This window comes from Thauera carbonicopians (assembly GCF_025699485.1).
In the GTDB taxonomy this organism is placed as follows: Bacteria; Pseudomonadota; Gammaproteobacteria; order Burkholderiales; family Rhodocyclaceae; genus Thauera.
Genome location: NZ_JANUXN010000014.1, coordinates 1 through 108,190, shown reverse-complemented (window position 1 = coordinate 108,190; position 108,190 = coordinate 1). Strand labels below are relative to the sequence as shown.

Below are 108,190 nucleotides of genomic sequence, written 5' to 3'. Positions count from 1 at the left end.
CGTTTCATAACCCGGCTCGGGGTCGTATGACCACCCCCCAATGTGGTCAACTGTCAGGGGAATACCGTATCAGCACATCCAGTGGTCTAGCCTTCAGCGCCAACTAGACCAGAGACAAGGCCGACGGCAGCGACCTGAGTTGGACCCATACCTATGTCGAAGCCGACATCGACGGGTCGCTGGCCATAACACTGACCGCACTGGCCAGCACTGCTGCGGGAGCGGCGGTGGGCGGGGCGCACGGCGCGGGGACCGCGCTCAATGAGGTGGCGAACAACTGGCTCAGCCACGCAGAAGCCGAAACGCTTGCAAAAGCGAAAGAGAAACGCCGGCAATGCACCAACCAGGCCTGCATCGATGCGGCCGACGCCGAAACTGGCGGGAGAAGGAGCGGCGGCAACGAAAACGGCACCCGCAGGTGCCGTTCCGTGTGCTGCAAATTCGCAGGCTTCAAACGCTGCCGAATACTTCTTCCAGAGTTTGCGCATCGAGGATGTTCTCGGCCCATTGCTCCAGTTCGGCTAAAGTGGCTTGCTGCAGCCGCACCGTTGTGGCGGCATCGAGCGGACCGAAGCGGCGGGTGAGTTGCCGGGTCAGGACAGCCAATTCTCCTCGCTGGACGCCTTCTTCCAATCCTTCCTGCCGACCCAACTGCATCCCCTGCTGCCGGCCCTCGCTGCGCATCCGCTCGCTCCAGATCATCACGATTTGCTTCTCCTGCGGGTACTGTTGGCTGAAAACCTGTCGTTCATTATCGTCCAGGGCACTGTAGGTGTCGATGAAGTCCATGTATTTGAGACGTTTTTCCTGATCGGGTTCAAGCAGCAGCAGGCCGCGCAGGGCCCAAGCAAAGATGTCGACCACCTGCTGGCGCGGGTAGGCCATGTTGGGCAGGTTCAGGCGAGCGACGATGTTGTCGCTGTCGCGGTATTGCTCGACCGGCAGCTCATCCAGGATGCAAAAGAGGTAGCTGAACGACAGGAAGGCGAAGTGTTCGCTGCCCAGCTCCAGCCGCTTACGAATCCGTTGGCCGCCGCGCAGGAAAACCACCACTGGCACCATGCGATCGGTCTTGCACAGTTCGGCAAGATCCAGGCAGTAATGGCCGAGCCGATGGATGGAAAAGCGTTCGGGGTTGCTTTCCTCTTCGATGATGAATAACAAAGCCTCACGTCGGCCATCCGGCCACTCGACGAGCAGCGGCACATCCAGCTCGTGGAAGCGATCGCCGAGGCGGTTCTTCAGTTGTTCTTGCCGAATCGGTGTGATCCGCACCGTGTCGTCGATCTCCTGCGCTTCGCTCGGGGCGAAGAACTCGAGCGCCTGGCGCGGATAGTCGAGGATCAGATTCTTGAAGTTCTGGTCGTGGCTGACATTGGCGGGGACCGGCATGACGGGCATTCCACTGGCAGAGGCGTGTCATTGTCATTATCCGAGACATTATCGTCAATGCGTTTGTCTTGAATTACGTCGCGCGATGATCTTCCGTCTCGATCCCATCTGCATGGTGGCGGCCAAACTGATCTTCGGCTCCCCGTGTAGCCAAGCCGCAAAACGAAACGGCCGGAAGGGCATTCCCCTTCCGGCCGTTTCCCATCAATCCATCAACCCGTCAGAGCTTCCCGCTCACCCACTCCCTGACTCCCGCCAGCGCCACCGGCAGGTTTTCCGGCTGGGTGCCGCCCGCCTGGGCCATGTCCGGCCGGCCACCGCCCTTGCCGCCGATCTGCTGGGCGACGAAGTTGACCAGCTCGCCGGCCTTGATCTTCGACGTGCTGTCGGCGGTGACGCCGGCGATCAGCGAGACCTTGCCGTCCGTCACCGAGGCCAGCACGATGGCGGCGGTCTTGAGCTTGTCCTTGAGCTTGTCCATGGTGTCGCGCAGCGTCGGCACGTCGGCGCCGTCGAGCGTGGCGGCCAGCACCTTGATGCCGCCAACTTCGACCGCCTGGTTCGCCAGGTCGTCGCCCTGGCTGGCGGCGAGCTTGCCCTTGAGGCGGGCGAGTTCTTTTTCCAGCGCGCGGACGTTGTCGAGGATGCCGGCGACGCGTTCGGCGACTTCGTCGGGCTGCACTTTCAGCAGCGCCGACATGCCCTGCACGCGGCGTTCCTGTTCCTGGGCGTAGCGCAGCGCGTTTTCGCCGGTGATCGCTTCGACGCGGCGGATGCCGGCGGCGACGCCGCCTTCGGCGACGATCTTGAACAGGCCGATGTCGCCGGTGCGCGCGACGTGGGTGCCGCCGCACAGTTCCTTGGAGGTGCCGATCGACAGCACGCGCACTTCGTCGGCGTACTTTTCGCCGAACAGCATCATCGCGCCGGACTGCTGCGCGGCTTCCAGCGCCATCACTTCGGCCTGGGTCGGCGAGTTGGCGAGGATTTCGCGGTTGACGATTTCCTCGACCTCGCGGATTTCCTCGGCCGTCATCGGCGCGGTGTGGGCGAAGTCGAAGCGGGTCTTGTCCGGGTCGACCAGCGAACCCTTCTGCTGCACGTGGGCACCGAGCACCTGGCGCAGCGCCTTGTGCATGATGTGGGTGACGGAGTGGTTGCGCGCGGTGGCGGCACGGGCGGCGACATCGACGCGGGCGACGACGCCCTGCCCGACCGACAGCTTGCCGGTGCGCACCACGCCGTGGTGGCCGAACACCGCGGCCTGGATCTTCTGCGTGTCCTCGACGCCGAAGATGCCGCCGGTGGCGCGCAGTTCGCCGCGGTCGCCGACCTGGCCGCCGGATTCGGCGTAGAACGGGGTGTTGTCGAGCACGACCACGCCCATTTCGCCTTCGAGCAGTTCATTGACCGCGGCGCCGTCCTTGTACAGCGCGAGGATGTTGCCCTTTTCCTCCAGGCGCTCGTAGCCGTGGAAGGTGGTCGCCGGGCCGTCGTATTCGAGGTTGGTCGCCATCTTGAACTTGCCGGCGGCGCGCGCCTGTTCCTTCTGGCGCGCCATCGCGGCGTCGAAGGCGGCAGCATCCACCGTCACCTCGCGCTCGCGGCAGATGTCGGCGGTGAGGTCGAGCGGGAAGCCGTAGGTGTCGTGCAGCTTGAACGCGGTGCCGCCATCGAAGATCTTGTTGCCGGCCTTTTCCATCGCGGCGAGTTCGGCTTCGACGATGGCCATGCCGTTTTCGATGGTGGCGAAGAAGCGGTCTTCTTCCTGGCGCAGCACCTCGGTGATGCGGCGCTCGCCGTCCTTCAGTTCGGGATAGGCGGCGCCCATCTCGGCGACCAGATCGGGCACCAGGCGGTGGAAGAAGGCGGCGCGCGCGCCGAGCTTGTAGCCGTGGCGGATGGCGCGGCGGATGATGCGGCGCAGCACGTAGCCGCGGCCTTCGTTGCCCGGAATGACGCCGTCGGCGATCAGGAAGGCACAGGCACGGATGTGGTCGGCCAGCACCTTCAGCGACGGCGAATCCATGTCGGCGCCCGAAGTTTCACGCGCGGCGGCCTTGATCAGCGCCTGGAACAGGTCGATCTCGTAGTTGGCATGCACGCCCTGCAGCACCGCCGAGACCCGCTCCAGGCCCATGCCGGTGTCCACCGAGGGCTTGGGCAGCGGATGCATCACGCCGGCCTCGTCGCGGTTGAACTGCATGAACACGTTGTTCCAGATCTCGATGTAGCGGTCGCCGTCCTCGTCGGGCGATCCCGGCGGGCCGCCCCAGATGTGCGGGCCGTGGTCGTAGAAGATCTCGGTGCAGGGGCCGCAGGGGCCGGTGTCGCCCATCATCCAGAAGTTGTCCGAGGCGTAGCGCGCGCCCTTGTTGTCGCCGATGCGGATCACGCACTCGGCGGGCACGCCGACTTCCTTGGTCCAGATGTCGTAGGCTTCGTCGTCCTCGGCATACACCGTGACCCACAGCTTGTCCTTCGGCAGCTTGAAGACTTCGGTCAGCAGTTCCCAGGCGTAGGTGATCGCATCACGCTTGAAGTAGTCGCCGAAGCTGAAGTTGCCCAGCATCTCGAAGAAGGTGTGGTGGCGCGCGGTGTAGCCGACGTTTTCGAGGTCGTTGTGCTTGCCGCCGGCGCGCACGCATTTCTGCGAGGTGGTGGCGCGGCTGTAGGGGCGCTTGTCGAAGCCGAGGAAGACATCCTTGAACTGGTTCATGCCGGCGTTGGTGAACAGCAGCGTCGGGTCGTCGTGCGGCACCAGCGAAGACGAAGGCACGATCTGGTGGCCTTTCGACTCGAAGAACTTGAGGAATTTTTCGCGGATTTCGGCGGCTTTCATGGAGATTGGCGTGTTTTCTGGACGATAGGCCCGTGCTGCAGGCGAATGTGCAAGTTTATCATGAGCTTAAACCGGCCATGAGCCGGCCCGCGCGGCCGGGGCCTTCGCCTATAATTGACGCGAACGTCAACCTTAACCTCAACCGATAGCGAGGCACGACACGCCATGGGCAACCGCCTTTCCAAGATCTATACCCGCACCGGCGACGCCGGCACCACCGGCCTGGGCGACGGCAGGCGCGTTTCCAAGGACAGCCTGCGCATCCACGCGCTGGGCGAGATCGACGAGACCAATTCGGTCGTCGGCCTGCTGCTGTGCGAAGAGCTGCCGGAAGACGTGCGCACGCTGCTGACCGATGTGCAGCACGACTTGTTCGACCTCGGCGGCGAAGTGTGCATCCCGGGCATGAGCATGATCACCGACAGGCAGGTGACCCACCTCGAAAACGAGCTGGACCGCTTCAACGAGCCGCTGGAACCGCTGAAGGACTTCATCCTGCCCGGCGGCACCCGCGCGGCCGCGCTGGCCCACCACGCCCGCACCGTGTGCCGCCGCGCCGAACGCGCGCTGGTGGCGGTGGCGCTGGAGGAAACGATCAACGACGGCCCGCGCCAGTATCTCAACCGCCTGTCCGACCTGCTGTTCGTGCTCGGCCGCGTGCTGAACCGTGCCGGCGGGCGCGGCGACGTGCTGTGGCAGAAGCGCAAGAACGCCTGACGGCGCTCCCTGCCCCTGGGTTTCAGCGCGCCTGCGACTGAGCCTCCGCCCCCTGCGCGGCGAGCAGTTCACGGAACAGTGCCGACGACTGCGCCAGTTCCCAGGCGCTGCCCGTCGCCTCGATCCGCCCGCCGCACATCAGGATGACGCCGTCGAAGCGGTCGAGCAGGTGCAGCCGATGCACCGAGGACACGATGGCCGCATCGGCGAAGTGCTCGAACAGGCGGCCGTAGACCCGGCCTTCGGTTTCGGGGTCGAGGCTGCTGCTCGGTTCGTCGAGCAGCACCAGCGAACTGCCTTCGGCCGCCAGCACGCCGCGCGCCAGCGCCAGCCGCTGGCGCTGGCCGCCCGACCAGTTCGCGCCGCCTTCGCTGACGCGCGACTCCAGCCCTCCCGCCAGTCCATCGACGATGACGTCGGCGCAGCTCGCATGCAGCGCGGCGGCGATCCGCTCGGCCGGCGCCTCGCCGCCGAGCAGCAGGTTCTCGGCCAGCGTGCCGTCGAACATCTCGGCCTGCTGCGGAATCAGCGTCGCCATGTGGCGCAGCGTGTCCGCCGCGGCGGGCACTTCCCGGCCATCGATCCGCAGGCTGCAGCCCGGCGCCTCGTCCAGCCCGGCCAGCAGGCGCAGCAAGGTGCTCTTGCCGCCGCCGCTCGGCCCGACCAGCGCATAGCACCTGCCGCGCGCCAGTTCGAGCCGTTCGACCTGCAGCGACGCGCCGCCGCGGGCTGCGGCATGGGCGAAGCGCAGGTCCCGCAGTTCAAGCTCGTGCCAGCCGCCCGTCTCGGCGTCCAGCAGCGGCACGGCTGGCGAAGCCTGCCCTGTTTCCAGCACCGGCTGCGCGGTGGCGTAGTCGGCGCGCTGGCGTGCCAGCGACTGGAAGTGCGCCGCGATCGCGGTGATCACGCCGCCGGCCTGCTGCGCGTATTCGTACACCATGAAGACCTTGCCCAGCGCGATGCCGCCGGCTGCACCGGCCAGCACGGCGGCCCCGCCGCCGAAGCTGATCACCCCCGCGGCCTCGGCCGCATAGACGCCGACCAGCACACACCACAGCGCATTCGCCAGCAAATCGACCGAACACCACTTCAGTTCGTTGAGCACGATGCCGCGCCGCAGCGGGCCGAACACCGCCGCCAGTCGCGTCGCGATCAGGCGCGCCACGCCTTCGCCCCGGCGCAGTGCCAGCACCGAGAACACGTTGCCCAGCACGTCCACCAGCGTGGCCGAATAGGCGCGCTCGGCGCGGTTCTCGTCCAGCGCGATGCGCATCATGACGCGGTCGAAGCGGGTGATCAGCAGGCCGATCAGGCCGTAGCCCAGCATCGCGACGACGCCGACCAGCGGCGAGATCAGCCACAGCGCGACGATCGGCCCGACCAGCTTCACCGTGTTCTGCAGGTAGATGAACTGGCTCTGGGCGAAGTCGTACAGCGCGCGCGTGCTCTGCTGCACGCGGTGGGTGGTTTCACCCGAATGGTGGCCTTCGTGCCAGGCCAGCGGCGCGCCGACCAGGCGCCCGACGAGCAGTGCCGACATGCGCTCGCGCACCTTGAGCGCGACGTTGCGTTCCAGGATGCGGCCCGGTCCGTGCAGCAGCCAACTGGCGACAATGGCCGCGAACACCAGCGCGAGCCAGCGCGCTGCGCCCGGCAGCCCTTCGACGCCGCCGGACTGGATGGCGTCGATGGCGTTGCCCGCCAGCCAGGGCACGCCGAGCTTGAAAAGCTGCGAAGCCAGCAGCAGTGCGAAGGCGAGCAGGATCAGGTGGCGCGCGCCGACGGCATGCTGCCACAGCGTGCGGTAGAGCGTTGCCAGGCTGGCAGGCTGCTCGCGCACGGGCTGCGCGGCGGGAGGGTCTTCGTCGGCATGGGCTGCGGCATCGGCACGTTCGGCCATCGGGATGTGTCCTGCGGAGAAGATTCGAAAAAGGTCCGGGCCGGCAGACTATCGGATCGGGGCGCGGAGAGCTGTTTCAGGTGGAGAGCGCGCGGGGCTCAGCCGGCGAAATCCAGCGCGATCTGCCCGGCGCCGGCTGCCGCGCCCTCATCCTCGGCAAAACGCACGCCGACCCCCAGCAGCCGCACCGGCCGCGCCTTGCGCGCATGCGCCTCGTCGAGCAGCGCCAGCCACACCGGCTCGTCCGGCGCCTCGCAGACGCATTCGGCGGTGGTGCGGGAAAAATCGTCGAATCGGATCTTGACCACCGCCTTGTGCACCGGCCGCGTCTCACGCGCGCGGTCGAAGCGCTCGCGGAACTCGCCGATCAGCACTTTCAGTTCGGTCCGGCAGGTTTCGAGATCAGGCAGATCGGTGACGTAGGTGGTCTCGATCGACAAGGATTTGCGGATGCGGTCGGGGCACACCGGCCGTTCGTCGATGCCCCGGCACAGGCGGTACAGGCTGGCACCGAAGCTGCCGAATTCCTGCGCCAGCTCGGCCAGGCTCCAGGCGCGCAGGTCGCCGCAGGTGTTCACGCCCAGCGCCTGCAGCCGCGCCGCCGTGACCTTGCCGACGCCGAAGATCTTCTTCACCGGCAGCGCGGCGACGAAGGCATCGACCTCGTCGGGCCGCACCACGAACTGCCCGTCCGGCTTGTTCCAGTCGCTCGCCACCTTGGCGACGAACTTGCTGGGCGCGATGCCTGCCGACGCGGTGATGCCGACTTCGGCGCGGATGCGGGCACGGATCTCCTCGGCCATCAAGGTGGCCGAGCCCTTGCAGCGATCGACGCCGCTGACGTCGAGATAGGCTTCGTCGAGCGACAGCGGTTCGACCAGCGGCGTGTAGTCGCGGTAGATGGCGAGGATCTGCTTCGACGCCGCGCGGTAGCGCTCGAAATCGGGCGGCAGCAGCAGGAGCTGCGGGCATAGTTGCAGCGCCCGCGCGGTCGGCATCGCCGAATGCACGCCGAAGGCCCGCGCCTCGTAGTTGCAGGTGGCGATCACGCCTCGCGTTTCCGGCCGCCCGCCGACCGCGAGCGGCCGTCCGCGCAGCGCCGGGTCGTCGCGCATCTCGACCGAGGCGTAGAAGCAGTCGCAATCGCAATGGATGATCTTGCGCATCTCGGCCGAAACCCGCAGCTCGGGAAAATGGAATCTGCCCGCAAGTATACGGGCACTTCCGCCTTCACCCATTCAACGCAATCGGACAGCCCTTCCAGCAGACGGCTTCGGCGGCGGGCAAGATGTGCTGGCGAGTCGCTGCCCGCCGGATCTGCCCGGTTCTGGCGCCCGGGTGCGCGATGCGAGACAATGACAGGCACGTTCCGGATGCCGCACGGGCAGGACGGCCGCCTGACCGGGCCGCCCCCGATCATCCAGCATGCCTCGCCCACTCACGTCGGATCCTCGTCCATGCATACGCGCGACACCGCCCTCTCCACCGATCAGAAGGCCCTGCAGCTCAACCTCGACAAGTACAAATACGGCTCCATCGTCGAGATCGGCGCCGGACAGGAAGTCGCACGCCGGTTTTTCCAGGTCGGCGCGGCAGCAGGCACCATCGCCAAGACCATGTCGGCCTACGACATGGCGGTGAGCGACGACATTTACGGCCATGTGGACCGCTACGTCAGCCGTGCCCGGCTGCTGCAGATGCTGGAAAAGGAGTTCGACCAGGTGGTGGCGCGGCTGGCCCATCTGCGGCCGAAGAACACCACGTTCTTCGCCTATGCCGCCACCGTCACCGCGCGCAGCTTCAAGCAGAAGAACGAATGCCACGGCTGGGTCGGCATCCGCCTGCAACTGCACCCGGGCGCGGCGCCCAGCGACGTGATCCTGCACGTGCGCATGCTCGACAATGACAATGCGCAGCAGGCCGAGGCGCTCGGCATCCTCGGCGTCAACCTGATCCACGGTGCCTTCTTCCATCACCACCATCCCGAATGGGTGGTCGAGGGTCTGGCCGACGCGCTGGGCTCGGAGCGCATCGAGGTCGATCTGATCCATTTCTCCGGCCCCTATTTCGAGGAAGTCGACAACCGGCTGATGAATCTGCACCTGATCCGCAGCTGGCTGACGCGGGCGGTGGTATTCAACCCGGCGGGCGAGATGGTGGTGCCGGGCGAACTGTTCCATCGCAAGCCGGTGATGGTGATCCGCGGCAGCTTCAAGCCGGTGACCTGCGTCAATGTGGACATGACGACCGCCGGCCTCAAGCAGTTCAGCCAGCTCGCCGCGGTGAACGAGGACGAGATCGTGTCGCTGGCCGAGATCACGATGAATTCGCTGATCAGCGGCGACAGGATCGACGGCACCGATTTCCTCGCCCGCATCGAGCTGCTCGCCTCGCAGGGCTACACGGTAATGATTTCCGACTACGTGCGTTTCTTCCGCCTGCGCGCCTACCTGCGGCGCTACACGCAGAAGCCGATCGGGATCGTGCTGTCGGTGCGCGACTTCGATTCCCTGTTCGACGAAAAATACTACGAAGGCCTCGAGGGCGGCATCCTCGAAGCCTTCGGCAAACTGTTCCCGGACAACACCCACGTCTATGTGTATCCCTCGCGCCCCAGGGGCGGCGGCGCGGAACTGGTGACGCTGGACAACGTGCAGGTGCCGGCCAAGCTCCGCCACCTGCTCGCCCACCTGATGGACAACGACAAGCTGCTCGCCGTGCAGCCGCTCGACGACAGCCATCTGCACATCGACGCCACCGAAGTGCTGACGGGCCTGCGCCGCGGCCGCGGCACCTGGGAGCAGGACGTGCCCGAACCGGTGGCGCAGCGCATCATCGACGGGCGTCTGCTGGGTTACGACACCGCATAGGCCAGACAGCGGCGTCTATGGATCCTCCCTGCTGTTCGCCAAGCGCGCCGAGAGAAGTACGGCGTGCCGGCGCGCGAGATCCTGGTCGGGATGCCGCGTCCGCTCATTCCGCCGCGCTATCGGCCGCCGGCCGCATCGGTGCGTCGGCGCCCTGCCCGGCCTGCTTGCGGCGCGAGAAGCGCGACAGCACCCAGACGAAGAAGATCGGCACCAGGATGACGCCGAGCGAGGTCGCGGTCAGCATGCCGCCGATCACGCCGATGCCGATCGCGCGCTGGCTGGCGGCGCCGGCGCCGGTGGCGATGGCCAGCGGCACCACGCCGAGGATGAAGGCCAGCGAGGTCATCACGATCGGGCGGAAGCGCAGCCGCGCCGCCTCGATCGCGGCCTCGACCAGCGGACGCCCCTGTTCACGCAGGCTCTTGGCGAACTCGACGATCAGGATCGCGTTCTTCGCCGACAGGCCGATGATGGTGATCAGGCCGACCTTGAAATAGACGTCGTTGGGCATGCCCAGCAGGGTCACGGCCAGCACCGCGCCGAGCGCGCCGACCGGCACGATCAGCATCACCGAGGCCGGGATCGACCAGCTTTCGTACAGCGCCACCAGCAGCAGGAACACCACCAGGAAGGACAGTGCGAACAGCATCGGCGCCTGCGCACCGGCGAACTTCTCCTGGTAGGACAGCCCGGTCCATTCGTAGCCGATGCCTTCGGGCAGTTCGCCGATGATCCGTTCGATCTCGGCCATCGCCTCGCCGGTGCTGTGGCCGGGCGCGGCGTTGCCGCCGATCTTGAACGCCGGATAGCCGTTGTAGCGCGAGATCTGCACCGCGCCACTTTCCCAGGCCGTGGTGGTGAAGGCCGACAGCGGCACCTGCTCGCCGCGCGCATTGGGCACGTGCAGCGCCAGGATCTGCTCCGGCGTCATGCGCTCGTCGACGTCGGCCTGCACCACCACCCGCTGCTGCCGGCCGGCATTGGCGAAGTCGCTGACCAGGGCCGAACCGTAGGCGCTGGCGATGGCGGTGTTGATGTCGGCGAAGCTGACGCCCAGGGCCTCGGCCTTGGCACGGTCGATGTCCAGCCGAAGCTGGGGCGCGTCTTCCAGGCCTTCCATCATCGCGTAGGCGAAGAGCGGCGAGGTGTTGGCCTTGTACAGCAGCTCGTTGCGCGCGGCGATCAGCGCCTCGCGGCCGAGGCCGCCGCGGTCCTGCAGGCGCAGGGCGAAGCCGCCGGCATTGCCCAGGCCTTCGATCGGCGGCGGATCGACCGCCATCACCGCGGCATCGCCGAGGCCGGCGAAGCGGGCGTTGAACGCCGCGACCTCGTCCGAAGCCGACTGCCCACGGCCGCGCTCGGACCAGTCGGTCAGCGTCGGAAAGCCCAGGCCGGCGTTCTGGCCGGTGCCGGAGAAGCTGAAGCCGAGCAGCATCGTGGTCGAATCCATGCTGTTCCGAGAATGCAGGTACTCCTCCAGCTCCTTGACCACCGCTTCTGCGCGCGGATAGGTGGCGCCCGGCGGCAGTTGCACGTCGACGATGAAATAACCCTGATCCTCGACCGGCACGAAGGATTCGGGCAGGCGCAGGTAGAAGAAGCCCAGCACCGCGACGATGGCCGCATAGACCAGCATGTAGCGGCCGGAGCGCCGCAGCAGGCGCGCGTTGAGCCATTCGTAGCGCTCGGTCAGCCCGGCGAAACGGCGATTGAACCAGCCGAAGAAGCCGCTCTTCTCGTCGTGATGGCCCTGCGGAATCGGCTTCAGCAGCGTCGCGCACAGCGCCGGCGTCAGGCTCAGCGCGAGGAAGCCGGAGAACAGGATGGACACCGCCAGCGACAGCGAGAACTGCTGGTAGATCACGCCGACCGAGCCGCTCATGAAGGCCAGCGGCATGAACACCGCCGCCAGCACCAGGGTGATGCCGACGATGGCGCCGGCGACCTGCCGCATCGCCTTGATCGTCGCCTCGCGCGGCGCCAGCCCCTCCTCGGCCATGATGCGCTCGACGTTCTCGACCACGACGATGGCGTCGTCCACGACGATGCCGATGGCCAGCACCATGCCGAACATCGTCATCATGTTGACCGAGAAGCCCAGCGCATACATCACCGCCAGCGTGCCGAGCAGGCACACCGGCACCACGATGGTCGGGATCAGCGTGTAGCGGAAGTTCTGCAGGAACAGGAACATCACCAGGAAGACCAGCACCATGGCTTCGACCAGGGTCTGGATCACCTTGTCGATGGCGACGTCCACGAAGCGCGAGGTGTCGTAGGGCACGGCGTATTCGATGTCGTCCGGGAAGGACACCGACAGTTCCGCCAGCCGCGCCTTGACCGCCGCCGCGGTCTGCACCGCGTTGGCGCCCGGCGACAGCTGCACCGCGCCGGCCACCGACAGCTTGCCGTTCATGCGCGAATCGAAGTTGTAGTCCTGGCGGCCGAGTTCCAGCCGGGCGACGTCGGCGAGCGTCACTTTCGAGCCATCGGGATTGGCACGCAGCACGATGCGGCCGAATTCCTCCGGCGTCGCGAGCATGCCCTTGACCACGATCGTGGCGCTCAGCTCCTGCTCGGCGCTGCCGGGGCGGCTGCCGAAGCTGCCGGCCGGCACCTGCGCGTTCTGCGCCGCGATCGCGGCATTGACGTCGGCCACCGACAGCCCGTAGCCGACCAGCTTCTGCGGATCGACCCACACCCGCATCGCCGCTTCGGCACCGAAGTACTGCACCTTGCCGACGCCGGGCACGCGGCGGATCTCGTTGTTGATGTTGCGCACGGCGAATTCGGACAGGCCGACGACGTCCTGGCCTGCATCGTCGCCCTTGTAGGTGAGCGCATAGATCAGCAGGAAGCCGGCGCTGGCCTGGTCCACCTGCAGGCCGAGCTGGGTGACGACGCCGGGCAGGCGTGCCTCGGCCTTCTTCAGGCGGTTCTGCACGTCGACCTGCGCCAGATCCGGGTCGGTGCCCGGCGCGAAGGTGACGACGATCTCGGCGGTACCGGCGGAACTGCTGGACGACTCGTAATACAGCAGCCCCTTGGCGCCGTTGAGTTCCTCCTCGATGACGCTGGTCACCGAATCGACCACGGTGCCGGCCGAGGCGCCGGGATAGGTCGCCCAGATCGAGATCTGCGGCGGCGCCACCACCGGGTACTGGGCGACCGGCAGCGAGGGAATCGCCAGCAGGCCGGCGAGCGAGATGAAGATCGCGACCACCCAGGCGAAGTTGGGGCGGTCGATGAAAAACTTCGGCATGTTCCTGTCCCTGGCGTCTGGTTTCAGCCGCCCGCAGCGGCGGGGGCAGCCGCGGCGGGCGACGCCGCCGGCGCGACGGCAACCTTGTCGCCCGCCTTGGCGCGGCCGCCGACGACGACCCGGTCGCCGGCCTGCAGGCCGTCGGTGATGTGCCACGCGGCGCCGTGCATCGCGCCGGTGCGCACTTGCCGCGCCTGCACGGTGTCTTGCTCATCGACCACCAGCACCTGCGGGCTGCCGTCGGTGCCCCGCACCACCGCGCGCTGCGGCACCAGCACCGCCTGCGGGTCGACGCCCTGCGGCGCATGCACGCGCACGTACATGCCGGGCAGCAGCAGCCCGTCGGCATTGTCGAAGCGGCCGCGCAGCGATATCTGACCGGTGCCGCGGTCCACGGTGATGTCGGAGAACAGCAGGTGTCCGTCGCGCTGCTCGCCCGTGCCCTCGACGCTGACCGAAATCCGCGCACCCTTGCCCTCGTCCTGCGCCAGCCGTCCCGCGGCCAGTTCGGCGCGCAAGGCCTGCACTTCGGCCACCGGCTGCTTGAAATCGACATGGACCGGATCGATCTGCTGGATCATCGCCAGCGGCGTGGCTTCGCCCTGGCCGACGAGCGCGCCTTCGGTCACCAGCGCGCGGCCGATGCGGCCCGAGATCGGCGCCTTCACCGTCGCATAGCCGAGATCGAGCTTCGCCGTCTCGACCTCGGCCAGCGCCGCCTGGCGCTCGGCCTGCGCGCTCTTCAGCCGCGCCTGGGTCGCGTCGTAGTCCTGGCGGCTAACCGCTTCGATCTTGACCAGTTCTTCATGGCGCTTCAGCACGGCCCGGGCATCGAACAGGTTCGCTTCGGCCTTGGCCAGCGCGCCCTGCGCGCGCGACAGCGCCGCCTTGAACGGCGCCGGGTCGATCTGGAACAGCACCTGGCCGGCCTCGACGTCGGCACCTTCGGTGAACTTGCGGCTCAGCACGATGCCAGCGACCCGCGCCCGCACTTCGGCGACGCGGACCGGCTCGACACGCCCCGGCAGTTCGCTCGACAAGGCCAGCGGTCCGCGTTCGACCGTGATCGTCTCGACCGTCGGCAAGGCTTCGGCCTGTGGTCCGGGCGCGCCCTGGCCGCCGTCGCAGCCGGCGATCAGCGCCGCCGCGGCAAGCACGAACAGGGATGGCGGCCACATTTTCGGGCTCTTCGTCATCGTTCTCTCTGCAGGATCGGAATGCACAAGCGCTGCATGATTCCACAAAACACCCGATGAATCAATTTTGATTCAAAAGATATTTTTATGATCAATTTTACGTTTGAATCAAGCTCATGCGACAATGAGGCCGATGATTGGCGAAGGTGAGTCGGATGTGATTCACCTCCGCATCCGAACCCCTGACATGGAAGCGTGTGAGCTTGGCATGACAACTCCTGCCGCCGATGCCGAAGACCGGAAACTGCTGGCCGCGCTGGCCCTCGCCCTCGTCGACCAGCCCAGGGCCTCGCTGCAGGAACTCGCCCGCGCCATCGGCATCAGCAAGGCCACGCTGTACCGCTTCTGCCGCACCCGCGAGCAGCTCATCGAGCGCCTGATGCAGCACTGCACCCAGGTCTTCAGCGACGCCATCAGAGACGCGAATCTGGACACGGCGGCGGTGCCGGACGCCCTCAGGCAACTGACCGCCAGCCACCTGGAGCATCGGGAGCTGACCGCCTTCCTGACGTACTACTGGAAGGACGCGCTGAGAGACCCCTGTATCGAGGAAGGCTGGGATGCCTCCCTCGATGCCTTCTTCCTGCGCGGCCAGCAGGAAGGCCTGTTCCGCATCGACATCCCCGCGCCCGCGCTGACCGAGATCTGGGTGTCGATGGTGATCGGGCTGGTGGACGCGGAACGCCGCGGCCGCGTCGCCCGCGCGGGCCTGCCCGGCCTGCTCGAACGCGCGTTCCTGCAGGGTACGGCAAAGCAGTGACAAGCTGCCGGGACGGGCATCGCCGTGGGCCTGAGGCTGGCCTTCCCGACCCCGCCATCGGGAGCTGAACATCCTGGCGGGCGCGATGACCGGACGCTGCCCGGGCCATGCGCTGCCGGATCGGAAACATCTTGTCGATCGTGGGTGGCAATGATGCGGCCGATGCATCTCGCCAAACAGACCGAACGGGGACAGCGCCGCTTTGCCGATCGGGGAGGCCGCTCGCCTGCCACCGACCGGCAAGGGAACAGCAATACGATCAGCCCTGCACAGCCCTGACGACGTCGATCACGGTGCCGTCGCAATACTCCACGAAGGCGACCACACGTCCGCGGGACGAGACCTCGGCCGGCGGCTTCGTCGCCTGCCCGGCGGCGATGTCGCGCAGCGCCTCGACCGGCACCACCGGCAGGCCGGCGGCCCGCAGCCGCTGCGCGAGCTCGGCGCGCAGCGGATTCACCGCGACCCCTGCCTCGGTGACCAGCACGTCGATCGTCTCGCCGGGCGTGGTGACCACGCCGACGCGATCCACTACCTTGGCGAAGCCGCCGGCATTGAGCTTGGTGGTGACGATCGCCAGCTTCGCCCCCGCGGCGGTGTCGGCATGGCCGCCCGAGCCGCCGAGGATCACGCCGTTGGTGCCGGTGGTGACATTCACGTTGAAATCCGTGTCGATCTCGGCCGCGCCCAGGATCACCACGTCGAGCTGGTCGACGACCGGGCCGCGGGTCGCCGGATTGGCATACAGCGAGGCCGACATCTCCATGTGGGCGGCGTTGCGGCGGAAGGAATCGACCGCGGCGAGATCGAAGCACTGCACGTCCAGCAAGGTCCGGAACAGGCCTTGTTCGAGCATCCCGACGAGGTAGGAGGTGATGCCGCCGGAGGCGAAGCTGCCGGTGATTCCGCGCGCGACCATCAGCTCGCGCAGCGCGGCGGCGACGGCCAGCGAAATGCCGCCGGCACCGGTCTGGAACGACAGGCCGTCCTTCAGCAGCCCGGACGCCTCGATCACCTGCGCAGCGGTACGCGCGATCTCCAGCCCGACCGGGTCCGAGGTCGCCCGCGTGGTCCCGGAGACGATGCCGGCCGCGTCGCCGATGGAGTCGACCTCGACCACGTAGTCGACGAAGTCCTGGGTGATCTGGGCCGGGCTGGCGGGATGGGGCACGAGGTGGTCGGTGACGGCCACCACATGCCGCGCATGCCTGACATCGACCAGCGCATAACCCAGCGTGCCGCAGGCCGAGCGTCCATTGGTGCCGTTGATATTGCCGCAGCAGTCGGCCGTGGGCGCGGCAACGAAGGCGACGTCGATCGGCAGCTCGCCCGCCATGATCGCCCGCGCCCGCCCGCCGTGGGTCAGCATGCGCACCGGCTCGCTCAGCTCGCCGCGTGCGATGGCCTCGCCGACCGCGCCGGAAATGTAGGTCGCGCTGATCCGGCCGACGACGCCCGCACGGATGTGTTCGACCAGCGGCGCATGCACCGGAAACAGGGAACTGGCCGCCACGTGGATGTCGCGCAGCCCGCGCCGCGCGATCTCGGCAAGCACGAGGTTCAACAGGTGGTCGCCATTGCGCAGATGGTGGTGGAACGACACCGTGCCGCCATCGGCCAGCCCGCAGGCATCCAGCGTGTCGCCGATCGACGCCAGCAGCTTCTGCTGCCCGGAGGCGCGGCCGGCCTTCCCGCCCGCGCCGGCAAAGGGCGCGCGGCCGGGCAGTTGCGCGGGAATGTCCCGTCCGACGGCGTTGATCATGTTCGTCTCCTCATTCATTCGATCGGCCGGCGCATCGAGGCGCCGCAAGGGCGCATCGTATCGAAGGCGCCCGGAGAGGAGGTATCGTTGATTGATTAACCCGGCCTTCACGAAATCCGAAGGCCGGCCAGGGCTCCTCCCAGCCACAATGGAAAAAGCCTTGGCATGGAAGAAGCCCCGGTAGCGGCGGCGAGGCTCACGCTGCCGCCTTGCGGCAACGGCATGGATCAGGCGCTCATTCCGCGAGCTTGCGCATCTCGCAGATCAGGTCCGACTTGCCCTCGAAGCCGATTCCCGGCAGCTCCGGCAGCGTGACGTAGCCGTTCTCCACCTTCACGCCATCGGGGAATCCGCCGTAGGGCTGGAACAGGTCCGGGTAGGACTCGTTGCCGCCCAGGCCGAGGCCGGCCGCGATATTGAGCGACATCTGATGGCCGCCGTGCGGAATGCAGCGGCTGGCGGACCAGCCATGCTGCTTCAGCATGTCCAGCGTGCGCAGATACTCGACCAGCCCGTAGCTCAAGGCGCAGTCGAACTGCAGCCAGTCGCGGTCGGGACGCATGCCGCCGTAGCGGATGAGGTTGCGCGCATCCTGCATCGAGAACAGATCTTCGCCGGTCGCCATCGGCTTGTCGTAGTAGTTCCTCAGCGCGGCCTGCAGCTCGAAGTCCAGCGGATCACCCGGCTCCTCGTACCAGAACAGGTCGTATCGGGACAATGCCTTGGCGTACTGGATGGCGGTATCCAGATCGAAGCGGCCGTTGGCATCGACCGCGAGTTTCTGGCCATCCTGCAGCACGCTCAGAATCGAGTCGATCCGGCGCAGATCCTCATCCAGCGATGCACCGCCGATCTTCTTCTTGACCACGGTGTAGCCGCGATCGATGTAGCTGCGCATCTCGTCCTTCAGCTTGCCGTGATCCTGGCCGGGGTAGTAATAGCCGCCGGCTGCATACACGAAAATCCTGCGGTTCACCGTGCCGTCGCCATAGCGATCGGCCAGCAACTGGAACAGCGGCTTGCCTTCGATCTTGGCCACCGCGTCCCAGATCGCCATGTCGATCGTGCCGATCGCAACCGAGCGCTCGCCGTGGCCGCCCGGCTTTTCATTGGCGAACATGCAGTTCCAGATCTTGTGCGGGTCCAGGTTGCTGCCGCTGGAATCGACCAGGCTTGCCGGATCGACCTCCAGGATGCGAGGGATGAAACGCTCGCGCATCAGCGTGCCCTGGCCATAGCGGCCGTTGGAGTTGAAGCCATAGCCGATGACCGGCCTGCCATCGCGGATGACGTCGGTGACGACGGCGACGAGGCTGAGCGTCATCTTGCTGAAATCGATATAGGCATTACGGATCGGCGAACTGATCGGTACGGTCTTCTCGCGAATTTCCACTATTCTCATGTGCGTCTCCTTGAAGTCCGGAAGCTGGCAGTTCAGCTTCCGTGGCACTAGAATAGTTTTAAGTTTCTTGATGCTGTTTCAGCCCAATCTAAGATCATTATTAAGCTTTGATTAAAGCTGCAAGCTTCTCCGAACTCGAATTCTTCGTGCTCCTGAACAGGCTGGGCAGTCTGTCGGCCGCAGCCCGGGCACTCGACATCACACCGCCGGCGGCGACGATGCGTCTGGCAGCGATGGAGAAGCGCATCGGTGCCCGATTGCTGAATCGCAGCACGCGCAGGATCAGCCTGACGCCCGAAGGGGAGGTCTATCTCCAGCATGCGGTCCGCCTGATCGACGAACTGCGAGAACTGGACGAGATCGTCTCCGGAAACGGTGCCGCGCCGCGCGGGCTCCTGCGCGTCAACGCACCGCTGGGCTTCGGCCGTAGCGTCATCGCGCCGCTCGTCTCGACCTTCACTGCCCGCTATCCCGATGTCGAGGTGCAACTGGAGGTCACCGACCGCCCCGTCGATCTGATCGACAAAGGTTTCGACCTGGCAGTCCGCTTTGGCGAACTGCCGGACAACAGGATCAACGCCCGCCGGATCATGTCGAACCGGCGCTTCATCTGCGCCTCACCCGCCTACCTGGAAAGGCATGGCACGCCGAAGAAGCTGGAAGACCTGACCCGGCACCGCTGCATCGTCCATCGGCAGAACAACGATGCATACGGCGTATGGCGCTTCCTGGTCGATGGGCGCACGGAAGCCATCAAGGTCCGGGGGGTCCTGTCCAGCAACGACGGGGACATCGTCCAGGGCTGGGCGCTGGATGGCCGGGGCATCGTCATCCGCTCGGAATGGGACGTGACCAAGTACCTTGAAAGCGGCCGGCTGCGGCGCATTCTTCCCGAGTTCGCGCTGCCGAGTGCGGACCTGTACGCCTATTACCCGAGCAAGAAGAACCTGCCCGCCCGGGTCAGGACGTTCATCAACTTCCTGGTCGAGCAGCTTGCGAGCGAACAGGCCTAGCCGGTTCGGGCCGACATCGGGCAGCGGCGCCCAGCAAATCCTGGCGGCAGTTCCCCGGAATGGACCTTCGAGTTGCGGAAGCAATGTGGTGAGCCGAATCGTTTACTAAGATGCAGGTGGGGTCCCCAACACCCCGTCAAGGAGAACGACATGAAAGCCTCCAGAACATTCGCCCGCCTGATTCTTTCCGCCACCCTGCTGGCGGCCGGCTACACCGTCCAGGCCGCCGAACCGGCGCAGGTGAGCGACGGCATGCTCACCGGCAGCAACGGCATGACGCTCTACACCTTCGACAGGGACGCCGAAGGCAGCGGCACGAGCGCATGCAATGGCCCCTGCGCCACCAACTGGCCGCCGCTGCTGGTGATGGAGGGCGAAACGGCCGGAGCCGACTACAGCGTCGTGATGCGCGACGATGGCAGGAAGCAATGGGCCTACAAGGGCAAGCCACTGTATTTCTGGGCCAAGGACCAGAAACCGGGGGACAGGACGGGAGACGGCTTCAACAACGTCTGGCGCGTCGCGAAACCCTGAAGCCGATGGCGATCCCGGATTGCCGGGGTGTCATAGCCTGCCGATGCGCATGTTGATGGGCCAGACGATGGCGCGACGGGTGTCGCCGTCGCCCCATGCCGCAGAAATTTCGTCGGCGAAGCTGAGCAGAACTTCTTCGCGCCCCGCTTCCCTGGCATTGCGGACGGCCGACCAGGTCGACAGATAGCCCAGGAATTCGGGCAGGCGCCAATCGAGCCGGATCTGCAGGGCTGGGGCACTCAGTTCCTGGAAAGGAAAATCGAGGGTCGCGTAGCCGCTGTCCACCAGCTTGCGCTCGGGGGGCCAGTAGGGGCCGATGCCGTCCCGGTAGAAGGTCTGGAATCGCTCGTCGAGCGCGGGTTCGAGCCTGAGAACGCCATAGCTGACCAGGGCCAGGACGGCTCCCGGCGCGCCGATCCGGCGAACCTCCCGGTAGAAGGCGGGCAGGTCGAACCAGTGCGCGGCCTGGGCCGCGGTGATCAGGTTCGCACCGCCATCGGCCAGCGGAAGCCGTTCGGCCGGTGCACACCGATAGGCGATGCGTGCGTTCGGCGTCGCGTGCGCGATCTGGTCGGCACTCGGGTCCAGGCCGACGACCGCGTCGAAATGCGGCGCAAGCAGCTGGCTCAGTTGTCCGTTGCCGCAGCCGACATCGACCGCAAGCCGGGTGTCCGGCGCCGCCGAGGCGAGGAAGGCGGCAAGCTGGGACGGGTATTCGGGCCGAAAGCGCGCGTAAGCGCAGCCGCCCTGGTCGAACCAGTTGCGTGCCGGGGCGGAATCACTCGGCATCCGTGCGGCCTCCTATGGAAAGTCCTGCCTTGGCGGCCGCGATACGGGCCGGGAATCCTTCGCGCGCCAGGGCCTGGGCCGCATCCTCCAGCGCTCGTCGCAGCGGATGGCCGATTTCTTCTTCCAGGCGGGCAATCGCGGCAAAGATCGCAGCCCAGTGCAGTTCGAGCTCACCGACCAGCGCCAGCCCCGCCGCAGTCAGTCGAATTCCGCTCTTGCGCCCGTCATCGACCGCATGGCGCGAGACGAGGCCATCTGCTTCCAGCAACGCGACGGTCTGGCTGATGGCACCCTGGGTCAGGTGGCTGCGCGCAGTGACGTCGGTCACCGTCTGCGCGCCAGCATGCAGGGCGCGAAGGACGGGGGTGTAGCGGGCGCGGTAGTTCAGGCCCATCGTGCGGTAATGCGCCTCCGCGCCCTGCTCGACCAGTTCGCCGACGTAGCGGAGCAATTCACCGAGGCCGGGTTTGTCCTTTGCGTTCATGCGCTGGATAATACATTAGCACTAATGCAAATTTCAATGACGAGGCATCCAAACCCTGCGCCTGCTCCAGCCGGCACACACACGGCGAAACGGCTTCTGCCGGCACCCTCACGCCCGGGTGAACGCCGCCAGGCATTTCTGCAACTGCGCCTTGGGCACGCGCTGGATTCGCCGCAGCAGCTCGACCGACACCTGCGGCACCCGATGGCACAGGCGCAGTTCCTCTTCCAGCCGCAGCAGCAGGCTGGCCGCCATCTCGGCATCGGCCAGCGCGCGGTGGTAGCGGCCGGCGACCGGCAGCTTCGCATATTCGATCAGCGCACCGAGCTTGTGGCTGGGTGCCAGCGGCAGCAGGCGGCGGGACAGCAGCAGCGAACAGACGAAGTCCTGCCGGCGCGCGCGCCGGATGCGGCCGAGCTCGGCATCCCAGAACTTGGCGTCGAAGGCCGCGTTGTGGGCGACGATGGGCATGTCGCCGACGAAGTCGGACACTTCCCGCATGACCTCTTCGGCCGGCGGCGCGTTGCGGACCATCGCATTGGAAATCCCGGTCAGCGCCTCGATGAAGGCCGGGATGCGCACACCGGCGTTCATCAGGCTCTGGTATCGATCCACCACCCGGCCATCTTCCACGATCACTACGGCGACCTCGGTCGCCCGGTCGCCCTGCGCGGGCGACAGCCCCGTGGTCTCGAAGTCGATCACCGCCACCACTTCCATGCTCGGTACACCTGCTGATTCGTCAGGGTCGGGACTGTAGCCGAGTCCGGCACATCGGACCATGCCGATGGCGGCTTCATGGAGCCGGTTCGGCCCCTGTCCGGCTGGCGCTGACAGCCATCTGCCACCCCAACAGCAGGACTGCCATTTACGGCAGCCGAGACAGCGCCGCATTTCCCCTGCCGCCGCGGAAATACCCGGCGCAATGCCCTTTTCCGGCATTGGCACGAAGCGTGCTCAATCGAAGTCATTTTCCAATCCGAAAAGTTCCGGCGGATCCGGCTCCACGAATCAATCTCTCCGATTCACCCGTTTCCACGATCCGGCGCACATGGGCAGTGGTTCGGAAATCAGCGTTTTTCCCGAAGGCTGGAATGCAGTCACTCATCAGGAGATATCCAAAATGAAAACACTGGCAGTAAAGACCATGGCCCTGCTCATTGCGTCCGGCCTCGGCCTGGGCGCAGGCATGTCCTTCGCGGCCGAATCGCTGCAGGACGTGATGAAGCGCCGCAACCTGACCCAGCAGGATCTGCTCGCGGCGGCCAAAACCTATACGCCGAGCGGCGGGCGCGACGAATTCCTCGCCTTCAGCTCGGGCGGGCAATCCGGCCAGGTTCTCGTCTACGGCGTGCCTTCGATGCGCATCCTGAAATACATCGGCGTATTCACGCCCGAGCCCTGGCAAGGCTACGGCTACGACGAGGAGTCCAAGGCAGTGCTGGCCCAAGGACGCATCGACGGCAAGGACATCACCTGGGGCGATACCCACCACCCCGCGATCTCCGAAACCAACGGCGAATACGACGGCCAGTTCCTTTTCATCAACGACAAATCGAACCCGCGTATTGCGGTTCTCGATCTGCGCGACTTCGAGACCAAGCAGATCGTCGTCAATCCGATCATGAAATCGGAACATGGCGGCGCTTTCGTCACGCCGAACACCGAATACATCATCGAGGCCTCGCAATACGCCGCACCGCTCGAGAACCAGAAGTTCCATCCGCTCGAGCAATTCAACGAAAAATACCGCGGCGCCATCACCTATTGGAAATTCGATCGCGAGCACGGCAAGATCAAGCTCGAGGAATCATTCTCGCTCGAGCTCCCGCCCTATTCGCAGGACCTTTCCGACGCGGGCAAACTGCTTTCCGACGGCTGGTCCTTCACCAACAGCTTCTGTACCGAACGTTACGTTGGCGGCATCGAGAAGGGGCGCCCACCGTATGAAGCCGGCTGCTCGGCGAAAGACACCGACTACATGCACGTGATCAACTGGAAGCGTGCAGCCGAAATCGCCCGGAACGACAGCAAGATCCAGCTCATCAACGGCCATCGCGTGATCGGGATGGAAACGGCGATCGCGGAAGGCATCCTGTTCCTGATTCCCGAGCCGAAGAGTCCGCACGGCGTCGATGTGACGCCGAACGGCAAGTTCATCGTCGTGTCCGGCAAGCTCGACACCCATGTCTCGGTCTATTCCTTCGACAAGATCATGGATGCGATCAAGAACGGACGCTTCGAATCCAAGGATCCGTACGGCATTCCGGTCATCGGCATGAAGGATGCGCTGCACACCCAGGTCCAGCTCGGCCTCGGTCCGCTGCACACCCAGTTCGATGCCAAGGAGTGCGTCGCCTACACCTCGCTCTACGTGGATTCGATGGTCGCGAAGTGGAACTTCTGCGAAGGCAAGCTGCTGGACAAGCTGGCCATCCACTACAACATCGGCCACCTGATGACGATGGAAGGCGACACCACCAAGCCGAAGGGCAAGTACCTGGTGGCGCTCAACAAGCTGTCGATCGACCGCTTCAACCCGGTGGGCCCGCTGCATCCGCAGAACCACCAGTTGATCGACATCAGCAACGACAAGATGCAGCTGCTGTACGACATGCCGCTGCCGCTCGGCGAGCCGCACTACGTCGTCGGTATCGAGGCCGGCAAGCTCAAGCCCGCGATCCGCTACAAGGTCGGCACCAACACCCGTACCGACTCGCAGCACGTGGGCAAGGTGCGCGCGGGCGAAGAGAAGGTCGTCCGCGAGGGCAACAAGGTCACGGTGTATGGCACGCTGATCCGCTCGCACATCACGCCCGAGACCATCGAGGTCGAAAAGGGCGACGAGATCACGATCCATCTGACCAATCTCGAGCGCGCCCAGGACGAGACCCACGGCTTCACCGTCTCGACCTACAACGTGCATGCCTCGGTCGAGCCCGGCAAGACCGCTTCGGTGAAGTTCACCGCGGACAAGGAAGGCGTGTATCCGTACTACTGCACCGAGTTCTGCTCCGCGCTGCACCTCGAGATGCAGGGCTACCTGCTGGTGAAGCCGAAGGGCTGGAAACCGGAGGAAGGCGCCCAGCTCGCCGCCGCCAACTACACCGAGACCGACTACAAGAACACCTTGAAGAAGGTCGCGGACACTCAGGCGGTCATCGACCAGGTCGTCGGCTACATCACCTCGGTCAACTACAAGGCCTATCCGGAAGTCGTCGCGCTGATGGAGGACGCCACCGACCAGCTCGGCAAGACCGAGGAAGCCCGGGCCAAGCACGAGGCCGCCGCTGCCAAGCAGGACTGGGAACAGGCGAACCTGTGGGCCGAACAGGTGTGGCAGTACCAGGTCAAGGCCGCCGACATCGGCCTGCGCGCCAAGACCTTCCTCGAACAGAAGGGCGCCAAGTAGCACGCCTCCCTCGCGGGCTCCCCGGTCGGGGAGCCGGGCCGCCGGCCACGCCTCCCCGACCCTTCTTCTCTCCCAAGGATGACGGATCCATGAAGCTGATCGTTTCCCTGCTGCTGGCGGCCGCCGTGTCCGCCCCCGCTTTCGCCGCGCTCGACGGCGCCAAGCTCTACGCCGAAAAGACCTGCAACGCCTGTCACGGCGCCGACGCCAGGAAGCCGCTGCTGCCCACGTACCCGATGCTCGCCGGCCAGAACGCCGCCTATGCCGAGCAGCAGATGAAGGACATCAAGAGCGGCACCCGCGCCAACGGCCAGTCGGCGGCGATGAAGGGTGTGATGCACCTGGTGAATGACGAAGAGATCAAGGCCATCGCCGCCTGGCTGGAAAGTCTGAAATGAGCCAGCCCTCCACCGCCCCCGGCGGCAGCGATGGCCTCCCCGAACCCTCCGCACTGCACCGATAGAGGACCCGAATCATGAAGATCACTGTTCTGCTCACCGCCCTGCTCTCCGCCAGCCTCGCCTTCGCCGGCCCCCCGGCGCCGAAGGCGACCGGCATCGAGGGCGAAGGCTACGTCTGGAACGCCCAGGAAGGGGAGAAGATCGAGGCGCTGCAGCTCGAGGGCGACATCACCCGCGGCGAAGAGGCTTATGAAGTCTGCGGCGCCTGTCATCTGCCGTCCGGCGCCGGACGGCCCGACGGCACCTTCCCGCAGCTCGCCGGCCAGCACACCACCGTGCTGATCAAGCAGATGGCCGACATCCGCGCCGGCCTGCGCGACAACCCGACCATGTATCCGTTCGCCGCCACCCTGATCGACCCGCAGGAGCTTGCCGACGTCTCCGCCTACATCGAGAGCCTGTGCATCCCGACCGACCACGGCAAGTACGAGGGCGCCGACGCCGCGATCCAGATCGCCAAGGGCAAGGATCTGTACGAGAAGCAGTGCCGGGAATGCCACGGCGCCAACGGCGAAGGCGACAAGGCCAAGTTCTACCCGGTGATCGCCGGCCAGCACTACAAGTACCTGCTGCGCCAGATGACCGAGATCCGCGACGGCCACCGCCGCAACGCCAACCCCGACATGGTCAAGGTGATCAAGCCCTATACCGACGACCAACTGGTGGCGATCTCGGCCTACCAGGCGAGCCTGAAGATGCCCGGCTCGATGTGCAGCGCACGGCAGTAGTCCCTTGGCCTGCCCTTTCGCACCGGGGCGCGCGTGCCATGCACGCCCCGGTGCCGCCAACCCCTCGCGACCGGAGTTCGAAATGTCTGCAAGCCAAAAAAGGAACGGCCTGATCGCCGGCCTCACGCTGGTGGCGCTGGTGGCGATGGTCGCCGCCTACTTCGCGCCCATCTGGTGGGTCTCGCTGACGGCCCCGAACTATCCTGAAGACGCCTTCCCGGACGGCATCCGCATCCACTTCCACTTCGACGGCGTCAAGAACGGCTGCTCCACGCCACCCAAGACCTCGCGCCTCGCCGAAGAGACCATGGCCGAGGACATGGGCGAAGGCACCGGCCGCTACAACCCGATTCTGGCCGAGCAGACCACCTTGAGCGGCAAGGCGACCGCGCTCGACTGCGTTCACGAGATGAACACGATCAACCACTACGTCGGCATGTATCCGATCGCCACCGGCGGTCCGGTCGAGACCAAGCTGTCCAAGTTCTTCATCGCCTTCTTCGCCGTGATGCTGCTCAGCTTCGCCGTGCGCGACCGCAGGCTCCGCCTGGGCATCATGGGCGTGGGTTTCGGCGCACTGGCCGCCTGGATGCTGATCGACCAGTTCGCGATGGGCAGGCTCGCCGCCCACGTGCAGCACTACATGGACGAGTCCGCGACTTTCTTCAACGACCCCGAACGCATCGCCGCCTGGGGCGGGAACGTGGAGCTGATCTCGAAGATCGCGATCTTCGGCATGATCGCCGCGATGCTCGTGGTGATCCTCGGCGTGCTCAGGTTCCGCTCCTTCGAGCTGCTGCTCGCGCTGGTCCCCGGCCTGCTGCCGCTCTTCTACCTGATCGAATATTCCGCCTGGCTGTGGTTCTTCGGCCACAACCTGCATCCGTGGGGCGCTTTCACGGTGAAGCCCTTCATGCCCACCGTGTTCGGCGAAGGCAAGGTGGCGCAGTTTTCCACCTTCTCGTACCCGCACTGGGGCTACGGCCTGCTGATGCTGGTGTTCGTCTGCCTGATGCTCGCCATGCTGCTGCGCCGCAAGCAATTGCGTGAAGAACAGGCCCTGGCCAGCGCCCGGCAAGGATGAAGCCCCGTGCGCGCCCTTCACCGCCTGACCGTACTGGCCGCAGCCGCGGTCCTGGCCCTGCCCGCGGCCCAGGCCCGGGCATCCGACGACGAAGACCCGGTCCGCGGCCCGGGCGCCGGCGCCGACTTCTCGACCGCGCCGCGCGTCGATGTCCATAAGCCGGCCGAACTGATCCCGCTCTACATGCGGCACAAGCGCATCCACGGCCTGCAGCCTTTTCAGGAGCTGGTGGACAAGGCGCCCGCGGGCAGCGTGCTCCGGGTTCCGGCAGGGCACTACGCCGGCCCGGTGCAGCTCCGCAAGCGCCTGACGATCGAGGGCGAAGGCGAGGTCGTCATCGACGGCGGCGACAAGGGCACGGTGTTCGTGCTCGAAACCAACGAGGCCACGCTGCGCAATCTCACGATCACCGGCTCGGGCGACTCGCACGACGCCGACGATACCTGCCTGAACATCCGCGGCCACGGCAATCTGGTCGAGAAGCTGAACATCGCCGACTGCCTGTTCGGCATCGATCTCAAGCAGGCCGACCACAACGTCATCCGCGACAACAGGGTGCGCTCGAAGGACGCCGAGCTCGGCGTGCGCGGCGACGGCATCCGCCTGTGGTACAGCCACGACAACCTGATCGAGAACAACCTCGTCACCGACACCCGCGACATGGTGGCCTGGTACTCGCACCGCAACATCTACCGCGGCAACGAAGGCCGGCGCAGCCGCTACTCGATCCATTTCATGTTCGCCAACCACAACGTCGTCGAAGGCAACCGCTTCCACGACAACGCGGTGGGCATCTACTTCATGTACATGGAAGGCGGCGTGGCGAGAAACAACATCATCTCGCACGCCACCGGCGCCACCGGCATGGGCCTCGGTTTCAAGGAGTCCTCGGACATCCTGATCGAGGACAACGAGATCGTCTATTGCGCCGTGGGCGTGGGCTCCGACCTGTCGCCCTTCCAGCCCGACACCACGATCCGCTTCCTCGGCAACCGCTTCGCCTTCAACGGCATCGCCATCCAGCTCACCAGCGAGCTGGGCGGCAACGAGATGCTCGGCAACAGCTTCGAAGGCAACCTGACCGACGTCTTCCAGGCCGGCCGGGGACGCGGTGAAGGCACGAAGAACAGGTGGCAAGGCAACTACTTCGACACCTATCAAGGCTTCGACCGCGACGGCGACGGCCGCGGCGACACCCCGCACGAGGAATACGCCTACGCCGACCGGATCTGGATGGAGATTCCGAACGCACGCTTCTTCAAGACATCGCCCGTCCTCGAGCTGCTCGACTTCCTCGAGCGCCTCGCCCCCTTCTCGGCCCCCGAGCTGCAGGCGCGGGACGAGCAACCGCTCTACACGAGGCCCGCACGGCGCATCGAAGGAGACGCATCATGAGCGACGACACCAAGGCTCCGGCTGCCGCTGCCGCCAAGGGCGGCGCGCCGGTTTCGCGCGAGCGCAAGCGCCAGGGCCGGCGCAAGGCCCTGCGCACGATCCTGCTCACCGGCGGCGTGCTCGGCGCCGGCCTGTCCGGCTACCTGCCGCTGCTCCATGCCCGCAGCAAGCGCCTGCGCCCACCCGGCGCGCTCGACGAAAAGGAGTTCCTGCAGTCCTGCATCAAGTGCGGCCAGTGCGTGCAGGTGTGTCCGGTCAACGCGATCAGGCTCGCCGACCTGGTCGACGGCTTCGGCGTCGGCACCCCCTACATCGATGCGCGCGAGCAGGCCTGCGACTTCTCCTGCGACGCGGTGCAATGCATCCTCGCCTGTCCGACCGGCTCGCTGACCTACCACAAGCCGGATTTCCTGCCGGTGCGCGAGGGCGCGGCGCTGCCGCAGAAGCCGACCCTGATCGCCAAGATGAACGACCCCGAGCCCACGCTCAACATGACCGAGCGCATGGGCGTGGCGCGCCTGGTCCGCCCGGATTCCTGTCTGGCGATGAAGGGCGAAGGTTTCAAGGGCCAGGCCCGCGGCCCCGGCTTCGAGGGCAGGATGCGCTACGCCGAGGTCGATCGCTGGAAGCCGATCGGAATCGCGGAGCATCCCTACGACCTTCCGCTGTGCGACCTGTGCATGCGCGAATGCCCGATCGCCGGTGCGATCTCGCTGGAGAAATTCACCGGCCCCGGCGGCAGGACGCACGCGCGCCCGATCGTGCACGAGAACTGTGTCGGCTGCGGCGTGTGCGAGATGATCTGCCCGACCGAGCCCGCCTCCATCACCATCGTTCCGCGTGAGGTGTGGACATCATGAGCAAGCTGCTGACCCGCCGCTACCTCGACCAGATCAAGGCGATGTTCGGCAAGGAGCCCGAAAAGCCCAGGGAGATCTCGCCGGCGGCGCAGAAGATCCACTTCTACAAAAAGAACAACCGCGACGAGATCGGCCAGCTCAAGCATCGCCGGGCACACGAAAAACCCAGCCACAAGTGGCGCAACCGGCGCTGGGCGGCGCTGATCTTCGCCAACCTGCTGTTCGTGCTCTCCTACCAGCTCGACATCCAGGTGCTCGAAGGCGCATTGACCGCGTCGCGCTTCGTCGGCTTCCACATGGCCGACCTCAATTCGGCGCTGCAGGTGATGCTCGCCCACAAGCACATCATCACCAACCTGCTGATCGGCACCGCCACGGTGCTGCTGCTGTGGGGGCTGCTCGGCGGCCGGACCTTCTGCTCCTGGGTCTGCCCCTATCACCTCGTGGCCGAGTGGGCGGAGAAAATCCACCTTTATCTGGCGAAGAAGAAGCTCGTCACCGACCAGCCGATCGATCGCCGCCTGCGCACGGTGTTCTGGATCGTGTTCGCGGCGCTCGCCGTCGTCACCGGCTACACCGTGTTCGAGGCCATCTCGCCCACCGGCATCCTGTCGCGTGCGCTGATCTACGGTGTCGGGCTGTCGCTGCTGTGGGTGCTGGCCCTGCTCGTGTTCGAGGTCTTCTTCTCGCGCCGTGCCTGGTGCCGCTACGCCTGCCCGATCGGACTCACCTACGGCGTCGTCGGCATCGTTTCGCCGGTCCGCATCGTATACAGCCTCGAGAACTGTTTCCACGAGGGCGACTGCCGCAAGGTCTGCCTGGTGCCCCACGTGCTCGACACCGTCATCAAGGGCCGCGCGGTCGAGCCGGAAGTGCCGCTCGGCCCCGACTGCACCCGCTGCGGCCTGTGTGTGGACGCGTGTCCGACCGGTTCGCTGCGCTTCAACATCAAGGGTCTGTCCAGGCTGCTTTGAGCCAGGCCCCGACACATGACGGGAGACGACACATGATCCGACTGGAGAACGTCCGCAAGACCTTTCGCGGCGTGCGGGTACTCGACGGCCTTTCGTTCGAGCTCGCCCTCGGCGAACGCATCGCGCTGATCGGCTCGAACGGCGCCGGCAAGACGACGCTGATCCGCTGCCTGCTCGGCGAGTATGTCCATGACGGCGAAGTCCGCATCGGCGGCGCCGACCCACGGCGCGATCGTGCCGCGGTGCTCGCCGGCATCGGCTTCGTGCCGCAGTTGCCGCCGCCGCTGAGGATGCCGGCCGGCCAGTTGATCGACTTCGCCGCCGGCCTGTGCGGCAAGGCACCGGCCCGCATCGACGACATCGCACGCCAACTGGGGCTCGACGTCGATGCCATCCGCACGCGCCAGTTCGTCCGCCTGTCGGGCGGCATGAAACAGAAGCTGCTGATCGCGATCGCACTCGGCCGCGACGCGAAGCTGCTGATCATGGACGAACCGGCCGCCAACCTCGACCCCGAGGCGCGCAGGATCTTCTTCGACCTGCTCGCCGAACGGGCCCAGGCGGCGACGATGATCATCTCCAGCCATCGGCTCGACGAGGTTTCCGCGCTGGTGAACAGGGTGATCGAGATGGACACCGGGCGCATCGTACTCGACGACAAGGTCGCCGAGCCCGGTGCCTTGTCCAGCCGGCTCGACTGCCGCATCAGGCTCAAGCATCCCGATCCCGCGATCGCCAAGGCCCTGGCAGGCTGGAAGTTCGCCTTCGACGCCGGCGAGGCCGCCTGGAGCGGCGAGATCGCCGGTGCCGACCGCCTGCGCTTCCTCGGTGTCGTCTCCCGCTATACCGGGCTGGTCAGCAGCCTGGACATGACCGAAAGGACCCATTGACCATGTGCAACCCGCATCGACGTCGATTCATCGCGCGCCTGGCGACAGGCGGACTCCTGCTCACGCCGCTCGCCGCCGCGCTGTCGGGCTGCGGCACCGGCGACAAGTGGCCCGAGGGCATGCAAGCCATCGTCTGGGACCGCGACACCTGCTCGCGCTGCAACATGACGATCTCCGACCGCCGCTTCGCCGCGCAGCTGCGCGGCGGCCCCAAGCACACGGCGTTCAAGTTCGACGACATCGGCTGCCTGATCTTCTGGCTGGAGGAAAAGCGCGAGCAATTCCCCTGGATGGCGGATGAAGCCACCCGCATGTGGGTGGCCGGCTTCGACAGCAGGAGCCGCGAGGAGATGATCTGGCACGACCCGCGCAAGGTGCGCTACGTCGCCCGCAGTTCGCCGATGGGCTACAACAGCGCCGCGATCGGGACGGCCACCGAGGCCGAAAGCATGGGCTACGACGAGGTACGCAGGCAGATACTGGCAAGGGGAAGGTGAAGCTCATGAAACAGTTCTGGCTCACCGCCCGTCTGGACATCGTCGAATCGCTCCGTGCTCGCTGGTTCCAGATCTACTCGCTGGTGTTCGGCGGCATCGTCGCCCTGCTCTTCCTCTTCGGCCTCACCGAATCGCGCGTGCTCGGCTTCATCGGCCTGTCGCGCCTGCTCGTCACCTACATTCAGCTGACGATGGCGATCCTGCCGATCTTCGTGCTGATCACCACCGTCCGCTCGGTCGCCGGCGACCGCGAGGCGGGCGTGTTCGAGTACCTGCTGTCGCTGCCGGTATCGCTGTGGGCCTGGTTCTGGGGCAAGTTCGCCGGCCGCTACATCGTGATCTTCCTGCCGGTGTTCGGCGCCATGCTGCTCGCCGTGGCCTGGGCCGCGGTGCAGGACATCGAGGTGCCCTGGGACATGTTCGCCTACTACACGGCGCTGATCGCGGCCATGGCGATGTGCTTCCTCGGCTTCGGCATGCTGATTTCCTCGATCGCACGCAGCACCGACGTCGCCCAGGGTGCGGCCTTCCTGACATGGCTGGGCTTCCTGCTCTTCCTCGACCTGATCCTGCTCGGCGTGATGATCCAGGAACGCATCTCCCCGGAGCTCGCGGTCACGATCGCACTCGCCAACCCGCTGCAGGCCTTCCGCACCGCCGCGCTGTCGATGTTCGACCCCCAGTTGATCGTGCTCGGCCCTTCCGCCTACGTGATCCTCGACATCTTCGGCGCCGACGGCTACAAGCTGTTCGCGGTCGCCTACCCGGCCGCACTCGGGGTGGCGAGCGCCGCGCTCGGCTTCCTGATCTTCCGCCGCGGCGACCTGCCCTGATCTCCCGTCACCCATGAACGACGACGAATCCCTCCGCGCGCCCCTGCGCGGTCCATTCAGGAACGCATTCACGCGCTATCTCGCGGCGACGCGGCCTGCCTTCCTGACCGTGACTTTCGCCGGCTCGCTGATCGGCCTGGGCACGGCGGCGGCCGACGGGCTCGCCATCGATTTCGCCAGGGCGCTGGTCACCCTGCTGTTCGCCCTCGTCGCCCATGCGGGCGCAAACGTCATCAACGATTATTTCGATGCGCTCAATGGCAGCGATGCCCTCAACACCGAGCTGCTCCACCCCTATACCGGCGGCAGCCGCTTCATCCAGAACGGTTACCTGAGCCTGGCCGAGATGCGCCGCTTCGGCTACCTGCTGCTGGCGGCGGTGGTTCCCGGCGGCCTGTGGCTGACGATCGGGTCGGGCCCCGGCCTGGTCGTGATCGGCCTGACGGGCCTGCTCGTGGCCTGGGCCTATTCCGCGCCGCCCTTCAAGCTGATGTCGCGCGGCATCGGCGAAGCCGCGATCACCGCGGGCTGGCTGCTGGTGGCGCTCGGCACCGACTACGTGCAGCGCGGCGAGCTGGCGGCGCTGCCGCTGGTGGCCGGACTGCCGTTCGCCCTGCTGGTGGCTGCCATCCTGTACATCAACCAGTTTCCGGACCGCCGGGCGGACGAAGCGGCCGGCAAGCGCACCGTGGTCGTGCGCCTCGGGCCGCAGGCCGCGAGCCGCGGCTATGCAATGCTGGTGGCCCTTGCCTACCTGTGGCTGCTCGGCGCGCTGATCGCCGGTGCCTTGCCGGCCAGCGCCACCGTGGCCCTGCTGCCGGTCGTCCTGTCGGTCCGCGCCGCGCGCAGCCTGATGGCCGACGCCGGACATCCGTCCCGCCTGGTGCCGCCGATCCGCGACACCATCGCCGCGGCCAACCTGTCCGGCGTGCTGCTGGCTGCAGGCCTGGCGGTGTCGCGGCTGTTCGCATGAAGCATGCTCCACGCCGCCGGCCTGGCCTCGTGCTTCCGCGCGCCGTACCCGCATGCGCTCAGCGCTGCACTTTCCGTGGCGCCAGACCCAGGACGCTGCCGACTCACTGCAGCAGGGTCTGGACTGCGGCGTCGAGATCGGCCCTGCGCACCACGCCCAGCTTGCTGCCGACCGGCGACCCGTCGCGGCCGATATACACGGTGAAAGGCAGTCCGGCCTTGTCGTTGCCCAGCGTCTTCATCAGCGCGATGCCGTCCCTGGCCGCAAGCACGACCGGATAGCTCATGTCATAGGCCCTGGCGAAATCGCGCACACGCCCGGCATCGTCCTCCAGCGCCACGCCGATGACTTCGATGCCATCCGCGGCCTGTTCCCCTTGCAGCCGAACCAGTTCGGGGATCTCCTCGCGGCAGGGACCGCACCAGCGCGCCCAGAAGTTGACGACGAGCGGACGGCCGCGAAACTGCTCCATCGGCACCGCCCGTCCATCGACCCCCACCAGGGTGGACGCGAAGAAGGCCTTCGTCTCGATCCCCTCCGCAGCCTGGGCACAAGCGGTGAAGCCCAGGCACAGGACAGCGACAAGTTTCTTCATCATGATCATGCTCCATCGAATCGATTGCGCGCTCGCTCAGCGCTCCCACGCACAGCCCTGCAGGGTGTCACCCTCTTCCAGCTCCAGCGTCGCCTGCCAGCCCGTCAGCGCGCTGCCGTCGGCGAGTCGACACAGGCCCTGTGCAAGATTCAGGCTCGCTCCCGGCGCCGCGATGCGGTACCGCTCACCCTCGTGCTCGATCGCCCCATACTCGAACTGCAATACCGGCTTGCCGATACGCTCGACACGAAGCCTGCCGGCGCCGGCAACGGCTTCCCAAGCGGATTGCAGCCCCACTGCTCGCCAGCCAGCCTCATCGCCGATTTCGCTCAGGCAGCGGGCCGCCGCATGGACGAAGTTGATCCCCGAAACCTGCAATGATCCGCCCCGCTCGACGGCGAGCAGCTCGACGTACAGGCTGCGCCCCGGTGCCAGGCCGAACGCCTTCAGGGCGGCGAGCACTTTCCCGCCATCGGAGACGTCCTCCACGTTCAGGTAGCTGCGATGCCGGCAAGGCGCCAGAAAGTGGCGCCCTTCATGTTCGAGCATCAGGCCTCTGGCGATCTTCGCTTCCGCCGATGCCGGCGGCAGGCCCGCCGCGCCCTGCTGCGCCAATACGTGGAACGCTGCCAGCACGGCAAGGAGAAAAACCAGTCGGGAATGCTTCATGGGAAGACCTTTCTGCTGCGGCCATGTCGGCCTGGCTCCGGCCGGAAAGATTTCAGGCCGGCGGCTTGATACCGCGGTGGATGCAGGCAATGCCGAAACTCAGATTGCGCCAGCCGACGGCGGCAAGCCCGGCAGCTTCCAGCATTGCGGCAAAGCCTTGCTGATCGGGGAAGTTCCGGATCGATTCGACCAGGTACCGGTAGGCCGCCGGATTTCCTGCCACCCAGGCGCCGAGACGCGGGATGACATGGAAGGAATACGGCTCGTAGAAAGGCCGGAGCCATTTCAGCGGACGGGAAAACTCCAGGCAGGCAAAGACGCCGCCCGGCTTGAGCACACGCACCGTTTCGGCCAGAGCGGCCTCCAGGCAGGTCGCGTTGCGCAATCCGAAGGCAACCGCGAGCCCGTCGGCCGAAGCGTCCGGCAGCGGCAGTTGCTCGGCTTCGCCGGCAAGCCAGCGGATCGGCATCGCCCCGCGCTTTCTGCGTCCTTCATTCATCATCGGCATCGACGGATCGATCACCAGCACTTGCCGCCCCGCACCGTGCATCAGCAGGGCTGCCACATCACCGGTGCCGCCCGCCAGATCGACGAACAGGCCATGCCCGGGCAGATCCGCCGCCAGGCTGCGCTTCCACAGGCGATGGATGCCGAAACTCATCAGGTCGTTCATCAGGTCGTAACGCGTCGCGACGTCGTCGAACACCCGGCGAATCCTTTTCCTGCGCTCGTCCGCCGTCACCGGCTGCCGGCCGAAAGTCGAATCCATCGCCTTGCCGCTATCGCCATTCATCAACACATTCGAACCCTGTCCGAGGGAATCCGGTATTTCCAGCCTCCGCGGCATCGCAGGGCTGCCCAGCAGCCGAGCAGCAAATGCCGTGCCATTTTCCCTCGAACATCAGGAGAGGCGCCTGTCTCAAGCCGCGCAAGCCTTTCCAGCTTTATCGAGCGTCTCGGCCATCTTCCAGGTGGCTGCCATCGACCGCCATGGATGGCAGTCCATATGCGGTGGCAGTCCATGACTCGAATGAAAAAGCGATGGAACGGCACCCCGGCAAAGGCGGCAGACAATTCCGGATTGATTCCGCGGGCCATTCTTCTCGATTCGCATCCTGAATGCCGAATACCGGTCTCGCACCGCGGCGAAATCGAAAAGCCTGCAATACGGCATGGAGCCCGCTCGATGAATCAGGCGGAGCCTCTGTCCTTATGGCAGAATCGAACTCTCCGTTCCGTCATGGCGGCATCCCAATGAGCCCCGCGTCGCGCCCTCTGCCCGAATTGATTTCGTTCATGGAGACTTTGCCGGAACCGCATATCCTGTGCGGCCGGGATTACCGGATCATCGCCGCGAATGCGGCATATCGCCGCACGTATCCCGATAGGCAGAGCGTGGTCGGACGAACCTGCTACGACGTGTCCCACCATTACAGTGTCCCATGCGATCGCGCGGGAGAGTCCTGTCCACTGGCAAAGAGCCTGCAGTCGGGGCAGCGCGAAAAGATGCTCCACCTGCACCACACGCCGCGCGGGGAAGAATACGTCACCATCGAACTTTCGCCGATCCGGGATGCGGAGGGGGAGATTGCCTGGTTCATCGAGAAGATGGAGCCGATGCAGGTGGCGCGGGGCGCGACGGGCCATCAGGGACTGATCGGGCGCGCACCGGCATTCCAGCGCATGCTCGAAATGGTGATGAGAGTGGCGCCGTCCGAGGCCAGCGTGCTGCTGCAGGGCGAGTCCGGTACCGGCAAGGAACTCGTCGCCAGTGCAGTACATGCGGCCAGCAGCCGGGCGGAGGCGCCTTTCGTCGTGGTGGATTGCTCCGGCCTGCCGGAAACCCTGTTCGAGAGCGAAGTCTTCGGCCACGAGCGCGGCGCCTTCACCGGCGCGGTCGCGCGCAAGCAGGGGCTGGTGGAGGCGGCCAGCGGCGGCACGCTGTTCCTCGATGAGATCGGCGACATTCCGCTGAGCATGCAGGTCAAGCTCTTGCGCCTGCTCGAAACCGGCACTTACCGCAGGGTCGGCTCGACGGAACTGCGCCATGCGGACGTGCGCCTCGTTTCGGCCACGCATCGTCCGCTGCGACAGATGATCCGCGACGGTGGCTTCCGCCAGGATCTGTACTTCCGCATCAATGCCTTTCCGATCCTCGTGCCGCCGCTGCGCGAGCGGCGCGAGGATCTGCCGCTGCTGGTGGCTTCGCTGCTCGAGCGGGTGGCGCCACGCCGCCGGCTGAGCCTGTCGCCGGCGGCCTTGCGGGCCTTGTCCGCCTATCCCTTCCCCGGCAATGTGCGCGAACTGCGCAACGTGCTGGAACGTGCCAGCCTGATGTGCGACGGAGAACTGATCGACCTCGAACATCTTGCCGAAGAGGTCCGCAACCCGGGCGAACCGCCCGAAGCTGCGTATGCGCGCCAGGAAAGCGCGATGGAAACGGCAGCGGGACTCGATCTCGGCGAAATCCAGCGCCAGGCGCTGATTCAGGCGGTACGCGGCCACCGTGGCAGCCGTCGGGATCTGGCGCGCAAGCTGGGTTTGAGCGAGCGCACGCTTTATCGCCGGCTGCGAGCGCTCGGCCTGGACCACGCTGCAAACTGAGACCGGCCCCGTCGTCCACCAGCGTCGGCGGAACCCGGCTGCTCATGGCACGGGATCGCGGCCGGCGGAATTCATCGTTCTCCGCGCGGCCATGTCGGTAATGAAGGCTTCCCGGCCGCGCCGCAGCACGGACGCGAAGCGCATCCTCAATTCGTCCAGCGTTGCGACCCGGCGCGCCTTGATCGGATGGGCAGGGAATACCAGGGTTTCTTCCGGCAGGACGAAAACGCGCCGGATCAAGGTATCGAAAAGCCTTCCCGGATCTGCCTCGCTGTCATGGGCGGCACAGCCGTCCAGATCGAAGACATCGCCGCAAAAGAGGCGGTCGCGCCAAAGGTAGCTCAGGCTGCCGGGGGTGCGGCCGGGCGTGCCGATCACGCCGATCGTCTCTGTGCCGAACGAAAGCGTCGCCCCGTGCGCGACGCGGCGCAAGCGCGCCGCCGGCATGCCGGCCGTGTCGATCTCATCGCCTGAAAGCAGGCTGGCGCGGGTGCGGCCGCACAATTCTTCGCATGCATCGGCATCGGCCACATGGGCATGGGTGCGAAGGACATGTTTCAGCTCGACGCCACGCTCTTCGGTCAGGGCGAGAATCAATTCGGTCTGCCCACGCGGCGGATCGATGACCACCGCAGCCCTGTCGATCAGATCCGCCAGCAGATAGCCGATCAATCCCGTTTGCAGCCCCTCGATCGGCCTGAACTGCAGCGGATTCACCTTGGCATGCATCGAAACGGCCTCCCTGCTCCTGGTCCCGCAACGACGGACCACGGGCGTCTGCCCGGCCTGGCGCAACTGCGGGATAGGCATGGACAGGCGGGTTCAAGCGCGCTCGCGGGCGAGAACTTTCGGCGGCTTGACGATGCCCTGGATGTAGTCATGCACGGCCTGCAGGGGATTCTCCTCAGCGCTGCAGACGACCTCGATACCGCGTTGTGCCATGCGCGAGACGAAATCGTCCTGCGCACTGCCGGTGATGATCGCCGTGACGCCATCGACCGGATGGCGACCGCCGTGAAAGGAATGGAAAGCCATTTCCTCGGGCAGATCCAGCAGCTCGATTTCCTGGGGGGCACAGGGGCAACGGATATCGTAGATCAGGAAGCGGTGCGCCCTGCCTGCGTGCGCGGTGACGGTGCGCAGGTTCTGGCTGGTGATCGCAACTTTCATCGGGAAGACTCCTCGACCGAGCGCCCGTGCGCTCCTCTCATTCCTTGCCGGCCGGCCTGGCCAGCATCTCATGCAGCATCGCCACATGCTCCGCTTCCTCGGCAGCGAATTCGGCCGCCATGGCCTTTACCAGCGGGTCGGCCGACCCGGCCGCGATCGAGCGGTAGAAATCCAGGCCGCCCTGCTCGCTCTCCAGCGCGAGCCTTAGCGCCGCTTCGACGTCCATCAAGCCGTCGACGCCCCACCACGGCGCGGCCTCCGGCGGCTCGCCATGCGGCCATTCGTAGCCGTCCTGCGGCAGATCCCGGACATGTCTGAAACCGGCCCGCTCCATCGCGTCCTCGAGGTGCAGCCGGGAGAAGTCCGCGAAGCGCCGGAACACCGCCTCCACTTCGGCGTTGCCATGGGTGGCCATGTGTTCGGCCAGTTCGTCGAAACGCCTCGCCGACTCCGCCTCCAGACGCACGGCATGGGCCAGGAATTTTCGGATACCGTTCATCGCGCCGATCAACCGAACTTGAAGAGGATGCCGAAACCACCCCGCGGGTAGTTCCAGTCGACATTGGCTTCGTCGCACACCAGCCGGCAGGTACCGCATTCGAGGCAGCCATCGACGACGAGGTCGATGCCGCCGCCCTCGACAGCGCGCCAGCAGCCGGCGGGGCAGCACACGGTACAGGGCTTGGCGGCACACGCCGTGCAGACCGCGGCGTCACGCAGCTTGATGTGCGGCCTGCCGACATCGACGCGATAGCGATCCTGGAAGAGCTTTTCTTCCACGTTGACGCTGGGCAGCAGGGGTTCGGCAAGCATGTTCATCGAAACGCTCTCCAGAACTTGTAGGCATCGCCCAGCAGGCCGAGCAGGGAGCGCCTGCGCGCCAGTTCGCCGAGGATCTTCTTCTGCTTGTCGCGCTTGGGTGCGCCGTCGACCGTCAGGATTTCCCGCGCGGCATCACCGACGAAACGTGGATACAGGTCGAGGATGTGCGGATTTTCGTGAAGCAGCTCCGGTACGCCCTGGTACTTCTTCAGGTCGGCCATCACGAAACTTTCGTCCAGCCCCTGCCTGTATCCCGCCAGATTGGCGGCGCTGAACGGCTTGCCGGCCTGGCGCAGTGCGATCAGCGTCTCCGCGGCGATGCGCCCCGAGGTCATCGCCAGGTTCGAGCCTTCGCGATGCACCGCATTGACGAAGCCGGCCGAGTCGCCGACCACCAGCCAGCCTTCGCCGTAAAGCTGCGGCAATGCGCGATAGCCGCCTTCGGGGATCAGGTGGGCGGAGTACTCCTTCATCTCGGCGCCGTCGATCAGCGGCTGTACGGCAGCGTGGCGCTTCAGCCCTTCCAGCAACTGGTAAGGCGTGAGCTGCTGCCGCTTCATGTCGCCCAGCATGCAGCCGATGCCGATCGCGATCGAGTCCTTGTTGGTGTAGAGGAAGCCGGTGCCGACCATGCCGTGGGTGACGTTGCCGGCGATCTCGATGACCACGCCCTGGGTGCCGCTGATGTTGAAGCGTGCTTCCAGGGTTTCCTTGGGCAGGAACAGCACCTCCTTCACCACCAGCGCCATGTCCTCGGCCTTGATCGCGGGGCGCAGGCCGGCACGCTCGCCGAGCAGCGCGTTGGCGCCATCGGCGAGGATCACGCAGTCGGCCAGGATGTCGCCCTCGGCGCGCTCGGTACGCACGCCGATGACTTTGCCGGCGTCGTCCTTCAGCAGGCCGGTCACCGTGGTCTCGCAGATCACCAGCGCGCCGGCACGCTTGACCTGCTCGGAGAACCAGCGGTCGAAGCGTGCGCGGATGATGGTGTAGCGGTTGTACGGCTGCTGCGAGAAGCGCGCGTCGCGGTGGCTGACGCCGGTACAGGTCTGGTTCTCGTCGAGCAGCCACATCCGCTGTTCGGCGACGTGCCGTTCGAGCGGCGCCGAGTCGCGGAAGTCGGGAATGATCTTCTCCAGCGCATCGGCGTAGAGAATCGCACCCTGGACGTTCTTGGTTCCCGGCGATTCGCCGCGTTCGAGCTGGAGCACGGACAGTCCCCCGCGCGCGAGGGTGTAGGCCGCAGCATTGCCGGCCGGGCCGGCGCCGACGACGATGACGTCGAATTTCTCCATCACACCGTCTCCTCCGCCGCCTGCGCCCGCCGCGCCCGCGCCTCGGCCAGACGCCGGGCGAAGGCGCGTTCGAGCGCAGGCAGCAATTCGGCGGCGCTGCCGATCAGGGCGTAGTTGGCGAAATCGAAGATCGGCGCCCGCGGATCGGGATTGATCCCGGCGATGACGTCCGCGCCCTCCATGCCGACCCGGTGCTGCACCGCGCCGGAGATGCCGGCGGCGATGTAGAGCTTGGGCCGCACGGTCTTGCCCGACTGGCCTACCTGGCGTTCGACGTCGGCCCAGCCGGCATGCACCGCCGGGCGGGAAGCGCCCACCTCGGCGCCGATGGTGCTCGCCAGGCGGGTCACGAGGGCGAAGTTCTCCGGCTTGGCCAGGCCCCGGCCGCCGGCGACGATGAAATCGGCGAACGGCAGCTGGGGTTTGTCGGCGCGGGCATCGGGGATGAAATCGAGCACCTTGGTGACGACCGCGGACTCGTCCAGCTTCAGGCCGTGCTCGACGACGCGCGGCAGGCGGCCCGGCTGGCGCACAGGCATCGCCATCACCCGCGGCCTGACCGTGGCCATCTGCGGCCGCGTCGCCAGGTTGACGATGGTGCACATCAGGCTGCCGCCGAAAGTCGGGCGGCTCGACAGCAGCGAACGGTCGCTGGGGTCGATGTCCAGCCCGGTACAGTCCGCGGTCAGGCCGGTCAGCAGCGTGGTCGCGACCGAACCGGCCAGATCGCGCCCCTGCGTGGTTGCACCGAGCAGCAGGATTTCCGGCTGGTAAGTGTCCACCAGCTCGGTCAGCCCCGTGGTGTAGGGCTGGTTGCGGTAATCCTCGAGCACCGGATGCTGGGCCAGGTAGCACAGCTCGGCGCCGTGGGCACCGGCTTCCTCGGCCAGCTTCCTCACCGCCTCGCCCATGCCGCCCAGCAGCACGCCGGCCAGCTCCACGCCCAGCTTGTCGGCCAGTTCGCGCCCCTTGCCGAGCAGTTCCCAGGACACCGGGTGCACGTGTCCGTGCTCGTGCTCGATGAAGACCCACACGCCCTTGTAGGACTTGAAGCGTTCGGGCAGGACGCGCTTGGGCTTCTTGATCGGCTTGGCGGCGGTGTCGAGTGAGTCGCTCATGGCTCCACCCCCTGCTGGCCGAGCAGTTCCAGATGTTCGAGCATGGCGTCCTCGAGATGCGGATGATCGGCGAACAGCTTGTCGACGAAGGCTTCGGCGATCGCATCCGGGGTTTCTCCTTCGATGCGCAGCGCCTTGACCGCCTTGGGCCTGGGACCGAAGACCTGGGCGACCACCGTGGGCGAGCCCTTCAGCCCGACCTGGGCGAGCTCCACGCCGATGCTGTCGCGGTTCCAGCGCTGCACTTCCTGGCGCGCCGCTCTGAACATGCCGGGCATGTCTGCGAAGCGGAGCTCGTTGCTGCCCTCCAGCATGGTCACCACCGCAGGCAGCGCCGACTTCAGCACCTGCACACCTCCTTCGGCCCTGCGGTCGACGACGATGTGCCGCGCCGCCGGCTCCAGCTCGCGGATCTTCGACACGTAGGTCAGCAACTGCCAGCCGAGCCGGATCGCAATGCCGGGACCGACCTGGGCGGTGTCGCCGTCGATGGTCTGCTTGCCGGTGAAGATCAGATCGACCGGCGTCCGCGCATCCAGCGTTTTCAGCGCAGCCGCCAGCACATAGGAGGTGGCGAGGGTATCGGCACCGGAGAACACCTTGTCGGTGACCAGGATGGCCTCATCCGCACCGAGGGAAAGGCACTTCCTCAGCGCCTCCTCGGCCTGGGCCGGCCCCATCGTCAGCACGGTGATCCGGGCGCCGGTACGATCCTTGATCCGCAGCGCTTCCTCGAGCGCGAACAGGTCGTAGGGATTGACGATGGTCGGCACGCCTTGCCGCATGATCGTGTTCGTGACCGGATGCACGCGAATCTGCGCGCTGTCTGGAACCTGTTTTATGCAGACGGCGATGTGCATGGCATTCAGTCCCGTTTGCAAGGATTCGACGGCAGACTCATCGCCCCGGCCCTCATCACGCAGAATCACCGCTGCCGTCGTCACCGATCCGGACCACGGCTTCCGACAACCACTGGTAAGGCGGCACTTCGAGATTGGTCGGCGCCGGCTGGCTGAGGTAGACACGCCCGGCCAGATCGAAGATCGAGCCATGGCAAGGGCACAAAAAGCCGCCCGGCCAGTCCTCCCGCATCCCTTGCGCAGTGCCCGGCGCAAACTTCTCCGACGGCGAGCAGCCGAGGTGCGTGCAGATGCCGATCACGACGAGAAATTCGGGATTGATCGAACGATGACGATTGGCGGCGTACTCGGGCTGCTGTTTTTCCGCCGAGGCAGGATCGACAAGGCGCTGCTCATGGCCTTCCAGCGCGGCCAGCATCTCCGGCGTGCGGCGCAGAATCCACACCGGCTTGCCCCGCCACTCCACGGTCATCATTTCACCCGCCGCCAGCTTGCCGACATCGGCTTCGACCGGCGCCCCGGCCGCCTGGGCGCGGCTCGACGGCGTCAGGCTGGCAACGAAAGGAACCGCAGTCGCAGCCGCCGCAACAGCCCCTGCACCCGCAGTGGCAGCCAGCAGCTTGCGGCGGTCTTCGAGATATTCGGACATCGACTGCTCTCCCGGCAACGAAACAAAAAAGAAGCAAGACCGGGAAACACGCGATCCAATCCAGCAAACTCTGCCGGGGGGTGGGCCGAAGAGGGAACGGCTCAGGCAGGAATTTGGCCGGCGGCCTTGCTTCGACCATTCCATTGCAATCCGCGTGCCACGGACGAGAAGGCGCGAAACGGGCGGAAAACAGGGGATATTGCCAACAGGGCTGCGCTAGCGCCTGCCATTTACCGCCAATTCTGTCAGCCTGATTGGCAGTTCTGCCATGGGCACGCGTGGGACGGCAGTTGCGGGATTTGCTCTGCCCCGACGCGCATGGAGGCCAAAAAGCAAAACGCCCAAGTGATCGACTCACTTGGGCGTTTCCCGGGAATTTCTGGTCGGGGAAAGAGGATTCGAACCTCCGGCCCCTGCGTCCCGAACGCAGTGCTCTACCAGGCTGAGCTATTCCCCGACACTTGTTTGCTGCCTTGCGAAGCCCACTAATATATCAGTGATTTCGCTCAACTGCAAAGTGGGACAATTGTAGCAGCGCGTCCTTGAAAATGGAAGGGGGCAGCACCGAAATCGCATCGATCGCCAGCCGGACTTCGGCTTCGGCGTAGCGGCGGGTTTCTTCCAGCGCACCGGTGGTCTTGATCGCTGCCAGCACGGCGGCGAAATCGTCACGGCCGCCGTTCTCGATGGCGCCACGCACCAGCGCGGCCTGTTCGGGCGTGCCGTGGCTCATGACATGGATCAGCGGCAGCGTGGGCTTGCCTTCGGCGAGGTCGTCGCCGAGGTGCTTGCCGGTATCGGCTTCGTCCGCGGAATAGTCGAGCACGTCGTCGATGAGCTGGAAAGCGGTGCCTAGGTGCATTCCGAATGCGGCAAGGCGCTGCTCGGTATCCTCGTCCGCGCCGCCGACGATGCCGCCCAGGCGGGAGGCGGCTTCGAACAACTTGGCGGTCTTGTAGCGAATCACACGCAGATAATCCTCGATGAGGACATCTGCGTTGTGACAGTTCAGCAACTGGAGGACTTCGCCTTCGGCGATGATGTTGGTGGCGTCGGCCAGCACGCGCATCACGTGCATGTTGTCCACCCCGACCATCATCTGGAAGGCGCGGGTGTAGAGGAAATCGCCCACCAGCACCGAGGCCGCGTTGCCGAACATGGCGTTGGCGGTCTTGTTGCCGCGGCGCAGGTCGGACTCGTCGACGACGTCGTCGTGCAGCAGCGTCGCGGTATGGATGAACTCGACGACTGCAGCCAGTTCGTGGTGATGCGTCCCCTTGTAGCCCATCGCCCCGGCGGTGAACAGCACCAAAGCGGGACGCAGGCGCTTGCCGCCGCTATGGATGATGTATTCCGCAACCTGGCGGATCAGGACTACGTCTGAATGGAGACGGCTGCGGATGGCCGCATCCACCGCCTGCATGTCGGCGGCGATCGGCGCAAAAAGCTGCTTGACGGACAAGGCGGACACGCTGGCGGAAAAAGCCTGGATGGTAGGCGCCCGCGTCGACTCGCGTCAAGCCGCGCAGGCGACCTGCTTCCGGCGCCGTGCTAGTGGCTGGCCAAGGCGCGCGCCACGGCGTTGTCCAGCGCTTCCTTGGCGGCCTTGCTGTCGGCCCACACGCCGGCGAGCTCCTCGTCGAGGATGCGGCGCACGCGCTCGCGCTCGACCACCGGCTGGGCGCCGGATTCGGCCGTGGCCGGCTTGTTGGTGAGCTGCTCGACGGCCACGCGCACATTGTCGAGGTCGTCGCCCAGCAGTTCGCTGGTCGATGCCAGCAGGCCGGCGCGGTTCAGCGGCAGGTAGCCGGTCTCGCGCTGCCAGGCGACCTGGTTCTGCGGCTCCAGCCAGAACGCGATGAAACGCGCGACCGCCTTGTATTCGGCCGGTTTCTTGCCCGCGGAGGCCCACAGCGCAGGACCGTCGGCAATGGTGTTCTGCGGCGCGCCGGGGAAATCGTCGTAATACGGCAGGCGCGACACCGCGACATCGACCTTGCCCTGGCGACGGAAATCGGCCCAGCTCGACGACGACGCCGCGATCACCGCGCAATCGCCGCTCGCGAAGCGCTGCTCGGCTTCGCTGTTCTGCTCGAAGACATGCAGATAGCGCGCCCGCGACCAGCTCGCCATCATCGCCACGTGCTTGACCTGGAACATGCCGTTGAAGGACGGCGCCATCGTCAGCGCCTTGCCTTTGCCCTGGGCCTTGGCGACGGGCTGGTTGTGCCAGGCACTCAGGTTCTCGACCATCACGCGGCCCGGCTCGGCCACGGTGTAAGGGCAGGCATGGCCGGTATCGGCCAGGCGGCCGAGCGTTTCCTGCAGTTCGAACCAGGTCGCCACCGAAGGCGCTTCCGCGTTCACCCCCGCCTTGCGCAAGGCCTCGCGGTTGAGGAACAGCACCGGCGTCGACAAGCCGACCGGCAGCGCCAGCAGCTGGCCCTTGGCATTGACCGGGGTGCGCGTCATCATCGCGGGCGGACGCAGCGTCTGCAGGGGCACGCCGGCGTCCTTCATCAGCGCGTGCAGCGCCTTGTAGCGCGGCTTGCCGGAGACGAAGGCTTCTTCGTCCTCGCCTTCGAGGATCAGCATGTGCGGCGCTGCACTGCGCCAGTCCGCATCGGACAGCACCACCCTGGCGTTCTTTTCCTGTGCGTTGAAGCGCTCGACCAGCTCCTGCAGCGCCGCTGCCTTGCTTTCGGGCAGCCGATGGAAGAGCTGGATCTGCACGCCGGCATCCGCTTGCGCCGCAGGTATGGCAACACCGGACAGAAGGGCGGCAAAGGCAATGACTGTCGTCTTGAAACGTTTGGTATTCATGGACCTGGCGCAAAAGGAAAACGGCGGGAAAAGAAGGGTGGCAAAAACCGGTCAACCGAAGAATTATAGAGCGCTCCTCGATGTTGTTGACGGAACATCGCACGCCTTCACCCCAGGCCTTCAAGATATGGCGGACGATGCCGTTAAACCCTGCCATAGCCCGTGCCCATTCCGACCAGCCATGCACCGACACGCCCTGCCTTCCGCACCTGCGAAACGCACATTCGCGAGACTCCTGCTCGCCGCCTCGCTGACGATGACCGCCGGCTGCGACGTCCTGGGCGAGTTGCTGGAAATTCCCAACCCAGCACGCGAACAGGCAGCGAAGGACGCGGAGGGACGTGCGGTCGGCAGCGCCTGCCGCCATGCCGGGCGCTCGCTCGAAGACTGCTACGCGCTCAACCCATCGTCCGAGAAGGCAGCGGTATTCACCGGCTGGCGGGACATGAACGATTACATGATGGAGCACAAGCTCGACACCGTTCCATCGAGGCTGGTGCCGGGTGCCCAGCAGCAGGCCACGCCCGGCACGGCCGCCTCCCCGGGCGACGCCACGGCGCCCGCACAGTAGCGGCGCCACTGCCCCTGGCGGGCTGCAGGGCTTATCATCCGCACTTTCCCCGCATCTGCTCCCATTTCGCGATGGGAGCACCCCCTTCATCGATGACCCAACACACACCCGCCGCCGGCCTGCCCTGTTCCGGCCTGATCGGCTATTGCCGCGCCGGCTTCGAGAAGGAACTGGCCGGCGAGATCGACGACCTGGCCGCCGAAGCCGGCCTGATCGGCTTCGTTCGTGCCCAACCCGATACCGGCTACGTCGTCTTCGAGACTTTCGAACCCCTTCCGCTCGGCAGCTTCGGCGAAGCCACCGACTGGCGGCGGCCCTGCTTCGCGCGCCAGTTGCTGCCGTATTTCGCCCGCGTCGAGGATCTGCCCGAGCGCGACCGCGCCACGCCGATCGTCGACGCGGTCAAGGCCTCCGGCCAGCGCTTCTGCGGCGTGGTGCTGGAGACGCCGGACACCGACGAGGCCAAGCAGCGTTCGGGCTTCTGCAAGCGCTTCACCGAACCGCTGACCAGGGCATTGGAGAAAGCGGGCTGCCTGCGCAGCAGCCGCACCGGCCTGCCGGTGCTGCACGTGCTGTTCACCGACGCCACCACCGCTTGGCTGGCGGCCGGCCTGGACGGCCAGTGCGCGCCCTGGACCATGGGCATTCCGCGGCTGCGGATGCCCTCCAACGCCCCCAGCCGTTCGACCATGAAGCTGGCCGAAGCCTTCATGACGCTGCTGGAAGAAGGCGAGCGGGAAAACATCCTGCGCGCCGGACAGCGCGCGGTCGATCTGGGCGCCGCCCCCGGCGGCTGGACCTGGCAGCTCGTCCATCGTGGCCTGCGGGTGACCGCGATCGACAACGGCCCGCTGCGCGACAGCGTGATGGCGACCGAGATGGTCGAGCACCTGAAGGCCGACGGCTTCACCTGGCGGCCGCAGCGATCGGTCGACTGGATGGTGTGCGACATGGTCGAGCAGCCTTCGCGCATCGCCTCGCTGATGGCCGAATGGATCGCCACCGGCAAGTGCCGCTACACGATCTTCAACCTCAAGCTGCCGATGAAGCGCCGGCTCGAAGCCGTCGAGCAATGCCGCGAACTGATCCGCAAGCGGCTCAACAGCGTCGGCCCCTTCGACCTGCGCATCAAGCATCTCTACCACGACCGCGAGGAAGTCACCGCCTTCCTCACGCTGAAGCGCTGACGCCGGCCCGACCGGGCAGGGCCAGGCCGAGAACGGCCTGGCCCTGCCGCAAGCGAAGCCCCTGTCCCGTAACGATTTTCCGTGCGGTGTATAATCCGGGGTTTCGTAATCAGGCGGTCGGCTGCCGGCCGCATTCAACGCAAAGGCGCCCATGAGTTTCGCCGATCTCGGCCTCATTCCCGAACTGCTCAAAGCCGTCACCGACGCCGGCTATTCCGAACCCACGCCGATCCAGCGCCAGGCCATCCCGACCGTCATCGCCGGCCACGACGTGATGGGCGGCGCCCAGACCGGCACCGGCAAGACGGCCGGCTTCACGCTGCCGCTGCTGCAGCGAATCGCCCGCCACGCCAACACCAGCACCTCGCCCGCCCGCCACCAGACGCGCGCGCTGATCCTGGCGCCGACGCGCGAGCTGGCGATGCAGGTGTACGAATCGGTCAAGACCTATAGCAAGTACCTGCCGCTGCGCTCGGTATGCGTGTATGGCGGCGTGGACATCCGCGCGCAGCAGATGGAACTGCGCCGCGGCATCGAAGTGGTCATCGCCACCCCGGGCCGCCTGCTCGACCACGTCGAGCAGAAATCGATCAACCTGTCCCAGGTCGAAGTGCTGGTGCTGGACGAAGCCGACCGCATGCTCGACATGGGCTTCATCCCCGACATCAAGCGCATCCTCGCGCTGCTGCCGGCCAACCGCCAGAGCCTGCTGTTCTCCGCCACCTTCTCGGACGAGATCAAGAAGCTGGCGGACCAGATGCTGAAGAACCCGCAGCTGATCGAGGTCGCACGCCGCAACATGGTGTCGGAGACGATCACCCACGTGGTGCACCCGGTCTCGTCGGGCATGAAGCGCAACCTGCTCGCCCACCTGCTGCGCCACCAGCCGGACACCCAGGCGCTGGTGTTCGTCGACACCAAGATCGTCTGCGGCAGGCTGGCCCATTTCCTGGAGCGCAGCGGCATATCGGCCGACGCCATCCACGGCGACAAGAGCCAGCAGCAGCGCACCGAAACGCTGGAGGCATTCAAGAGCGGCAAGCTGCGCGTGCTCGTCGCCACCGACGTCGCCGCGCGCGGCATCGACATCGACGAACTGCCCTACGTCATCAACTTCGAACTGCCACATACCGCCGAAGACTACGTGCACCGCATCGGCCGCACCGGCCGCGCCGGCCACAAGGGCAACGCGGTGTCGCTGGTCAGCACCGAAGAAAAGCACTGGCTGGCCGAGATCCAGAAGCTGATCAAGCTCGAGATTCCGCAGGAGATCGTGCCCGGTTTCGATCCCGAGCCCGAGTTCTTCGAAGCCGGCAGCCGGTCGCGCGGCCGCCGTGCCGCAGCCGCCACCGATGGCCAGCGGCCGCCGCGCCAGAGCGGATCGCGCCAGCCGGGGACGCACCAGCCCGCCGTACCGGCGGCACGGACCGGCCCCCGGTCGCGTTCGACGGTCGCCGCGGACGGCTTCGATTTCAGCAAGCCTTACCAGCCCGCAGCCTCGTCGTCCGCCTCCGAGCACCCGGCTGCCGATGCCCGTCCCGACTCCCTGCGCCGGCCCCAGCGGCCGATCGCGGTTCTGCTGGGCGGGCTGGGGCGAAAATAGCCGCGACTCGGGCGTCTATTTCCGGCTCGGCGATGACGGAGGTTCAAGTATTCTGACGGCGATGCCGTAGATCACTACACCACCACCCGCAGGCCTTGTTCCTCGTGAATCTTCCCGGACGCCCGTCTTCGCCGCAGCACGAACCTTTTGTTGCCGACCTCTCGGAAGGCGCCGAAACGGGCGTCTACCTGGCCCTGCTCGAACTGATCGACGAAGGGCTGCTGATCATCGGCGACGAGTTCATCCTCGACGCCAACACGGCGGCCTGCAAGCTGCTGGAACGCGACTACAGGGAAGTCGCGGGTCGGCCGCTTGCCACCCTGTTCCCGGACGAGGAGCGTTTTCTCGAAGCACGCGGCCGGCTCCTGATCCAGGGAGAGCGACGCAGCCAGGTCGGCTTCGCCCTGCCGGACGGACGCACCCGCGAACTCAAGGTGCTTTGCGCGCCCCGGCTGCGCCCTGGTGTCCATGCGCTGGTGCTCAGCCCCACCGGCTCCCGCACCCGCGCGCCGTCCCGTACGTCTTCACGCACAGCGATGGAGCCGGCAGCCCATTTCGCCGCCCATCTCGATCCACGTCATCGCGTCCTGAGCCGCCCGGGCAGCCTGTTCGAAGCCGCCATCTGGCCCGACGCCAGCGCCGGCAGCTTCGAACCCCGGCTGTGGCAGGCGCTCGACCAGGACGAATTCTCGCTGGACTTCCAGCCGCTGATCGACACCCGGAGCAAACACCTGTGCGCCGGTGAAGCGCTGCTGCGCTGGCAGCACCCGACGCTAGGCCAACTGCCGTTCGGACGTTTCCGGAACGCGATCCACGACCCGCAACTGATCGCCCGCCTCGGCGATTGGGCGCTCAATGCAGCCTGCCGCAGCGCCCGCACCTGGCACGGCAGTGAGGGCCAGGCGCCCAGGCTGACCGTCAATGTCGCCACCGAGCAGTTGCTGCATGGCGATTTCGCCGAATGCGTGCGCCTGGTGCTGGAGGACAACGATCTGCCGCCGGCACGGCTGGAGCTCGATCTCGACGAGAAAGTGCTCGAAAGCGACAGCCCGGGCCTGCTGGCAACCCTGAAAGCGCTGTCGGCAATGGGCATCCGCCTTGCCATCGACGATTTCGGCCGCGGCCTGTCGTCGATTCCGCAGTTGCGCCGTTATCCGCTGAACGCCATCAAGCTGACGCCCGGGCTCGTCCAGGGCGTGGGACACAGCGAAGACAGCGAGGCCGTCGTCGAAGCCATCGTCAGCCTGGCAGACACGCTCGGACTCGAAGTGCTTGCCCGTGGCGTGGAAACTGCCGCCCAGCGCGATTTCCTCAGCGCCCTGGCCTGCCACCTGCAGCAAGGCCCCCTGTTCGGCCAGCCGATGACGGCACACGCGTTTTCGCGCTTCCTGGCCTGAGCTCCCGCACATCGCCCGATGTCGCTCGTCGAAGGCCGCGCGTCTTCAGTAGTCGAGCAGCGTCCGGCAATCTTCCTCGCGACCGGTCATGGCACTGAAACGGTTCAGCCGCTCGCGCACGAAATCGTCGGGGATGCGCGCATTGGCGCAAAACTCCCGCAACTGCATCGCATAAGCCAGGTTCTGCATGTCCTCGACCGTCTTTGCCACGGCGGGAAAGCGGTAACCGTCGGTCTTGCGCCATTCGGGCACTTCCGGCTTCGCCGCGGCCGGCTCCGGCATGCCGCCGGCCGTGGTCGCCGGCTGCTGTGCGGCAGCCGGCAGCAGGACGGAGAACAGGCTCAGGAAAAGCAATGCACGCATGAAGGACATCGGGCCGTAAGCAGGAATGATCCTCCTGCTTACGGCCCGATGAGGCCAGGCTTTAGCTCCGGCCGGCACCTGCCGGCCGGAAACCACCCGGATCAGGACTCCAGCGCCTTGACGTGGGTGATGACCTGGGCGATCGCTTCCTGCGCGCTGCCGTACAGCATGCGGCAGTTGTCCTTGTAGAACAGCGCGTTCTCGATACCCGAGTAGCCTGCGCCCTTGCCGCGCTTGACGACGATGACGTTCTGCGCCATGTCGACGTTCAGGATCGGCATGCCGTAGATCGGGCTGGTCTTGTCGGTGCGGGCGACCGGGTTGACCACGTCGTTGGCACCGATCACCAGCGCCACGTCGATCTGCGGGAAGTCGGCGTTGATCTCCTCGAGGTCGAAGATCTTGTCGTAGGGCACACCGGCTTCGGCCAGCAGCACGTTCATGTGGCCAGGCATGCGGCCCGCGACCGGATGGATCGCAAACACCACCTCGACGCCGCCCTCTTCGAGCAGTTGCGCCATTTCCCACACCTTGTGCTGCGCACCGGCCACCGCCATGCCGTAGCCCGGCACGATGGCGACCTTGCTGGCGTAGCGCATCACCGAGGCGGCATCGAGCGCGGAGAACTCCTTCATCGTGCCTTCGATCACTTCACCTTCGCCACCGGCGGCGGCACCGCTGATCGGGGTGAAGATGACGTTGGTGATCGGACGGTTCATCGCCTTCGCCATCAGCTGCGTCAGCAGCGTGCCCGAGGCACCGACGACGATACCGGCGACGATCAGCGCCGGGTTGCCCAGCACGTAGCCTTCGAAGCCCACGGCCAGGCCGGTGAAGGCGTTCAGCAGCGAGATCACCACCGGCATGTCGGCACCGCCGATCGGGCTGGTCAGGATCGCGCCCAGCGCCAGCGCCAGCACGAAGAACAGCACGATCAGGGTCGAGGACGGCGTGTCGGAGACGATGATCGCCAGCCCCAGCACCGCGGTCAGCACGGCCAGGCCGATATTGACCAGGTTCTGGTTGGGCAGCCGGAAGGCATTCTTCATGATGCCCTGCAGCTTGGCGTAGGCGATGCACGAACCGGAGAAGGCCACCGAGCCGATCAGCGCACCGAGCACCGCCAGCGTCGCCACCACCGGATCGGTGATCTCGCCGCGGGCGAACTCCAGCGCCGCGATCGCCGCCGCCGCACCACCGCCCATACCGTTGTAGATGGCGACCATCTGCGGCATGTCGGTCATCTTGACCGTCTTGCCGCTCCACCATGCCACGGCGCCGCCGGACACGATGGCGAGCACCATCAGGCCGACGTTGTGCAGATCGGGCGTGAAGAAGGTGACGACGGTGGCCGCAACCATCGCGTAGCCCGCCCATACGATGCCCTTGCGGGCCGTCACCGGCGAGCTCATCGCCTTCAGGCCGAGGATGAACACCACGGCAACGATGAAATAGGACGCCTGAATGAACCAGTTCGCCATTTATGCGCCTCCTTCCTTCTTGTTGCCACCCTTGAACATCGCCAGCATGCGCTCGGTGACGACGTAGCCGCCGGCCGCGTTGGCGGCGCCGAGGAACACGGCGATGAAGCCGATCACCAGTTGCACCGGGTCTTCCGGGTCGGCGTGGCCGAGCACCACCATCGCGCCGACCAGCACCACGCCGTGCACGAAGTTGGAGCCCGACATCAGCGGCGTATGCAGGATCACCGGCACGCGCGAGATCACCTCGTACCCGGTGAATGCGGCCAGCATGAAAATGTACAGTGCTGCGTATCCTTCCATCGTGGTTCTCCTTACAGACCCAGGACCTGCTTCACCCCGGCGTGGCGCACTTCGCCCGCATGGGTCAGGCAGGTGCCGGCCACCACCTCGTCTTCCCAGTCCAGCGTCAGCGCGCCGTCCTTGATGAAGGGCGAAATGAAGTTGAACAGGTTCTTGGCGTACATCTCCGAGGCATGCACCGGCATGCGGCTGGGGATGTTGACGGGGCCGATGACGAGCACGTCGCCGACCCAGGTCTTCTCGCCCGCCACCGTGCCTTCGACGTTGCCGCCGGTCTCGGCCGCCATGTCCACGACCACCGCGCCCGACTTCATCCGCGCGACCATGTCGGCGGTGATGATGCGCGGCGCCTTCTTGCCGGGCACCGCGGCGGTGGTGATCAGCGCATCGCACTGGGCAACGGCCTTGGCCAGGCGTTCGGCCTGCTTGGCCTTCTCCTCGTCGGTCAGTTCGCGGGCATAGCCGCCCGCGCCCGCCGCGGACACGCCGGTGTCGACGAACTTGGCGCCGAGCGATTCGATCTGCTCACGCGTCTCGGGACGCACGTCATAGGCCTCGACCATGGCGCCGATACGGCGCGCGGTGGCGATGGCCTGCAGGCCGGCAACGCCCGCACCGATCACCAGCACCTTGGCCGGACGGATCGTGCCGGCGGCATAGGTCATCATCGGGAAGAACTTGGGGCTGTGGTCGGCGGCGATCAGCGCACATTCGTAGCCGGCCACCGCGCCCTGCGAGGACAGCACGTCCATGCTCTGCGCACGCGAGATGCGCGGCAGCAATTCCAGGGCGAATGCGGTGATCTGCTTCTCCTGAAGCTGGCGCACGCGCTCGGCACTGGACCACGGCTGCAGCAGGCCCAGCAGCACGCTGCCCGGCTTGATCGCCGCGATCGTCTCTTCGCTCGGCGGCTGAACGCAGAACACCACGTCCGCCTGCCCGCAGACTTCGGCCGCGGTGTCGGCGAAGCTCACGTCGGCGAAGACTTCATCGGGGAAATGCGCAGGCACCCCCGCCCCTTTCTGCAACACTACCTGAGCACCCTGGCTCAGGTATCTCTTGACCACGTCCGGCACGACAGACAAGCGTCGTTCGCCCGCAGCGGTCTCCGCTAGCACTCCGATCGTCAGAGGCATAGGCCGATCCTCCCTGTTGTTTGACCACGTTGCACGTTCCGCCGGCCCCACCCGTCGTTATCCTTGTCCTGCAACCTTTCGTTGCAACACCGGCGAACCCCGGACATTAGACGGATTTGCTGCACCACAGCAACAAGGGTGAACCCGAAGTCGTCGAGACATGCCGTGCGGGACCCGCCCGCATGCGTTCACCGTGGAGCGTCTGCGGCAGGCTGAACGAGTTTGACGATGATAAGGGAGATGTTGTCGCCTGCGCCGCCGGCACGCTCCCGCGCCAGCTGGATCAGGCGTTGGGCAGCGATCCGGGGTGGATGCGCCTGAATGGTCGAAGCCAGTTCGAAATCGGTGAAGTAGGCCCACAGTCCATCCGAGCAGAGCAGGAAGCTGTCTCCGGCATCGGGCGACGCCGCCGCGCCATATTCGATATGCGGCTCGCGTTCGCTGCCCAGGCAGGACAGCAGCACGTTGCGTTGTGGATGCTTGAGCGCCCCCGCCTCGTCGAGCCGCCCTTTGCGCATCAGTTCGGCAACCAGCGAATGGTCGCGACTGCGCGCCGCCGTGTCGGTGCCGCGGAACCAGTAGAGCCTCGAGTCGCCGCAATGCGCCCAATAGGCCTTGCCTTGCTGCAGCAGAAATGCGACGGCGGTACTGTGCGGGTCCTTTTCGCTGGTGAAGCGGGTGAGTTTGATGACGGTATGCGCTTCGTCGATCACGCTCGTCAGCAAATCCCGCGGCGTCTCGTGCAGCGGCGCGTAGGTTTCGAGGTTCTGCCGGGCGCGCATGATCACCTGTTCGGCGGCCACCGCGCCTCCGCTGTGCCCACCCATGCCGTCGGCCAGCACCGCCAACATGATGCCCGGCCGCTTAGGATGCGCGAAAAGGCCGACGCGATCCTGCTGTTCCAGGCGGTCGCCGATATGCATGGCGACACAGGTTTCGGCGGAGAAAGGCATTGCGGGCATGCTTGCTGAAGAGGCGCCGATCATAGCAACGGCTCATCGCCGCCGCGCGGCACTTCTACCGGAAACGGCCATCGCCGGCGCATGCCGCGTGACAAAGGTCACGCCCTCACCTACATCACTGATCGATATTGACTTTTCCCGCCCGGAAAGCTAGAGTGCGCGATTCTTTGCAAACCCATCAACTGGAGCAGCACCATGTACGCGGTGATAAAAACCGGTGGCAAGCAGTATCGCGTTGCCGCTGGCGAAAAGATCAAGGTAGAACAGATACCGGCCGACGTGGGTTCCGAAATCACCCTCGACCAGGTTTTCATGGTCGGTGAAGGCGAGTCCGTGAAGATCGGCACGCCGGTGGTGGCCGGGGCTTCCGTCAAGGCGACCGTGGTTTCGCACGGCCGTCACGACAAGATCAAGATTTTCAAGATGCGCCGGCGCAAGCACTACCAGAAGCATCAGGGGCATCGTCAGAACTACACCGAGCTTCGCATCGAAGCGATCTCGGCCTAAGGCGCAGGAGGTAATCCGACATGGCACACAAAAAAGCTGGCGGCAGTTCGCGTAACGGTCGCGACTCGGAATCGAAACGCCTCGGCGTGAAGCGCTACGGTGGCCAGTTCGTGCTCGCCGGCAACATCATCGTTCGCCAGCGCGGCACCGAATACCACCCGGGCGACAACGTCGGCATCGGCAAGGACCACACCCTGTTCGCGCTGAAGAACGGCACCGTCCAGTTCGCGGTCAAGGGTCCGTCCAGGCGCCGCACCGTGATCATCGTGCCCGAAGCGGCCTGATCGACGGCAGTACGCGCTTTGCAGCATCGAAGCCCTATCCTTGCGGTAGGGCTTTTTCATTTTTGGATCAAGGTTGATCAGGCATGAAGTTTTTTGACGAAGCCCGCATCGAAGTCTTCGCCGGCGACGGCGGCAACGGCGCCGCCACCTTCCGCCGCGAGAAGTTCATTCCCAAGGGCGGCCCCAGCGGCGGCGACGGCGGACGCGGCGGCAGCGTCTATGCGGTGGCCGACCGCAACCTCAACACCCTGATCGACTATCGCTACACCCGCAGCTTCCGCGCCCAGCGCGGCGAGAACGGCGGCAGCCGCGACTGCTACGGCAAGGGCGGCGACGACATCACGCTGCGCTTTCCGGTCGGCACCGTGATCCGCAACCTCGAAACCGAGGAACTGATCGCCGACCTCGACGAAGACGGCAAGGAAGTGCTGATCGCCCGCGGCGGCCGCGGCGGCCTGGGCAACATCCACTTCAAGTCCAGCGTCAACCGGGCGCCGCGCAAGAAGACCATGGGCCAGGAAGGCGAGCGCTTCAGCCTCCACCTCGAACTCAAGGTGCTGGCCGACGTCGGCCTGCTCGGCATGCCCAATGCCGGCAAATCCACCTTCATCCGCAGCGTGTCGGCGGCCAAGCCCAAGGTGGCCGACTACCCGTTCACCACGCTGGCGCCCAACCTGGGCGTGGTGCGCACCGCCGAGAACCGCAGCTTCGTCATCGCCGACATTCCCGGCCTGATCGAAGGCGCGGCCGAGGGCGCCGGCCTGGGCCACCAGTTCCTGCGCCATCTCCAGCGCACCCATGTGCTGCTGCACCTCGTCGACCTCGCGCCCTTCGACCCCGAAGCCGATCCCGTCGCCGATGCCAAGGCCATCGTCGAAGAACTGCGCAAATACGACGACGAGTTGTACGCCAAGCCGCGCTGGCTGGTGCTGAACAAGCTCGACCTGGTTCCGGAGGAAGAACGCGCCGAACGCATCGCTGCCTTCCTCGAGACCTACGGTCCGGTCGAGCGCCATTTCGAGATCTCGGCGCTCAAGAGCGACGGCACGCAGGCGCTGATCTTTGCGCTGCAGGATTTCCTCGATGCCGAACGTGCCCGCATCGAGGCCGAACGTGCCGAACGCCAGGCTGCCGAAGCCGAGCGCCTGGCCGCACTCGACGCCCAGCGCGCCGCAGCCGATGCGGCCTATGCCGCCGACAGCCTGGATGATGACGACGAAGGCGCCGAAGACAAACCCATCGACGGCGCTGCGCGCTGACCGCCTTCCAGCCGCCTCATCATCCTACCGATCTTTCCCGCAGACCCTTCTTCCCTCCGCCGCGACACCATGAGAACCAAGATCCGCAACGCCCGCCGCCTGGTGGTGAAGGTCGGCAGTGCCCTCGTCACCAACAACGGCGCCGGCCTCGACAAGACCGCGCTCGACGACTGGGCGCGGCAGATCGCCGCGTTGCGCACCCAGGGGCGCGAAGTCGTGCTCGTGTCCTCCGGCTCCATCGCCGCCGGCATCCAGCGGCTGGGCTGGGGCAGGCGGCCGCACGAAATGAACAAGCTCCAGGCCGCCGCCGCCGTCGGCCAGATGGGGCTGGTCGAAGCCTACGAGGAAGCCTTCTCCCGCCACGGCCTGCAGACGGCGCAGATCCTGCTGACGCACGAAGACCTCGCCGACCGCACCCGCTATCTCAACGCCCGCAGCACGCTGACGACGCTGCTCGAACTCGGCGTCGTGCCGATCATCAACGAGAACGACACCGTCGTCACCGACGAGATCAAGTTCGGCGACAACGACACCCTCGGCGCCCTGGTCGCTAACCTGATCGAAGCCGACGCGCTGATCATCCTGACCGACCAGCAAGGCCTGTACACCGCCGACCCGCGCCGCGACCCCGGCGCCACGCTGATCTCGGAAGGGCGCGCCGAAGACCGCCAGTACGAAGCCATGGCCGGCGGCGCCGGCAGCGGCATCAGCAAGGGCGGCATGATCACCAAGATCCGCGCCGCCCAGCGCGCAGCCCGCAGCGGCGCCCACACCTGCATCGCCAGCGGACGCGAGCACGACCCGCTGCTGCGCCTGGGCGCGGGCGAAGCCGTCGGTACCCTGCTCTACGCCAGCAGCACGCCGCTGCAGGCCCGCAAGCAATGGCTGGCCGACCACCTGCAACTGGCCGGCGACCTGATCATCGACGACGGCGCCGTCGCCGCGCTCCGGAGCGGCCGCAGCCTGCTGCCGGTGGGCGTCATCGAAGTACACGGCGATTTCGTCCGTGGTGCCGCCGTGGCCTGCCGCAGCGCCGCCGGCGAGGAGATCGCACGCGGCCTGGTGAACTACAGCGCCGCCGAATGCCGCAGGATCGCCCGCAAACCGAGCGCCGAAATCGAGAAGCTGCTGGGCTACGTCGACGAACCCGAGCTGATCCACCGGGACAACATGGTCGGCCGCTGAGGGCCCCGCCCGACGCATCGAGCCGGGCGAATCCGCCCAGCCCGCTTTCGTACGGGATATCCTCCCTGAATAGCGCATCGTCGGCTAATATTCCCTTTGGCTCGGGGAGCACACCGGCATTCCCTGGCCGGATATCGCGCAAACGCTCCGGCGTGCGCGTGGACAAGCGCCAGCGAGAGGGCAATGCAGAGGACGTCGACCAACTTCGAAGCCCAGGTTTCGAACCCTGGAACCACGCAACACCATCGCCAGCCGGACGGAGCGATCAATGCCCCCGACGATGTCCGCACCCAGCTTCGGCAAGTCCAGACGCTACCGGCCCTGCTCGACGCACGGGCGCAATCGAACCCGTCCGCCATCGGATATGTCCATCGCACCGGCGGCACGACCACGGCATTCACCTGGGCAGACATCCAGGCAAGAGTGCGAGCCCTGCAGAACGGCTTTCAGCATCTGGGCATCGGGCGAGGCGACCGCGTCGCCGTCATGCTGCCGACCACCCCGGAGTGGGAGCTCGTCCATCTGGCAATACTAGGACTCGGTGCGGCCATCGTCGGGCTCGACGCTCACGACACTTCACGCAACCTCGGACACATCCTGGCGATCGCCCGGCCCCGCATCGTCATCACCGCCGACGCGGCCCAGTTCGACAGGCTCGATGCCCTATACACGGGCTTCGCCATACGGATCATCGCAGCACCGGATGCCCCCCCGGGCACGCATGCGCTCGGCCCACTCTACGCATCGCCTCCCTCGTCGGCGCCCGTCCTCCCGCTGCCGACGGATGTCGCAACCGTCATCTTCACCTCGGGCAGCACCGGCGAACCCAAGGGCATCGCCTACACCCATGCCCAGATCCTGCTGGCCTGCCGCGCCACCTGTGACTGCTTCCCCTCGATAGGCGTCGGCGATCGCATGGTCTGCTGGCTCCCGCCCTCTAGCATGTTCCAGCGCGTTCTCAACCTGTGCGCCATCCTCTTCGGCGCCGAGACACATTTCGTCGAGCGACCCGAGCAGATCGTGCAACGGCTGCCGGAAATACAGCCCAGCCTCTTCGTGGCGGTACCGAGGTTCTTCGAGAAACTCCATGCCGGCATGCTCGACCGCATCGACACCCAGCCCGCTCCCATCCGGATGGGTCTGCGCGCCGCCTGGGCCATCGAAGAGCGGATCACCAAGGCTCGCAGTCTCGGCACCGGAACACCGCTGCACCTCCGCCTGCTCCATCCGTTCGCCAAACGGGCCCTGAGCCCCTTGAGACGCGTGATGGGCAGCAAGCTGCGCTTCCTCGTCAGCGGCTCGGCTCCCCTCCCCGTCTGGCTGATCGAACGCTTCGGCGCACTTGGCTGGCCGATCCTCGAAGCCTACGGCGTCAGCGAGAACATCGTCCCCATTGCCTTCAACACGCTCGAAGCCTCGCGAGCCGGCAGCGTCGGCCGCCCCCACCCCCAGAACGAGGTGCGCATCGCCGAAGACGGCGAACTGCTCGTGCGCGGCCCCGGTGTCTGCAGCCGCTACGAACCCTGCACGCAGGCAGTGTCACTCAATATGAGCAATGACGGCTTCTTCCATACCGGAGACTATGCCCGCCTGGACGAAGACGGCTACCTCTGGCTGCTCGGCCGGAAAAGCGAAATCTTCAAGACATCGACCGGACGCCGCGTCACGCCTCACCCGATCGAGGCCGAGATCAAGCGCCTGGAGTACGTGGAGCATGCCGTCGTCACCGGCGAAGGCCACCCCTTCCCTGTCGTCATCATCACCCTCATGCAGGGAAAGGCCAGCAGCACCGAAACAGCGTCCGCGCCTTCCCCGGAGCAGATCGCCGGTGATGTCCGGACCATCTGCGCATCGCTTCCCAGTCACCAGCGTCCAGCCGCCGTCATCATCACATCGACACCGTTCAGCATCGAGAACGGCGAACTCACCGCAAACCTGAAGCTGCGCCGCAAGGTCGTGGCGCAGCACTTCGCCGAAAGCATTGCAGAAGCCTACCGCCGCATCGAAGCCATCCCGGACCACGGCCCCAGTTCAGCCCCCATCGTCATCATCGCGCCATGAGCACCTATCTTCTCACCGGCGCGTCGGGCGCCGTCGGCAGCGCCATCGTGCCCATGCTGCTGCAGAACCGGGACACCCGCATCCGCGTGCTGCTGCGCGCCGAGTCGGATGAGCATCTCGCCCAGCGACTCGAGGCGCTCCACGACTTCTGGCAACTCCCGCCCGGCGACGACACTCGCCAGCGCGTGGAAGCATTGCGTGGCGATGCCACGCAAGCCCAGCTCGGCCTGGACGCCGCCGCCTACGCCCGCTTGTGCGACGACACCACGCACCTCATCCATTCGGCCGCCAGCGTCAGAATGAACGATCCGCTGGACCATGCCCGACGCTCGGCAGTCGGCTCCGCCGAAGTCATGCTCGAGTTCGCGCGCACCCTGGCCAGGCGGAACACCCTGCAGAAGATGGAGTTCGTCAGCACGGTCGGCATCGCCGGCAAACGACCGGGCATCCTGCCCGAAACCTGGATCGACGAAGCCCGTGCCTTCCACAACACCTACGAACAATCCAAGGCCGAAGCCGAAACCCTGGTCCGCGCAGCCATCGAGAAAGAAGGGCTGCCGATCACGGTCCATCGGCCCAGCATGGTGATCGGCGACTCACGCGACGGCCGCATCATCCACTTCCAGATCTTCTACTACATCTGCGAAATCCTGTCGGGGCGCAAGACATCCGGCCTGCTGCCGGATTTCGGCGACGCGAAGCTCGACATCATTCCGGTCGACCATGTCGCGGCAGCCATCGTGGCATCGAGCCACGGGCAGTCGCCCCGGGGACACATCCTGAACCTGTGCTCAGGCCCCGAACGCTCCCCGCGCATTGCAGACCTGGTCGAGCTCGTGCGCCAGATCCTGCAGGAGCGCGGCCAGGAACTCCCCCGCGGCAGGAGCATTCCAAGCGCATGGTTTGCCGCCCTGCCCCGCCTGCTGCGCCCGTTTCTCCCCGCACCGCAAAAGCGGCTGCTGGCGACCTTTCCGATGTACATGGACTACCTCTCGGACCATCAGGCATTCGGCAATGACATCTATATGGGCTGGCTTGAGGCACGCAAGCTCTCCCCGGGCGAAAGAACGGATCAGTACGCCCGGCGCGCACTCGACTACTATCTCGACAGGATTGCAGCTTCCAGGATTCGCAAGCCGTAGGGCCGTTACGGCTCCGCCGTCCGGCACACCGGATAGAAATCGATGATGATCGCAACAAGCAGTCGGCGACAACGAAGCTCATATGCCGAATCCCGGAAGCGCTGGCGCAACAAACCGGTCGAGACGCCATGGCTTTCGAGCATGTCCAGCACCGGGTGATTTTGCGTACCATGCGTGCGTTCCCATCATCACCTCCGTTGCTATGAGCCTACCCGTCGATGTCGCCTCGGTCACCCACAGCGTCCAGCTGGCGGTGGCACCCGTGTTCTTTTTAACGGCAGTGGCCGGCATGATCGGAGCCGTGGCCGGGCGGCTGGCCCGCATCATCGACCGGGCCCGCGTACTGGACGAGCGCGTGCGAACCAGCACCGATCAGGAGCTAATCAGGCGCTTGCTGATGGAGCTGGCGCTCCTGCGCAAGCGAGGACGCATCGCGAATTTCTCCATCGGCTGCCTGGCGCTGTGCGGCTTTTGCATCGGCATCACCATCGTGTCCCTGTTCCTTGGGCAAGCGTGGGAAACACAATGGCCACTGGTGGCAATGGCGTGCTTCCTGATGGGCGTGCTGTCCTTCCTGGTGGCGCTCGGCTGCTTCATGTGGGAGACGGTGCTGGCTACCCACCTGCTGAATTTCAAGGTGCTGGAAATGGGGCGCGAGCTCCAGCGCTGACGAACAGCCCCTGATGGCACGGAGACGAACGCAGCTTGATGGCGCCATTTTTTTCATTATTCAGCGCACCTTGATGCACTGCGACCGACTGAAATGAACGCAAACAAGCCGGTTAGGCATACCGAACGGACCGATCCGGGCGATACGCCGATGCGTTTTTCAGGAAGCGACGCCTGATCGGCGGCCCGTTGGTCACGCTCAAAGAAGCCAAGACGGCTTTCGGCCATCCTCGGCCTCGGTGGGCCCAAGAAAGATGCCATGACCATGCGTTACGATGTCGAGGTAGCGAAAATCTTCAGGCCACAGGCAAAGACTGGCAGATACGGAGACGCTGCCCTGGGCCACTGGCTCGATACCCATCCTCCGACGGTGTAGGCGCCTGCGTGCCGAATTTCAAGGTACTGATTCAGGTCACCTCGCCGTGGCAACCTGTTTGATCATTTATCAGCACTTCTAAAACGAAATCCCCGCCCAACACGAACATTGGACGGGGATTTGAACGAACACTCGATTACAGCCCTAACAACGAACCATTTCGAGCCGTTCCGTAAGAGGCATCATGCCTTGCGACGACGCATGCTGACACCCAGGCCCATCAGACCAAGGCCGAGCAGGCCCAGCATAGCGGGTTCCGGAACCTGCTGCTGCACGATATAAGCATCACCGGCAGATGCAACGCTGAACCGCGAGCAGGTGGCGCCAGCCTTGAACGAGCACTCACTCAGCCCAAAGCTGTCTGTCACGTTGTTGTTCGTCACAGCTTCGAACAGATACTCACCAGTGGCAAAACCGGGGTTCAACAATCCACCCCCGTTATCATAAAAATTCATGATGCCAGCAGTGCTCAGAATCTGAGCCAGCAGCGTGGAGTCACCATTGGTTCCGCCAATGACGGCAGTGCTGGCTGCATTACCGCCGATCCCGATGATGCTGCCAGAAGCGCTAGCACCGTCAGCAGATTGAATCGTGAAATCGCCGCTGGTGAACGAGTACGCGAAGCCGCCACCGGAGTTCAAGGCAGTCACTTGACCTGCCACATTGCTGAAGCTGATCGTCAGCATCGTATGCAGATTCCCCGGTGCGCCAGTGTCGCCAGCGCCGACCGTGTTTTCAGTCGTGTAGGAGATCGAATAGATGCTGCCCTGTTCCCGGAAGGCTGCCCCAACAAACACGTTTCCGGCGGCATCCGTTTCCTGCTCCACGGTGGCAGTACCAGACACCAGATTCAACCGCCCGATGTTCGAGGTAGTACCGCTCGCCGTCTCGAGCGCCCAGCCATCGAGAACCACGGCAGCTTGGGCTGCACCGCTAGCGGCGACAGTGGCACCAACTGCTGCAATGGCAAGAGCAATTTGCTTGAATTTCATGACCATCTCCTAGGTTTTCTTGAGTAAAACATGCTCTCGCCGAGAGCAGTTCAATTTGGCAGGTGCCGCACGGAGACTCAAGCATGTAGTGTGCCAATAGCCGCACAAAACTCTAAGTCAATGAAATTAAATAAGTATCTCAACCCCCGAGGAAGCTAGCCGTCTGCACAAAGCCTGGTATGTAAAAAAAATCGACACCATTATGCTCAAGCGGGCGGAGATGTACTCTCTTGCTTCTGCCAACACGGCCTGATTCAACGGCCGCTAAACCATCAACTCCGCCAATTCCTTGCGAATCGACCGCGACACAGGCACGCTAGACTCTCCGACCCGGCAGAAGAACACGCCCTTGCCGCCGAGCATCCGGTCGACCTGCGTCCCCACTTCACGCATCGCGGCATTGACATGCTCGTCGGCCGAGACCGGTCTGCCTGCACTTGCGTACCAGCCAAAGATCAGCGGTGTCATCTGCGGCTGCAGGTGCAGACCCTGTGACGCTGCCGTCAGCCACACCCGCTGCATCGCCCGCCCCGCATCGACGAACTCGGGCAAGCTGGCCGGCAAGGCATGACGCTCGACGAGCACGTGCGCGGCGCAGGCCCAGGCTGGCAGGAAATCGAGCATGAGGCGCGGCGCGACCGTGCCGAAGGCGTAGCGGTTCAGGGCATCGACGCGCTTCCAGTTCTTCATCGCCCACTGCATCAGGCGGGCGGTGAGCGGATCGACACCAACCGCGCGTTCGGGGATGCGATCCTTGCTGAAGGTGGCGCCCCACTCGATGATCTCCCGGTGAACCTCGAAAGCTTCAGGGCATGTCAGGCGGACACGGGCGCTCGTCCATAGCAGGCTTGCTATTTTCAACCTCTCTCCGACGGGCTCGATGAGCCTGAGCGAATAGCCATCTCCCGGCGCAAGACGCAGTGCCTGCACGGCGGACGGCGTCAGCGGCGTGCGGCGCATCATCCTGCGCTGCACCGTGCGTGTGGTGATGAAGGGATGTAACGGATCGACCGCGAGATCGGCTTCAGGCACCAGCTTTACGTCATAGATCGGAGCATGCTCGGGGGTTTCGGCCCGCCAGTTCCAGTCCGCACGCAAGCCGAATCGGGTCGCGGCGATCCTCAGGGTTTCGAGCAAGGCGCCGTGCGCCATCTGGCTCGCCCGCCCATCCATGTCATAGAGGCACCAGTCCCGGGTGTCATGGCCGTGCACGGCGACATGATCGTCGGCAATGATCTCGAATTTCCAGGGCTGGGTGTTGTCGCCGCTGGGCGCCCAGCGGGCGAGATTGAGAATTTCCAACAGTGTTTCGCGATCGTTCACTTCATGCCCCTGTGGATTTCATCCGGCGCAACTGCCAGCGTGCGATCATCAGCCCGAGCCGCTGCAGGGGATTGCGATTGCCGCCAGGCCGCCATGTACGCACGAACCGGTTACGATAGGCATCGAACTGATATCCGCGCGGTGCGGCAATCACGTCCCCCCGTCCCAGCAGTATCTTGGCCGCCTCCGTTGCCGCGACACCCGCACACAACTGGCATGCCATGATGGTGGAAGGGCCGCGGCGTTCGGTCAGGTTCACCCGGGATGGATCCGCCAGATAGCTTCGCTGCAGCATAGCGGGCGACAAACCGAGCAGGAAACGAACAGCCATCTCGTCTTCGTCGCATCCGTCCAGGCAGAAATACTCCTCGAACGACATCTGCCCCGGCAGGAATACCAGTACCGCAGTCCCCATCCCCAGGGGGGCAGCGGTCACCGCGGGGACCCCCAGGCGATGGCAGGCTGCAAAGGTTGCACGGCGGGCCTTGAACGAGAAGAAATCCAGGCCATCGACGTAGAGATCGACTCCGGAAAGAAAGTCATCGAGATTGTCATCCGAGACTCCCTGCGGAAACATCCTGACTTCCACCGTCGGATTGATCTCCGCCGTCATCTTCGCCAGCACCTCCACCTTGGGCTGCCCCAACGACCCCATGACCGCCCCGGCCTGGCGGTTGAAGTTGGCGATATCGAACTCATCGAAATCGGAAATGTTGAAGCCCCCGATCCCCAGGCGTGCCAGAGTGAGCAGATGGACGCCACCCACCCCTCCCATGCCGGCGATGGCAACCCGCTTGCCCCGCAACACAGCCTGTTCTTCAGACGTCACCCAGCCGATGTTTCGCGAGAACGCAGCAGTGTAGTCGAAGTCCTCTTTCACCCCTTTCCCCTTCAGTTTCCGCCGGCACGGCCGCTATCATAGAGAGAGAACACTTATACGCGAACCCCTGATGAGTTTCCGCGGCATGCGCCACATCCTGACCCTTTCCGCACGGAACCTGCTTCGGCAACGGCGGCGCGCCCTGCTGGCCCTGACCATCGTGGCGGGGGGAGTCGTGGCGTTTCTGCTCGCCAGCGGCTTCATCAACTGGATTTTCCAGGACATGCGGGAAGCGACGATCCACTCTCAACTCGGGCATGTCCAGGTGACCCGTCCAGGATACTTGCGTGAAGGATTGGGTGACCCATACCAGTATCTGCTGCCGGCCGATACGTCGCCCGTCACCGGCATCATCGGGCAGCAGGCTCGCACGGTGACACCGCGGCTGGCCTTCAGCGGCCTGCTCAGCAAAGACGAAGCCACGGTCTCCTTCGTCGGCGAAGGTATTTCGCCGGAGCAGGAACAACCGATCGCGCGCGCGATCACGATCGTCGCCGGCAAGGATCTGACCGAAAGTCCGCCCGACTCCGTGTTGCTGGGCGAGGGTCTGGCCGCCAACCTCGATGCCTCGCCGGGGGACCGCGTCGTCCTACTTGCCACCACGGCCAGCGGCGGCATCAATGCGGTCGAGCTCACCGTCGCAGGCCTCTTCGCCACCATCACCAAGGCCTACGACGATACCGTGCTGCGGGCGCCGATCGATGTCGCGCGCAAGCTGATGCGTGTAGAGGGCGCGACGAGCTGGGTCGTGCTGCTGAACGAGACAAGCGATACCGACAAGGCTGTGCATGCCTTGCGCGAGCGCTTGCCGGCAACCGGCTTCGAGGTCATTCCCTGGACCGATCTGGCCGACTTCTACAACAAGACCGTCGAGCTGTTTTCGCGCCAGGTCGGCGTCGTGCAATTGCTGATCGCGCTGATCGTCATCCTCAGCATTTCGAACACCCTGTCGATGACCGTCGTCGAACGCACGGGAGAGATCGGCACCTCGATGGCGCTTGGCGTGCGCCGGCACGAGATCCTGAAGCTTTTCGTCACCGAAGGCATCCTGCTCGGCATCATCAGCGGGGTGGTCGGCATCATGCTGGGCTATCTTCTGGCACAAGTGATATCGGCAATCGGCATCCCGATGCCGCCACCGCCCGGCATGGCGCGAGGCTACACGGGAGAAATCGCGATCTCCCCTGCGCTGGCGCTCGAAGCCTTCGCGCTCGCCTTCTTCACGACCTTGCTCGCCAGCCTGTTTCCAGCCTGGAAGGCATCGCGCATGAACATTGTCGACGCGCTGCGCCACCAGCGGTAAAAGCCATGCTCTTCAAACTCGCCTTCCGCAACGTGTTCCGCCAGAAGATCCGCACGGCCATGACGCTCGTGGCGATCGTCTTCGGCGTTTCAAGCCTGATCCTCAGCGGCGGCTTCGTGCAGGACATCTTCGTCCAGTTGGGCGAAGCCATCATCCATTCCCAGACCGGGCATATCCAGGTTTTCCGCCAGGATTTCATCGAGAAGGGAAGCCGCCAGCCAGACCGTTTCATCATCGATGACCCGGATGCTGTCACTCGCAGCATTCTCCAGCAGCAAGGCGTGACCGACGTGACTGCGCGGCTGAATTTCTCGGGCTTGCTGAACAATGGCAAGCGTGATCTGGCCATCATCGGTGAAGGCGTCGAGCCGGACAAGGAAGCGGAGTTGGGCTCCTACGTAAACATCACCGCTGGACGCCAACTGACGGACGCCGACCACACCGGCATCATCGTCGGTCAGGGCGTCGCGCACTCGCTCAGCCTGAAACCGGGTGACTTCGTGACGCTGGTCATGAACACCGCAGACGGCGCCCTGAACACGTTCGACTTCGAACTCATCGGCGTTTTCCAGAGCTTTTCGAAAGATTTCGACGCGCGTGCGGTCCGCATCCCGCTCGATGCGGCACGGGAATTGATCGGGACTGCAGGTGCGAACCTTCTGGTGGTCTCGCTGAAGCAGACAGAGGACACCGACGCCGTTCAGGCTCGTATCGACGAAGCGCTCTCTCCAGGGACCGATTCCCGCAACTGGCACCAACTATCCGACTTCTACGACAAGACGCTGCAGCTTTACGACCGGCAGTTCGGCGTACTCAAACTGATCATTCTGATCATGGTCCTGCTGTCCGTCGCCAACACCGTCAACATGAGCGCTTTCGAGCGCCTGGGCGAATTCGGCACCCTGCAAGCGCTGGGCAATACCCGGCGCCAGGTATTCCGCCTGATTCTGGTGGAAAACCTCGTGCTGGGCCTGATCGGCGCGCTACTCGGCGCGGCCATCGGCATCGCGCTGGCCCTGCTGATCTCGGCGATCGGAATTCCGATGCCACCACCGCCGAACGCCAATCTGGGTTATACCGCTTTCATCCGGATCGATGCGACCACCGTCGCCGTATCCTGCCTGATCGGCCTGGGCGCGACCGTGCTTGCCTCGGTGTTCCCGGCAATCCGCATATCCGCCACTCCCGTCGTGGATGCACTGCGACAAGGCAACTGACTACCTGGGAGCGACACCACATGTCTCTACTCGATCGCATCAATCTCGGCTACGGCTTCCGAAAATATTTCCGCATCGATGCTGCACACGATGAAGCGCTTCGTGACCAGGTTTACCGCGTCCGCCACGAAGTCTATTGCGAAGAACTCAGGTTCGAGCCGGAACGCCCCGACCGGCGGGAAATCGACGCTTACGATGCCCACAGCCTCCATTGTCTGCTGCGCGGCGTCGACGAACCACACACGCTGGTAGGTTGTACACGGCTCGTACTGGCCAATCCGGATGATCCCGATGCGCTGCTGCCCTTCGAGCACACCTGTGCCGCAACGCTCGACCGCAGCATCATCGACCCCGCAAAACTGCCCAGGGGCCGCATCGCGGAAGTTTCCCGGCTCGCCGTATGCGCGCGATACCGGCGCCGTAAGGGCGAAACCAGAAAAGCGGCCGACATCCAGGACGAGGACTTCGGCAACAAGGGCCAGCCGCGCTTTCCTTACATCCCGGTAGGCTTGTACATGGGCGCCATCTCACTGGCCATTCGCCACGACATCGATACCCTGTTCGTGCTGACCGAGCCTCGCCTGGCCAGCCACTTTGCCCGTCTTGGCGTCGATATCAAGCAGATCGGTGGCCCCATCGAACACCGCGGCACGCGCGTCCCCTCAGTCATGGATGTGCAGAGCATCGTCCGCAACATGCGCATGATCATGCGTCCGCTATGGCGCACGATCGACGAGGAAATCGCCCGCAGCCTCGGTCAGTGACGAAGACAAGCGGCCCCGGGATGGGTACCCGGGGCCGCTTCAGGCTCGCTTGTAATCGAGGTGGGCCGAAGCCCGCCCGCACCTGCTTATGACTTCAGCGCTTCCTTGATCTGATCCAGCGTGCTCGGATCGTCGATCGTCGTCAGGTCGCCTGCATCGCGGCCTTCGGCCAGTGCCTGGATCGAGCGGCGCAGCATCTTGCCCGAACGCGTCTTGGGCAGGCCGCCGATGAAGTGGACGCGGGCCGGCCGCGCGATGGCGCCCAGGCTTTCGTCGACCTTCTTCATCACGGCCTTCTCCAGTGCAACGCGCTTTTCGGGTGTATCGACATCGGCGGCATTCTTCACCACCGCGAAGGCCATCGGCATCTGGCCCTTGACTTCGTCCGCCACCCCGACCACGGCGACTTCGGCGATCGCCGGGTGCGACTGCACAGCTTCCTCGATCTCACGCGTGCCGAGGCGGTGGCCGGCGACGTTGATGACGTCGTCCATGCGGCCGAGGATGGTGTGATAGCCGTTCTCGTCCTTGATGCCCCAGTCGGACGAGGAATACACCACCGGGTCGGCAAAAGTGCTGAAGTAGGTCGACACGAAGCGGTCGTCCTGGCCCCACACGGTGGACAGGCAGCCCGGCGGCAACGGCGGCATGATGCCGACGATGCCCTTCTCGTTGGCACCGCATTCGGTGCCATCCTCACGGAAGATGCGCAGATCGTAGCCATACACCGGGAAGGCGGGCGAGCCGAGCTTGATCGGGCTTTGCTCGACACCACGGCAGATCGCCAGCATCGGCCAGCCAGTCTCGGTCTGCCAGTAGTTGTCGATGACCGGAATGCCCAGCTCTTCCATGATCCACTGGTGCGAAGTTTCGTCCAGTGGCTCGCCGGCCAGGAACAGGTGCTTGAGCGAGGACAGGTCGTATTTCTTGAGGAAAGCCGGATCCTGCTTCTTCAGCACGCGCACCGCGGTCGGCGCGGAGAACATCACGCTGACCTTGTACTTCTCGACGATCTGCCACCAGATGCCGGCATCCGGACGCAGCGGCGTGCCTTCGTACATGATCGTGGCCATGCCGGCGATCAGCGGGCCGTAGACGATGTAGCTATGGCCGACCACCCAGCCGATGTCGGAGGTCGAGAACATGGTCTCGCCGGCCTCACCGGTGAAGATGTGCTGCATCGACGCCGCCAGCGCCACCGTGTAGCCGCCGGTGTCGCGCTGCACGCCCTTCGGCTTGCCGGTGGTGCCGGAGGTATAGAGGATGTAGCTCGGCTCGGACGACTCCACCCATTCGACCGGCACGGTGTCGTCCATGTGCTTGGCGCGCAGTTCGGCGTAATCGACGTCGCGGCCTTCGACACGCGGGAAGCCCTTGTCCAGGCCACGATCGACGATCAGCACCTTGGCCGGCGGGAACTCGGCCAGCTTGCAAGCCTCGTCGACCAGATGCTTGTAAGGCACCGGCTTGCCGTTGCGCATGCCGGCATCCGAACTGACCATCAGCACCGGCTTGGCATCGTCGATGCGGGTGGCGAGCGAACCGGCGGCGAAACCGCCGAACACCACCGAATGGATGGCACCGATGCGCACGCAAGCCAGCATGGCGAACGCGGCTTCGGCGATCATCGGCATGTAGATCAGCACGCGGTCGCCGCGCTTGACGCCGAGTTCCTTGTAGATGGCCGCCATGCGCTCGACTTCGCGCTGCAGCTCGGCAAAGGTGTAGACCTTTTCCTCGTTGGTCTCGGTCGAGATATACACCAGTGCACGGTCGTTAGGCCGCGTGGCGGCGTGGCGGTCCACCGCGTTGTAGCAAAGGTTGGTTTCGCCGCCCTTGAACCATTTGACGAACGGCGGCTTCGAAAAGTCGCAGATCTGCTCGGCCGGCTTGTTCCAGTGGATGAGCTGGGCCTGCTCGGCCCAGAACCCATCACGATCCTCGATCGAGCGGCGGTGAAATTGCTGGTAATCCGTCATTACTTCCTCTCCCTCTCATTCCCTCATTGGCGGATGACAAGCCGCCCATGCCGACGCGCCGGGAAAGCGCCTTCGCCACGAGCGGCGATTTACGACTCAGATGGTGGTTTGCGTGCCATCCATCCTGCCACTGCCGGCGTCCGATCCATATTGGTATCGTTCGAGCTGCTCGATCGGCAGCCCGCAGTGGAGTCGAGATTCTATCAATTCGAATAGCGGCATAAGCGCGCCGATGATGTCGGGCAGGCGCGCCTCGACTTCACCGATCGCGCCAGCACGCAGTTGGCGCAACGCGGCATCGACACTGCATATACGCCTGGCCTGGCGTTCCACCCATTCGGGCTCGACCTTGCCGTGATCCGCGAACACGCAATTGCCGCCCGCCTCATGCCCCCGCTGCACGCGTTCCTGGGCAATCTCCAGCAACTCGCTGACCTTGCCATGGCCATCGACCGCGGAGTTGGCCACGCCGATCGTCACGGTCACGCGGATGTGCTCTTCACGATAGGCCAGCACCAGCTTTTCGAAACTGCTCCGCAGGCGGAGCGCGAAAGCACAGCTCGACACCACGTCGATGCCGGGCGACAACAGCGCGAATTGAGTAGTCGAATGTTGCGACACACTGTCTTCGGTACGAATCCGTGCCGTGACCATCTTGGTCAGCCTGCGCACGATCAGTTGCACGACGTGCAGGCCATGGCGTTCGAGCAAGGTTTCGTAGTCATCGAGCTCGATCAACATCACCGCGATGCCGGTCTGCCGTCGCTGGGCCTCCGCCAGCACCTGTTCGCCATGGTGCTCGAGATAGGCCCGGCTGACCAGGCCGCTTTCCGGATCCTTCGGGCTGTTGCTCGCGAGCGCTTCGCGGCTGCGCTCGAGCTCGGTCTGCGTCCGCGACAGGCGTACCAGCGAATCGAGCGTCGCCAACAGTTCCACACTGCCCACGCCCTTGGCAATGAAACCGTTCGCACCGAGCGCGAGGGCGCGTTCACGCGCATGCTCGTCCTCATCGCCCGAGATGATCACGACCGGCAGGCCGCGCACCCGCGCCACTCTGGAGGAGCGGATCCGCTCGAGCAGGCCGAAGCCGTCGAGGCGCGGCATGCCGATGTCGGTCAACACCAGGTCGATCGCGGGGTCGACCAACAGGGCCTCCCAGCCCGCTTCGCCATCGACCTCTTCGCGCGCTTCGAAGCGGCCCCGGACATTCTTCAGGATGGAGGCCCGCACCATGCGCGAATCGTCCACCACGAGGATCCGGGGGAGTCTGTCGTCCACGGTCATCCCCGGAACGCCATCGCCCCGAGAGCGAGCTTGCCGCCCAGGTCGATCACAAAAGCGTTGAAAGGCTTCACTCAGGCTTCTCCTGCCGGTGGAATGTCACGGACCGTCTCGGTGCGATTCGCCATAATTATAGCCCCATGGAAAGGCCGCCCCGGCAGGTGGCTTCAGTTTGAGCGACGCCGGCCGTTAGCCATCCCGAGACCCTGGTTTCCGAGCATGCCCATGAGCACCCTGCACTCCCCTCTGCCCTCGGTGGGCGCCTACGTGGCGTACTTCACGCAACGGCCACTGCCGGTGCTGCGCCGAACGGCACGCGAACTGGAGGCACTGCACCGCGAGCCGGAGCATGCCGAGAGCCGCCAGTTGGCCTCCATCGTGCAGGCCGACCCGCTGATGACGATGCGCCTGCTCACGCACCTGGAAACGCATCGCCGACAATCCCAGAATCACGATATCACCACGATCGAACGCGCCGTGATGATGATCGGTGTCGAGCCATTCCTCCGCCTGTTCGACGCGCTGCCGACCGTGGAGGACGCGCTCGAGGAGGATCCGCGTGCGCTGGTCGGCGTGCTGCGGGTCATCGCCCGCGCCCGCCGCATCGCCGGGCTGGCACGGGAGTTCGCAATCATGCGGCACGACCTCGACGTGCAGGAGATCACGGTCGCCGCGTCGCTGCACGAAGCGACCGAAATCGTCTGCTGGATCCATGCGCCGGCGCTGACCGAACAGGTCTATGCGCTGCAGACCGCCGATCGCCACCTGCGCTCGGCGGATGCCCAGCGGCGGGTATTCGGCATCACGGCCAATGAACTTCAGCTCGGCCTGGTCCGCGCGTGGCGCCTGCCGGCACTGCTGGCGCAGTTGCTCGACGACAGCCAGCAAAACGATCCGCGGGTCAGGACAGTGAGCCTGGCAGCGCGCCTCGCCAGACATCTCGCCCACGGCTGGGATGACCCCGGCCTGCCGGATGATCTCGCCGAACTCGGCACTTTGCTGCGGATTCCGCGCGAAACCCTGCTCAGGCGCCTCGGCGCCCCTGAGGAGGCCTTGAATCGCCTGGCCACACGCTGACCGGACAATCCTTCTGGAGTCGAACACATGAACACCTTCAGCGCACTGGTAATGGGCGTCCTCGCCCTCGGGCTGGTCTATGGCGTGCTCGCCTATAACGGGCTGGTCAATCTCAAGCACAACATTACCAAGGCCTGGGCCAACATCGACGTGCTGCTCAAGCAGCGCCACGACGAATTGCCCAAGCTCGTCGAGGTATGCCGCCAGTACAAGCAGTTCGAGCAGACCACGCTGGCGCGCGTCACCGAAGCCCGCGCGCGCGTGGCCGCGGCACGCGAAACGCACGATGTCGACGCCCTCGGGTCGGCGGAGAGCATGTTGCGCGCCGGCCTGGGCCAGATTTTCGCCGTTGCCGAAGCCTATCCGGAGCTGAAGGCAAACGAGCACTTCGCGCAGTTGCAAAGTCGCATCAGCACGCTCGAGAACGGCATTGCCGACCGGCGCGAGTGGTACAACGAGGCGATCAACCGGCATAACGTCCGCATCGAGCAGTTCCCGGACCTCATCGTCGCCCGCCTGTTCGCTTTCAGTGCCCAGCCCTTGCTGCAGTTCTCCGGCGCCGAAAAAGCCGACGTCGATCTGAAGGCGCTGTTCAAGGGCTGAACCGGCCAGACGCAGCAGATCCTTGCATGCTCGTTCGACTCATTCACAGTCGGCTGGACGCTGCGCTGCCGCTGCTCCAGATGGGCGCCGCCGCAGCTCTGTTCCAGGCCGATGGCAGATGGCACGCCACCGCGGCGCTGGCCTTTCTGGCCGCGACCGGCCTGTATGGCTGGGCGCGCTCGCTGCGGCATTCGCGGTTGATCGCCGATACACCGACATCGCGTATCGCCTCGGCGGCGCAAGGCTATGCCGAACTGCGCGGCAGGACCCGGCCGCTCGACGGCCGCCCTCTCCATTCGCCGGTGAACGGACTGCCGGTGCTGTGGTACCGCGTGCAGATCGAGCGCCGCCAGGCCAAGGGCGAATGGCAAATCGTCAGCACGGTCGAAAGCGACACCTCATTCCTGCTCGACGACGGCAGCGGCACATGTGCGATCGACCCCGAAGGCGCCGACATGCTGGTGCGGCGCCGGGATGTCAGCACGGTCGGCGACATGCGCTACACGCAATGGTCGCTGATCCGCCACGACACGGTGTATGCGCTGGGCGACTTCGCCACCCTCGGCGGAGCCTGCACGCATCTGGACAGCCGCACACAGATCCGCGAGCTGCTGGCCAGTTGGAAACGGGATCGCAAGACGCTGCTGCAACGCTTCGATCTCGACGGCAACGGCGAACTCGACCTGCGCGAATGGGCACTGGCCCGGCAAGCAGCCAAGCGCGAAGTCCAGCGCCAACGGCAGGAACTGATGGCCGCGCCCGAAGCGCATGTGATGCGCAAACCGGCGGACGGCCGGCTCTACCTGGTTTCGGATCTCGACCCGGACCGGATCGCGCGGCGCTACCGCTGGCTGGCGGCATTCCACGCCGCCGTGTTTCTCGGCGCCGTGGGCGCCTCGGCCTGGCTCCGCCAGACCGGCGACTTCTGACAGCGCCTGCGGCCCACCGCGTAGCGCACTCGATCGTCAGGATGCGGCACGTGATTCCAGTTCTTCCCAACGCAGCATGGCGACCTCGATCTCGGCTTCGAGCGCGTCGAGGCGGGCCTTGATCTGCGCCACTTCCTGCGGCGCCTGCTGGTACAGCGCGGGATCGGCCATGCGCGCATGCAGGGCCGTCTGCTCGTCCTCCAGCGCTGCGATCCGGTCCGGCAGCGCCTCCAGTTCGCGTTTGTCGTTGAAGGACATCTTCGCCGGGCGCTTGGCCGCCCCGCCCTCCGGCCTGGCTTCGGCTGCCCGCTGCTTGTCGGCAGTGGCAAGCGCCGCCCGTTTCGCGCTGTCGCGCCGGGCCTGCTCCTCCTCCCGCGCCGCCTGCACCCGCTGCCAGTCGGCATAACCGCCGGCATATTCGCCCCAGCGGCCGTCGCCTTCCGCAGCGATCACCTGAGTGACGACGTTGTCGAGGAAGGCGCGGTCGTGGCTGACGAGAAAGAGCGTGCCGTCGTAGCCGGCCAGCAGGTCCTCGAGCAGATCCAGCGTCTCGATGTCGAGATCGTTGGTCGGCTCGTCCAGCACCATGACGTTGGCCGGGCGGGCGAACAGCCGTGCCAGCAATAGACGGTTGCGCTCGCCGCCGGACAGCGACTTGACCGGGGAGCGCGCACGCTGCGGCGCGAACAGGAAGTCGCCGAGGTAGCCGATGACGTGCTTCTTCTCGCCGCCGATCTCGACGAAGTCGGAACCCGGGCTGATGACCTCGGTCAGCGGCAGCTCGGGATCGAGCTGCGCGCGCAACTGGTCGAAATAGGCCACGGTCTGGCGGGTGCCACGCCGCACCGTACCTTCGTCGGCTTCGATCTCGCCGAGGATCAGCTTGAGCAGGGTCGTCTTGCCCGCACCGTTGGCGCCGATGAAACCGATCCGGTCGCCGCGCATGATGCGGGTGGAGAAATCGCGCACCACCACACGATCGCCATACCGCTTCGAGACGTGTTCCAGCTCGGCCACCATCTGGCCGCTCTTTTCGCCGCGGTCGACGGCCAGGCTGACGTCGCCCAATCGGTCGCGGCGCACGGCGCGCTCGCGGCGCAAGGTTTCGAGACGGCGCACCCTGCCCTCGTTGCGCGTGCGCCTCGCCTCCACGCCCTTGCGGATCCAGACCTCTTCCTGCGCCAGGAACTTGTCGAAGCGCGCCGCGGCCTTTTCCTCGGCTTCCAGCTCTTCGGCCTTGCGCCGCTGGTAGTCGGCAAAGCGCCCCGGATAACTCGCCAGCCGGCCGCGATCGAGCTCGATGATGCGGGTCGCGATGCTGTCGAGAAACACGCGGTCGTGGGTGATGACGATGACCGCGCCGCGGAACTCGCGGATCAGGCCCTCGAGCCAGAGGATGCCGTCGAGATCGAGATGGTTGGTCGGCTCGTCGAGCAGCAGCAGATCCGGCTCGGCCACCAGCGCACGCGCCAGCGACACGCGCTTGACCCCGCCGCCCGACAGGCTGGAAACTTTGGCGCCCGCATCCAGTCCGAGCCGGGCGAGCATGTGCTCGACACGCTGGTTGAGACGCCAGCCGTCGGCTGCTTCGACCTCGTGCTGGAGCGTATCGAGCCTCGCCAATGCCTCGGGTGTCGCGTGCTCGGCCACCGCCATCATCGCGGCATGGTAGTCGACCAGCAGGCGGGCGGCGTTGCCCAGGCCGTCGGCCACGGTCGCAAACACGTCGCGCTCGAGATCGAAGTCGGCCTCCTGTGGCACATAGGCCGTCACCAGCCCGGTTTCACGCCACACGACGCCGTCGTCCAGCGCGGCCTGGCCGGCCACTGCCCGCAGCAAGCTGGACTTGCCCGAGCCGTTGCGCCCGATCAGCGCCACACGTTCACCGGCGTCGAGCTGGAAGGAAATCTTGTCGAGCAGGTCGACATGGCCGAAGGCAAGACTGGCGTTTTCTACGGACAACAGAGGCATGGCGTGAAATCGGCCGGGTCCCGGCCAGCAGCAGACAATCCCGGATTCTAGCCGCCCGCTCGCAGTTCGGGCACTTTGCCCGATAATGCAGCGCCGTCCGGCCGTGACCGCCATGCAGGAAACACTTGATGGAAGATATTCTTCAACGCTTTGCCAACACTGATGGAGATCCGGTTGCCCTGTGGGTAGCATTGGTCGACCGTCTACGGCCACGGCATGCAACCCAGATCGACAAGGCCACCGAAAATCTCCGCACCCTGACGCACTGCCTTGCTCGCCGGCCGGAACTGCTTGCCCAGGTACGCGCGGCGCTCATGCGGCTGTTTGCCGAGCGCAAGCAGGTGTCACTCTACGTCTCCTCCGGCCTGCTCCCCTCCACCGGCTTCTTCACCGAAACGGCGAACCGCATCTCGCACCGCCTGCTGCCCGAAGTACGCGACACGAGCTATCTCAAGGATCTGCTGTCGATCGTGTTCCACCGCAGCGACGACGAAATCTGGGTCAACGGCGTCAGCGACGAAGTCTGGCTGGATCTGATCGTGGTCCTGGTCGGCGATGAGCAGCCGATGGCCGAAGAGGATGCAGGCCCGCTGCCGCCGGCAGTGGGCGAGATTCTCGAATCGCTCCGGGTGCTGTCCTACCACGTGTCGGCCATCGGCCTGGACCCGGAGCTGGTTCGCATCGATCCGAACCTGGAGGAATACGAATCGCCCTTCCTGGCGCAGAACGCCGAACTGTTGGTGTATATCGACCACTACAGCGACTGGTGGACCACCCCCGGCGCGCTCGTCACCGACGATCTCCATCTGACCGTGATGCTAGGCCAGTGCGACGAAGTGCTGCAGCGGGTGCGCAAGCGCGCGACCAAGCTCGGTACCAGCCTGACACTGACCTTCAAGCTCGAGCGCTTGCGCCAGCACCTCGACCGCATCGACGAACTGGTGTCGATGCTGAACGAATTGCGCAAGCGCCGCATGCTGGCCGACGTCGCACCGCGTGCGGTAGGCCTGTTCAAGACCCTGGTGTGGGCGGAATGCCGCAAGAACAACCTGACCGACTACTGGAGCCAGAACGTCGAGATCCTGTCGCTGCGCATGACCGAAAGCGCCAGCAAGACCGGCGAGAAATACATCACCAGCACACGCAGCGAGTACTTCGGCATTCTTCGTTCGGCCATGCTCGGCGGCGTCATCATCGCCTTGATGGCGGGAATGAAGGTCGTGCTGGGCGCGCAAGGCCTGGCACCGCTGAACGCCGCCCTGGCCTTCTGCCTGAACTACGGGCTCGGCTTCGCCCTGATCCACATCCTTGGCGGCACCGTGGCCACCAAGCAGCCCGCGATGACCGCCAACGCCATCGCCGCCTCGATCGGTGAAGCGCGCGGCAGCACGCGCGACCTCGAGGCCCTTGCAGACCTGATCGCACGCACGGTTCGCAGCCAGCTTGCCGCGATCCTTGGCAACCTCGGCACCGCCATTCCGATGGCGATCCTGGTCGGCACGGCCATCCACTACGCGACGGGTGCGCATTTCGTCGATCCGGACAAGGCGCATCATCTGCTTGCAGAAATCGACCCGCGCAGCGGCGCGCTGTTCTTTGCCGCCGTCGCAGGCGTGTGCCTGTTCCTGTCGGGCCTGATCGCGGGCTACTACGACAATCTCTGCGCCTACTACCGTATACCGGAGCGCCTGCTGCAGTTGCGATGGCCACGTCACTTGCTCGGCGAGGCCCGGATGCAGCGAATCGCCGGCTACATCGAGAACAATCTGGGCGCCCTGGCCGGCAACTTTTTCTTCGGCTTCCTGCTGGGCGGCACGACCGCGCTGGGTGTGCTGTTCGGGCTGCCGCTCGACATCCGCCACATCGCCTTTTCCTCGGCCTACCTGGGCTACGCTTCGGCAGCGCTCGACTTCGCGCTGTCCTGGCAAATGGCAATGCTGGCGCTGTCCGGCGTGCTGCTGATCGGCCTGGTCAACCTGGTCGTCAGTTTCACGCTGACCCTGACCGTCGCCATGCGCGCCCGCCGCATCAGCTTCGCCCAGGGCCGCAGCCTGGGCCGGATGCTGCTGCAGCGCCTCGCTCGCCGCCCGCAGGACTTCCTGCTGCCGCCACTGCGCAAAACGACCGGCCCTCTTGGTGAGCCGCCGCCGAACGGCTAGAATGCGCGGTTCGTCGGCTCGTCATAGTTCAATGGATAGAACGGGCGCCTCCTAAGCGCCAGATCCAGGTTCGATTCCTGGTGACGGGACCACTTCAAAGCACCAAGCAGCACCCGGAAGCACCAGAAACCCGCGTAGCCACTGGCCTCGCGGGTTTTTTGTTGCACCCGTTTGCACCATACGGCACCATACCAATACCCGATTTTGGGGGGTATCTGTGGGGGTACATCGAGAACATACCCCCGTACCCCCAGAAAAATACCCCCACGAGGCACCGGTATGGCCCTGACCGACACCGCCATCAAGCAGGCAAAACCACAGGAAAAGCCCTACAAGCTCGCCGACGAGCGCGGCCTCTTCCTGCTCGTGCAGCCCGCCGGCTCGAAGCTCTGGCGCTTCAAGTACCGCTTCCAGGGAAAGGAGAAGCTGCTTGCGCTGGGCAAGTACCCCGAGGTGAGCCTGGCGGCGGCACGCAAGGCACTGGCGGCCGCACGCGAGCAACTGGCCGCCGGCGTCGATCCTGGCGCGGCCAAGAAGGAAGCGAAGCGCGCCGCCAAGGTCGCAGCGGAGAATTCGTTCGAGGCGGTCGCCCGGGCCTGGTGGAAGGGCTGGAAGACTGATCGCACGGAAGGCACCGCGAACGCAGCCATTCGGGCGCTCGAACTGCACGTCTTCCCGCACATTGGCGACAAGCCCATCACCGCCGTGCAGCCGGTCGAGATCCTGGAGCTGCTGCGCAAGGTCGAAGCCAAGGGCGCCACCGACATGCTCAAGCGCGTTCGCGCCCGCATCGGCGAAATCTACATCTACGCCATCGCCAATGGCCTCGCCAAGAGCAACCCCGCCGAAGGCCTGCACAAGGCGGTCAAGACGCACACGGAGCAGCGGCGCCCTGCCCTTCGCGCGGCCGATCTGCGCGAGTTCTTCATCCGCCTGGACGCCGTGCGCATCTCCCAACCGATCAAGCTGGCCATCCGCCTGCTGGTGCTGACCTTCGTCCGGCCGGGGGAGCTGCGCTGCGCCCAATGGCCCGAATTCGACCTCGAGGCCGGCGTATGGACCGTGCCGGCCGAACGCGACCGCAGCCGCGGACTCACTGGCATGAAGATGCGCGAGGAACACATCGTGCCGCTGTCCCGCCAGGCGGTGGAGATCCTGCGCGAGCTGCACGACCACTCCGGCGGCCGCGACCTGCTCTTCCCCAACCGCAACGGCCAAGGCCGCCCGATCAGCGACGGCACCATCAACAGCGCATTGCGCGCCATGGGCTACCAGGCGCAGGAAGTGACCGGCGCCGGCTTCCGCGCCACCGCCACCGGTGCGCTGCTGGAGCTGGGCTACCGGCCCGACGTCATCGACAAGCAACTCGCCCACCGCGAGCGCAAGCAAGTCTTCGCTGCATACAGTCATCACGCGCAGTTCATGGCCGAACGCAGGGCGATGATGCAGGCGTGGGCGGACTACCTGGATGCGCTGCAGGAGGGCGCGAGGATCATTCAGTTTCCCAGCGTGGTGAACGGGTAACGCTATGGATTTCCCCAAATGGGCGCCATCAGCCTTGGTCTGCGAATTCGAAAAACTCCGTCAGGAAGCAACACGGTCTAGACGCGAATTTGAATATCACTCCACCGGTCCGGGAAAGTGGCTTAATGAATTCTTCACCAATCACCCTCAGTGCTATTTGGATGAAGAAAGAACATACATCAAACTGGCTGCAATACTGAATAGATTGCTTTCTAATGAAAACATGCGCGAGATCTGGAGAAGAGTCAGCACCGACCACTCCAGCGCGGCCAGTACCGGGGACATGCCGATTTTACTGTGGCGCACGATCGCAAAAGCCTGCCTGGATTTTTCTCAACAAATCGCCTCAGCTCGGTCACCAGCCAATAAAAAAAGAGAGCTAGATAAAGTCATTCAAGCTACTCGAACACTTGCCAACGCGATCAAGACATCACCGCGAGCAATGGCTGTACAGCAAAATCTTATAGCTCACATATTGGGTGAGAAGGCGATTCTTCACCGAGAAATGCTAGACGATGAAATCGATATATCAGAACGCATGTACCCACCTCTTCCTCTGTCTTCCGATCTCGTCGAAGGTAGAAGAGCTGCCGACTCGTGGGGCTCTGCAAGACGTGACGCCCCCCTGATTGAGCGTCTGATCTTCTGGGCAGAGACGGCAGAGCGTACGTCTCTGCTCGAATTACTGGATCTGTTTGAAGAAGCCATCCAGGCGGAAAAAACAATCGATGACGAAATCAAGCAACCAGCCCGCGGGGGCCAATACTTCCGCCCATACCTGACCCGCCGACTCAGCGAGTTCATGAAGGAACATTACGGCAGTCCGCTGGATGACAGCGTGGCAGCGATTACCGGTGTATGCCTCAACATCCAAGGGCTGGACCGTGACTCAGTACGTCCCTACCGAAAATCCACCGGGAAGAAAACCAAGGAAACGCGGTAAAAACATCCCGTCCATAAATATGGCTCAGCCTGCATCGTTCGCCCCATGCCGCCCCGAGCGGCGTTACCTAGAGGCGAACAATGCAAACCCCTGCCACTCTCAAACCATCTGTTTCCCACTTCGACAACCTGCCAGCATCCGGCCTGGTAGATGACAAGACAGTAGCCGGCGTCCTTGGCTGCAGCCGCAATACCATCTGGCGCAAAGCGAAGGCCGGAGACCTCCCCTCCCCCGTAAAGGTCGGCCCTAAGACCACCCGCTGGCAGGTCGGCGCGATCCGTGAGTATCTCGCGAGCCTGACCGCTCAGCAGTCTGCTGCGTAAGGGGGAAGCGATGAGCCATTCCCTCAAAGACCTGGCTATCCAGGCCATCAAGTACGCCGAAGCGGCTGAACACACTGCGCGCTGCAAAGAGGCATTGCGTGACGCCTATCGGGAGTTCCGCCATCAGGCCAGCCCCGGGACGTACCTCGAAAAGAACTCCCCGCAGTGGGCGGCAATGATGGTTGCCACGGCGCCGGAATATCGCGAGCTGGAGAGCGCCAAGGCCCGCGAGCGCCGCGCCAGGGCCAAGCTGCTGCAGATGGCCAAGGGGGTGTAAGCATGGCGCCCCCCGAAAAAGACAACGCCCGCGGGCAGGCGGGCGAAGTCGGCAAAGCAAAGCGGAACGAGCACGTCGATTCTACCGCCCCTGGTGCTCAACGCAAAGGCTCAGCCACCACCACCACCATCCACGCCCCGGTATTCCCGAAGCCGAACAGCATTCGGGAATCGGCTCTGCTGGCACTGGTCGCCGGCCCCATTCGGCAGTCCGGTTTCAAACCTTCGTGGCGCCTGGCCGCGTACGTCCGCTTTCTGCGTGATGACGGCTGGGCAATCATCAGCCGCGAGGTGATCGAGAACGGACGCACCGTGGCCGAATACCTGCTCGACCTGCAGGACGGCCCGACACGCGCTGCCGCGGCCCTGTACCGGAAGGGCAGGAGGTGTGCAGCATGATGAACCGCACGCCCTACAGCGGCCCGCGTCGCCGCTCGAACGTACAGATCCACGGAGACCGTGACTTCGATCGTGTCGGCGGTGCTTACCCGGCCATGCCGGAACTGCGGAAGCAATTCCACGAGCCTGTCAGCTACTGGCACATCCGCGGCCCTTACCACCTCTCGATCCAGCTCGAAGCGCCAGCCGTCGTCTGGGGCAGGAACGGCCGTTGCTGGGCCTTTCTGCACGACTTCGACGACGAGTCCATGCTGCAGATCATGGCCGACTATCGGGATGCCACCGAAGACAGGCGCGGTGCGTCCGGGCGGCCGTTCGGAGCTCGCTCATGAACAGCGTGTTCAGCATCGTCCCGATCGAGGTGTGGCGTGACAAGCGCCTGACCCTGGAGCAGACCCGGGTGCTTGGTGTGCTGTTCTCGTTCAGGGGAAAGAACACGGACGTGGTGTGGCCGTCGCGAGGTGAAATCGCGGCGCGCTGCGGTATGCATCTCAGTAATATTTCCAGTGCGACCTCTGCGCTCGAACGGCTCGGATGGATATCGAAAGAGGGTAAGGGCGGACATTCGAAAGCCACCCGCTACACCATCACCGTCCCCGAATTTTTGGGCGATGAAACGGTAGCCGAACCGGCTACTGTTTCCGAATCTACTACCGTTGCCCCTTCGGCTACGGTTGCCCCTTCGGCTACGGTTGCCCCTTCGGCTACACGCTTGCCCGTAGCCCGTTCGGCTACCCCACCCGTAGCCTATTCGGCTACACGCAAAGAACAGACCAGTGAACATACCAATGAACAGACCAAGGTAAGTGAACACACTCCCCCGCCTGCGGCTTCGAAGTCGAAGAGGCAGCCCATCACCTTCGACACGTTCGCCGAACGCAAGAAGGCCGCCGGGGAAAAGCTCATCGCTGAAGACGATCCGATTTTCGGATGGGCAGAAGGCGCCGGCATTCCCGATGAGTGGTTGCACCTTGCCTGGATCGAGTTCGCAAACCGCTACCGGGGCAATGCGAAGCGGTATGCCGATTGGCCGCAGACCTTCCGCAACGCAGTGCGGAACAACTGGTACAAGCTCTGGCGCGCTGGCGGTGACGGCACCCTGACCCTGACGACGGAAGGCGAACTTGCCCGTCGCGCCGCCGAGGCGAATAGGCGCACCCACCGGGAGGCCGCATGAACGCCCCGATGATGCCGCCCCCGCCCATGCCCCCGCATTCGCTCGAAGCCGAACAAGGCCTGCTCGGTGCGATCCTGATGCACGGCTCCGCGGTGCTCGACCGCATCGAAGGCGCTGTCCGGCCGGCCGACTTCTACCGCGACGATCACCGCCGGATCTTCGCCGCCGCCAAGGCGCAGCACGATGCCGGCAAGCCGGTCGATGTGGTGACCGTCGCCGATGCGCTCACCGCCACCGGAGAAGCCGAGCGCACCGGCGGGCTGACCTACCTCGCCGAGCTCGCCAATGCCAGCCTGTCGGCAGCGAACGCGCGGCGCTACGCCGAGATCATCCGCCAGCGCTCGACGCTGCGCGGCCTGCAGCAACTGGCCACCGACCTGCAGAGCGCATGTGCAGCCGGCGACAGCCGCGACCCGGCCGAGATCGCCGCCGAACTCGAAGCCCGGATGCTGAAGCTGATCGACCGCAGCGAGAGCGATCCGGTGCGCCTGCACCACGCGATGCTTGAAGTGCTGCAGGACGTGGAAGACCGCCGGGGCCGTGGCGGGCAGATCGCCGGCCTGGCGACGGGCTTCCGCCGCCTGGACGAGATGACCGGCGGCTTCGAGCCCGGGCAACTCGTGATCGTGGCGGCGCGCCCCGGCGCCGGCAAGACGATCGCCGCCTGCAACATCGCTGCCCACGCCGCGGCAGCCGGAACACCGACGCTGTTCTGCACGCTGGAGATGACCCGCCGCGAGATCGCGGCCCGCATCCTGGCTGCACGCAGCCATGTGAGCGTGCAGGCAATGCGCGCCGGCACCAGCAACCACGACGACTGGGACCAGATGTCCGACGCCATCACCGCCTCGGCCGCCTGGCCGATGTTCGTCGATGACCGCCCGGCCGTGACCGTGCCCTACATCCGCGCGAAGGCCCGCCGCATCCAGCGCACCGAAGGGCTGGGGCTGATCGTCATCGACTACCTGCAGCTCATGCGCGGCACCGGCGACAACCGCACCCAGGAGGTCGGCAGCATCTCGCGCGGCCTGAAGGCGCTGGCGAAGGAACTGCGCGTGCCGGTGATCGCCCTGGCCCAGATCAACCGCGCCAGCGAGAACCGCCCGGACAAGCGTCCGACCCTGGCCGACCTCCGGGACTCGGGCGAGATCGAGCAGGACGCAGACATCGTGCTGATGCTCCACCGCGAAAGCCAGTACCGCGACGCCCCCGAATGGCGAGGCAAGGTCGAGCTGCTGCTGCGCAAGAACCGCAACGGCCCGACCGGTGACTGTCTGCTCGAGATCGACGGCGCGCTGATGCGCTTCACCGACTACGACGGTGTGTCGCCGCGCGAGAGCGGAAGCGCCCAGAACCAGCCGACCCGACATAAAGGGTTTGAGGCATGAACGCAAAGGTCGCCGGGAACATGCCTGCCGGGCCGTAGGTGCCGATGAAATCGACGCATACCGCACCACCCAAAACCCGCTACAGGCCCGATTTTGAATCCATCGAATCACAAGGAATTGACCATGACTCACCACACCTGCAACGAAGCTCCGCCCCCGGTCTGGATCGGCGACAAAGCCGCCCTGCTCACCCGCCTGATGGTCGCAACCGAATGCAATCCCAGCGAGGAAACCAACGCCCTGCTCGATCGCATCCTGGAGGCGATCACCGACAAACGCCCTGCCGGCTGGGAAATGGTCGAGGCACTGCGCACGCAAGCCGTCGCGCTGTACCGCACTGCGGAAGCGGCCATGGCCCTGCTCCCGGACGATGAACTGGCCCTGCTGATCGCCGAACACGACCAGCAGGAGAACGGCCCGGTGCCGGCCGGCGATCCAGCGGACGAGGTACGCAACCCGGTACGCAGCGAGGTACGCATGGAATCCAGCATCGATGAGCTCCACCTGATGGAGCTCGTCCGCCGCGCAGAAAGCGAGGGCATCCGCTACGAGGATCGCCATTTCCCCGCTCAGTTGATACGCCTCGACAAGAGCGGCCTGCTCACCGGCGAGGTTCGCCTGTTCGCCGCCCGGCTCATCGCCGAAATCATTGCCCGACTCTTCGAGTACTCGGATGCAACTCGATTCGTCGCCAGCCTGCATGCCAAACAGGAGCCGCGTGCATGAAATCCCAGACCTACGCCGCACAAAGCATTGCCGCTTCTGGCATCGCGATCATGGACTGGCGCATCGCCCTCGAGCTGCGCCCCGACCTATGGAGCAGTGCCCAGGACTGCCACATCAACTTCATCTCGGATCAGAAACTCGACGGCACGCATCGCCTCACGGCCACGCTGGAAGGCCATGGGAAGGTGCGCGTCTATGCCCGCTCGCTTGATCTGCTTGAGAAGCGCATCGAATGGATCGCTGGGCGCCGAGTCATCGAGCTGAAGCCGGCAGAGCTGGAACAGGCGCCGGCTCCAAAGCCGAGCGTTCTGCACACGCAAGCTGCCGATCAGGAAGCCGCTCGCATCGCGGACTTGCGCAAGATCGCTGCCCAAGAGCCGCCCGCCCATGACTGCAGTCTGCGCCGGGAAATCCTGGCCGCGCGTGCAGAGCTGAACAAATCCCACGCCTGACCACGACAAGGAGAATTACATGCTAGGCGACTACGAAGAACCCATGGATGACAAGCCTCGCAACGAGGCGGCCAGTTCAACGAAGCCGCGGTCGGTGCCCGGCGCGCCCGGGGTGCAACGGATGGGCAGCTCGTACAGCGCCGCCCCGGACGTAACACCCCAGCTCACCGCTCCCCCGCCCGGCAATTCCCACAGAATGGTCCTGCCCCAAACTCAGCTCAGCGCCCCGCCGCCTAGTAATTTCCGCAGAACGGTCCCGCCAAAGGAGGAACGATCGAGCTGGACGGGCGTGACCTACGGCCAGGTGACGTCCAGAGAGCCACAATTGCCGCGGTTCGCACGCTCCATTGAACCTGCGATTCCCGAGGCAGTGACGCGGCGATTCGGCGAACTTCAATCCCCCGGCATGGGGCTCAGAGTTCAAGGCCAGGATCTTGCCGAACCCGGCCGGGAGATGGGGGTAGCCAAATTCGCCAGGACCGTATCGCCCCCCTCGGCACAAGGGGCACAAGAACGCACCTTCGGTGCCGCCGGCGCGGCATCAGCCGGGCCAGCACAGGAAGTCGCAGGAAATTCGTTCAGCCATATGAGCCAGCAGCAACGCAACGATGCCGGCGACGCCTATCGGCAGGCGTGGCAGCAGGAAGCGCCCGGCGGCTTGCGTCGCGCCAACGGGCCAGCGCTCGACTACTACAACGCCGAGCAGCAGGTTCGCGGCACAGGCATCACCGCCCAACGCGGCGCCAATGGCGTGATGGAATTCTCCGGCGACGGCAGCAATGCGCTGCCGCAGAACTACACGCAAGGCGTCGACCTGAACCTCGCCAACGAACGCATGGCCAGGGCGAACGCGATTCGCGGCGAGACAACGGCGATCCGCGATGGGGCCAACTTCAATGCCGGCGGCGCACTGTCGCGCCAGGCGTCGCAGGACGAGACCACCCGCAGCCTGCTCACCGGCCCCAGCCGCAGCGGCCGGCAGGTGGCGGCACAGTTGATCGCCGGGCAGCAGCAGAACGCGCTGAATCAGCAGCGCATGGTTACCGACGCCGATCTATCCCGCCAGCGCCTCGGGCTCGACGCGCAACGCGTGGGCTTCGATCAACAACGCCTCGGCATGGACCAGGCCGAACACAGCGGAAAAATGACGGATGCCGCATTCGTTCGCCAAGCGCGGCAGGGACTACTCGACACGGCAGGATCCACCGATCAGACCGCGATCAGCCGAGCACGCGCACAGGCGATCGCCGCCGGCATCCTGAAGCCGGAGAGCGACGCCGAGCAGAAGGTCATCTACAACGAGGAAGCGCTTGATCCCGGTAACGCCATGGCCGGCACCCGCCGCGTACCGCTGGTGCTGAACCGCGACGGCACCGCGACTGTCGTTCAGCCGCGCACCGCCCCCAGGGGCTTGCCACAAGGCGTGAGCCGCGACGCCGCCCTCCAATCCGCCCGCCGGGCGATCGAGATGGGCTACGACCGCGATGCGGTGATGGCCCGCCTCGGTGAGTTCGGGCTGTCGTTCGGGGATCTGAAGTGATGAACGCCGACGACCTCTTTTCCGATCTGGCACCGGCCCGGCAGGCCTCGGGCGGCACCAGCGGGACGAGCAGCAGCAGTGCCGATTCGCTGTTCGCCGACCTCGCCCCGCCCGAGCCGAAGCGCAATGCCTTCGCCTACTCGAACGACTTCATGATCGACACCGCCAATGCGGCCGCCGGGCTGGCGAAAGCTGGCGTCGATCTGGTCGCGCCCGGCTCCGCACCGTCCAAGGCCATCGAGGGATTCATCGAGTCCGGGCATCAGTCGCAATCCGACTGGAAGAGGGCCCAGCGTGCCAACTTGAGCCGGAATCTCGCGAATGCGGATGGCGAGCTGGACAAGGCCGGCATCTACCTCAAGCACGCCATCACCGAAGACCCGATCGGCACCGCCGCGGAAGTGGCCGGCAACCTCGGCCCGTTCGGCGCCGTCGGCAAGGCGCTGCAGGGAACAAATGCCGCCGTACGCACCGGCACGACGATGGGCCTGGCCGGTGGCCTGTCGGCAGGTGAAGTGCGCGGCAACATCCACGAGAAGATCGACGGCACGCCCGATACCGAGCTGCAGGCATCGAGCCCCGAATATGCCCGCCTGCGGCAGACGATGAGCGAAGCTGACGCGAAGGCGCAGATCGGCAGCAGCTTCAGCCGGAACGCACCCGAGATTCTGGCCGCAGGTGCAATCGGCGCGGTCGGTGGCAAGTACGGTCTGGAAGGCATGGCGGCGCGCGTGGCACCGGCCCGTGGCCGCCTCGCGAATGCCGCCATCGGCGTGGCGGACGAAGCCACCCAGGGCGCGGTCGAGCAGTTGGCCTCGAACGTCGGTATCCGCCGCGCCCTGCCCGATCAGCGCCTGCTGGAAGACGTGGCCCTGAATGCCGCGGCCGAAGGCATCCTCGGTCTGGGGGGTGCGGTCGTGGGGCCGACCCGGGGCGCACGCGCTACCCAGCCCGATGGGGGCATCTTCGACGTTGAGGCGGCACGCGCGCCCACCGGACAGGCGACACAGCAGGATAGGCAGGCGAACACTGCGCCGGCTGTTGCCCCGGATGGCGCGGGCCAGGCCACCATCGAGGGTGTCCATACGATGGACACTCCGCAGGCGCCCACTCCCGACACCCCCGCCCCGCTACCGTCCGAACTGATGGGCCTCGATCCGAACGCCGGTCCGATGTCCGCTGCGGCGGCGCTGGCCGTGGATAGCGGCGCAGCGCTCCCAGCCGAAGCGCCGATGGCAGCCGGCCCGATGTCACAGGCCGCCGCCATCGAGACCGACAGCGAAGGCGGCGATACCGATATGCTGCCGTCGCCCGACTTCGGCGAGTTCGCGGCCTTCACACAACAGCAAGCCCCCATCCCGCTGGAGAATGCCCAGCGCCTGGCCGGATGGATGAGCGAGGACGGCAGCGCGGTGATGGTGGTGCCGAACGCCGACGGCACGGGCTTCGGGATCGCACCGGCCGAATCCCTGACCTCTGAGCAGCGCGCCGCCGTCGCACGTTTCCAGCCGCAAAGCCCGGACACCGGATGGGGTTGGGCGGATACCGCGCCGCAGCCGGCTGTGGAAACGACCGCCACGCAGACACAAAGCGCGCTGCCCGACGTGTCCGGACGCACCGCCGACCAACTGCAGTACTTGGCAAGCAACGGGCAAGCCGGCTGGAAGGAAGCCGCACAGGCCGAACTGACACGCCGCGCAACAGCATCCGGCAGCGGTGACACCCTGACCGCGGCCGCCTCAAGCACGCAGCAGACGCCGGCAGAACTGAGCACCACAGCCGCCGGCGAGTTGTGGGCCACGATGGCCCCGGCCGAACGCCAGGCGGTGGCAAACCTCGCCGGCCTGAACCCGGTGCAGCGCGGCAACGTGCCGGCCCGACCCTGGCGGCAGTTGAGCGGCGAGCTGCAGAACCGGCTGACGCAGGCGATGCAGGCCAATCCGCAGCCAGCGGCAGCGAATCAGACGGTCCACACCTCGCCGGCCGCGCGCTGGAATGCGATGCCTGCGGAACAGCGCCAGCAGATCGCCGCCCGCGCCGGCTGGGCAACGAAGGCCGGCGCCCCGAACGTGATCGCGAAGCGCCACGCGGGAAAGACCTGGCAGGAACTGGACGATTTCATCCGCGGCAAGCTGTCCGCGGCCCTGCCCGCTGAAAGCCCGGCAACTGCACCGGCGACTGCACAGGCGCCCGCCCCCCGCTTCCAGGTCCTGCGCCCGGACGGCTCGCTCTTCGGCCAGTACTCCCATCGCCCGGATGCCGAAGGTGCCCTCTGGCGCGCTGGCGCGAATGCCCGACTCATCGACACAACCACCGCGCCGGAAGCAGCCACCCCGCGACAGGAGGCCACGAATGCCACGCCCGACCCTTACCCCCACATCGACACCCGCCCCGACACCACCGACGCCCAGCGCAGCACCGGACGCTCTGCACTCGCAGACCTTCAGCGACGGATCATCGGTGCAAGTGCTGCCCGGCGCCGTGGTCCTGACGGAAGCCAGCCCACCGTACTCGGCTCCGCACTCTACGAAGGATTCACCGCCGGACGCGCCAACCAGCTGACCGGCCTGCGCATCGACGGCCCGGCCGACCTGGCCAGCCTGGCACAGGTGTATCGCGATCCCCGCTTCGAGACCTTCCGCACCTTCTTCGTGAAGGACGGCCGCATCGTCGGCGAGACCGGGGTAACGTCGCGCATGCCCGCCGCCGTGGCACTGCCGCCGGTCGATGTGTTCGATGACAGCCTGCGCGAGAACATGGCGCGCTTCGGCGCTGATGGCTTCTACATCCTGCACAACCACCCGAGCGGCCACGCGGCGCCATCCGGGGCCGACATCAGCATCACCACCCGGCTGGCAGAGACGCACCCCGAGGCCTTCCGGGGCCACGTCGTGATCGACCACAACGAGTATTCGGTGATCGACGCGCGCGGCCGTGCCGAGACCATCAAGGCGCCGGAGCTGGCGGGCATCGACTTCAAGAGCCGCCCCGAGCTCGAGCACGAACTGCTCGGCGTGAAGCTGTCGCGCCCGAAGGACGTGGCGATGATGGGGAAGATCCTGCAGGTCCAGAACGGCCACGCCACCATCATCACCACCGATCGGCGTCTGCGTGTGCAATTGCTGGTCGACCTGCCGGCGGCGCTGCTGAAGGATCGCAGCAAGGTCGGGATCGCACGCCTGAAGGCGGTGGTCCGCCGGGCCGCACGAGAAACCGGCAGCGGCGGCAGCCGCTTCCTGGTGCTGCCCGAGAACGGCCATGCGGCGCATTTCGACTTCCTGATGCGCGAGGGCATCTTCAAGGACGTGGTGCAGGCCGACGGGCTGGCGCTGTCGGAATCCGGCGTCGAGGCCGCGCGCGACTTCATGGACAGCGGCCTGCGCTCCATCGCCATGCGCGAAGAGGCATCGCCCTACACCGCCACCGACAGCGCGCCGCCTCCGCAACGGCTCACCGTGGGCGAATGGCTTGCCCATGCCCTGCGCTCGAACCGCGGCTGGGCGATGGGGGCGCTGACCCGCGACCAGATCACCGACATCTGGGGTGATGCGATGCCGGGCGTGAAGCGCTTCGACGACGTCGTGCGGCAGATGGACACCGTGCGCCAGCGCACCGCCGAACGCGCGGACAACCTGATCGAGCAGTGGCGGCAGTTGCCCTCGGAAGTCTCCGACCGCATGTCCGACCTGATGCACCGCGCTACCCTGGCGCAGTTCGATCCGGATGCCCAGCGGCAGGGCGGCGAGTTCAATGCCGAGCAGGCCGAGATGATGCGGCTGTGGGACAGCCTGCCCAACACCGCGAAGGACATCTATCGCGAGGTGCGCGACACCTACCGCGACACGCTGAGCTCGATCCGCGACGGCCTGGCGAACCGGGCCGAGATGGCCGGCACGAACGGCGCCCGGGTGGCGGCGCAGATTCGCCTCGAGTTCGACAACTACCTGAAGGACGGGCCGTACTTCCCGCTGGCCCGCTTCGGCGACCTGGTGCTGATCGCCGACAAGGGCAAGGAGCGCATGGTCGAGACCTTCGAATCCAGCGCCAGGCGCGAGATGCGCATGCGCCAGCTGCGCGCCACCGGCTGGACGGTGAAGGCCACCCACAAGGCGCAGTACTCCGCCACGCGCGACGGTGCGGCCGGACAGTTCGTCGGCGACGTGCTGGAGCGGATCAACGCCCTGGACCTGCCTGCGGCCGAGAAAGCCAACCTGATGGACAACCTGAACCAGTTGGCCATCGGCACGCTGCCGGATTCGAGCTACCGCCGGCACTTCCGCCACCGCAAGGGCGTACCGGGCTTCAGTTCGGATGCGATGCGCGCCTTCGCGGCCAGCATGCAGCACGCCGGCCACCACATCGCCAAGATCCAGCACGCACACGAGCTCTCGCTGCTGATCGACGAGATGCAGAAGGATATCCGCGAAGCGGGCGGCGACACGACCGAACAGCAGCAGGTGGTCAATGAACTGACGCGCCGGCTCGATCTGCTGCTGAACCCGAACACGCATCCGGTCGCCGCCGCGGCCGGCCAGGTGGGCTTCGTGATGTCGCTGGGCGGCTCGATCGCCAGCGGCTTGGTGAATCTGACGCAGACGCCGTTCGTGACCCTGCCCTGGCTGGGTGCCCGCTACGGCTTCGGCAAGGCCAGCGCGGCGATGACGAAGGCGAGCAAGGACTACTTCGGCGGCAGGTGGGAGAAGTGGTCCGGCTTCGTCATGCAAGGCAACCCGAATCTCTCGGCCGACGAGCAGAAGGCGATCCGCGAGCTGGAGAACATGGGGCTCATCAACCTGACGCAGGCGCAGGACTTGGCCGGTACCGCCAACACCGACAGCACGGTGAGCAAGCGCGCCTTCGCGATCAACCGGGCGATGAAGATCGTCGGCTGGACCTTCCATGTTCCCGAGGTCTTCAACCGGCAGGTATCGGCCCTGGCGACCTATCGGCTGGCCCGCGACAAGGGGCAGGCCCATGCCGATGCAGTCGAGGCAGCGCGCAATGCCCTGATCCGCACGCACTTCGATTACTCGGCATCGAACCGCGCCCGCTTCATGCAGGGCAACTTCACCCGCGTCATCACGATGTTCAAGCAGTACAGCCAGCAGATGACCTACCTGCTGTGGCGCAACGCCTACCAGGCGCTCAAGGGCGAGAGCCCGCAGGTGAAGCGCGAGGCCCGGCGCATGCTGCTCGGGGTGGCGGCGATGCACTTCACCGCGGCCGGCACGTTGGGGCTGCCGCTGGGCATCTTCGGCATCACGCCGCTGCTGTCCCTGCTGGCGCTGGGCATGGGCGACGAGGACGATCCGTGGGAGTGGGAGACCGAGTACCGGAAGATGCTGGCCGACGTGTTTGGCGTGAAGGTGGGAGAAGCCATCGCCCACGGCCCGATGCGCATGCTGCTCAACGTCGATATGGCCTCTCGCGTGGGGCTGGGCGATCTGTGGCTGCGGGCGCCGAACAAGGAAGCCGAGGGCCGCGATCTGGTCGAGGCCTGGATGCTGACGCTGCTCGGGCCGGTGGCAGGCTACGCCGGGCAGATGGGCACGGCGATGCAGGCCTTCGAGGAAGGCAAGTTCGCCCGGGGTGTGGAGTCGATGATGCCGAAGTTCATCAGCGCTCCGCTCAAGGCCTACCGCTTCAGCGATGAAGGCGTGCGCTCGTGGCGCGGCGACGATCTGGGCATCGATCTGACGCCGGCGGAGATCGTGGGTACGGCCATGGGCTTCCAGCCGTCACGGATGGCCGAGATGTACGAGGGCCGTGCCGCGGTGAAGGGGCGGGAGGCCAGGCTGCAGGCCCGGCGCTCGGAGATCCTGAACATGTGGGTGGCCGCCACGATGGCGGGCGACCGGGAGACGCAGCAAGAGGCCATCACCCTGGCCCAGCGCTTCAGCCGCCAGAACCCCGCCTTCGCCTTCAACGCCCTGTCCTTCCAGCAGGCCTACCGGACCAAGCTGCGCAACGCCGCGCAGATCAGGGACGGCATCTTCCTGTCACCCAAGCGCGAAGGGCTGCGCGAGGAAGGGGCGTTCGCGAACCTCGAATAACCACAGATGAATGCATGACGGGGCAGCCGCGCAGGAGTGCAGCCAGACCCTTTCCGAGAATGGACAGGGAGTATTGAAGCATGACGAAAATCACCACCGAAGCAGTGCTCACGGCCATCACCGACTACCGCGGTGAAATCGACACCGATGGCCGCACAGTGTTCTCCACGTCCGACATCGCCCGCGTCATGGGTTGCGACGAGTACCGGGTGCGGGTTGCGTGCTCGTGGCTCCGGCGCCAACGGATCATCGAGGCTATCGAAGGCTCGGCCGTGATCCGTCGCACCGCCCGTACCGGAGAGCGCTACACGGCGAACCTGTACCGACTGAAACCGCAGGCACGGGCCGAGGCCTTCGATGCCCTTTTCCAGACGTTCGGGCTGGGGGGTGAAGGATCGCGGACAGCCTGAAAATTCAAGGGGAGAACAAGCCAATGGCGTTTAAGCCTGGCCAGTCCGGCAACCCGAGAGGCAAGCCGCGTGGAACCAAGCACCGCGGCCGGCGTGTCCGAAGCACAGCAAATCATCTTGCAAGCCGTCGCCGAAGGCTCCCTCACCCCAAGCGAGGCCGCGACGCTCTCCGGCATTGTGGAGAGCCGTCGCAAGGCCTTGGAGACCGTAGAACTCGAATCCCGTATCACCGCCCTGGAGAACCGCAAATGACCAACCTGAAAACCCGCCTTGCAAAGCTTGAGCAGGCCACCCCGCCAGAAAACGACGGTACGATCGTCGTCATCACAGACCAGACCGGCGCGGCGATCAAGATGACCCGGAACGGCCTCCCCTATACCGGCCGACTCGAAGGTATGCGCCGCATCATCGTGCCGGCGAAGCTTCCCGCCGTCGTGGAGACGCGCCACATCTCAGCACAGGAACGCCGCCATGACGAAACGTGACCGAATGACACCAAGGCAGGCTCGCTTCGTTGATGAGTACCTGATCGACCTGAATGCGACACAGGCGGCGATCCGAGCGGGGTACAGCCCACGAACGGCCACCCAGCAGGGCGAACGCCTGTTGAGGAATGTTGAGGTGTGCGGAGCCATTGAAGAAGGGCGCAAGGCGCGCCAGAAGCGTACCGGCATCAGCCAGGACGACACCTTGCGAGAACTGGCGCGAGTCGCCTTCTTCGACCCACGCCGGCTCTTCAATGCAGACGGCAGCCCGAAGGGAATCCATGATCTCGACGACGACACCGCCGCAGCCGTGGCCGGCATCGAGGTGCTGGAGCAGTTCGAGGGATCGGGCAAAGACCGCGTATTCGTCGGCTACCTGAAGAAGTACAAGATTGCGGACAAGAACAGCGCTTTGGAAAAGCTGATGAAGCACCTGGGTCTGTACGAGAAAGACAACAGCCAGAAGACCGATCCGTTGCGCGACCTGCTCGGCCAGCTCTCTGGCAATGTGTTCGGCGCAACACCATCAGGCGCACGCTATGAATCTTGATGTCGGAAAATCCGACATCAACGCGCGACATGCGACCTCACCCATTCGCGCATCGCCGCATTCACCCGTGTCTGCCAGCCCGGCCCGGTAGCCTTCAGCGCGGCCAGCACATCCGCGTCGAAGCGGATGGTGGTCGGCACTTTAGTGGGGGCTTTCTGCGGGCCGCGCCTACGGGTAATCAGGGCCTGCGCGGCAAAGGCCTCGACAGCGGCTTCATCGTTCGGATCGTACGGATCGCCGTCGGCATCGAACGGCACCGGCGCATCGGCTTCGGCCTCACGCTTCACACGAGCCCAGTCAGTTTTGCTGTGCGGATTCATAGACCCTCCTTTCAGACTTCGACGCGCGGCGCAGTGAAATGGCACGCACCGCGTCACCACGAACCACATAGACCAGAACCAGCACCACGCCCATCACCTCGACCATTGCAATATCGACAAGGCGCTGCTCATCCTTACGCGTCGAGGCCAGCGTGATCTTGTTCGGCGAGTCGTAGACCAGCGCAGCATCTGCCAGATCAAGGCCGTGCTTCACGAGGTTGGCCTGCCGCTTGGCTTCGTCGTAGGTGATTTTCATGAGTAAATTGTATTAACAGAAACCACGAAGAGCAAGCTATCTGTTAATACGCTTGACAGCCCCCACCCCGCCCGCCTACTCTGCACACGTCCCCGCAAACAACGGGGCACCGGTTTGGCGACCGGGCTTACTTGGGCGGACAACCGCCCCGCGCGGTTTTTTTACGTCCGCAACATGGTGTTGCCCTATGGGCGGGCCGTGTTGGGAGACCGCAAGGTCTGCCGGTTTCCAAGTACCGGTTCGCCAACCCGACACGGTTCCGCTCACCCGTTTGGCGACGGGAAGGCGGAGAAAAAGACCGCTACTTGGAGTACCACCATGGCACACCCCACCACCGGCGCGCCCGCGTCCAGCACCCTCGAAGCCAGCACCACCGAAGTTCGCCGCCTGCAGCTTGCCATCAAAAACATGGCAGTCACGGCACAATTCAACCTTTCCGAGATCGCAGCCATCGCCCAGCTCGCGCTGGCGGCGATGGAAACCCCGCTCCCCTATCGTTCCCCGGACCTGGGCAAGTGCAGCGGAAGCCTTGCTGACCAGACAGAAGTGGGCGCCTTCCGAACATACGCCAGAAGGCGCCGTGCTCATGTCGCTTCGCGCCGCCCTGGCGAAGGTGGAAGGGAGGACGGCAGCATGACCACGATCAGCCGCTTCACCCTGTACCGCGCGCTGCGCCGCTTCGCCGGCCCGGCGCTGGCCTATCGTCTGACCTTCGGGAGGAAGTGACCATGAGAAATCTACGCGATGCAGTTTTTCTGTTGTGGGAAAAGGCCGAGGACCGTCTGACGCTCGACGAGGTGTCAATGTTTTCCGGCGGGATAGAGAACGCACAGCATCTGGCGCAAGACTTGGCCGTTGTATGCGGCGGCCTCGCCGCCCTCGTCGCGGAAGACAGCGAGAACGGCAATGCCGGCAACTTCCAAAATGGTGAAGAAGTGCAGGCGTTGCTCCGTACGCTCGAATGCGGCTCCGATCAGGTCGCTACCTTGATTGGCCTGGCACGACGCGCAGAACCGCGCCGGCTTGAAATGATGGGCTGGAACGAAATCGAAGCCTACGAGAAGGCGAAGCATTTAAGGAAGGTGAAGTCATGAGCACGGACAACATCGATGTGGATGCCATCAACCTCAAGCTGTCATCGGCCGCCGCGCTCATCGACATGATCTACACGCTTGAAGTCACCGGCGACATCAACAGCCTGAGCCAGCATTCCCTGTCCGGGTGCCTCAGCGAGGCCATGGACCTGGTCAACGATTCGCGCGATCTGCTCATCGGAACAACCAGGAGTGGAAGCGATGAAAGCCCTCATTGAAGTTGCCGCCCGCGACAGCATTTTCGACGCGGCGCTGGCCGATCACCGGCCCAGCCCTCACGCGCTGGGGGTAGATTTGGGGGTAGGAATTCGCCGTACCGCTTCAAATCCTTTTCAGGATAAGGCGGCTACCATCTTCTTCGATTCCTGGTGACAAGGCCAATTCACCGTATCACCCCGTAGCACCAAGACCCAAAAACCCGCACTGCTAAAGGCTTTGCGGGTTTTTTGTCGTGCCTGCCATCCGAAGATGCGATCCGGTGTCGTTCAGGGAGCGTTCCCAATTAGCCTGTGAAGGTACTCCACGGGAATCGCATAACTGATTCCCGAGGGATCGGACAGCACGCTTTCCTTGGTCGATTTGACAAACACCATGTTGATGACGCCGATGACCTCGCCTGTCTTCGGGTCGAACACAGGACTACCGCTATTGCCGGGATAAGCCGTGGCATCGAGTTGATAGACGCGGAACACGTCATTGGCGAGCCGCCGGATGAGGGCGGGATTGAGGTCGCGTGAATTGCCCTGCGGAATGCCGATCGGCGTGATCGCGGAGACGATGCCGCGATGCGTGACCGGAGTCATGCCCAGCACGGCACCGATCGGGAAGCCGGTAAACGCGATCTCCTGCCCTTCCTGTACCCGCTCCCGCGAAGCCAGCTTCAGGGCAGGCAGGGCCTCCCCGCCTTCGAGTCGGAGCACGGCAAGGTCGCGGCTGCGTTCGCTGGCAACGCGGCTGACCTGCCTAACCGTCCCCTGCTGGTCCTTGCCGGGAACGACGATTACCAGCATTTCCATGTTCTCGCTTGCGATCGCTTCCGGAAGCACATGGGCATTGGTCGCAATCATGCGCCCATCGCCGACGACAAAGCCCGTGCCGCGAAACTGGAAAGCGGGGCTGCGGGTACGCTGATAGGTGCCGACCGCAACGACGGAAGGCTTGATGCCGGGCAGGATATCGACCAGGTTCGCCCGCGCAAGCGCAGGACATGCCGTCAGCGCAGCGAACGTACAAACCGATTGCAGCACCCGCCGGCGAATCCCGGCGTGCGCTACGCGCTGCTGTTCAGCATTCATGTGCCGCTCCCTTCCTGTGCGGCCAGGCGCAGGTTGCGCAGCATCCGGCTGGGTGAGACGACACTGCGGTCGTAGGGGTGATGCGCCTGCCCGACGTGGCGAAGGATACGTTCGACATAGGCCTGCGTCTCGCGATAAGGCGGTACGCCGCGATGGCGGTCGACCGCCCCTTCTCCCGCGTTGTAGGCTGCTGCGGCAAGGGCGATATCGCCTTCGAAGTAGGCCAGCAACCAGCGCAGATAGGCCAGACCGCCCCGAATGTTCTGTTCGGGATCGTAGGGCTTGCTGACGTTGAAGCGCTCGGCGGTCTCCGGAATCAGCTGCATGACGCCCATCGCGTTCTTGGGCGACAGGGCTTGCGGATTCAGTGCCGACTCGGTCAGGCCGATGGCCAGCGCCAACACAGGCTGGATACCGTACTTCGGCGAGAGCTCCGACATCAGGCGGGCGATTTCGCGTCGTTCCGGCGACAGACGGGCGATGAGCCCATCGATCGGCCAGCGCTCCCGCACCACATCTGCCGGCCTGCGCAGGCATTCGGGCTTCGCGCGAGCGTCATCTCCCGTGTAGCGCAACATCTTCCTGGCATGCTCGTGGCCCTTGCGGGCAGCCTGGGCAAACAAGGCACCGGCATAGGCGTCGTTGCGCTCGACGCCCCGGCCATTGGCATACATCCAGCCCAGGGAATACATCGCTTCGACGTCGCCCAGGCGAGCCGCTTCACAATAGAGCCGGGCCGCGTAAGGCTGATCACGCGGAACCCCTTCGCCATGCTCGTAGCTCAGGGCTTCCCGCGCCAGATATCGGGCCTGCTCGGCCAGGCGCTTGTCGATGGCGAATGCAGTCGGCGCCGGCAGCGCGATCAAGAGCCCGAGCATCCATTTCATGCCATTCCTGAAAAATCCGGGATGGCCAAAGTCGGAACGGATCGCTACGGACTGCTTCGTCATCACTGCCTCACCGATACGATGGCCCTTACAGGCGCCAGACAACTGCCCCTGCGGCCTCGAGCGCCGCCGGATCGTAGGCCGATTTTACGTCGCTGAACACGCCACCGGGCGAGAGTTTTTGCAATAACCCGGTAACGGGCATGTCCAGGTACTGCTGGTGCGCCACCGCTGCCACGATGGCTTGCGCCTGCGGCAGGGTATCCCATGCGCTGAGGCTCACGCCATACTCATGCTCCGCCTCGGCAGATTCGGCCACCGGATCATGGACGTGGACCCTGCAGCCGTAGCTCTGCAGTTCGCGAATGACGTCGATGACCTTGCTGTTGCGCAGATCGGGGCAGTTTTCCTTGAAGGTCAGGCCGAGCACGACGACATCGGCACCCTTGATGCTAGAGCCCGCGGCGATCATGTTCTTGACCGTCTGCTCGGCGACGTACTTGCCCATGCCGTCGTTGATCCGGCGGCCGGCAAGGATGACCTGCGGGTGGTAGCCGAGCATTTCAGCCTTGTGCGTCAGATAGTAGGGATCGACACCGATGCAGTGGCCGCCGACGAGGCCCGGCCGGAACGGCAGGAAGTTCCATTTGGTACCGGCCGCCTTGAGCACTTCCAGCGTATCGATACCGATCTTGTGGAAGATGACGGCCAGCTCGTTCATCAACGCGATGTTGAGATCGCGCTGGGTGTTTTCGATGACCTTCGCCGCTTCGGCAACCTTGATCGAACTGGCCGGGCAGACACCGGCGGTGATCACCGAGCCGTATACCTGCGCCACCGTTTCCAGCGTCTGGGGCGTGTCGCCGGAGACGACCTTGACGATCCTGGTCACCGTGCGTTCCTTGTCGCCCGGATTGATGCGCTCGGGCGAGTAGCCGACGAAGAAATCCTCCTTCCACTTCAGGCCGGACTCCCGTTCGAGGATGGGAATGCAGACCTCTTCGGTGGCGCCGGGGTAGACCGTGGATTCATAGACCACGATCGCCCCGCGCTTCATGTTGCGACCGACGGTTTCGGACGATTTCACCAGCGGCGTCAGGTCCGGCTGATGTGCGTCATCGACCGGCGTGGGCACGGCAACGATGATGAAATCCGCCTCCTTCAGCACCGAAGGGTCAGTGTGGCAAGTCAGATGCGTCGCCGCACGCAGATCTTCGGTGGCGACTTCGCCGGTCGGATCGATGAAATCACGGTAGGCCGCAACCTTCTGCGGAGACAGGTCGAAGCCGAAGGTCTTTTGTTTCTTGCCGAACTCGACGGCAAGCGGCAAACCGACATAGCCCAGACCGACGACTGCAATGGTGTTCATGAACAGATTCCTTGTTGCAATGTATTCAAATCAATGGGTAAGGATCATCAAAGCGAATTCAGGAGTTCGCTTGCTTCCTTGTGCAGGGGCGTATTTTCCTGCAGCTTGGGCATCAGCGTATCGAGTTCCTTGCGAGCATCGTCCTTGCGCCCCAGCTTTGCATACGAACGCGCCAAGTTCAGGCGCAACTGAGCGAGATCCGGTGCCAGCGACACTGCGCGCTGCAAGTTGGCCAGGCCCTTGTCGGCCTGGCCATGCTCGATCTGGATCACGCCCAGGGTATCGAGGATGGCGGGGTTGTCCGGCGCAAGGTTTTGCGCCCGCTCCGCATATTCGAGTGCCTTCGGATCCTTGACCTGGTTGGCAGCCCAGGCCAAGTTGTTGAGCACCATCGGGTTGTCGGGCGATATCTTCCTCATCGCCTCGAAACCATCGACTGCATCCGCATAGCGGGTCTCGCCCAGTGCACGCTCGGCCAGATAGCCCCTCATCGCCAGATCTTCCGGCTGCTGCCGCAGCCAGTCGGTAGCGAACTTGTCGGCTTCGCCCTTGCGCTCTGCGCGCATCAGCGCGGAATGCAGACGAATCGCGATCTCGCCACTGCTTCTGCGCTCGAGGGCCTGGCGATACACCGACGCCGCCTCGGCCCAGCGATTGCCGGCAGATTCGATCTCCGCCTCCAACACGTAGCCGGCCGGGTTCTCGGCATGCTGCTTCTGCACCGCCCTGGCAACCTTCAGTGCGTCCTCGCGCGCTCCGCGTTCGAGCATCAAACCTGCGAGCCGCTGCTGAGCATCGATCGAGTCCGGCTGCACCGCCAGTGCCCTGCGCACAGCCTGTTCGGCTGCGGCATTGTCCTTCGCCCCCCGATGCACGTCGGCCACCATGATCAAGGGTGCTGCGGATTGCGGACGCAGCGTGGCCAGCCGGTTCAAGGAGGCTATGCCTTGCTGGGTTTCATTGGCCGCCAGTTGAGCACGGGCGAGCGCTTCGACCGCGCGAACGTCGTTCGGGTTTGCTGCACTGAGTTTTTGTGCAGCAGCGAGCGCTTTCGGGAACTCCCGGTTGCGCAAGTGATGCTGGATGATCGCCAGAGCGGGCGCCATGGTTCCCGGCGCAGCCGCTTCCGCGCGCTCGAGCGTGGCAAACACGTCGGCGGGCACAGCACCGGTTGCGACCTGCAGTTCCGCCAGCGCGAGACGAGCCTCGACGTTCTTGTCGTTGCGATCGGCAATCGCGCGAATCCGCGCCAGCGCTTCCTCCGTCTTGCGCTCGCCAAGATCCAGGCGTGCAAGATTCACTGCGGCAGCGAGGAAATCGGCATTGAGCGACAAGGCCTTCTCGAACGCAGCCCGTGCGGCGGGGATGTCCTGCCTGGCCTGCATCACCCCGCCACGCAGGTTATATACGAGCGGATTCTGCGGCTGCTTGCGCTCCAACTCTGCCTGGGCCTTGAGCGCCTTCTCGGTGTCACCGCGCCGCAGGTAGGCAACGACCAGAGCCAGGTCCGCCTGGATGGCAGAGTCGTCCATCGTCGATGCGCTTTCGAAATCAGCCAGCGCACCCTCTGCATCGCCGCTGGCCAGACGGGCCGCACCAAGACGCAGACGGGCCTGAGGATCTTCCGGGGCAGCCTTGGCCGCCCGCTCCAGGTAATCCTCGGCTCTGGCCAGATCGCCGTTGGCGAGAAACACCTGTCCGGCCAATCCCAGTAAGCGTGCGTCGCTTGGCTGCGTCTCGAGCAGCGGTTGCAGCAGTTCGAGCGCACGCGCCGCTTCACCCGAGGACAGATGGGACGTGATCAACAAGGTACGTGCCAATTGCTGGCCAGGAGCACGGCTGAGTACGGTGTTCAGGTGATTGCGGGCCTGGGCCTGGTCGTTGAGTTGCAGCAGCACCGAGCCGGCGAGCAGTTGCGCGGGCAGGAAGTTGGGCGTCTGCTTCAGGACCTGTGCCAGCAAATCGCGCGCTTCGGTCAGACGGCCCTCGCGCGCATCGATGAAGGCCTGGAGATAGCGGGTCGACGGATGATTGGGCGCCGCCTTCTTCATCGCCTCGAAGTGCTTCACCCCTTCTTCGTATCGGCCACCGCGAAACAGCAGGGAAACCAGCGCATAGCGGTAGCCAACTTGGTTGGGACTCAGGCGCACGGCCTCTTCCAGGGCCTTGAGCGCCTCTTCCTGCTTGCCCTGTGCCTGCATAATGTCGGACAAGGCGGCCAACACATCGCCATTATCGGGGCTGTGCGCAACAACGGCCCTGATGGCCTCCTCTGCGCCAGTCGGGTCGTTGCTGAAAAGACGTGCTCGCGCCAGGCCGATGCCGGCCTCGACGTCAGTCGCACGCAGCGTGAGCGCCTGCTGATAGGACCGAATGGCCTCCTGAACATTCGCCTTGCCGAAATGGGCATCACCCACGGCCCCCAGCAGACGCCCCTGCGCAGCATCGTCCTCCAGTTTCACATTGGCGAAATCGGTCAGTACTCGATCGAACTCGCCGGCGCTGACTCTGGCCCTCGCCAGCAGAGGGACGACGTCGATTCTGGCGTAGCCGAGATCGAAGGCATGCTGCAGTTCCTTGATCGCGCCCGCCGTATCGCCTTGCTGCAGGTTGATGCGCCCAAGGAGGAAACGGGCCTCGGCGAGGTTTCCGTTCTCCTGCAGGGCATTCTTCAACTGAATGACCGCAGCATTGGTATCGTTGTTGGACAGATAGCCTTTCGCCGAAGCAAGCATCTGCTCCGGGCTGTCGCTGCAGGCACCCAACAAGGCGGCGGAAACCAGCGCCAGAGCCAGGCCCCGGGAACGCCCTCTCCAGGCCGAAGGCCGCCGGCCCTCTGCAGTGTTGTTCACGATCCGTTCTCCTTCTTCAAACCGAAGCGGTTCATCAAGTCGTAGAGTGAAGGGCGGCTGATTCCAAGGACTTCGGCCGCCCGGGCAATGTTGTTGTTGGTTCGCGCGAGGACCCGCAGCACCGCCCGGCGCTCGGCCTCATCCCGAACCTGACGCAGGTTGAGACGTTCGAGATCCTCGTCGACCGTCTCGAAGCCGAGATCGTCCGCGGTAATGCGGTTGCCGTCGGCCATGATGACTGCGCGCTTGAGGCAGTTTTCCAGTTCCCGCACATTGCCGGGCCACGGATGTGCCTCGATTGCGTTAATCGCATCGTCGGTCAATGTCATCGAACCACGCCCGTTCTCTCGCGCATAACGCTGAACGAAGGCATGGGAGAGCAGCACGGCATCGCCTTCCCGGTCACGCAGCGGAGGGATGTCGACGACGATTTCCGCCAAGCGGTAATAGAGATCCTCGCGGAACGCACCCGTCTTGATCTGCTCTTTCAAATCCCTGTGCGTGGCACACACGATCCGGACATCAACCGGAATCTCGTCACGCCCGCCAACGCGCTCGATGACGCGTTCCTGCAGGAAACGCAGCAGCTTGGCCTGCAGGGGCATCGGCAGATCACCGATTTCGTCGAGGAACAGGGTGCCCTTGTTGGCGGTCTCGATCTTGCCGAGCGTCTGCTTCACCGCTCCGGTGAATGCGCCCTTCTCGTAACCGAACAGCTCGCTTTCCAGCAAGGCTTCGGGAATGGCTGCGCAGTTGATTGCCACGAAGCGCTCCGCGGAACGCGACGACAGTGCGTGAAGGCCGCGCGCAAGCACTTCCTTGCCGGTCCCACTCTCGCCCAACAGGGCTACGGTGACCGATGCTGAAGCAAGCTTCTCGATCGTGCGGCAGATCTTGAGCATCCCGGGATCGCGTGTCAGCAGGCCGGACAGGGGGCTGGCTCCCATTGCCGACAGGCGTGCATTCTCGAGTTGCAGGTCGTGCATGCGGAAAGCCCGCTCGATGGTGAGCGCCAGCAGTTCGGGCTCGAAAGGCTTAGCGAAGAAGTCGTACGCCCCCAACCCAATCGCCTTGACCGCGTTCTCGCGATCATGCTGGCCAGTCAGCACGATCACCTTGGTGTCCGGCGCCAGTACGAGAATTTCGCGCAGCAGCCGAAACCCCTCGGTGACATCGTCAGGCGCTGGAGGAAGCCCCAGGTCCATGGTCACCACTGCAGGTTCGTGGCGGCGCAACTGTGTAATCGCACTTTCCCTGTCGTCTGCAACGACGGTTTCACAGGCATCGAAAGCCCAACGCATCTGCTTCTGCAGCGCAGGATCGTCCTCGACGATCAATAGCGTCCGCTGCTTTTCAGGCATGAATTTCACTGGCTCCGTCTTGTAGATCCTGCCGCCCATCCGACAAGCATGGCAACAGGATGGTTGCTCGCGTCCCCTGTCCGATTTCGCTTTCGAACTGGAGATCGCCACCGATCTCGTTCAGATACTGACGGGTCTCGAACACGCCTATGCCCATGCCGCTGGCCTTAGTCGTCTGGAACGGACGAGACAGGCGGTCGCGAAGGAAATCGGCTGACATGCCGCACCCCGTATCTGCAATCACCAAACTCGCCCTGCCGTCACCGGCAAGACTGAGCTGAGCAGTCACCTTACCATCCTCATTTGTGGCATCCAGTGCATTTTGCACGACATGGCCAATGATTCTCTCCAGGCGCTCGGGATGAGCCAGCACCATCGCTTGGCGAGGAAGCGGGTCGAGCAACTGGATCACGGGCGACTGACAACGCTTCGACTCGCAGACACTGCGCAGGATCTGCACGATATCGACGCCGCGGGGCGAATCGATGGGACGCTTCTCCTGCAACTGCGTCATCAGCCCCCTCATCCGCGACTCGACGTGCGAAACAGTCTCGAGCATATCCTGCTGGAACTCGGGCTTATGTCCGTGGCGCTCCGCGTTCTTGAGCATCAGCGACATCTGCGCGACGAGGTTCTTCAGATCGTGCACGATGAAGGCCGACATCCGATTGAAGGAGTCGAACTTGCGGGCTTCGAGCAGCGCCTCCGCAGCAAGCATCCGCTCGAGATAGCCTGCAGCCTGCCGCTGAGCCGTCTTCAGCAGATCGAGCACCTCCCAATCCACATCGAACGGCGCACGAGGCCTTGCCAGCACGACAAAACCGAGCAGCGAATCCGTGCTCCTGAGGGGTATGACGAGCCACGCATCCGGCAAGTTGGAAAGCCAATCCGGCAATACGAGGCCTTCATAGTACTTGGGGCGACTCCGGTATTCCTCGAGATCGATGATCCACTCGCGTTCATCGAGAAAGCGGCAGAGTCCGGAATCCATCGACTCGACGACATCGATCGCCGGACGGTTCAGGCGAGCATAAGGCACGAATTTGCCGTAGCTGTCGCGCAGCCACAATGTTCCACCAGGACTTTCGACCAGATCCGACAATGCCTTGACGACCGACTGGCCGAGATCGAGCCCCTTGTCCGCCGAGGCCAGCGCCTGGGTGAATCGCAGCCATTCGGTACGATAGTCGTAGCGATACGGGAAAAGGTGCTTGCTGAGGAGAACCCTCAGGCGAGCCCGCTGCGATCCGGAAAAAAGCAGCGCCCCGAGCAGCACGAGACCGCCGAAGAGCAAGGCCATCTGCAACGCCCGCCCCCAGCTTTCTCCAAAATAGCGTACGTAGTAGGCAACCGCGGCAATCACCAGCAGATAGACCCCGGCAGCGGCGAGAGCGGCAGAATGGAACACGACCTCCCGCGACACTGCCATACGCAGTGTCCAGGTAGGGCTGCGTGTCCCAGAAAGCGCGATCAGCGGTATCAGCAGCGCATGCGCCACGCCCCGAACCGCAATGACATCGAGATCGATTCGATTGAACAAGGCTGCATCGGCAAACAGGTACAACTCGAAGATGTAGCCAGCTCCAAGTCCGATGCACAGGGGCTTGATGCCCCATCGGGAGGCATCGGGAAGCGCCCGATAGAGGTGCTCGATGAACATCAGCCCCACTACCGCATGCGCAAGCCAAGCAACCAGGATCGGCCGAATCGGCAACACGATGCCCGGCACGAACACCTCGAAAGCCAGCGATGCCAGTTGGCTTCCAACGACCCCTGCGGCGAGATACGCAGGCCATCGCACGCGTGCGCCCCACAGGGGGCGCATCAGGACGATGAGAAAGGCAAACCATGCCGCACCGCGAAGGCAGTCGAGCAGAACGCCCAGCACCGGCCACGGCGCACCGGTCAAATAGACGGAGCTCGCTTCTGTCGCAGCCCACAGGCAGGACAGCACGACCGCAACCAGGAGGACGCCTCCCGGAAGCCCTCCTCGCCATGCGAAGAAGACGTAGAGCCCGAAGAAGAAAAAGGCCAGCGCCGCAGTGCCGTAACCCCAAAAGGCGAGCTCCAGCACTTCAGGTCTCTCGTTTCAGATCGACGACAGCCAATGCACCTTCACCTTCAGCCGACATACGTCCGGTGCATCTCAATGGGCCCCCTCGCCCGTCAGCACGACGCGAACCGTTTCGAAAAGCACGAGAATGTCGAGAACGAGCGTATGGTTCTTGACGTAGTAAAGATCGTACTGAAGCTTCTCCATCGCATCATCGACAGAGGCGCCATACTGGTAACGAACCTGAGCCCAGCCTGTCACACCAGGCTTGACGCAATGTCGAACATTGTAGAAAGGGATTTCCCGCGCCAGTTGATCGACGAAGAACGGACGCTCGGGGCGCGGTCCAACCATGCTCATGTCGCCGACAAGCACATTGAACAGTTGAGGAAGTTCATCGATCCGTAGCTTGCGAATCACACGCCCCACTCTGGTCACGCGATCATCATTCGACGTCGCCCAACGCGGCTTGCCGTCCTTTTCCGCATCACGACGCATGCTGCGAAACTTGGTCACACGAACAACCCGGCCACCCAATCCGACCCTCTCCTGGCGATAGAACACCGGAGCACCATCCTCGATGAGGATGAACAGCATCGTCACGAGCATGATCGGCATCGCCAAGATCAGCAACAACAATGCTGCACAAATGTCGAACACACGCTTCACGAAGGTGCGGATCAAGCCCTGCCGGAAACCGTCACCATAGATCAACCAACTCGCCCTGAGCGAATCGAGCTTCACCTGCCCCTGGACCCTTTCAAAAAAGGACGACAGATCGACAATGCGAACGCCTTCGAGCTTGCAATCGAGCAATTCACGAAGAGGCAGCACGCCCCCCCGCCGCTCACGCACAGCAACGATGACCTCGTTGACCTTCAAAGTGCGGACGACATCGAGCAGCCCTTGCGCCGGCAGAACCTGCCTCGCATCCACTTCGAGCTTTTCGTCCCCACCGCTCCGCAGGAAGCCGACCACTTCGACGCTACGCTGCAGCGGACGAGTCAGATCACGGTAGACCTGAGCGGCATCGGCCCCGGTGCCGATGATCAGCACGCGCGGAGAAAAAAGGCTGGAAGCCTGCCTTTGGTTGATCAAGCCCCGCATCAACAGCAAGGAGGACAGCAACAACACGACGGTCCATTGCAGCGAATGCGGCGCCATCTCGGCCCAGGGCAGCAGCCCGAAAACACCGTAGGCCACGGGGATGCTGACCAGCAGCGACAGGGCAACACGGGCAAACGCCTGTCGCTTGCAGCGCTGCAGTACAGGACGATAAAGCCCCATTGCGGTATTCAGCCCGACCATCAACACCGCAAAAATCAGGGCAGATGGAGCAAAGACGGCCCAGTCAGGAACTCCAGGCGGCGCCAGGAAGATGACCGTACCCAGCACGACAAGAAACAGCAGCAAGGCATCGAACAGCACCTGTTGCAGCGTGTGAGACGGAAGATAGTGACTGAAGACCTTCAGCATCGTTTACCCCAGACTGAACCCATTCACCTTGGAGCTCCCTCACACCCGACATGAGCGCAAGCAGCTTCCTGACAGACTATCCGACTGACACCCTACAAGCGCGTTAAACCCATCACATCCACGGCATCACAGGCCACGCCAAGAGCCATGAATGCAAAACAACTTTGTATATTATCACGACATTTCAACGCCCATCAGTCAGCGGGTCTCCAGTCGCTGTTCCGGTCGGAGCTTGGTCGGCCGGTCACGAGCGAGACTTCTGGCCGGGTACGGAGTTGGATGTTGCGACGTTTTTCTCTGCGTCGACGCACGAACGCCCGAGACCTGTTTTTGGGTGCTCGGGCGTTGGCGTGGTGTAGTTAGTCTGACGATGACCTACTTT

99 protein-coding genes, 2 tRNA genes and 1 pseudogene are annotated in these 108,190 nt (G+C 65.0%); 57 read left to right on the top strand and 45 right to left on the bottom strand.

The genetic code is table 11. From position 1 onward, the window contains the following. Positions 1 to 450: 450 nt before the first annotated feature. Both NX068_RS16120 and alaS read right to left on the bottom strand, forming a co-directional pair. Positions 451 to 1,392, bottom strand: coding sequence for a DUF4351 domain-containing protein (locus NX068_RS16120; protein ID WP_263462271.1), 942 nt, complete (start codon positions 1,390 to 1,392; stop codon positions 451 to 453). A gap of 220 nt (positions 1,393 to 1,612) precedes the next feature. After that, positions 1,613 to 4,234 (bottom strand): alanine--tRNA ligase, encoded by a 2,622-nt coding sequence (gene alaS / locus NX068_RS16115; RefSeq protein ID WP_263462270.1) that lies wholly within the window; start codon positions 4,232 to 4,234, stop codon positions 1,613 to 1,615. 165 nt (positions 4,235 to 4,399) lie between these two features. Between alaS and NX068_RS16110 the strand changes: the two genes are divergently transcribed. After that, positions 4,400 to 4,951 carry a cob(I)yrinic acid a,c-diamide adenosyltransferase gene (locus NX068_RS16110; RefSeq protein WP_263462269.1) on the top strand — a complete coding sequence of 184 codons (552 nt, stop codon included), beginning with the start codon at positions 4,400 to 4,402 and terminating at the stop codon, positions 4,949 to 4,951. A gap of 22 nt (positions 4,952 to 4,973) precedes the next feature. Here NX068_RS16110 and NX068_RS16105 read toward each other — a convergent pair whose 3' ends face one another. Next, positions 4,974 to 6,851 carry an ATP-binding cassette domain-containing protein gene (locus tag NX068_RS16105; protein ID WP_263462268.1) on the bottom strand — a complete coding sequence of 626 codons (1,878 nt, stop codon included), beginning with the start codon at positions 6,849 to 6,851 and terminating at the stop codon, positions 4,974 to 4,976. Positions 6,852 to 6,949: 98 nt separating this feature from the next. After that, positions 6,950 to 8,017, bottom strand: a complete 1,068-nt coding sequence (gene dinB, locus NX068_RS16100; RefSeq protein ID WP_263462267.1) for a DNA polymerase IV — start codon at positions 8,015 to 8,017, stop codon at positions 6,950 to 6,952. A gap of 291 nt (positions 8,018 to 8,308) precedes the next feature. Here dinB and NX068_RS16095 point away from each other — a divergent pair, with 291 nt between their 5' ends. Beyond that, positions 8,309 to 9,721 (top strand): TonB-dependent receptor, encoded by a 1,413-nt coding sequence (locus tag NX068_RS16095; protein ID WP_263462266.1) that lies wholly within the window; start codon positions 8,309 to 8,311, stop codon positions 9,719 to 9,721. Positions 9,722 to 9,824: 103 nt separating this feature from the next. On the opposite strand, the gene NX068_RS16090 is transcribed toward NX068_RS16095, so the two are convergent. Beyond that, positions 9,825 to 12,983 (bottom strand): multidrug efflux RND transporter permease subunit, encoded by a 3,159-nt coding sequence (locus tag NX068_RS16090; RefSeq protein WP_263462265.1) that lies wholly within the window; start codon positions 12,981 to 12,983, stop codon positions 9,825 to 9,827. A 23-nt stretch (positions 12,984 to 13,006) separates the two neighbouring features. Then, complete coding sequence (locus tag NX068_RS16085; protein WP_263462264.1) at positions 13,007 to 14,161, bottom strand: efflux RND transporter periplasmic adaptor subunit; 1,155 nt, start codon at positions 14,159 to 14,161, stop codon at positions 13,007 to 13,009. Positions 14,162 to 14,387: 226 nt separating this feature from the next. On the opposite strand from NX068_RS16085, the gene NX068_RS16080 reads away from it, so the two are divergent. Next, on the top strand, positions 14,388 to 14,939 hold the full coding sequence (locus NX068_RS16080) for a TetR/AcrR family transcriptional regulator (protein WP_263462263.1): 552 nt from the start codon (positions 14,388 to 14,390) through the stop codon (positions 14,937 to 14,939). Positions 14,940 to 15,198: 259 nt separating this feature from the next. On the opposite strand, the gene citF is transcribed toward NX068_RS16080, so the two are convergent. Further along, positions 15,199 to 16,701, bottom strand: coding sequence for a citrate lyase subunit alpha (gene citF, locus NX068_RS16075; protein WP_263462262.1), 1,503 nt, complete (start codon positions 16,699 to 16,701; stop codon positions 15,199 to 15,201). 235 nt (positions 16,702 to 16,936) lie between these two features. Beyond that, a complete protein-coding gene (locus NX068_RS16070) occupies positions 16,937 to 18,103 on the bottom strand; it encodes a mandelate racemase/muconate lactonizing enzyme family protein (RefSeq protein WP_263462261.1) in 1,167 nt (388 codons plus the stop codon). 107 nt (positions 18,104 to 18,210) lie between these two features. Here NX068_RS16070 and NX068_RS16065 point away from each other — a divergent pair, with 107 nt between their 5' ends. Then, positions 18,211 to 19,116 (top strand): LysR family transcriptional regulator, encoded by a 906-nt coding sequence (locus NX068_RS16065; protein WP_268740273.1) that lies wholly within the window; start codon positions 18,211 to 18,213, stop codon positions 19,114 to 19,116. Between the two features lie 150 nt (positions 19,117 to 19,266). Then, entirely contained in the window at positions 19,267 to 19,650 is a 384-nt protein-coding gene (locus tag NX068_RS16060; RefSeq protein WP_263462260.1) for a COG4315 family predicted lipoprotein, read from the top strand. 30 nt (positions 19,651 to 19,680) lie between these two features. Here the strand turns inward: NX068_RS16060 and NX068_RS16055 are convergent, their stop codons facing one another. The 3 genes from NX068_RS16055 to NX068_RS16045 all read right to left on the bottom strand — a co-directional run bounded on the left by NX068_RS16055 (position 19,681) and on the right by NX068_RS16045 (position 21,643). After that, positions 19,681 to 20,439: a class I SAM-dependent methyltransferase gene (locus tag NX068_RS16055; protein ID WP_263462259.1), complete on the bottom strand. Its 759-nt coding sequence runs from the start codon at positions 20,437 to 20,439 to the stop codon at positions 19,681 to 19,683. Then, positions 20,429 to 20,923 (bottom strand): MarR family winged helix-turn-helix transcriptional regulator, encoded by a 495-nt coding sequence (locus tag NX068_RS16050; protein WP_263462258.1) that lies wholly within the window; start codon positions 20,921 to 20,923, stop codon positions 20,429 to 20,431. Before NX068_RS16050 ends, NX068_RS16055 begins: the two co-directional genes overlap by 11 nt. A gap of 108 nt (positions 20,924 to 21,031) precedes the next feature. Next, entirely contained in the window at positions 21,032 to 21,643 is a 612-nt protein-coding gene (locus tag NX068_RS16045; RefSeq protein WP_263462257.1) for a 3'-5' exonuclease, read from the bottom strand. Positions 21,644 to 22,046: 403 nt separating this feature from the next. On the opposite strand from NX068_RS16045, the gene nosZ reads away from it, so the two are divergent. The 11 genes from nosZ to NX068_RS15990 all read left to right on the top strand — a co-directional run bounded on the left by nosZ (position 22,047) and on the right by NX068_RS15990 (position 33,030). Then, a complete protein-coding gene (gene nosZ, locus NX068_RS16040) occupies positions 22,047 to 24,335 on the top strand; it encodes a Sec-dependent nitrous-oxide reductase (protein ID WP_263462256.1) in 2,289 nt (762 codons plus the stop codon). Between the two features lie 89 nt (positions 24,336 to 24,424). Next, positions 24,425 to 24,733 (top strand): c-type cytochrome, encoded by a 309-nt coding sequence (locus tag NX068_RS16035; RefSeq protein WP_263462255.1) that lies wholly within the window; start codon positions 24,425 to 24,427, stop codon positions 24,731 to 24,733. A 77-nt stretch (positions 24,734 to 24,810) separates the two neighbouring features. Further along, positions 24,811 to 25,524, top strand: a complete 714-nt coding sequence (locus NX068_RS16030) for a c-type cytochrome (RefSeq protein WP_263462254.1) — start codon at positions 24,811 to 24,813, stop codon at positions 25,522 to 25,524. Between the two features lie 82 nt (positions 25,525 to 25,606). Next, on the top strand, positions 25,607 to 26,608 hold the full coding sequence (locus NX068_RS16025) for a hypothetical protein (protein WP_263462253.1): 1,002 nt from the start codon (positions 25,607 to 25,609) through the stop codon (positions 26,606 to 26,608). A gap of 6 nt (positions 26,609 to 26,614) precedes the next feature. After that, on the top strand, positions 26,615 to 28,003 hold the full coding sequence (gene nosD, locus NX068_RS16020; protein ID WP_263462252.1) for a nitrous oxide reductase family maturation protein NosD: 1,389 nt from the start codon (positions 26,615 to 26,617) through the stop codon (positions 28,001 to 28,003). Continuing rightward, positions 28,000 to 28,863 (top strand): 4Fe-4S dicluster domain-containing protein, encoded by an 864-nt coding sequence (locus tag NX068_RS16015; protein ID WP_263462251.1) that lies wholly within the window; start codon positions 28,000 to 28,002, stop codon positions 28,861 to 28,863. The genes nosD and NX068_RS16015 overlap by 4 nt, the downstream gene beginning before the upstream one ends. Further along, a complete protein-coding gene (locus NX068_RS16010; protein ID WP_263462250.1) occupies positions 28,860 to 29,837 on the top strand; it encodes a NapH/MauN family ferredoxin-type protein in 978 nt (325 codons plus the stop codon). Before NX068_RS16015 ends, NX068_RS16010 begins: the two co-directional genes overlap by 4 nt. A gap of 32 nt (positions 29,838 to 29,869) precedes the next feature. Then, on the top strand, positions 29,870 to 30,727 hold the full coding sequence (locus NX068_RS16005; RefSeq protein WP_263462249.1) for an ABC transporter ATP-binding protein: 858 nt from the start codon (positions 29,870 to 29,872) through the stop codon (positions 30,725 to 30,727). A 2-nt stretch (positions 30,728 to 30,729) separates the two neighbouring features. Further along, on the top strand, positions 30,730 to 31,224 hold the full coding sequence (locus NX068_RS16000; RefSeq protein ID WP_263462248.1) for a hypothetical protein: 495 nt from the start codon (positions 30,730 to 30,732) through the stop codon (positions 31,222 to 31,224). Positions 31,225 to 31,229: 5 nt separating this feature from the next. Next, positions 31,230 to 32,057 (top strand): ABC transporter permease, encoded by an 828-nt coding sequence (locus NX068_RS15995; RefSeq protein ID WP_263462247.1) that lies wholly within the window; start codon positions 31,230 to 31,232, stop codon positions 32,055 to 32,057. A gap of 13 nt (positions 32,058 to 32,070) precedes the next feature. Next, complete coding sequence (locus tag NX068_RS15990) at positions 32,071 to 33,030, top strand: prenyltransferase (RefSeq protein WP_263462246.1); 960 nt, start codon at positions 32,071 to 32,073, stop codon at positions 33,028 to 33,030. A 103-nt stretch (positions 33,031 to 33,133) separates the two neighbouring features. Here NX068_RS15990 and NX068_RS15985 read toward each other — a convergent pair whose 3' ends face one another. The 3 genes from NX068_RS15985 to NX068_RS15975 are packed head-to-tail and all read right to left on the bottom strand — an operon-like array spanning position 33,134 to position 35,087. Further along, positions 33,134 to 33,628: a TlpA family protein disulfide reductase gene (locus NX068_RS15985; protein ID WP_263462245.1), complete on the bottom strand. Its 495-nt coding sequence runs from the start codon at positions 33,626 to 33,628 to the stop codon at positions 33,134 to 33,136. Between the two features lie 33 nt (positions 33,629 to 33,661). After that, positions 33,662 to 34,294 (bottom strand): hypothetical protein, encoded by a 633-nt coding sequence (locus tag NX068_RS15980; protein ID WP_263462244.1) that lies wholly within the window; start codon positions 34,292 to 34,294, stop codon positions 33,662 to 33,664. 52 nt (positions 34,295 to 34,346) lie between these two features. Continuing rightward, positions 34,347 to 35,087: a class I SAM-dependent methyltransferase gene (locus tag NX068_RS15975; protein ID WP_263462243.1), complete on the bottom strand. Its 741-nt coding sequence runs from the start codon at positions 35,085 to 35,087 to the stop codon at positions 34,347 to 34,349. Positions 35,088 to 35,548: 461 nt separating this feature from the next. On the opposite strand from NX068_RS15975, the gene NX068_RS15970 reads away from it, so the two are divergent. Further along, positions 35,549 to 36,898, top strand: a complete 1,350-nt coding sequence (locus tag NX068_RS15970; protein ID WP_263462242.1) for a sigma-54 interaction domain-containing protein — start codon at positions 35,549 to 35,551, stop codon at positions 36,896 to 36,898. A 42-nt stretch (positions 36,899 to 36,940) separates the two neighbouring features. Here the strand turns inward: NX068_RS15970 and NX068_RS15965 are convergent, their stop codons facing one another. From NX068_RS15965 to NX068_RS15915, 11 genes are all read right to left on the bottom strand, one after another. Continuing rightward, complete coding sequence (locus tag NX068_RS15965; protein WP_263462241.1) at positions 36,941 to 37,627, bottom strand: MBL fold metallo-hydrolase; 687 nt, start codon at positions 37,625 to 37,627, stop codon at positions 36,941 to 36,943. 93 nt (positions 37,628 to 37,720) lie between these two features. Beyond that, the gene (locus NX068_RS15960) at positions 37,721 to 38,068 is read right to left on the bottom strand and encodes a NifB/NifX family molybdenum-iron cluster-binding protein (protein WP_263462240.1); all 348 of its coding nucleotides are present in this window, start codon (positions 38,066 to 38,068) and stop codon (positions 37,721 to 37,723) included. A gap of 37 nt (positions 38,069 to 38,105) precedes the next feature. Further along, positions 38,106 to 38,579, bottom strand: coding sequence for a ferritin family protein (locus tag NX068_RS15955; protein WP_263462239.1), 474 nt, complete (start codon positions 38,577 to 38,579; stop codon positions 38,106 to 38,108). Continuing rightward, positions 38,576 to 38,887, bottom strand: coding sequence for a ferredoxin family protein (locus NX068_RS15950; RefSeq protein ID WP_263462238.1), 312 nt, complete (start codon positions 38,885 to 38,887; stop codon positions 38,576 to 38,578). Before NX068_RS15950 ends, NX068_RS15955 begins: the two co-directional genes overlap by 4 nt. Continuing rightward, a complete protein-coding gene (locus NX068_RS15945) occupies positions 38,884 to 40,185 on the bottom strand; it encodes an FAD-dependent oxidoreductase (RefSeq protein ID WP_263462237.1) in 1,302 nt (433 codons plus the stop codon). Before NX068_RS15945 ends, NX068_RS15950 begins: the two co-directional genes overlap by 4 nt. Beyond that, positions 40,185 to 41,303 carry an electron transfer flavoprotein subunit alpha/FixB family protein gene (locus NX068_RS15940; RefSeq protein ID WP_263462236.1) on the bottom strand — a complete coding sequence of 373 codons (1,119 nt, stop codon included), beginning with the start codon at positions 41,301 to 41,303 and terminating at the stop codon, positions 40,185 to 40,187. The genes NX068_RS15945 and NX068_RS15940 overlap by 1 nt, the downstream gene beginning before the upstream one ends. Then, the gene (locus tag NX068_RS15935; RefSeq protein ID WP_263462235.1) at positions 41,300 to 42,112 is read right to left on the bottom strand and encodes an electron transfer flavoprotein subunit beta/FixA family protein; all 813 of its coding nucleotides are present in this window, start codon (positions 42,110 to 42,112) and stop codon (positions 41,300 to 41,302) included. The genes NX068_RS15940 and NX068_RS15935 overlap by 4 nt, the downstream gene beginning before the upstream one ends. A 106-nt stretch (positions 42,113 to 42,218) precedes the next feature. After that, positions 42,219 to 42,812 carry a ubiquinol-cytochrome c reductase iron-sulfur subunit gene (gene petA, locus NX068_RS15930; RefSeq protein WP_263462276.1) on the bottom strand — a complete coding sequence of 198 codons (594 nt, stop codon included), beginning with the start codon at positions 42,810 to 42,812 and terminating at the stop codon, positions 42,219 to 42,221. A 380-nt stretch (positions 42,813 to 43,192) separates the two neighbouring features. Further along, positions 43,193 to 43,269, bottom strand: a tRNA-Pro gene (locus NX068_RS15925). Positions 43,270 to 43,305: 36 nt separating this feature from the next. Further along, positions 43,306 to 44,274, bottom strand: a complete 969-nt coding sequence (ispB, locus tag NX068_RS15920) for an octaprenyl diphosphate synthase (RefSeq protein WP_263462275.1) — start codon at positions 44,272 to 44,274, stop codon at positions 43,306 to 43,308. Positions 44,275 to 44,363: 89 nt separating this feature from the next. Continuing rightward, positions 44,364 to 45,635 carry an extracellular solute-binding protein gene (locus tag NX068_RS15915; protein ID WP_263462234.1) on the bottom strand — a complete coding sequence of 424 codons (1,272 nt, stop codon included), beginning with the start codon at positions 45,633 to 45,635 and terminating at the stop codon, positions 44,364 to 44,366. Between NX068_RS15915 and NX068_RS21270 the strand changes: the two genes are divergently transcribed. From NX068_RS21270 to NX068_RS15895, 4 genes are all read left to right on the top strand, one after another. Further along, positions 45,616 to 46,206 carry a hypothetical protein gene (locus NX068_RS21270; RefSeq protein WP_442806755.1) on the top strand — a complete coding sequence of 197 codons (591 nt, stop codon included), beginning with the start codon at positions 45,616 to 45,618 and terminating at the stop codon, positions 46,204 to 46,206. The genes NX068_RS15915 and NX068_RS21270 overlap by 20 nt on opposite strands. A 92-nt stretch (positions 46,207 to 46,298) precedes the next feature. Further along, positions 46,299 to 47,393, top strand: coding sequence for a 23S rRNA (cytidine(2498)-2'-O)-methyltransferase RlmM (rlmM, locus tag NX068_RS15905; protein ID WP_263462233.1), 1,095 nt, complete (start codon positions 46,299 to 46,301; stop codon positions 47,391 to 47,393). Between the two features lie 151 nt (positions 47,394 to 47,544). Further along, on the top strand, positions 47,545 to 48,996 hold the full coding sequence (locus NX068_RS15900; protein WP_263462232.1) for a DEAD/DEAH box helicase: 1,452 nt from the start codon (positions 47,545 to 47,547) through the stop codon (positions 48,994 to 48,996). 104 nt (positions 48,997 to 49,100) lie between these two features. Further along, positions 49,101 to 50,393, top strand: a complete 1,293-nt coding sequence (locus NX068_RS15895) for an EAL domain-containing protein (RefSeq protein WP_263462231.1) — start codon at positions 49,101 to 49,103, stop codon at positions 50,391 to 50,393. A gap of 45 nt (positions 50,394 to 50,438) precedes the next feature. On the opposite strand, the gene NX068_RS15890 is transcribed toward NX068_RS15895, so the two are convergent. The 5 genes from NX068_RS15890 to NX068_RS15870 form a co-directional block, all read right to left on the bottom strand. Then, the gene (locus tag NX068_RS15890; protein WP_442806754.1) at positions 50,439 to 50,756 is read right to left on the bottom strand and encodes a hypothetical protein; all 318 of its coding nucleotides are present in this window, start codon (positions 50,754 to 50,756) and stop codon (positions 50,439 to 50,441) included. Between the two features lie 101 nt (positions 50,757 to 50,857). Continuing rightward, positions 50,858 to 52,237 (bottom strand): NAD(P)(+) transhydrogenase (Re/Si-specific) subunit beta, encoded by a 1,380-nt coding sequence (locus NX068_RS15885; protein WP_263462229.1) that lies wholly within the window; start codon positions 52,235 to 52,237, stop codon positions 50,858 to 50,860. Beyond that, positions 52,238 to 52,540 carry an NAD(P) transhydrogenase subunit alpha part 2 gene (locus NX068_RS15880; RefSeq protein ID WP_263462228.1) on the bottom strand — a complete coding sequence of 101 codons (303 nt, stop codon included), beginning with the start codon at positions 52,538 to 52,540 and terminating at the stop codon, positions 52,238 to 52,240. A gap of 11 nt (positions 52,541 to 52,551) precedes the next feature. Continuing rightward, the gene (locus NX068_RS15875; RefSeq protein ID WP_263462227.1) at positions 52,552 to 53,676 is read right to left on the bottom strand and encodes an NAD(P) transhydrogenase subunit alpha; all 1,125 of its coding nucleotides are present in this window, start codon (positions 53,674 to 53,676) and stop codon (positions 52,552 to 52,554) included. A 188-nt stretch (positions 53,677 to 53,864) separates the two neighbouring features. Continuing rightward, positions 53,865 to 54,629: a PP2C family protein-serine/threonine phosphatase gene (locus tag NX068_RS15870; protein WP_263462226.1), complete on the bottom strand. Its 765-nt coding sequence runs from the start codon at positions 54,627 to 54,629 to the stop codon at positions 53,865 to 53,867. A 204-nt stretch (positions 54,630 to 54,833) separates the two neighbouring features. Here NX068_RS15870 and rplU point away from each other — a divergent pair, with 204 nt between their 5' ends. The 7 genes from rplU (at position 54,834) to NX068_RS15835 (ending at position 61,746) form a co-directional block, all read left to right on the top strand. Beyond that, positions 54,834 to 55,145 carry a 50S ribosomal protein L21 gene (gene rplU / locus NX068_RS15865; RefSeq protein ID WP_068637126.1) on the top strand — a complete coding sequence of 104 codons (312 nt, stop codon included), beginning with the start codon at positions 54,834 to 54,836 and terminating at the stop codon, positions 55,143 to 55,145. Positions 55,146 to 55,165: 20 nt separating this feature from the next. Next, positions 55,166 to 55,429 (top strand): 50S ribosomal protein L27, encoded by a 264-nt coding sequence (gene rpmA / locus NX068_RS15860; RefSeq protein ID WP_263462225.1) that lies wholly within the window; start codon positions 55,166 to 55,168, stop codon positions 55,427 to 55,429. A gap of 83 nt (positions 55,430 to 55,512) precedes the next feature. After that, positions 55,513 to 56,688, top strand: a complete 1,176-nt coding sequence (cgtA, locus tag NX068_RS15855; RefSeq protein WP_263462224.1) for an Obg family GTPase CgtA — start codon at positions 55,513 to 55,515, stop codon at positions 56,686 to 56,688. Positions 56,689 to 56,757: 69 nt separating this feature from the next. Beyond that, positions 56,758 to 57,873 carry a glutamate 5-kinase gene (gene proB / locus NX068_RS15850; RefSeq protein ID WP_263462223.1) on the top strand — a complete coding sequence of 372 codons (1,116 nt, stop codon included), beginning with the start codon at positions 56,758 to 56,760 and terminating at the stop codon, positions 57,871 to 57,873. Positions 57,874 to 58,056: 183 nt separating this feature from the next. Further along, positions 58,057 to 59,934 (top strand): AMP-dependent synthetase/ligase, encoded by a 1,878-nt coding sequence (locus tag NX068_RS15845; protein ID WP_263462273.1) that lies wholly within the window; start codon positions 58,057 to 58,059, stop codon positions 59,932 to 59,934. Then, on the top strand, positions 59,931 to 61,076 hold the full coding sequence (locus tag NX068_RS15840; RefSeq protein ID WP_263462222.1) for an SDR family oxidoreductase: 1,146 nt from the start codon (positions 59,931 to 59,933) through the stop codon (positions 61,074 to 61,076). Before NX068_RS15845 ends, NX068_RS15840 begins: the two co-directional genes overlap by 4 nt. Before the next feature lie 202 nt (positions 61,077 to 61,278). Beyond that, on the top strand, positions 61,279 to 61,746 hold the full coding sequence (locus NX068_RS15835) for a DUF2721 domain-containing protein (RefSeq protein ID WP_263462221.1): 468 nt from the start codon (positions 61,279 to 61,281) through the stop codon (positions 61,744 to 61,746). A gap of 557 nt (positions 61,747 to 62,303) precedes the next feature. Here the strand turns inward: NX068_RS15835 and NX068_RS15830 are convergent. The 3 genes from NX068_RS15830 to NX068_RS15820 form a co-directional block, all read right to left on the bottom strand. Beyond that, positions 62,304 to 63,113 (bottom strand): PEP-CTERM sorting domain-containing protein, encoded by an 810-nt coding sequence (locus NX068_RS15830; protein WP_263462220.1) that lies wholly within the window; start codon positions 63,111 to 63,113, stop codon positions 62,304 to 62,306. A gap of 264 nt (positions 63,114 to 63,377) precedes the next feature. Beyond that, the gene (locus tag NX068_RS15825; RefSeq protein WP_263462219.1) at positions 63,378 to 64,436 is read right to left on the bottom strand and encodes a nitroreductase family protein; all 1,059 of its coding nucleotides are present in this window, start codon (positions 64,434 to 64,436) and stop codon (positions 63,378 to 63,380) included. 1 nt (position 64,437) lies between these two features. After that, positions 64,438 to 65,316, bottom strand: a complete 879-nt coding sequence (locus tag NX068_RS15820; RefSeq protein ID WP_263462218.1) for a ThiF family adenylyltransferase — start codon at positions 65,314 to 65,316, stop codon at positions 64,438 to 64,440. A gap of 85 nt (positions 65,317 to 65,401) precedes the next feature. Between NX068_RS15820 and NX068_RS15815 the strand changes: the two genes are divergently transcribed. The 3 genes from NX068_RS15815 to NX068_RS15805 are packed head-to-tail and all read left to right on the top strand — an operon-like array spanning position 65,402 to position 68,600. After that, positions 65,402 to 66,619 (top strand): ABC transporter permease, encoded by a 1,218-nt coding sequence (locus NX068_RS15815; RefSeq protein WP_263462217.1) that lies wholly within the window; start codon positions 65,402 to 65,404, stop codon positions 66,617 to 66,619. Between the two features lie 5 nt (positions 66,620 to 66,624). Beyond that, positions 66,625 to 67,836, top strand: coding sequence for an ABC transporter permease (locus tag NX068_RS15810; protein ID WP_263462216.1), 1,212 nt, complete (start codon positions 66,625 to 66,627; stop codon positions 67,834 to 67,836). Positions 67,837 to 67,856: 20 nt separating this feature from the next. Beyond that, complete coding sequence (locus tag NX068_RS15805; protein WP_263462215.1) at positions 67,857 to 68,600, top strand: PEP-CTERM/exosortase system-associated acyltransferase; 744 nt, start codon at positions 67,857 to 67,859, stop codon at positions 68,598 to 68,600. 86 nt (positions 68,601 to 68,686) lie between these two features. On the opposite strand, the gene NX068_RS15800 is transcribed toward NX068_RS15805, so the two are convergent. After that, entirely contained in the window at positions 68,687 to 70,579 is a 1,893-nt protein-coding gene (locus tag NX068_RS15800; RefSeq protein WP_263462214.1) for a propionate--CoA ligase, read from the bottom strand. A gap of 96 nt (positions 70,580 to 70,675) precedes the next feature. Then, on the bottom strand, positions 70,676 to 71,863 hold the full coding sequence (locus NX068_RS15795; protein ID WP_263462213.1) for a GGDEF domain-containing response regulator: 1,188 nt from the start codon (positions 71,861 to 71,863) through the stop codon (positions 70,676 to 70,678). A 222-nt stretch (positions 71,864 to 72,085) separates the two neighbouring features. Here NX068_RS15795 and NX068_RS15790 point away from each other — a divergent pair, with 222 nt between their 5' ends. From NX068_RS15790 to NX068_RS15780, 3 genes are read left to right on the top strand one after another with little or no spacing between them, the layout of a single operon-like run. Further along, a complete protein-coding gene (locus NX068_RS15790; protein ID WP_263462212.1) occupies positions 72,086 to 72,937 on the top strand; it encodes an HDOD domain-containing protein in 852 nt (283 codons plus the stop codon). Between the two features lie 27 nt (positions 72,938 to 72,964). Then, positions 72,965 to 73,540: a LemA family protein gene (locus NX068_RS15785; RefSeq protein ID WP_263462211.1), complete on the top strand. Its 576-nt coding sequence runs from the start codon at positions 72,965 to 72,967 to the stop codon at positions 73,538 to 73,540. 26 nt (positions 73,541 to 73,566) lie between these two features. Then, complete coding sequence (locus NX068_RS15780) at positions 73,567 to 74,469, top strand: hypothetical protein (RefSeq protein WP_263462210.1); 903 nt, start codon at positions 73,567 to 73,569, stop codon at positions 74,467 to 74,469. Positions 74,470 to 74,505: 36 nt separating this feature from the next. Here NX068_RS15780 and NX068_RS15775 read toward each other — a convergent pair whose 3' ends face one another. After that, complete coding sequence (locus NX068_RS15775) at positions 74,506 to 76,440, bottom strand: ATP-binding cassette domain-containing protein (RefSeq protein ID WP_263462209.1); 1,935 nt, start codon at positions 76,438 to 76,440, stop codon at positions 74,506 to 74,508. A 128-nt stretch (positions 76,441 to 76,568) separates the two neighbouring features. Between NX068_RS15775 and NX068_RS15770 the strand changes: the two genes are divergently transcribed. From NX068_RS15770 to NX068_RS15685, 19 genes and pseudogenes are all read left to right on the top strand, one after another. Then, the gene (locus NX068_RS15770; protein WP_263462208.1) at positions 76,569 to 78,599 is read left to right on the top strand and encodes a site-specific recombinase; all 2,031 of its coding nucleotides are present in this window, start codon (positions 76,569 to 76,571) and stop codon (positions 78,597 to 78,599) included. Positions 78,600 to 78,616: 17 nt separating this feature from the next. After that, a tRNA-Arg gene (locus NX068_RS15765) sits at positions 78,617 to 78,691 on the top strand. Between the two features lie 187 nt (positions 78,692 to 78,878). Next, entirely contained in the window at positions 78,879 to 80,123 is a 1,245-nt protein-coding gene (locus NX068_RS15760) for a tyrosine-type recombinase/integrase (RefSeq protein WP_263462207.1), read from the top strand. A 4-nt stretch (positions 80,124 to 80,127) separates the two neighbouring features. After that, positions 80,128 to 81,066 carry a hypothetical protein gene (locus NX068_RS15755; protein ID WP_263462206.1) on the top strand — a complete coding sequence of 313 codons (939 nt, stop codon included), beginning with the start codon at positions 80,128 to 80,130 and terminating at the stop codon, positions 81,064 to 81,066. Positions 81,067 to 81,146: 80 nt separating this feature from the next. Then, positions 81,147 to 81,389 (top strand): helix-turn-helix transcriptional regulator, encoded by a 243-nt coding sequence (locus NX068_RS15750; RefSeq protein WP_263462205.1) that lies wholly within the window; start codon positions 81,147 to 81,149, stop codon positions 81,387 to 81,389. 10 nt (positions 81,390 to 81,399) lie between these two features. Beyond that, positions 81,400 to 81,666, top strand: a complete 267-nt coding sequence (locus NX068_RS15745) for a hypothetical protein (protein WP_263462204.1) — start codon at positions 81,400 to 81,402, stop codon at positions 81,664 to 81,666. A gap of 2 nt (positions 81,667 to 81,668) precedes the next feature. Beyond that, a complete protein-coding gene (locus NX068_RS15740) occupies positions 81,669 to 82,064 on the top strand; it encodes a hypothetical protein (RefSeq protein ID WP_263462203.1) in 396 nt (131 codons plus the stop codon). Continuing rightward, positions 82,061 to 82,396 carry a hypothetical protein gene (locus NX068_RS15735; RefSeq protein WP_263462202.1) on the top strand — a complete coding sequence of 112 codons (336 nt, stop codon included), beginning with the start codon at positions 82,061 to 82,063 and terminating at the stop codon, positions 82,394 to 82,396. Before NX068_RS15740 ends, NX068_RS15735 begins: the two co-directional genes overlap by 4 nt. Next, the gene (locus NX068_RS15730) at positions 82,393 to 83,241 is read left to right on the top strand and encodes a helix-turn-helix domain-containing protein (RefSeq protein ID WP_263462201.1); all 849 of its coding nucleotides are present in this window, start codon (positions 82,393 to 82,395) and stop codon (positions 83,239 to 83,241) included. The genes NX068_RS15735 and NX068_RS15730 overlap by 4 nt, the downstream gene beginning before the upstream one ends. Then, positions 83,238 to 84,629, top strand: a complete 1,392-nt coding sequence (gene dnaB / locus NX068_RS15725; protein WP_263462200.1) for a replicative DNA helicase — start codon at positions 83,238 to 83,240, stop codon at positions 84,627 to 84,629. The genes NX068_RS15730 and dnaB overlap by 4 nt, the downstream gene beginning before the upstream one ends. Positions 84,630 to 84,752: 123 nt before the next feature. Then, the gene (locus NX068_RS15720; protein ID WP_263462199.1) at positions 84,753 to 85,355 is read left to right on the top strand and encodes a hypothetical protein; all 603 of its coding nucleotides are present in this window, start codon (positions 84,753 to 84,755) and stop codon (positions 85,353 to 85,355) included. Then, positions 85,352 to 85,807: a hypothetical protein gene (locus NX068_RS15715; RefSeq protein WP_263462198.1), complete on the top strand. Its 456-nt coding sequence runs from the start codon at positions 85,352 to 85,354 to the stop codon at positions 85,805 to 85,807. Before NX068_RS15720 ends, NX068_RS15715 begins: the two co-directional genes overlap by 4 nt. 289 nt (positions 85,808 to 86,096) lie before the next feature. Beyond that, positions 86,097 to 87,347, top strand: coding sequence for a hypothetical protein (locus tag NX068_RS15710; RefSeq protein WP_263462197.1), 1,251 nt, complete (start codon positions 86,097 to 86,099; stop codon positions 87,345 to 87,347). Continuing rightward, a complete protein-coding gene (locus tag NX068_RS15705) occupies positions 87,347 to 93,400 on the top strand; it encodes a PLxRFG domain-containing protein (protein WP_263462196.1) in 6,054 nt (2,017 codons plus the stop codon). Before NX068_RS15710 ends, NX068_RS15705 begins: the two co-directional genes overlap by 1 nt. An 80-nt stretch (positions 93,401 to 93,480) precedes the next feature. Then, complete coding sequence (locus NX068_RS15700; RefSeq protein ID WP_263462195.1) at positions 93,481 to 93,810, top strand: hypothetical protein; 330 nt, start codon at positions 93,481 to 93,483, stop codon at positions 93,808 to 93,810. 23 nt (positions 93,811 to 93,833) lie between these two features. Next, positions 93,834 to 93,881, top strand: a pseudogene (locus NX068_RS21265) (hypothetical protein); the annotation flags it as partial. Next, positions 93,880 to 94,062 (top strand): hypothetical protein, encoded by a 183-nt coding sequence (locus NX068_RS15695; RefSeq protein ID WP_263462194.1) that lies wholly within the window; start codon positions 93,880 to 93,882, stop codon positions 94,060 to 94,062. The pseudogene NX068_RS21265 and the gene NX068_RS15695, both read left to right, overlap by 2 nt. Next, positions 94,059 to 94,295 (top strand): hypothetical protein, encoded by a 237-nt coding sequence (locus tag NX068_RS15690; RefSeq protein ID WP_263462193.1) that lies wholly within the window; start codon positions 94,059 to 94,061, stop codon positions 94,293 to 94,295. Before NX068_RS15695 ends, NX068_RS15690 begins: the two co-directional genes overlap by 4 nt. After that, positions 94,282 to 94,845: a terminase small subunit gene (locus NX068_RS15685; RefSeq protein WP_263462192.1), complete on the top strand. Its 564-nt coding sequence runs from the start codon at positions 94,282 to 94,284 to the stop codon at positions 94,843 to 94,845. The genes NX068_RS15690 and NX068_RS15685 overlap by 14 nt, the downstream gene beginning before the upstream one ends. 17 nt (positions 94,846 to 94,862) lie before the next feature. Here NX068_RS15685 and NX068_RS15680 read toward each other — a convergent pair whose 3' ends face one another. Both NX068_RS15680 and NX068_RS15675 read right to left on the bottom strand, forming a co-directional pair. Continuing rightward, a complete protein-coding gene (locus NX068_RS15680) occupies positions 94,863 to 95,165 on the bottom strand; it encodes a BrnA antitoxin family protein (protein WP_263462191.1) in 303 nt (100 codons plus the stop codon). Then, positions 95,143 to 95,421 (bottom strand): BrnT family toxin, encoded by a 279-nt coding sequence (locus NX068_RS15675; protein WP_263462190.1) that lies wholly within the window; start codon positions 95,419 to 95,421, stop codon positions 95,143 to 95,145. The genes NX068_RS15680 and NX068_RS15675 overlap by 23 nt, the downstream gene beginning before the upstream one ends. 318 nt (positions 95,422 to 95,739) lie before the next feature. On the opposite strand from NX068_RS15675, the gene NX068_RS15670 reads away from it, so the two are divergent. Genes NX068_RS15670 through NX068_RS15655 form a run of 4 tightly spaced genes read left to right on the top strand, consistent with a single transcriptional unit; the run spans position 95,740 to position 96,887 of the window. Continuing rightward, positions 95,740 to 96,147, top strand: coding sequence for a hypothetical protein (locus NX068_RS15670; RefSeq protein WP_263462189.1), 408 nt, complete (start codon positions 95,740 to 95,742; stop codon positions 96,145 to 96,147). Positions 96,148 to 96,149: 2 nt separating this feature from the next. Next, on the top strand, positions 96,150 to 96,515 hold the full coding sequence (locus tag NX068_RS15665; RefSeq protein ID WP_263462188.1) for a hypothetical protein: 366 nt from the start codon (positions 96,150 to 96,152) through the stop codon (positions 96,513 to 96,515). Beyond that, a complete protein-coding gene (locus NX068_RS15660; protein WP_263462187.1) occupies positions 96,512 to 96,733 on the top strand; it encodes a hypothetical protein in 222 nt (73 codons plus the stop codon). Before NX068_RS15665 ends, NX068_RS15660 begins: the two co-directional genes overlap by 4 nt. Then, positions 96,717 to 96,887: a hypothetical protein gene (locus NX068_RS15655; RefSeq protein ID WP_263462186.1), complete on the top strand. Its 171-nt coding sequence runs from the start codon at positions 96,717 to 96,719 to the stop codon at positions 96,885 to 96,887. The genes NX068_RS15660 and NX068_RS15655 overlap by 17 nt, the downstream gene beginning before the upstream one ends. A 113-nt stretch (positions 96,888 to 97,000) precedes the next feature. Here NX068_RS15655 and NX068_RS15650 read toward each other — a convergent pair whose 3' ends face one another. The 7 genes from NX068_RS15650 to NX068_RS15620 all read right to left on the bottom strand — a co-directional run bounded on the left by NX068_RS15650 (position 97,001) and on the right by NX068_RS15620 (position 107,808). Continuing rightward, positions 97,001 to 97,810 carry a S1 family peptidase gene (locus NX068_RS15650; RefSeq protein WP_263462185.1) on the bottom strand — a complete coding sequence of 270 codons (810 nt, stop codon included), beginning with the start codon at positions 97,808 to 97,810 and terminating at the stop codon, positions 97,001 to 97,003. Then, on the bottom strand, positions 97,807 to 98,688 hold the full coding sequence (locus tag NX068_RS15645; RefSeq protein ID WP_263462272.1) for a lytic transglycosylase domain-containing protein: 882 nt from the start codon (positions 98,686 to 98,688) through the stop codon (positions 97,807 to 97,809). Before NX068_RS15645 ends, NX068_RS15650 begins: the two co-directional genes overlap by 4 nt. A gap of 97 nt (positions 98,689 to 98,785) precedes the next feature. Continuing rightward, a complete protein-coding gene (locus NX068_RS15640; RefSeq protein ID WP_263462184.1) occupies positions 98,786 to 100,066 on the bottom strand; it encodes a nucleotide sugar dehydrogenase in 1,281 nt (426 codons plus the stop codon). Between the two features lie 47 nt (positions 100,067 to 100,113). After that, entirely contained in the window at positions 100,114 to 102,918 is a 2,805-nt protein-coding gene (prsT, locus tag NX068_RS15635) for an XrtA/PEP-CTERM system TPR-repeat protein PrsT (protein ID WP_263462183.1), read from the bottom strand. Then, positions 102,915 to 104,279 (bottom strand): PEP-CTERM-box response regulator transcription factor, encoded by a 1,365-nt coding sequence (gene prsR, locus NX068_RS15630; protein WP_263462182.1) that lies wholly within the window; start codon positions 104,277 to 104,279, stop codon positions 102,915 to 102,917. The genes prsT and prsR overlap by 4 nt, the downstream gene beginning before the upstream one ends. Further along, on the bottom strand, positions 104,272 to 106,353 hold the full coding sequence (gene prsK / locus NX068_RS15625) for an XrtA/PEP-CTERM system histidine kinase PrsK (RefSeq protein ID WP_263462181.1): 2,082 nt from the start codon (positions 106,351 to 106,353) through the stop codon (positions 104,272 to 104,274). The genes prsR and prsK overlap by 8 nt, the downstream gene beginning before the upstream one ends. A gap of 72 nt (positions 106,354 to 106,425) precedes the next feature. Next, positions 106,426 to 107,808: a TIGR03013 family XrtA/PEP-CTERM system glycosyltransferase gene (locus NX068_RS15620; RefSeq protein WP_263462180.1), complete on the bottom strand. Its 1,383-nt coding sequence runs from the start codon at positions 107,806 to 107,808 to the stop codon at positions 106,426 to 106,428. Positions 107,809 to 108,190: the final 382 nt, after the last annotated feature.

Coding starts and splice junctions, on each gene's coding strand:
- NX068_RS15680 (WP_263462191.1), bottom strand. CDS start 95,165: ATGAATCCGCACAGCAAAACTGACTGGGCTCGTGTGAAGCGTGAGGCC.
- NX068_RS15995 (WP_263462247.1), top strand. CDS start 31,230: ATGAAACAGTTCTGGCTCACCGCCCGTCTGGACATCGTCGAATCGCTC.
- NX068_RS16090 (WP_263462265.1), bottom strand. CDS start 12,983: ATGCCGAAGTTTTTCATCGACCGCCCCAACTTCGCCTGGGTGGTCGCG.
- NX068_RS16000 (WP_263462248.1), top strand. CDS start 30,730: ATGTGCAACCCGCATCGACGTCGATTCATCGCGCGCCTGGCGACAGGC.
- NX068_RS15950 (WP_263462238.1), bottom strand. CDS start 38,887: ATGAACATGCTTGCCGAACCCCTGCTGCCCAGCGTCAACGTGGAAGAA.
- NX068_RS15620 (WP_263462180.1), bottom strand. CDS start 107,808: ATGCTGAAGGTCTTCAGTCACTATCTTCCGTCTCACACGCTGCAACAG.
- NX068_RS15665 (WP_263462188.1), top strand. CDS start 96,150: ATGAGAAATCTACGCGATGCAGTTTTTCTGTTGTGGGAAAAGGCCGAG.
- NX068_RS15845 (WP_263462273.1), top strand. CDS start 58,057: ATGCAGAGGACGTCGACCAACTTCGAAGCCCAGGTTTCGAACCCTGGA.
- NX068_RS16050 (WP_263462258.1), bottom strand. CDS start 20,923: ATGAACGCAAAGGACAAACCCGGCCTCGGTGAATTGCTCCGCTACGTC.
- NX068_RS15805 (WP_263462215.1), top strand. CDS start 67,857: ATGTCTCTACTCGATCGCATCAATCTCGGCTACGGCTTCCGAAAATAT.
- NX068_RS15645 (WP_263462272.1), bottom strand. CDS start 98,688: ATGCTCGGGCTCTTGATCGCGCTGCCGGCGCCGACTGCATTCGCCATC.
- NX068_RS15990 (WP_263462246.1), top strand. CDS start 32,071: ATGAACGACGACGAATCCCTCCGCGCGCCCCTGCGCGGTCCATTCAGG.
- NX068_RS15675 (WP_263462190.1), bottom strand. CDS start 95,421: ATGAAAATCACCTACGACGAAGCCAAGCGGCAGGCCAACCTCGTGAAG.
- NX068_RS15840 (WP_263462222.1), top strand. CDS start 59,931: ATGAGCACCTATCTTCTCACCGGCGCGTCGGGCGCCGTCGGCAGCGCC.
- dinB (WP_263462267.1), bottom strand. CDS start 8,017: ATGCGCAAGATCATCCATTGCGATTGCGACTGCTTCTACGCCTCGGTC.
- proB (WP_263462223.1), top strand. CDS start 56,758: ATGAGAACCAAGATCCGCAACGCCCGCCGCCTGGTGGTGAAGGTCGGC.
- NX068_RS16045 (WP_263462257.1), bottom strand. CDS start 21,643: ATGGAAGTGGTGGCGGTGATCGACTTCGAGACCACGGGGCTGTCGCCC.
- NX068_RS16025 (WP_263462253.1), top strand. CDS start 25,607: ATGTCTGCAAGCCAAAAAAGGAACGGCCTGATCGCCGGCCTCACGCTG.
- NX068_RS15740 (WP_263462203.1), top strand. CDS start 81,669: ATGGCGCCCCCCGAAAAAGACAACGCCCGCGGGCAGGCGGGCGAAGTC.
- NX068_RS16030 (WP_263462254.1), top strand. CDS start 24,811: ATGAAGATCACTGTTCTGCTCACCGCCCTGCTCTCCGCCAGCCTCGCC.
- rlmM (WP_263462233.1), top strand. CDS start 46,299: ATGACCCAACACACACCCGCCGCCGGCCTGCCCTGTTCCGGCCTGATC.
- prsR (WP_263462182.1), bottom strand. CDS start 104,279: ATGCCTGAAAAGCAGCGGACGCTATTGATCGTCGAGGACGATCCTGCG.
- NX068_RS15785 (WP_263462211.1), top strand. CDS start 72,965: ATGAACACCTTCAGCGCACTGGTAATGGGCGTCCTCGCCCTCGGGCTG.
- NX068_RS15830 (WP_263462220.1), bottom strand. CDS start 63,113: ATGAAATTCAAGCAAATTGCTCTTGCCATTGCAGCAGTTGGTGCCACT.
- NX068_RS15940 (WP_263462236.1), bottom strand. CDS start 41,303: ATGAGCGACTCACTCGACACCGCCGCCAAGCCGATCAAGAAGCCCAAG.
- NX068_RS15810 (WP_263462216.1), top strand. CDS start 66,625: ATGCTCTTCAAACTCGCCTTCCGCAACGTGTTCCGCCAGAAGATCCGC.
- cgtA (WP_263462224.1), top strand. CDS start 55,513: ATGAAGTTTTTTGACGAAGCCCGCATCGAAGTCTTCGCCGGCGACGGC.
- NX068_RS16110 (WP_263462269.1), top strand. CDS start 4,400: ATGGGCAACCGCCTTTCCAAGATCTATACCCGCACCGGCGACGCCGGC.
- NX068_RS15745 (WP_263462204.1), top strand. CDS start 81,400: ATGAGCCATTCCCTCAAAGACCTGGCTATCCAGGCCATCAAGTACGCC.
- NX068_RS16055 (WP_263462259.1), bottom strand. CDS start 20,439: ATGCCGAGTGATTCCGCCCCGGCACGCAACTGGTTCGACCAGGGCGGC.
- NX068_RS15775 (WP_263462209.1), bottom strand. CDS start 76,440: ATGCCTCTGTTGTCCGTAGAAAACGCCAGTCTTGCCTTCGGCCATGTC.
- NX068_RS16060 (WP_263462260.1), top strand. CDS start 19,267: ATGAAAGCCTCCAGAACATTCGCCCGCCTGATTCTTTCCGCCACCCTG.
- NX068_RS16010 (WP_263462250.1), top strand. CDS start 28,860: ATGAGCAAGCTGCTGACCCGCCGCTACCTCGACCAGATCAAGGCGATG.
- NX068_RS16120 (WP_263462271.1), bottom strand. CDS start 1,392: ATGCCGGTCCCCGCCAATGTCAGCCACGACCAGAACTTCAAGAATCTG.
- NX068_RS15885 (WP_263462229.1), bottom strand. CDS start 52,237: ATGGCGAACTGGTTCATTCAGGCGTCCTATTTCATCGTTGCCGTGGTG.
- NX068_RS15735 (WP_263462202.1), top strand. CDS start 82,061: ATGATGAACCGCACGCCCTACAGCGGCCCGCGTCGCCGCTCGAACGTA.
- NX068_RS16085 (WP_263462264.1), bottom strand. CDS start 14,161: ATGTGGCCGCCATCCCTGTTCGTGCTTGCCGCGGCGGCGCTGATCGCC.
- NX068_RS15815 (WP_263462217.1), top strand. CDS start 65,402: ATGCGCCACATCCTGACCCTTTCCGCACGGAACCTGCTTCGGCAACGG.
- dnaB (WP_263462200.1), top strand. CDS start 83,238: ATGAACGCCCCGATGATGCCGCCCCCGCCCATGCCCCCGCATTCGCTC.
- NX068_RS15660 (WP_263462187.1), top strand. CDS start 96,512: ATGAGCACGGACAACATCGATGTGGATGCCATCAACCTCAAGCTGTCA.
- NX068_RS15945 (WP_263462237.1), bottom strand. CDS start 40,185: ATGGAGAAATTCGACGTCATCGTCGTCGGCGCCGGCCCGGCCGGCAAT.
- NX068_RS15705 (WP_263462196.1), top strand. CDS start 87,347: ATGAACGCCGACGACCTCTTTTCCGATCTGGCACCGGCCCGGCAGGCC.
- NX068_RS15890 (WP_442806754.1), bottom strand. CDS start 50,756: ATGCGTGCATTGCTTTTCCTGAGCCTGTTCTCCGTCCTGCTGCCGGCT.
- NX068_RS15900 (WP_263462232.1), top strand. CDS start 47,545: ATGAGTTTCGCCGATCTCGGCCTCATTCCCGAACTGCTCAAAGCCGTC.
- NX068_RS15780 (WP_263462210.1), top strand. CDS start 73,567: ATGCTCGTTCGACTCATTCACAGTCGGCTGGACGCTGCGCTGCCGCTG.
- NX068_RS15835 (WP_263462221.1), top strand. CDS start 61,279: ATGAGCCTACCCGTCGATGTCGCCTCGGTCACCCACAGCGTCCAGCTG.
- NX068_RS15690 (WP_263462193.1), top strand. CDS start 94,059: ATGACCAACCTGAAAACCCGCCTTGCAAAGCTTGAGCAGGCCACCCCG.
- NX068_RS15960 (WP_263462240.1), bottom strand. CDS start 38,068: ATGAAAGTTGCGATCACCAGCCAGAACCTGCGCACCGTCACCGCGCAC.
- NX068_RS15720 (WP_263462199.1), top strand. CDS start 84,753: ATGACTCACCACACCTGCAACGAAGCTCCGCCCCCGGTCTGGATCGGC.
- NX068_RS15760 (WP_263462207.1), top strand. CDS start 78,879: ATGGCCCTGACCGACACCGCCATCAAGCAGGCAAAACCACAGGAAAAG.
- NX068_RS15970 (WP_263462242.1), top strand. CDS start 35,549: ATGAGCCCCGCGTCGCGCCCTCTGCCCGAATTGATTTCGTTCATGGAG.
- NX068_RS15790 (WP_263462212.1), top strand. CDS start 72,086: ATGAGCACCCTGCACTCCCCTCTGCCCTCGGTGGGCGCCTACGTGGCG.
- NX068_RS15640 (WP_263462184.1), bottom strand. CDS start 100,066: ATGAACACCATTGCAGTCGTCGGTCTGGGCTATGTCGGTTTGCCGCTT.
- NX068_RS15700 (WP_263462195.1), top strand. CDS start 93,481: ATGACGAAAATCACCACCGAAGCAGTGCTCACGGCCATCACCGACTAC.
- NX068_RS16105 (WP_263462268.1), bottom strand. CDS start 6,851: ATGGCCGAACGTGCCGATGCCGCAGCCCATGCCGACGAAGACCCTCCC.
- nosZ (WP_263462256.1), top strand. CDS start 22,047: ATGAAAACACTGGCAGTAAAGACCATGGCCCTGCTCATTGCGTCCGGC.
- NX068_RS15715 (WP_263462198.1), top strand. CDS start 85,352: ATGAAATCCCAGACCTACGCCGCACAAAGCATTGCCGCTTCTGGCATC.
- NX068_RS15800 (WP_263462214.1), bottom strand. CDS start 70,579: ATGACGGATTACCAGCAATTTCACCGCCGCTCGATCGAGGATCGTGAT.
- NX068_RS15655 (WP_263462186.1), top strand. CDS start 96,717: ATGAAAGCCCTCATTGAAGTTGCCGCCCGCGACAGCATTTTCGACGCG.
- NX068_RS15985 (WP_263462245.1), bottom strand. CDS start 33,628: ATGATGAAGAAACTTGTCGCTGTCCTGTGCCTGGGCTTCACCGCTTGT.
- NX068_RS15730 (WP_263462201.1), top strand. CDS start 82,393: ATGAACAGCGTGTTCAGCATCGTCCCGATCGAGGTGTGGCGTGACAAG.
- NX068_RS16005 (WP_263462249.1), top strand. CDS start 29,870: ATGATCCGACTGGAGAACGTCCGCAAGACCTTTCGCGGCGTGCGGGTA.
- NX068_RS15650 (WP_263462185.1), bottom strand. CDS start 97,810: ATGAATGCTGAACAGCAGCGCGTAGCGCACGCCGGGATTCGCCGGCGG.
- NX068_RS15915 (WP_263462234.1), bottom strand. CDS start 45,635: ATGAATACCAAACGTTTCAAGACGACAGTCATTGCCTTTGCCGCCCTT.
- NX068_RS16095 (WP_263462266.1), top strand. CDS start 8,309: ATGCATACGCGCGACACCGCCCTCTCCACCGATCAGAAGGCCCTGCAG.
- rpmA (WP_263462225.1), top strand. CDS start 55,166: ATGGCACACAAAAAAGCTGGCGGCAGTTCGCGTAACGGTCGCGACTCG.
- NX068_RS16035 (WP_263462255.1), top strand. CDS start 24,425: ATGAAGCTGATCGTTTCCCTGCTGCTGGCGGCCGCCGTGTCCGCCCCC.
- rplU (WP_068637126.1), top strand. CDS start 54,834: ATGTACGCGGTGATAAAAACCGGTGGCAAGCAGTATCGCGTTGCCGCT.
- NX068_RS15875 (WP_263462227.1), bottom strand. CDS start 53,676: ATGCCTCTGACGATCGGAGTGCTAGCGGAGACCGCTGCGGGCGAACGA.
- NX068_RS15795 (WP_263462213.1), bottom strand. CDS start 71,863: ATGACCGTGGACGACAGACTCCCCCGGATCCTCGTGGTGGACGATTCG.
- NX068_RS15870 (WP_263462226.1), bottom strand. CDS start 54,629: ATGCCTTTCTCCGCCGAAACCTGTGTCGCCATGCATATCGGCGACCGC.
- NX068_RS15750 (WP_263462205.1), top strand. CDS start 81,147: ATGCAAACCCCTGCCACTCTCAAACCATCTGTTTCCCACTTCGACAAC.
- alaS (WP_263462270.1), bottom strand. CDS start 4,234: ATGAAAGCCGCCGAAATCCGCGAAAAATTCCTCAAGTTCTTCGAGTCG.
- NX068_RS15685 (WP_263462192.1), top strand. CDS start 94,282: ATGACGAAACGTGACCGAATGACACCAAGGCAGGCTCGCTTCGTTGAT.
- petA (WP_263462276.1), bottom strand. CDS start 42,812: ATGTCCGAATATCTCGAAGACCGCCGCAAGCTGCTGGCTGCCACTGCG.
- NX068_RS16015 (WP_263462251.1), top strand. CDS start 28,000: ATGAGCGACGACACCAAGGCTCCGGCTGCCGCTGCCGCCAAGGGCGGC.
- NX068_RS15965 (WP_263462241.1), bottom strand. CDS start 37,627: ATGCATGCCAAGGTGAATCCGCTGCAGTTCAGGCCGATCGAGGGGCTG.
- NX068_RS15980 (WP_263462244.1), bottom strand. CDS start 34,294: ATGAAGCATTCCCGACTGGTTTTTCTCCTTGCCGTGCTGGCAGCGTTC.
- citF (WP_263462262.1), bottom strand. CDS start 16,701: ATGATCAACGCCGTCGGACGGGACATTCCCGCGCAACTGCCCGGCCGC.
- NX068_RS15670 (WP_263462189.1), top strand. CDS start 95,740: ATGGCACACCCCACCACCGGCGCGCCCGCGTCCAGCACCCTCGAAGCC.
- NX068_RS15770 (WP_263462208.1), top strand. CDS start 76,569: ATGGAAGATATTCTTCAACGCTTTGCCAACACTGATGGAGATCCGGTT.
- NX068_RS15975 (WP_263462243.1), bottom strand. CDS start 35,087: ATGAATGGCGATAGCGGCAAGGCGATGGATTCGACTTTCGGCCGGCAG.
- NX068_RS15880 (WP_263462228.1), bottom strand. CDS start 52,540: ATGGAAGGATACGCAGCACTGTACATTTTCATGCTGGCCGCATTCACC.
- NX068_RS16070 (WP_263462261.1), bottom strand. CDS start 18,103: ATGAGAATAGTGGAAATTCGCGAGAAGACCGTACCGATCAGTTCGCCG.
- NX068_RS16080 (WP_263462263.1), top strand. CDS start 14,388: ATGACAACTCCTGCCGCCGATGCCGAAGACCGGAAACTGCTGGCCGCG.
- NX068_RS15755 (WP_263462206.1), top strand. CDS start 80,128: ATGGATTTCCCCAAATGGGCGCCATCAGCCTTGGTCTGCGAATTCGAA.